Origin of the sequence: Halosimplex litoreum, assembly GCF_016065055.1 — an archaeon.
Taxonomy (GTDB): domain Archaea; phylum Halobacteriota; class Halobacteria; order Halobacteriales; family Haloarculaceae; genus Halosimplex; species Halosimplex litoreum.
On record NZ_CP065856.1, the window covers coordinates 1,952,658 to 2,062,103 of the forward strand.

Annotated in this window: 113 protein-coding genes, 2 tRNA genes and 1 pseudogene (2 of these 116 running past the window's edge); 63 read left to right on the forward strand and 53 right to left on the reverse strand. The window is 69.0% G+C overall.

Annotated elements, in window-relative coordinates:
- From I7X12_RS09735 to I7X12_RS09745, 3 genes are all read left to right on the forward strand, one after another.
- Nucleotides 1-229: the 3' portion of a DUF7522 family protein gene (locus I7X12_RS09735; protein WP_198063618.1), read on the forward strand. The gene continues 164 nt to the left of window position 1, outside the view; only the last 229 of its 393 coding nucleotides appear in the window; its start codon lies beyond the left edge, outside the window; the stop codon is at nt 227-229.
- Nucleotides 226-1,482: a DNA double-strand break repair nuclease NurA gene (locus tag I7X12_RS09740; protein ID WP_198063619.1), complete on the forward strand. Its 1,257-nt coding sequence runs from the start codon at nt 226-228 to the stop codon at nt 1,480-1,482. Before I7X12_RS09735 ends, I7X12_RS09740 begins: the two co-directional genes overlap by 4 nt.
- A gap of 203 nt (nt 1,483-1,685) precedes the next feature.
- Nucleotides 1,686-2,150 (forward strand): hypothetical protein, encoded by a 465-nt coding sequence (locus I7X12_RS09745; RefSeq protein ID WP_198063620.1) that lies wholly within the window; start codon nt 1,686-1,688, stop codon nt 2,148-2,150.
- A gap of 74 nt (nt 2,151-2,224) precedes the next feature.
- Here I7X12_RS09745 and serA read toward each other — a convergent pair whose 3' ends face one another.
- The 3 genes from serA to I7X12_RS09760 form a co-directional block, all read right to left on the reverse strand.
- Nucleotides 2,225-3,814 carry a phosphoglycerate dehydrogenase gene (serA, locus tag I7X12_RS09750; RefSeq protein ID WP_198063621.1) on the reverse strand — a complete coding sequence of 530 codons (1,590 nt, stop codon included), beginning with the start codon at nt 3,812-3,814 and terminating at the stop codon, nt 2,225-2,227.
- Nucleotides 3,815-4,032: 218 nt separating this feature from the next.
- Complete coding sequence (locus I7X12_RS09755) at nt 4,033-4,200, reverse strand: DUF7556 family protein (RefSeq protein WP_198063622.1); 168 nt, start codon at nt 4,198-4,200, stop codon at nt 4,033-4,035.
- A gap of 205 nt (nt 4,201-4,405) precedes the next feature.
- Nucleotides 4,406-5,083, reverse strand: coding sequence for an MBL fold metallo-hydrolase (locus I7X12_RS09760; RefSeq protein WP_198063623.1), 678 nt, complete (start codon nt 5,081-5,083; stop codon nt 4,406-4,408).
- 101 nt (nt 5,084-5,184) lie between these two features.
- Between I7X12_RS09760 and I7X12_RS09765 the strand changes: the two genes are divergently transcribed.
- Nucleotides 5,185-5,394, forward strand: coding sequence for a hypothetical protein (locus I7X12_RS09765; protein WP_198063624.1), 210 nt, complete (start codon nt 5,185-5,187; stop codon nt 5,392-5,394).
- A gap of 97 nt (nt 5,395-5,491) precedes the next feature.
- Nucleotides 5,492-6,151: a helix-turn-helix domain-containing protein gene (locus tag I7X12_RS09770; protein ID WP_198063625.1), complete on the forward strand. Its 660-nt coding sequence runs from the start codon at nt 5,492-5,494 to the stop codon at nt 6,149-6,151.
- Between the two features lie 104 nt (nt 6,152-6,255).
- Here the strand turns inward: I7X12_RS09770 and I7X12_RS09775 are convergent, their stop codons facing one another.
- Nucleotides 6,256-7,338, reverse strand: coding sequence for an aminopeptidase (locus I7X12_RS09775; RefSeq protein WP_198063626.1), 1,083 nt, complete (start codon nt 7,336-7,338; stop codon nt 6,256-6,258).
- 79 nt (nt 7,339-7,417) lie between these two features.
- Nucleotides 7,418-8,494, reverse strand: coding sequence for a nucleotidyl transferase family protein (locus tag I7X12_RS09780; RefSeq protein ID WP_198063627.1), 1,077 nt, complete (start codon nt 8,492-8,494; stop codon nt 7,418-7,420).
- 179 nt (nt 8,495-8,673) lie between these two features.
- Here I7X12_RS09780 and I7X12_RS09785 point away from each other — a divergent pair, with 179 nt between their 5' ends.
- On the forward strand, nt 8,674-9,921 hold the full coding sequence (locus I7X12_RS09785) for a hypothetical protein (protein WP_198063628.1): 1,248 nt from the start codon (nt 8,674-8,676) through the stop codon (nt 9,919-9,921).
- 106 nt (nt 9,922-10,027) lie between these two features.
- Nucleotides 10,028-11,038 carry a threonine aldolase family protein gene (locus I7X12_RS09790; protein ID WP_198063629.1) on the forward strand — a complete coding sequence of 337 codons (1,011 nt, stop codon included), beginning with the start codon at nt 10,028-10,030 and terminating at the stop codon, nt 11,036-11,038.
- A 31-nt stretch (nt 11,039-11,069) separates the two neighbouring features.
- Here I7X12_RS09790 and I7X12_RS09795 read toward each other — a convergent pair whose 3' ends face one another.
- Nucleotides 11,070-11,222: a DUF7859 family protein gene (locus I7X12_RS09795; RefSeq protein ID WP_198063630.1), complete on the reverse strand. Its 153-nt coding sequence runs from the start codon at nt 11,220-11,222 to the stop codon at nt 11,070-11,072.
- Nucleotides 11,223-11,411: 189 nt separating this feature from the next.
- Between I7X12_RS09795 and I7X12_RS09800 the strand changes: the two genes are divergently transcribed.
- Nucleotides 11,412-12,050 carry an ArsR/SmtB family transcription factor gene (locus I7X12_RS09800; protein WP_198063631.1) on the forward strand — a complete coding sequence of 213 codons (639 nt, stop codon included), beginning with the start codon at nt 11,412-11,414 and terminating at the stop codon, nt 12,048-12,050.
- 180 nt (nt 12,051-12,230) lie between these two features.
- Here I7X12_RS09800 and I7X12_RS09805 read toward each other — a convergent pair whose 3' ends face one another.
- Nucleotides 12,231-12,770 (reverse strand): metallophosphoesterase, encoded by a 540-nt coding sequence (locus tag I7X12_RS09805; RefSeq protein WP_198063632.1) that lies wholly within the window; start codon nt 12,768-12,770, stop codon nt 12,231-12,233.
- A gap of 119 nt (nt 12,771-12,889) precedes the next feature.
- Here I7X12_RS09805 and I7X12_RS09810 point away from each other — a divergent pair, with 119 nt between their 5' ends.
- The 3 genes from I7X12_RS09810 to serB all read left to right on the forward strand — a co-directional run bounded on the left by I7X12_RS09810 (nt 12,890) and on the right by serB (nt 17,078).
- On the forward strand, nt 12,890-13,852 hold the full coding sequence (locus I7X12_RS09810; protein WP_198063633.1) for a cation diffusion facilitator family transporter: 963 nt from the start codon (nt 12,890-12,892) through the stop codon (nt 13,850-13,852).
- A 141-nt stretch (nt 13,853-13,993) separates the two neighbouring features.
- Nucleotides 13,994-16,165, forward strand: coding sequence for an ATP-dependent DNA helicase (locus tag I7X12_RS09815; RefSeq protein ID WP_198063842.1), 2,172 nt, complete (start codon nt 13,994-13,996; stop codon nt 16,163-16,165).
- A gap of 274 nt (nt 16,166-16,439) precedes the next feature.
- The gene (gene serB / locus I7X12_RS09820; RefSeq protein WP_198063634.1) at nt 16,440-17,078 is read left to right on the forward strand and encodes a phosphoserine phosphatase SerB; all 639 of its coding nucleotides are present in this window, start codon (nt 16,440-16,442) and stop codon (nt 17,076-17,078) included.
- 45 nt (nt 17,079-17,123) lie between these two features.
- Here the strand turns inward: serB and I7X12_RS09825 are convergent, their stop codons facing one another.
- From I7X12_RS09825 to I7X12_RS09835, 3 genes are all read right to left on the reverse strand, one after another.
- Entirely contained in the window at nt 17,124-17,456 is a 333-nt protein-coding gene (locus I7X12_RS09825; RefSeq protein ID WP_198063635.1) for a hypothetical protein, read from the reverse strand.
- Nucleotides 17,457-17,522: 66 nt separating this feature from the next.
- Nucleotides 17,523-18,074 carry a DoxX family protein gene (locus I7X12_RS09830; RefSeq protein WP_198063636.1) on the reverse strand — a complete coding sequence of 184 codons (552 nt, stop codon included), beginning with the start codon at nt 18,072-18,074 and terminating at the stop codon, nt 17,523-17,525.
- Nucleotides 18,075-18,192: 118 nt separating this feature from the next.
- Nucleotides 18,193-19,485 (reverse strand): O-acetylhomoserine aminocarboxypropyltransferase/cysteine synthase family protein, encoded by a 1,293-nt coding sequence (locus tag I7X12_RS09835; protein ID WP_198063637.1) that lies wholly within the window; start codon nt 19,483-19,485, stop codon nt 18,193-18,195.
- A gap of 193 nt (nt 19,486-19,678) precedes the next feature.
- On the opposite strand from I7X12_RS09835, the gene I7X12_RS09840 reads away from it, so the two are divergent.
- Together I7X12_RS09840 and I7X12_RS09845 are read left to right on the forward strand one after the other, a co-directional pair.
- Nucleotides 19,679-19,975 carry a hypothetical protein gene (locus I7X12_RS09840; protein ID WP_198063638.1) on the forward strand — a complete coding sequence of 99 codons (297 nt, stop codon included), beginning with the start codon at nt 19,679-19,681 and terminating at the stop codon, nt 19,973-19,975.
- Between the two features lie 73 nt (nt 19,976-20,048).
- Complete coding sequence (locus I7X12_RS09845; protein ID WP_198063639.1) at nt 20,049-20,345, forward strand: hypothetical protein; 297 nt, start codon at nt 20,049-20,051, stop codon at nt 20,343-20,345.
- Nucleotides 20,346-20,414: 69 nt separating this feature from the next.
- Here the strand turns inward: I7X12_RS09845 and I7X12_RS09850 are convergent, their stop codons facing one another.
- Entirely contained in the window at nt 20,415-22,094 is a 1,680-nt protein-coding gene (locus tag I7X12_RS09850) for a DNA-directed DNA polymerase II small subunit (protein ID WP_198063640.1), read from the reverse strand.
- A gap of 136 nt (nt 22,095-22,230) precedes the next feature.
- On the opposite strand from I7X12_RS09850, the gene I7X12_RS09855 reads away from it, so the two are divergent.
- Complete coding sequence (locus tag I7X12_RS09855; RefSeq protein WP_198063641.1) at nt 22,231-23,214, forward strand: S24/S26 family peptidase; 984 nt, start codon at nt 22,231-22,233, stop codon at nt 23,212-23,214.
- A gap of 60 nt (nt 23,215-23,274) precedes the next feature.
- Here I7X12_RS09855 and I7X12_RS09860 read toward each other — a convergent pair whose 3' ends face one another.
- Entirely contained in the window at nt 23,275-25,053 is a 1,779-nt protein-coding gene (locus tag I7X12_RS09860; RefSeq protein ID WP_198063642.1) for a Cdc6/Cdc18 family protein, read from the reverse strand.
- A 1,037-nt stretch (nt 25,054-26,090) separates the two neighbouring features.
- Here I7X12_RS09860 and I7X12_RS09865 point away from each other — a divergent pair.
- The 3 genes from I7X12_RS09865 to I7X12_RS09875 are packed head-to-tail and all read left to right on the forward strand — an operon-like array spanning nt 26,091 to nt 28,046.
- Nucleotides 26,091-26,732 carry an Era-like GTP-binding protein gene (locus I7X12_RS09865; RefSeq protein WP_198063643.1) on the forward strand — a complete coding sequence of 214 codons (642 nt, stop codon included), beginning with the start codon at nt 26,091-26,093 and terminating at the stop codon, nt 26,730-26,732.
- 3 nt (nt 26,733-26,735) lie between these two features.
- Nucleotides 26,736-27,125, forward strand: a complete 390-nt coding sequence (locus I7X12_RS09870; RefSeq protein ID WP_123535269.1) for a DUF2073 domain-containing protein — start codon at nt 26,736-26,738, stop codon at nt 27,123-27,125.
- A 6-nt stretch (nt 27,126-27,131) separates the two neighbouring features.
- Nucleotides 27,132-28,046 (forward strand): OapC/ArvC family zinc-ribbon domain-containing protein, encoded by a 915-nt coding sequence (locus I7X12_RS09875; protein WP_198063644.1) that lies wholly within the window; start codon nt 27,132-27,134, stop codon nt 28,044-28,046.
- A 357-nt stretch (nt 28,047-28,403) separates the two neighbouring features.
- Here I7X12_RS09875 and mdh read toward each other — a convergent pair whose 3' ends face one another.
- Nucleotides 28,404-29,327 (reverse strand): malate dehydrogenase, encoded by a 924-nt coding sequence (mdh, locus tag I7X12_RS09880; RefSeq protein WP_198063645.1) that lies wholly within the window; start codon nt 29,325-29,327, stop codon nt 28,404-28,406.
- A 171-nt stretch (nt 29,328-29,498) separates the two neighbouring features.
- On the opposite strand from mdh, the gene I7X12_RS09885 reads away from it, so the two are divergent.
- Nucleotides 29,499-30,320, forward strand: a complete 822-nt coding sequence (locus I7X12_RS09885; RefSeq protein ID WP_198063646.1) for an Sjogren's syndrome/scleroderma autoantigen 1 family protein — start codon at nt 29,499-29,501, stop codon at nt 30,318-30,320.
- Between the two features lie 63 nt (nt 30,321-30,383).
- Here the strand turns inward: I7X12_RS09885 and I7X12_RS09890 are convergent, their stop codons facing one another.
- The 12 genes and pseudogenes from I7X12_RS09890 to I7X12_RS09945 form a co-directional block, all read right to left on the reverse strand.
- Nucleotides 30,384-30,911: a redoxin domain-containing protein gene (locus tag I7X12_RS09890; protein WP_198063647.1), complete on the reverse strand. Its 528-nt coding sequence runs from the start codon at nt 30,909-30,911 to the stop codon at nt 30,384-30,386.
- Nucleotides 30,912-31,042: 131 nt separating this feature from the next.
- Entirely contained in the window at nt 31,043-33,622 is a 2,580-nt protein-coding gene (locus tag I7X12_RS09895) for a DEAD/DEAH box helicase (RefSeq protein ID WP_198063648.1), read from the reverse strand.
- A 77-nt stretch (nt 33,623-33,699) separates the two neighbouring features.
- Nucleotides 33,700-34,029, reverse strand: a complete 330-nt coding sequence (locus tag I7X12_RS09900) for a hypothetical protein (protein ID WP_198063649.1) — start codon at nt 34,027-34,029, stop codon at nt 33,700-33,702.
- A gap of 90 nt (nt 34,030-34,119) precedes the next feature.
- A complete protein-coding gene (locus I7X12_RS09905; RefSeq protein WP_198063650.1) occupies nt 34,120-34,743 on the reverse strand; it encodes a diacylglycerol/polyprenol kinase family protein in 624 nt (207 codons plus the stop codon).
- Between the two features lie 32 nt (nt 34,744-34,775).
- Nucleotides 34,776-36,596 carry a glycine--tRNA ligase gene (gene glyS / locus I7X12_RS09910; RefSeq protein WP_198063651.1) on the reverse strand — a complete coding sequence of 607 codons (1,821 nt, stop codon included), beginning with the start codon at nt 36,594-36,596 and terminating at the stop codon, nt 34,776-34,778.
- Nucleotides 36,593-37,441, reverse strand: coding sequence for a CBS domain-containing protein (locus tag I7X12_RS09915; RefSeq protein WP_198063652.1), 849 nt, complete (start codon nt 37,439-37,441; stop codon nt 36,593-36,595). Before I7X12_RS09915 ends, glyS begins: the two co-directional genes overlap by 4 nt.
- Before the next feature lie 126 nt (nt 37,442-37,567).
- On the reverse strand, nt 37,568-38,026 hold the full coding sequence (locus I7X12_RS09920) for an Lrp/AsnC family transcriptional regulator (RefSeq protein ID WP_198063653.1): 459 nt from the start codon (nt 38,024-38,026) through the stop codon (nt 37,568-37,570).
- Between the two features lie 20 nt (nt 38,027-38,046).
- Nucleotides 38,047-38,478 (reverse strand): annotated as a pseudogene (locus tag I7X12_RS09925) (P-II family nitrogen regulator); the annotation flags it as partial.
- A 75-nt stretch (nt 38,479-38,553) separates the two neighbouring features.
- Nucleotides 38,554-39,963 (reverse strand): ammonium transporter, encoded by a 1,410-nt coding sequence (locus tag I7X12_RS09930; protein ID WP_198063654.1) that lies wholly within the window; start codon nt 39,961-39,963, stop codon nt 38,554-38,556.
- 396 nt (nt 39,964-40,359) lie between these two features.
- A complete protein-coding gene (locus tag I7X12_RS09935) occupies nt 40,360-40,824 on the reverse strand; it encodes an Lrp/AsnC family transcriptional regulator (protein ID WP_198063655.1) in 465 nt (154 codons plus the stop codon).
- A 6-nt stretch (nt 40,825-40,830) separates the two neighbouring features.
- Entirely contained in the window at nt 40,831-41,184 is a 354-nt protein-coding gene (locus tag I7X12_RS09940) for a P-II family nitrogen regulator (RefSeq protein WP_198063656.1), read from the reverse strand.
- A complete protein-coding gene (locus I7X12_RS09945; RefSeq protein WP_198063657.1) occupies nt 41,177-42,634 on the reverse strand; it encodes an ammonium transporter in 1,458 nt (485 codons plus the stop codon). The genes I7X12_RS09940 and I7X12_RS09945 overlap by 8 nt, the downstream gene beginning before the upstream one ends.
- Before the next feature lie 580 nt (nt 42,635-43,214).
- Here I7X12_RS09945 and I7X12_RS09950 point away from each other — a divergent pair.
- Both I7X12_RS09950 and I7X12_RS09955 read left to right on the forward strand, forming a co-directional pair.
- The gene (locus tag I7X12_RS09950; RefSeq protein ID WP_198063658.1) at nt 43,215-44,822 is read left to right on the forward strand and encodes a methyl-accepting chemotaxis protein; all 1,608 of its coding nucleotides are present in this window, start codon (nt 43,215-43,217) and stop codon (nt 44,820-44,822) included.
- Nucleotides 44,819-45,847, forward strand: coding sequence for an ATP-binding protein (locus tag I7X12_RS09955; RefSeq protein WP_198063659.1), 1,029 nt, complete (start codon nt 44,819-44,821; stop codon nt 45,845-45,847). The genes I7X12_RS09950 and I7X12_RS09955 overlap by 4 nt, the downstream gene beginning before the upstream one ends.
- Before the next feature lie 27 nt (nt 45,848-45,874).
- Here the strand turns inward: I7X12_RS09955 and hemB are convergent, their stop codons facing one another.
- The gene (gene hemB / locus I7X12_RS09960) at nt 45,875-46,855 is read right to left on the reverse strand and encodes a porphobilinogen synthase (RefSeq protein ID WP_198063660.1); all 981 of its coding nucleotides are present in this window, start codon (nt 46,853-46,855) and stop codon (nt 45,875-45,877) included.
- Between the two features lie 109 nt (nt 46,856-46,964).
- Here hemB and I7X12_RS09965 point away from each other — a divergent pair, with 109 nt between their 5' ends.
- The 3 genes from I7X12_RS09965 (at nt 46,965) to I7X12_RS09975 (ending at nt 48,822) form a co-directional block, all read left to right on the forward strand.
- Nucleotides 46,965-47,612, forward strand: a complete 648-nt coding sequence (locus I7X12_RS09965) for a DedA family protein (RefSeq protein ID WP_198063661.1) — start codon at nt 46,965-46,967, stop codon at nt 47,610-47,612.
- 68 nt (nt 47,613-47,680) lie between these two features.
- Nucleotides 47,681-48,283, forward strand: a complete 603-nt coding sequence (locus I7X12_RS09970; protein WP_198063662.1) for a GNAT family N-acetyltransferase — start codon at nt 47,681-47,683, stop codon at nt 48,281-48,283.
- Entirely contained in the window at nt 48,283-48,822 is a 540-nt protein-coding gene (locus tag I7X12_RS09975) for a GNAT family N-acetyltransferase (protein WP_198063663.1), read from the forward strand. The genes I7X12_RS09970 and I7X12_RS09975 overlap by 1 nt, the downstream gene beginning before the upstream one ends.
- Nucleotides 48,823-48,837: 15 nt before the next feature.
- Here the strand turns inward: I7X12_RS09975 and I7X12_RS09980 are convergent, their stop codons facing one another.
- Nucleotides 48,838-49,590 (reverse strand): competence/damage-inducible protein A, encoded by a 753-nt coding sequence (locus I7X12_RS09980; protein ID WP_198063664.1) that lies wholly within the window; start codon nt 49,588-49,590, stop codon nt 48,838-48,840.
- A 159-nt stretch (nt 49,591-49,749) separates the two neighbouring features.
- On the opposite strand from I7X12_RS09980, the gene I7X12_RS09985 reads away from it, so the two are divergent.
- On the forward strand, nt 49,750-51,027 hold the full coding sequence (locus I7X12_RS09985) for an adenosylhomocysteinase (RefSeq protein ID WP_198063665.1): 1,278 nt from the start codon (nt 49,750-49,752) through the stop codon (nt 51,025-51,027).
- A gap of 258 nt (nt 51,028-51,285) precedes the next feature.
- Here I7X12_RS09985 and I7X12_RS09990 read toward each other — a convergent pair whose 3' ends face one another.
- The 4 genes from I7X12_RS09990 to I7X12_RS10005 are packed head-to-tail and all read right to left on the reverse strand — an operon-like array spanning nt 51,286 to nt 52,646.
- Complete coding sequence (locus tag I7X12_RS09990) at nt 51,286-52,062, reverse strand: response regulator (RefSeq protein WP_198063666.1); 777 nt, start codon at nt 52,060-52,062, stop codon at nt 51,286-51,288.
- Nucleotides 52,059-52,253 (reverse strand): hypothetical protein, encoded by a 195-nt coding sequence (locus I7X12_RS09995; RefSeq protein WP_198063667.1) that lies wholly within the window; start codon nt 52,251-52,253, stop codon nt 52,059-52,061. The genes I7X12_RS09990 and I7X12_RS09995 overlap by 4 nt, the downstream gene beginning before the upstream one ends.
- Entirely contained in the window at nt 52,250-52,405 is a 156-nt protein-coding gene (locus I7X12_RS10000) for a hypothetical protein (RefSeq protein ID WP_198063668.1), read from the reverse strand. The genes I7X12_RS09995 and I7X12_RS10000 overlap by 4 nt, the downstream gene beginning before the upstream one ends.
- A gap of 1 nt (nt 52,406) precedes the next feature.
- The gene (locus I7X12_RS10005; protein ID WP_198063669.1) at nt 52,407-52,646 is read right to left on the reverse strand and encodes a HalOD1 output domain-containing protein; all 240 of its coding nucleotides are present in this window, start codon (nt 52,644-52,646) and stop codon (nt 52,407-52,409) included.
- Nucleotides 52,647-52,913: 267 nt separating this feature from the next.
- Between I7X12_RS10005 and I7X12_RS10010 the strand changes: the two genes are divergently transcribed.
- The 5 genes from I7X12_RS10010 (at nt 52,914) to I7X12_RS10030 (ending at nt 61,013) form a co-directional block, all read left to right on the forward strand.
- The gene (locus tag I7X12_RS10010; protein WP_198063670.1) at nt 52,914-57,332 is read left to right on the forward strand and encodes a PAS domain S-box protein; all 4,419 of its coding nucleotides are present in this window, start codon (nt 52,914-52,916) and stop codon (nt 57,330-57,332) included.
- A gap of 104 nt (nt 57,333-57,436) precedes the next feature.
- Nucleotides 57,437-58,246 (forward strand): class I SAM-dependent methyltransferase, encoded by an 810-nt coding sequence (locus I7X12_RS10015; RefSeq protein ID WP_198063671.1) that lies wholly within the window; start codon nt 57,437-57,439, stop codon nt 58,244-58,246.
- A gap of 187 nt (nt 58,247-58,433) precedes the next feature.
- Nucleotides 58,434-58,820, forward strand: a complete 387-nt coding sequence (locus I7X12_RS10020) for a VOC family protein (RefSeq protein WP_198063672.1) — start codon at nt 58,434-58,436, stop codon at nt 58,818-58,820.
- Nucleotides 58,821-58,880: 60 nt separating this feature from the next.
- Nucleotides 58,881-59,444, forward strand: coding sequence for a type IV pilin (locus I7X12_RS10025; RefSeq protein WP_198063673.1), 564 nt, complete (start codon nt 58,881-58,883; stop codon nt 59,442-59,444).
- Between the two features lie 153 nt (nt 59,445-59,597).
- Nucleotides 59,598-61,013 (forward strand): hemolysin family protein, encoded by a 1,416-nt coding sequence (locus tag I7X12_RS10030; RefSeq protein WP_198063674.1) that lies wholly within the window; start codon nt 59,598-59,600, stop codon nt 61,011-61,013.
- 151 nt (nt 61,014-61,164) lie between these two features.
- Here I7X12_RS10030 and I7X12_RS10035 read toward each other — a convergent pair whose 3' ends face one another.
- The 6 genes from I7X12_RS10035 to I7X12_RS10060 form a co-directional block, all read right to left on the reverse strand.
- Entirely contained in the window at nt 61,165-61,770 is a 606-nt protein-coding gene (locus I7X12_RS10035; RefSeq protein ID WP_198063675.1) for an IMPACT family protein, read from the reverse strand.
- Nucleotides 61,771-61,807: 37 nt separating this feature from the next.
- Nucleotides 61,808-62,185 (reverse strand): 2Fe-2S iron-sulfur cluster-binding protein, encoded by a 378-nt coding sequence (locus I7X12_RS10040; protein WP_198063676.1) that lies wholly within the window; start codon nt 62,183-62,185, stop codon nt 61,808-61,810.
- 38 nt (nt 62,186-62,223) lie between these two features.
- Nucleotides 62,224-63,861, reverse strand: a complete 1,638-nt coding sequence (locus I7X12_RS10045; RefSeq protein ID WP_198063677.1) for a methyl-accepting chemotaxis protein — start codon at nt 63,859-63,861, stop codon at nt 62,224-62,226.
- Between the two features lie 69 nt (nt 63,862-63,930).
- The gene (locus I7X12_RS10050; protein WP_198063844.1) at nt 63,931-64,419 is read right to left on the reverse strand and encodes an amino acid-binding protein; all 489 of its coding nucleotides are present in this window, start codon (nt 64,417-64,419) and stop codon (nt 63,931-63,933) included.
- A gap of 77 nt (nt 64,420-64,496) precedes the next feature.
- A complete protein-coding gene (gene hisB, locus I7X12_RS10055) occupies nt 64,497-65,084 on the reverse strand; it encodes an imidazoleglycerol-phosphate dehydratase HisB (protein WP_198063678.1) in 588 nt (195 codons plus the stop codon).
- An 83-nt stretch (nt 65,085-65,167) separates the two neighbouring features.
- Nucleotides 65,168-66,409: an MFS transporter gene (locus I7X12_RS10060; RefSeq protein WP_198063679.1), complete on the reverse strand. Its 1,242-nt coding sequence runs from the start codon at nt 66,407-66,409 to the stop codon at nt 65,168-65,170.
- 125 nt (nt 66,410-66,534) lie between these two features.
- On the opposite strand from I7X12_RS10060, the gene I7X12_RS10065 reads away from it, so the two are divergent.
- Complete coding sequence (locus tag I7X12_RS10065) at nt 66,535-67,608, forward strand: TrmB family transcriptional regulator (protein WP_198063680.1); 1,074 nt, start codon at nt 66,535-66,537, stop codon at nt 67,606-67,608.
- On the opposite strand, the gene I7X12_RS10070 is transcribed toward I7X12_RS10065, so the two are convergent.
- Entirely contained in the window at nt 67,589-67,912 is a 324-nt protein-coding gene (locus I7X12_RS10070) for a hypothetical protein (RefSeq protein WP_198063681.1), read from the reverse strand. The two genes, I7X12_RS10065 and I7X12_RS10070, sit on opposite strands and share 20 nt — an antisense overlap.
- Nucleotides 67,913-68,093: 181 nt before the next feature.
- On the reverse strand, nt 68,094-68,813 hold the full coding sequence (gene hisA, locus I7X12_RS10075; protein ID WP_198063682.1) for a 1-(5-phosphoribosyl)-5-[(5-phosphoribosylamino)methylideneamino]imidazole-4-carboxamide isomerase: 720 nt from the start codon (nt 68,811-68,813) through the stop codon (nt 68,094-68,096).
- A gap of 164 nt (nt 68,814-68,977) precedes the next feature.
- On the opposite strand from hisA, the gene I7X12_RS10080 reads away from it, so the two are divergent.
- The 5 genes from I7X12_RS10080 (at nt 68,978) to I7X12_RS10100 (ending at nt 74,882) form a co-directional block, all read left to right on the forward strand.
- On the forward strand, nt 68,978-70,624 hold the full coding sequence (locus I7X12_RS10080) for a globin-coupled sensor protein (RefSeq protein WP_198063683.1): 1,647 nt from the start codon (nt 68,978-68,980) through the stop codon (nt 70,622-70,624).
- A 104-nt stretch (nt 70,625-70,728) separates the two neighbouring features.
- Entirely contained in the window at nt 70,729-71,892 is a 1,164-nt protein-coding gene (locus I7X12_RS10085; protein ID WP_198063684.1) for an inorganic phosphate transporter, read from the forward strand.
- Nucleotides 71,893-71,971: 79 nt separating this feature from the next.
- On the forward strand, nt 71,972-73,171 hold the full coding sequence (locus I7X12_RS10090) for an inorganic phosphate transporter (protein WP_198063685.1): 1,200 nt from the start codon (nt 71,972-71,974) through the stop codon (nt 73,169-73,171).
- A gap of 148 nt (nt 73,172-73,319) precedes the next feature.
- Nucleotides 73,320-73,706 carry a ferredoxin Fer gene (fer, locus tag I7X12_RS10095; protein WP_006882516.1) on the forward strand — a complete coding sequence of 129 codons (387 nt, stop codon included), beginning with the start codon at nt 73,320-73,322 and terminating at the stop codon, nt 73,704-73,706.
- Between the two features lie 114 nt (nt 73,707-73,820).
- Nucleotides 73,821-74,882 (forward strand): A24 family peptidase, encoded by a 1,062-nt coding sequence (locus I7X12_RS10100; RefSeq protein ID WP_198063686.1) that lies wholly within the window; start codon nt 73,821-73,823, stop codon nt 74,880-74,882.
- A 51-nt stretch (nt 74,883-74,933) separates the two neighbouring features.
- Here the strand turns inward: I7X12_RS10100 and I7X12_RS10105 are convergent, their stop codons facing one another.
- Nucleotides 74,934-75,191 (reverse strand): hypothetical protein, encoded by a 258-nt coding sequence (locus I7X12_RS10105; RefSeq protein ID WP_198063687.1) that lies wholly within the window; start codon nt 75,189-75,191, stop codon nt 74,934-74,936.
- A 204-nt stretch (nt 75,192-75,395) separates the two neighbouring features.
- Between I7X12_RS10105 and hisI the strand changes: the two genes are divergently transcribed.
- Nucleotides 75,396-75,761 carry a phosphoribosyl-AMP cyclohydrolase gene (gene hisI / locus I7X12_RS10110; RefSeq protein ID WP_198063688.1) on the forward strand — a complete coding sequence of 122 codons (366 nt, stop codon included), beginning with the start codon at nt 75,396-75,398 and terminating at the stop codon, nt 75,759-75,761.
- A gap of 4 nt (nt 75,762-75,765) precedes the next feature.
- Nucleotides 75,766-76,941 (forward strand): DUF7118 family protein, encoded by a 1,176-nt coding sequence (locus I7X12_RS10115; protein ID WP_198063689.1) that lies wholly within the window; start codon nt 75,766-75,768, stop codon nt 76,939-76,941.
- A gap of 507 nt (nt 76,942-77,448) precedes the next feature.
- Here I7X12_RS10115 and I7X12_RS10120 read toward each other — a convergent pair.
- From I7X12_RS10120 to I7X12_RS10130, 3 genes are all read right to left on the reverse strand, one after another.
- Nucleotides 77,449-77,694: a BolA family protein gene (locus I7X12_RS10120; protein WP_198063690.1), complete on the reverse strand. Its 246-nt coding sequence runs from the start codon at nt 77,692-77,694 to the stop codon at nt 77,449-77,451.
- 194 nt (nt 77,695-77,888) lie between these two features.
- Nucleotides 77,889-79,100: a threonine ammonia-lyase gene (ilvA, locus tag I7X12_RS10125; RefSeq protein WP_198063691.1), complete on the reverse strand. Its 1,212-nt coding sequence runs from the start codon at nt 79,098-79,100 to the stop codon at nt 77,889-77,891.
- A 139-nt stretch (nt 79,101-79,239) separates the two neighbouring features.
- The gene (locus tag I7X12_RS10130; RefSeq protein ID WP_198063692.1) at nt 79,240-80,136 is read right to left on the reverse strand and encodes a hypothetical protein; all 897 of its coding nucleotides are present in this window, start codon (nt 80,134-80,136) and stop codon (nt 79,240-79,242) included.
- A 179-nt stretch (nt 80,137-80,315) separates the two neighbouring features.
- Here I7X12_RS10130 and I7X12_RS10135 point away from each other — a divergent pair, with 179 nt between their 5' ends.
- On the forward strand, nt 80,316-81,731 hold the full coding sequence (locus I7X12_RS10135) for an MATE family efflux transporter (protein ID WP_198063693.1): 1,416 nt from the start codon (nt 80,316-80,318) through the stop codon (nt 81,729-81,731).
- A 24-nt stretch (nt 81,732-81,755) separates the two neighbouring features.
- Nucleotides 81,756-82,244 (forward strand): dihydrofolate reductase, encoded by a 489-nt coding sequence (locus I7X12_RS10140; RefSeq protein ID WP_198063694.1) that lies wholly within the window; start codon nt 81,756-81,758, stop codon nt 82,242-82,244.
- 45 nt (nt 82,245-82,289) lie between these two features.
- Here the strand turns inward: I7X12_RS10140 and I7X12_RS10145 are convergent, their stop codons facing one another.
- Nucleotides 82,290-83,207, reverse strand: coding sequence for a M48 family metallopeptidase (locus tag I7X12_RS10145; RefSeq protein WP_198063695.1), 918 nt, complete (start codon nt 83,205-83,207; stop codon nt 82,290-82,292).
- Nucleotides 83,208-83,279: 72 nt separating this feature from the next.
- Complete coding sequence (locus tag I7X12_RS10150; protein WP_198063696.1) at nt 83,280-84,236, reverse strand: succinylglutamate desuccinylase/aspartoacylase family protein; 957 nt, start codon at nt 84,234-84,236, stop codon at nt 83,280-83,282.
- A gap of 135 nt (nt 84,237-84,371) precedes the next feature.
- Here I7X12_RS10150 and I7X12_RS10155 point away from each other — a divergent pair, with 135 nt between their 5' ends.
- The 6 genes from I7X12_RS10155 (at nt 84,372) to I7X12_RS10180 (ending at nt 88,952) form a co-directional block, all read left to right on the forward strand.
- Nucleotides 84,372-84,674: a DUF7536 family protein gene (locus I7X12_RS10155; protein WP_198063697.1), complete on the forward strand. Its 303-nt coding sequence runs from the start codon at nt 84,372-84,374 to the stop codon at nt 84,672-84,674.
- 364 nt (nt 84,675-85,038) lie between these two features.
- A complete protein-coding gene (citZ, locus tag I7X12_RS10160; protein WP_198063698.1) occupies nt 85,039-86,175 on the forward strand; it encodes a citrate synthase in 1,137 nt (378 codons plus the stop codon).
- Nucleotides 86,176-86,515: 340 nt separating this feature from the next.
- The gene (locus I7X12_RS10165; protein ID WP_198063699.1) at nt 86,516-87,613 is read left to right on the forward strand and encodes a pyridoxal-phosphate dependent enzyme; all 1,098 of its coding nucleotides are present in this window, start codon (nt 86,516-86,518) and stop codon (nt 87,611-87,613) included.
- A 42-nt stretch (nt 87,614-87,655) separates the two neighbouring features.
- Complete coding sequence (locus I7X12_RS10170) at nt 87,656-87,955, forward strand: antitoxin VapB family protein (RefSeq protein ID WP_198063700.1); 300 nt, start codon at nt 87,656-87,658, stop codon at nt 87,953-87,955.
- On the forward strand, nt 87,952-88,356 hold the full coding sequence (locus I7X12_RS10175; RefSeq protein ID WP_198063701.1) for a type II toxin-antitoxin system VapC family toxin: 405 nt from the start codon (nt 87,952-87,954) through the stop codon (nt 88,354-88,356). The genes I7X12_RS10170 and I7X12_RS10175 overlap by 4 nt, the downstream gene beginning before the upstream one ends.
- Entirely contained in the window at nt 88,356-88,952 is a 597-nt protein-coding gene (locus I7X12_RS10180; RefSeq protein ID WP_198063702.1) for an NUDIX domain-containing protein, read from the forward strand. The genes I7X12_RS10175 and I7X12_RS10180 overlap by 1 nt, the downstream gene beginning before the upstream one ends.
- A gap of 83 nt (nt 88,953-89,035) precedes the next feature.
- On the opposite strand, the gene I7X12_RS10185 is transcribed toward I7X12_RS10180, so the two are convergent.
- Nucleotides 89,036-89,260, reverse strand: coding sequence for a hypothetical protein (locus I7X12_RS10185; RefSeq protein WP_198063703.1), 225 nt, complete (start codon nt 89,258-89,260; stop codon nt 89,036-89,038).
- Nucleotides 89,261-89,440: 180 nt separating this feature from the next.
- Between I7X12_RS10185 and I7X12_RS10190 the strand changes: the two genes are divergently transcribed.
- The 5 genes from I7X12_RS10190 (at nt 89,441) to I7X12_RS10210 (ending at nt 91,194) form a co-directional block, all read left to right on the forward strand.
- Entirely contained in the window at nt 89,441-89,857 is a 417-nt protein-coding gene (locus I7X12_RS10190) for a VOC family protein (protein ID WP_198063704.1), read from the forward strand.
- A 101-nt stretch (nt 89,858-89,958) separates the two neighbouring features.
- Entirely contained in the window at nt 89,959-90,300 is a 342-nt protein-coding gene (locus I7X12_RS10195; protein WP_198063705.1) for a glutaredoxin family protein, read from the forward strand.
- 89 nt (nt 90,301-90,389) lie between these two features.
- Nucleotides 90,390-90,767, forward strand: coding sequence for a Rid family detoxifying hydrolase (locus I7X12_RS10200; protein WP_198063706.1), 378 nt, complete (start codon nt 90,390-90,392; stop codon nt 90,765-90,767).
- Nucleotides 90,767-91,048: a hypothetical protein gene (locus I7X12_RS10205; RefSeq protein ID WP_232343138.1), complete on the forward strand. Its 282-nt coding sequence runs from the start codon at nt 90,767-90,769 to the stop codon at nt 91,046-91,048. The genes I7X12_RS10200 and I7X12_RS10205 overlap by 1 nt, the downstream gene beginning before the upstream one ends.
- A 65-nt stretch (nt 91,049-91,113) precedes the next feature.
- Nucleotides 91,114-91,194: transfer RNA gene (locus I7X12_RS10210), tRNA-Ser, on the forward strand.
- A 362-nt stretch (nt 91,195-91,556) separates the two neighbouring features.
- Here I7X12_RS10210 and I7X12_RS10215 read toward each other — a convergent pair.
- From I7X12_RS10215 to I7X12_RS10230, 4 genes are all read right to left on the reverse strand, one after another.
- Nucleotides 91,557-92,747, reverse strand: coding sequence for an MFS transporter (locus tag I7X12_RS10215; protein ID WP_198063707.1), 1,191 nt, complete (start codon nt 92,745-92,747; stop codon nt 91,557-91,559).
- 89 nt (nt 92,748-92,836) lie between these two features.
- Nucleotides 92,837-93,484 carry a hypothetical protein gene (locus I7X12_RS10220; RefSeq protein WP_198063708.1) on the reverse strand — a complete coding sequence of 216 codons (648 nt, stop codon included), beginning with the start codon at nt 93,482-93,484 and terminating at the stop codon, nt 92,837-92,839.
- A gap of 51 nt (nt 93,485-93,535) precedes the next feature.
- Nucleotides 93,536-94,000, reverse strand: a complete 465-nt coding sequence (locus tag I7X12_RS10225) for a DUF5518 domain-containing protein (protein WP_198063709.1) — start codon at nt 93,998-94,000, stop codon at nt 93,536-93,538.
- 111 nt (nt 94,001-94,111) lie between these two features.
- On the reverse strand, nt 94,112-94,351 hold the full coding sequence (locus I7X12_RS10230; protein WP_198063710.1) for a DUF2249 domain-containing protein: 240 nt from the start codon (nt 94,349-94,351) through the stop codon (nt 94,112-94,114).
- Nucleotides 94,352-94,462: 111 nt separating this feature from the next.
- Here I7X12_RS10230 and I7X12_RS10235 point away from each other — a divergent pair, with 111 nt between their 5' ends.
- Complete coding sequence (locus tag I7X12_RS10235) at nt 94,463-94,876, forward strand: SRPBCC family protein (RefSeq protein WP_198063711.1); 414 nt, start codon at nt 94,463-94,465, stop codon at nt 94,874-94,876.
- 46 nt (nt 94,877-94,922) lie between these two features.
- Here the strand turns inward: I7X12_RS10235 and I7X12_RS10240 are convergent, their stop codons facing one another.
- A complete protein-coding gene (locus tag I7X12_RS10240) occupies nt 94,923-96,194 on the reverse strand; it encodes a tRNA(Ile)(2)-agmatinylcytidine synthase (protein ID WP_198063712.1) in 1,272 nt (423 codons plus the stop codon).
- Nucleotides 96,195-96,336: 142 nt separating this feature from the next.
- On the opposite strand from I7X12_RS10240, the gene I7X12_RS10245 reads away from it, so the two are divergent.
- From I7X12_RS10245 to I7X12_RS10260, 4 genes are all read left to right on the forward strand, one after another.
- Nucleotides 96,337-97,305 (forward strand): transcriptional regulator, encoded by a 969-nt coding sequence (locus tag I7X12_RS10245; RefSeq protein ID WP_198063713.1) that lies wholly within the window; start codon nt 96,337-96,339, stop codon nt 97,303-97,305.
- A 129-nt stretch (nt 97,306-97,434) separates the two neighbouring features.
- A complete protein-coding gene (locus I7X12_RS10250) occupies nt 97,435-98,259 on the forward strand; it encodes an MBL fold metallo-hydrolase (protein WP_198063714.1) in 825 nt (274 codons plus the stop codon).
- Nucleotides 98,260-98,337: 78 nt separating this feature from the next.
- The gene (locus I7X12_RS10255) at nt 98,338-98,688 is read left to right on the forward strand and encodes a hypothetical protein (RefSeq protein ID WP_198063715.1); all 351 of its coding nucleotides are present in this window, start codon (nt 98,338-98,340) and stop codon (nt 98,686-98,688) included.
- Between the two features lie 89 nt (nt 98,689-98,777).
- Nucleotides 98,778-100,829, forward strand: coding sequence for a DEAD/DEAH box helicase (locus tag I7X12_RS10260; protein WP_198063716.1), 2,052 nt, complete (start codon nt 98,778-98,780; stop codon nt 100,827-100,829).
- 10 nt (nt 100,830-100,839) lie between these two features.
- Here I7X12_RS10260 and hepT read toward each other — a convergent pair whose 3' ends face one another.
- Together hepT and I7X12_RS10270 are read right to left on the reverse strand one after the other, a co-directional pair.
- On the reverse strand, nt 100,840-101,289 hold the full coding sequence (hepT, locus tag I7X12_RS10265) for a type VII toxin-antitoxin system HepT family RNase toxin (RefSeq protein WP_198063717.1): 450 nt from the start codon (nt 101,287-101,289) through the stop codon (nt 100,840-100,842).
- Between the two features lie 3 nt (nt 101,290-101,292).
- Nucleotides 101,293-101,760, reverse strand: a complete 468-nt coding sequence (locus I7X12_RS10270; RefSeq protein ID WP_198063718.1) for a nucleotidyltransferase domain-containing protein — start codon at nt 101,758-101,760, stop codon at nt 101,293-101,295.
- A 35-nt stretch (nt 101,761-101,795) separates the two neighbouring features.
- Between I7X12_RS10270 and I7X12_RS20690 the strand changes: the two genes are divergently transcribed.
- From I7X12_RS20690 to I7X12_RS10305, 8 genes are all read left to right on the forward strand, one after another.
- Nucleotides 101,796-101,930, forward strand: a complete 135-nt coding sequence (locus I7X12_RS20690; RefSeq protein ID WP_269750358.1) for a hypothetical protein — start codon at nt 101,796-101,798, stop codon at nt 101,928-101,930.
- 58 nt (nt 101,931-101,988) lie between these two features.
- Nucleotides 101,989-102,195: a hypothetical protein gene (locus I7X12_RS10275; protein ID WP_198063719.1), complete on the forward strand. Its 207-nt coding sequence runs from the start codon at nt 101,989-101,991 to the stop codon at nt 102,193-102,195.
- Between the two features lie 199 nt (nt 102,196-102,394).
- Nucleotides 102,395-103,264, forward strand: a complete 870-nt coding sequence (locus tag I7X12_RS10280) for a CehA/McbA family metallohydrolase (RefSeq protein WP_198063720.1) — start codon at nt 102,395-102,397, stop codon at nt 103,262-103,264.
- Between the two features lie 76 nt (nt 103,265-103,340).
- Nucleotides 103,341-105,215: an SLC13 family permease gene (locus tag I7X12_RS10285; protein ID WP_198063721.1), complete on the forward strand. Its 1,875-nt coding sequence runs from the start codon at nt 103,341-103,343 to the stop codon at nt 105,213-105,215.
- Between the two features lie 76 nt (nt 105,216-105,291).
- Nucleotides 105,292-105,362, forward strand: a tRNA-Pro gene (locus I7X12_RS10290).
- A gap of 125 nt (nt 105,363-105,487) precedes the next feature.
- Nucleotides 105,488-106,768: an RNA-guided endonuclease InsQ/TnpB family protein gene (locus I7X12_RS10295; RefSeq protein WP_198063722.1), complete on the forward strand. Its 1,281-nt coding sequence runs from the start codon at nt 105,488-105,490 to the stop codon at nt 106,766-106,768.
- Nucleotides 106,769-107,105: 337 nt separating this feature from the next.
- The gene (locus I7X12_RS10300) at nt 107,106-107,651 is read left to right on the forward strand and encodes a hypothetical protein (RefSeq protein WP_198063723.1); all 546 of its coding nucleotides are present in this window, start codon (nt 107,106-107,108) and stop codon (nt 107,649-107,651) included.
- Between the two features lie 156 nt (nt 107,652-107,807).
- Nucleotides 107,808-109,446 carry the 5' portion of a minichromosome maintenance protein MCM gene (locus I7X12_RS10305; RefSeq protein WP_198063724.1) on the forward strand. It continues 458 nt past the right edge of the window, so only the first 1,639 of its 2,097 coding nucleotides appear in the window; the start codon lies at nt 107,808-107,810; the stop codon falls past the right edge of the window.

The window sequence follows — 109,446 nt, forward strand, 5'->3', positions numbered from 1 at the left end:
CGTCGGCCACGAGTGGCGCGGCTTCCGCGACACGCGCAACGCCTACCAGTCCTCGGAACTCGGCGAGTACCGCTACACCATCCGGGCCTTTACCAACGGGTTCCTCCTCCGGGTGACCCACGAGCGGGCCGGCGTCCTCATCACCACCGACGGCCTGTCGATGCAGTCCTACGACGAGATCGCCGAGGCCATCGAGAAGATGCTCGCCGAGGACCCGACCACCGAATGACGCTGGACCCCGTCCACGTCGACGGCATCGCCCGTCTGGCCGGCCGCGTCGGCGAGGGCGTCGACGAGGACGACCACGCCGAGGCCGCCGAGACGGTGTGGGCCGACTTTCTCGACCCGCTCTACCGCGACGGCGACCCCGTCCTCGAACCGCTGGGCGAACAGTGCCGCGAGAAGGTCCCGATCGACGCCGCCGCGCTGCGCGAGGCCCCGTTCCCCACCCAGCACGGGCTCGATTCGGGGACGATCAACCCCACGACCTTCAAGAACGGGCTCGTGCTCGACGTGTCCCAGGCCGCGATGGCCGCCGTCCCCTCCGATCTCGACCTCCACCGCGCGCGCACCATCGTGATGACCGCCCACTCCAACGACGACACCTACCGGATCGGCCAGGAGGACTGGACGATGCACGACGAGGGGTACGTCCGCGAGCGCGCCCTGCACGCCCCCAGCGTCGACCGATACGAACAGAACGTCGTCCACGCCCTGGCCCTCTACCTCGCCGAGAGCGAGCACGCCCGCGAGCAGGCCGAGATCGTCGACGATCTGTTGATCCTCGACGGGCCGCTCTACCCGACTGGCCTCCTCAAGTGGGGCGAGCGTGACACGGAGCTGGCCGACTTGCTCCTCGAAGACGAGCGACCGCGCGACGTGGTCGAGAACTACGTCCGACTCGTCGAGACCTTCGTCGACCGGGACGTACCGCTCGTCGGGTTCATCAAGAACAGCACCGCCAAGGCGATCACGCGGGTCGTCCGCGAGAAGGCCAACGCCCCGTGGGCCAACGACAACGCCTTCTTCCAGCGCGTGCTCGCCCGGCGCGACGGCAGCGGCGACCTGCGGACCGACGCGCTCACCGCGACTGGGTGGTTCCGCTCGCGGGTCGGCACCGACCGCGTGATGGCCGCCGACGGCGACGCGCTCGGCATCGACCGACGCCTCGACCCGTCGGCCTACGAGGTCAGCTTCTTCGTGCTGTACGACCCGCGTGACGACCTCTGTTACCGCGTCGAGGCGCCCTACGCGTTTACCGCCGACGAGGACACCCGCGAGGCGCTGCGCCTGCAGGTGCTCCACGACGTGGCCGGCGAGCAGGGACCGCCGCTCGCCGTCGCCAAGGCCGACGAACTCGCCCACATCGACCGCCAGGCCAACGAGCAACTGCGCCGGCGTATCGAGCGCGAACTCGGTAGCGACCGCCACCTCGAGTACGACGACAAGCGCTGGGGCGTCGACGTCGAAGAGCTGGTTTGAAGCCGCTACTCCGTGCTCCGGGCGTTCCTCGGTTCGGGAGTTTCGTGCAGGCGTGGAGGGGATACGTCGGTGGGCGGCCGGACCGATGCGGAGGTTCCGACGAGAAGTCGCAGGATAGCGGCCGGGTCGGGTGGAGCGTCAGACGTGCGTCGGGTGTCCGTCTGCCCTGTCTTTTTGCCCGAGCGACACCTCGGTTCGGAGGCATGGCCGCGAACGCCGACCCACCAGAACAGGGGGAACTCCACCCATGCATCGACCGCCAGTCGGCGGGCGAGTCGTGCGGCCACTCGACGACCGACGCCGTCGACCCGACCGACGCCGGAGCGACGGACCGGACCGATCTCACGGTAGACTACACGGCCGAGTCGCTCTACCTGACGAAGATCGCACTGCTGGAAGCCAGAGTCGCGACGCTCGAATCGCGGCTCGAATCCAGCGAGGCCGACCGCCAGCACGTCGTCGACCGCTACGAACGCGTCCTCCAGGGACGCGACGCCTGCCGCGACGAACCACTCGTCGCAGACGAGTTCGACAGCGAAGCCAGCCGTTCCGCGGGCACCGACCGCACCACCGGAGACGACCGGACGACCGGAGACGACCGCACCGCCGAGCGCGACGGCGACCGCTCGACCGGCCCGCTCGCCCGGCTCCGCGGACTGCTGAGCTAGTCGCGGCCGTCGCGTGGGGAGGGTTCGTTTTCGAACGCGTCGAGAACCGACGGAAAGCGCCGCGGTAGCCGCTGTTACTGCCCGTTCAGGGAGATCTGCGTGATGTCGATGACGCGCTGGTCGTCGAGCAGCTGCGCGACGGTGTCGTCGGGGACGGGGTCGTCGAGGTTGTACACCGTGAGGGCCTCGCCGCCGATGGTCTCGCGACCGTTGAACATGCCGGCGATGTTCACGTCGGACTCGCCCAGCACCGTGCCGATGAAGCCGATGACGCCGGGCACGTCCTCGTTGCGGGCGACGAGCATGTGGCCGTGCGGGACGGCGTCGACGCGGTAGCCGTCGATACGGACGATGCGGGCGTCGTCGCCGGCGAACTGCGTCCCGGAGACGCTGATGGACTCCTCGCCGTCGGAGACGGTGACGGTGATGAGGCTCTGGAAGTCCTCGGCGGAGCTGGTCTTCGACTCGGTCACGTCGATGCCCCGCTCCTCGGCGATGCGCTCGGCGTTGACGGCGTTGACCTGCGTCTCGACGACGTCCTCGAAGACGCCCTTGAGCGCCGTCGCCGTCACGATCTCGGTGTCCTGGTCGGCGATGTCGCCGGCGTAGGTGACCTCCACGTCGGAGACGCCGCCGTCGAACAGCTGGACGGCGATGGTCCCGGCGGTGTCGGCGAGTTCGAGGTACGGCTCGACGGCGGGGAACGCGCTCTCGTCCATCGACGGAGCGTTCAGCGCGTTGAGAACCGGCTCGCCGTTGAACGCGGCGACGATCTGGTCCGCGGTGGAGGTGGCGACGTGTTCCTGTGCGGCCTCGGTGGAGGCGCCCAGGTGGGGCGTGACGACGACGTCGTCGATCTCCAGCAGCGGGTTGTCCGGGTCGAGGGGCTCGTCGGCGAAGACGTCGATGGCGGCGCCCTTGAGGAGGCCGTCCTCGACGGCCTCGGCGAGGGCCGGCTCGTCGACGATGCCCCCGCGGGCGCAGTTGACGACGTAGCCGCCCTCGAGCTGGGCGAGCTGCTCCTCGCCGATCATGTTCTCGGTCTCGTCGGTCAGCGGCGTGTGGATGGTGATGAAGTCGGCACGGGAGAGACACTCGTCGAGGGAGTCGACGAGCTCGGCGCCGAAGCGCTCGGCGCGCTCCTGGCTGATGTAGGGGTCGTAGGTGACGAGATCCATGCCCAGCGCGTCGAGGCGGCGCGCGACCTCCTGACCCACGCGGCCGAAGCCGACGACGCCCAGCGTCTTCTCGTTGAGTTCGGTGCCGAGGAAGTCGCCCTTGGCCCACTCGCCGTCCCGGAGGCGGTTGTGAGCCTGCGGGATGGAACGGGCGGTCGCGAAGGCCATGGCGACGGAGTGTTCGGCGGCAGCGCGGACGTTGCCCTGCGGGGCGTTGGCGACGATGACGCCGTGGTCGGTGGCGGCCTCGATATCGATGTTGTCGACGCCGATGCCGGCGCGGCCGACGATCTGGAGGTCCGGTGCGGCGGCGAACACCTCGGCGGTGACCTCCGTCCCCGAGCGGACGACCATCCCGTCGGCCTCGGCGACGGCGTTCAGGAGCGCGTCGCCCTCTACGTCGTAGGCTGTCTCGACTTCGTGGCCCGCCTCGCGCAGCCGGTCCAGACCCGCGTCGGCGATCGGGTCCGTGACGAGTACCTTCATGCGGGTGGGATCCGCTCGCCAGGGTATAACCCTTGTTTTCTCCGGACGCGGTCGAGGACACTATCGACAGTGTCGACACAATCGCGAGCGGCCGGAACGACCCCTCGCGGTACGGGAACGGGGCGAGCGACGGCAGTCACGGACGATGAGAATCGGTCGAACGAGTAGTGGCGCGACGCGGCGTTCTGCGTCGGAAGCGGATCAGACGAGGACGGCCGTCACCGCCACTCCGGGAGGGTGGCGGCGTCGGCGAGCGGCGCTGTAAGATAGGCGTCGTCGCAGCTGATATCGGCGATTACGAGCGTCTCGGTGGATCCATCCTCGACGGAGGCCATGACTTCGGCGTTCGTTTCCACCTCGGCTTCAGCGACCATATCCGGCGCCATGCATGACAACATGTAGCAACCACCTATATACCTGTCGGAACCATTCTCATGCATTGAAAACCCGGTGTCAGACGCCCGTCAGACGTGCGAACGACGGCGAGTCGGGCGTCGGAAAGACTGCCGAGGGAGTTGGTGTGGGGAAGCGAGTAAGCGGTGCGGACCGGCGGGTTCGAGCGGACGGGGACGAGCGGGCGCGTGGCGCAGGTTAGCTCTCGATAGACTCACCGATCGTGGTGATGCGGTCGTCGTCGGCCGGGGCGAACCCGCCGTGATAGCAGAGGACGCCGTCGACGGCGAGGCTCGCGAGACGAGCGACCGACTGGCCGGCCTCGGCCACGTCCAGCGTGAAGTGTTCGCTTGGCCCCTGCAGTTCCCCGTCGGCGGCCGTCAAGGCGTCGGCGGCCAGCAGGAGTCGCTCCTCGGGCAGGTACAGCGAGACGTGTCCCGGCGCGTGGCCGGGCGTGTAGACCACTCGCATCGGTCCGGCGGCCGTTCGGAAGCACTCCTCGCCCACGAGTTCCACGTCCACCGGGACCGGCGGGTACCGGTCGCCGTCGCCCTTGATCGGCTCCTCGCGACCGTCGACGTACGGCGCGCAGGCCTCGTGGGCGAACACGACGGCGTCGGTCTCCTCTCGCACGGTCGCGAGCGCGCCCGCGTGGTCGGCGTCCTGATGCGTTATCAGCACCGCCCACACGTCCGCCCACTCGAAGCCGGCCGCCTCGATCTCCGCGCCCAGGGCCTCGGCCTGTCCCGGAAGGCCCACGTCCAGCAACAGCAGGCCGCGCTCGGTCTCGACGGCCGCCGGGTGGAACGCCCGCTCGCCCTCGTCGGTCTCGATCGTCTCCGTGAACGCGTAGACGCCCTCGGTGAGTTCCTCCATGGGCCGATCTCGGACGGGAGCGACAAAGTACGTCGGGCCGCGGCGACCCGCGCCGCGACGGCCGATGGAATTTTGATGGTTCGCTGTCGTATCGGTGCCGTATGGACGACGACGCCCTCCAGGCGCGGCTCCGCGGTATCGAGCGCCGACAGAACCTCGTCATCGCGCTATTCGCCCTGCCGTACCTGATTTTCGCCGCAGAGCTGTTCGGCTTCTGGGTCGCGACCGTAACTGCAACCTCACTGACGCTTCTCACGCTCGCGTTCGTCATCGTCAGCCGCAGACAGAGCCGCGACGGGGTCGGGATGTAACCGCCGTCCGCTCCCAGACAGCGCCCGTTCTCGAACTGTCTGCACCCCCGAATTCGGTAACCGACGACCCTTTGACGAGCCGGCCGTACGTCCGTCCATGCGGTACGTGACGCTGCTGGTGAGTCCGACCGAGGGGCAGGGCTTCCACCCCGTCGGCGAGCGCATCGCCCGCGACCCCGACGTGACCGGCGAGGCGATCCACCGGATGAACGACCTGGGTGACGGGACCGTGACGCTGCTGACGGAGCTGTCGGGCGACGTCGACCGCTATCGCGAGATCATGACCGACACGCCCGAGGTCCGCGAGTTCACCGTCGTCGTCGACGACGAGGGCCACGGGTGGGCTTACTCCCGCATCGAGACGAACGATCTCGTCGAGTACATGCTCGCGCGCGGTCGCGACCTCGAACTCGTCCGCGATATGCCCATCGAACTCACCGAGCGGGGCGGCCAGCGGGTGACGCTGATCGGTACCGAGGCCGCCTTCGCCAGCGCCGCCGAGTTCGACGAGCCGCCGGGCTACGACATCACCGTCGAGAAGACCGGCGAGTACCACCCCGAGGGCGGCCGCCTGCTCGACGCGCTGACGAGCCGCCAGCGCGAAGTCCTGGAGGCGGCGGTCGACGTGGGCTACTACGAGGCCCCGCGCGAGGCGACCCACGAGGACGTGGCCGCGGCCGCCGGCTGCTCGCCCGCCACCGCCGGTGAACACCTCCAGAAGGTCGAGCGAGCGGTGTTCGGCGCGCTGGTGGGATGAAAAATCCGGAATGCGAGACGCTCCGGGTCATTCCTCGAAGCCCTCCTCCGCGGCTCCCTGCGGTCGCCGCGTCGGTACGAGGCGCTCACTTCGCTCGCGCCTCGCTACTCCTCGAACACGAACGTCCCGTCCTCCTGCACGCGCTCGCCGTCGACTTCGATGAACGAATCCTCGCTCATGTCGACGATCATGTCGACGTGGACGGCAGAGTCGTTCTGCTCGTTGCCCTCGCCGACGGTGTCGTCGTAGGCCCGGCCGACCGCCATGTGGACCGTATCGCCCATCTTCTCGTCGAACAGCATGTTGTAGGTGAACTCGTCGATGGCACGGTTCATCCCGATACCCAGCTCCCCGAGGCGGTTCGAGCCCTCGTCGGTCTCCAGCACGTTCGTCAGCACGTCCTCGTTCTTCCCGGCGGCGTGCTCGACGACCTCGCCGCCCTCGAACTTGCAGTACACGTCCGTCACCTCTCGGCCCTGGTGGTAGAGCGGTTTGTCGAAGTAGACCTCGCCCTCGACGGAGTCGGGGACGGGTGCGGTGAACACTTCGCCGCCGGGAAGGTTGCGCTCGCCGTAGTCGTTGAGCGTAGGGTTGCCGGCGACGCTCATCGTCACGTCCGTCGAATCGCCGGAGACGATACGGACCGCCTCGGCGTCGTCCATGATCTCGACCATCTGGGCCTGGAACTCGCGCTGTTCGTCCCAGTCGCGGACGATGGCGTCCCAGACGAAGTTCTCGAAGCCCTCCGTGCTCTGCTGGGCGAGCTGGGCGTTGGCGGGCGCGGGGTACTGGGTGAGACACCAGCGCTTCGACAGGCGTTCGGCCAGCAGCGGCTGGACGGCGGCCTCGTAGGCGGTCGAGACCTCCGGATCGACGTCGCTGGTCTGGGTGACGTTGTCGCTGCCGCGGATCACGATGTACACGTCCATCTCCTCGTACAGCGCCATCTGGTGGTCCGGCAGCTCGAAGTCGCCGTCGTGGTTGCGCAGGAACGCCCGGCGGAAGCGCTTGCCCATGCGGTCCTGGATCACGAGGGGGTGAGCGCCCCGGTCGGCGATTATCTCGTGCAGCGCGGCCACCAGATCCTCGGCCTCCGGGTGGGCGTCGACGACGACCTGATCGCCCTCCCCCAGGTCGACGGAGTGGTCACAGATGATCTCGGCGTGTTCGCGAACGCGCGCGTCCATGGCCGAGTGGTCGGGCGGCGGCGTGAAACCGGTTTCGTCGTCGAGTCGGACGACGCCTCCGTCGGTCGACGACACCCGGTCACTCCTCGGTCGCCCGCCAGCGCTCCGCCAGACCGACGACGAACTCGGCGTACTCGCTCCGCGCTCGGTCCCACGTCTCGTCGCCCGCTTCGCACGCCCGCTCCAGTCGGCCCAGTCGCTCGGCGTCGTAGCGCGAGGCCAGACACATCGCCTGAAAGACCGGCGAGCGGGCGGGGTCGCCCCCCGGGTCGCCGGCGATCCGCTCGCGGATCTCGTCGGCGGACGTCGCGAGCGAGACCCCGGCACCGGGGATCGACTTGGCCATCTTCGGCGTCCCGTCGAACCCCGGGATCATCCGGGTGTACAGCCCCGCCACGCCCCCCTCGACGGCGGCGGCGTCGCGGAACCGCCGCGCCATCCCGACGAGGTGGTGCTCGTCGACTCCGAACTGGAGGACCAGCCGCTCGTAGTCGCCGGCGTACAGCGGGTGGAGGAAGTCGGCGCCGTGGAGGACGGCGCTGTGGATATCGGCAGCCTCGGAACTCGGCCCAGGGCGGGCGACCGCGGCGGTCCCCGATCGGCGGTCGTCCTCGCCGGCCTCGTACGCTTCGCGGACGGCGCGCTCCCACTCGGTCGGCGGCGGGTCCGTGTCTCCGGAGTCGTCGCCGGCGTCCTCCGTCCACCGGTCGGGGTCGTAGTACGGCGCCAGCAGCTGCGCGGTGTGCATCACCTCGCGGGCCCCCTCCTGCGTGCGGAGCCGGCCGCGGTCGGGGTCGAACCCCAGATCGAGCGCGAACGTGCGGTAGCGCTCGGCCAGCCGTCGAACCCGGTCCAGCGGCGCGCCGCCGTGGTACGGCTCCAGATCGGCGAGGACGAACTGCACGTCCAGCCCCGCCTCCTGCAGCGCGACGGCGGTCAGGAACTGGCCGACGGTCCCCAGATGGGGCGGACCGGTCATCCCGACGCCGGTCGCGACCAGCGTCCGGCGCCGGTCGGCCCGGTCGAACACGCCCTCGTCGTCGACGGCGACGAACCGCCGACGCTCGGCGGCCGGGACCGGGCCGACGGCGCCGTCGGCCGACCCGTAGCCGTTTCGTTCGCGAACGATCTCGTAGTGGTCGGGTAGTGTCGTCACACTCGACGATCGACTGGGTGTGTAAAGTGTTGTATTGTGACGAGGTACCGACTGACATACAGAGATCGCGGGTCGTGCGTCGGCGGCGATCACGGGAGGGCAGGGGGCGATAACCCGCGCTTACCGGGAGTTGAAGGAGTATAACGAAATACGGGGTTCCCCCTACCGGGGAGCGAGCTATGTCCGAGCGACCACTGCGGAACACGAGGCGAACCTTCCTCGCGTCGAGCGCACTGGGGGCGCTGTCGGCGGTTACAACTGGGCCGACGGCGGGCGCAACGGACGGAACGACCGAACCGACGGCGACGATCGAGTGTTCGACCGTCAGCGTCGACGACTGGGGGAGCGCCCGCAGCGCGCGGGCGGTGTTCGGAGACGGGAGTTTCGTCGACGTCGGGGACGGGGCGCCCGGAGCCTTCGGTGCGCCCGGGCGCGTGATCGAGTCGGTGACGTTCGCGGACTTCGACGGCAACGAGTGGACGCTGACGGACGACGGTACAGACTGTGACCCCGGCGAGAAGTCGGTCACGTTCACCGACTCGCGGGCGACCGTCCGGCCGGGGCAGTTCCTGGAGATGGACGGCTACCCCGGGACCCTGGTCTCGCAGGTCGACCTGCACTTCGTCGACGGAACGAGCCAGGAGAAAGTCCATCTCGAGGGCCCGCAGTCGCCCGACGGCATCACCGGCGTCTACCGCGGCACGGGCGAACACGCCGGCAAGGTCGTCGAAGCCGTCGAGATCTTCCACGATATAGACTACGTGACCCACTACGTCCGCAACCCCGCCGCCGAGAAGTACCTGCTCGGGAAGGACACCTGCGGGGAGCGACTCGTCGAGGTGATGGGCGCGACCGAGGGCGCCGTCGACTACGAGTTCACCGTCGACGGGCCGGTCCGCGCCGTGACGCTCTCGGACGGTCGCGGCGCCTCGCCCGGCGGCAACGACGCCGTCTCGACGAGCGGCGACACGACGACCGTCTCCGGTTCGACCGGAAACCCGGGGTACAGCGACGTCTACGCCGTCGGCGGGTCGATCACCGACTTCTCACAGACTGGCGGGAGCGGCGAGTACGTCCTCCGCGAGGCCGAGTGGCGGATCGTCGCCGACACCGCGCCCGCGACCGACCTGCTCGCGGTCGTCGCGACCGAACAGGGCGAGGTCGCTTACGAGTTCGTCGTCGACGGCACCGTCCGGAAGGTGACCAACGCCGGCCCGAAGCGCTCGGCCGGAGCCAACGACGAGGTCGTCGACGACGGCGACGGCACCGTCAGCGTCAGCGGCTTCACCGGCAACGCCGGCTACGGCGACACCTACGCGGTCACCGGCGACGTGACCGACTTCGCCCGGACCGACGGATCGGCGGCCGTCCACATCGACTACAACGGGCGCGAACGGACGCCCGAGGAACTGGTCGCCGAGCACTGAGGCCGGTCGTCCGCTGCGACACGGCGCGGTTCCGCGGCGTGTCGCTCGCTCGGCGTCGCGAGCCGACCGAGCCACATATTTCTACCGCGAGCGCCAACGGAGTGCCGTGATCGACCTGCGCAGCGACACCGTCACGAAGCCCGACCAGGCGATGCGCGAGGCCGCTCGCGACGCCGAGGTCGGCGACGACGTCTACGGGGAGGATCCGACCGTCAACGAGCTCGAATCGCGGGTCGCCGACGTGCTGGGCTTCGAGGACGCCCTGCTGGTCCCCTCGGGCACGATGGGCAACCAGGTCGCCGTCCGCACGCACACCGAGCGCGGCCAGGAGACGATCCTCGAACGCGAGAGCCACGTCTACAAGTGGGAACTCGGCGGCGTCGCCCAGCACTCGGGCGTCCAGGCCCGCCCCGTCGACGGCGACGACCGCGGCGTCGTTTCCCCGGAGCAAGTCCGCGGCGCCTACGTCGAAGCCGACGGCCACCGCGCCGGTACCGGGCTGCTCGCGCTGGAGAACACCCACAACAGCAAGGGCGGTACCGCGATCGCACCCGAGGCCATCGACGCCGCGGCCGAGGTGGCCCACGAGCGCGACGTACCGGTGCACCTCGACGGCGCGCGGCTGTTCAACGCCGCCGCCGCGCTGGACGTCCCGGCCGAGCGACTCGCCCGCGAGGTCGACTCGGCGACGGTCTGTCTCTCGAAGGGGCTGGGCGCGCCCGTCGGCTCCGTGCTGGCTGGGAGCGAGGCGTTCGTCGAACGCGCTCGCCGCCACCGCAAGCTCATGGGCGGCGGGATGCGCCAGGCCGGCATCCTCGCCGCACCGGGCCTCCGGGCGCTGGAGAACCGCGACCGCCTCGGCGCGGACCACGAGCGCGCCCGCCGGCTCGCGGCGGGTCTCGACGCCGTTTCCGGCCTCTCGGCGCCCGAGCCCGAGACGAACATCGTCGTCGCCGAGACCGACGACCCCGCCGAGGAGGTGGTCGCCGCCTGCGAGCACGAGGGGGTCGGCTGCGTCGCCTTCGGCGACTATCGCGTGCGCTTCTGTACGCACTGGGACGTCGACGACGACGATATCGACGCGGCGCTGTCGGGCGTCGAACGAGCGGTCGAGTGAATTCGGGGCCGACGGCCGGTGGTCGGCGCCGCTACTGGCGGCCCTGGTTCATGCCCTCTTTGAATCCCTTCGCGGTCCGGCGGAGGAACAGGTAGACGAAGAAGACGAACCCGAGGAGGATCGCGACGATGGCCACGAGGACGGGGTCCTCGAAGAACCCCGAGACCAGATCACCGATCTGCATACGCCGGCTTACCGCGCCACCGGTCAAAGAGGTTTCGGCACCGCGACAGCCCCACCGGGGACACCCACCTGACACACCGAAGCGAGCGAGCGACGGGCGCCAGCCGCGCCGCGAACTCCGGCGAGCGATGCCTAACGCGCCTGTCAGGTGACAAGACTGATACTGCCGGGGGCCAAAGCGCGACGTGAGATGTCGCTGCTGCCCTCCAAACCCGACACCACCGCGGCCGAGGACGCGGAGCCGCGGGTAGTCGGCGTCGAGAGCGACGACGCCGACGACCTCCTCTCTGCCCTCTCCTCGGAGACCGCCCGTCGCCTCCTCGGCGAACTCCACGAGTCCCCCGCACCGCCCGCGGAGCTCGCCGAACGCGTCGATACCTCGTTACAGAACGCACAGTACCACCTGGAGAACCTGCAGGACGCCGGCGCCGTCGAAGTCGTCGACACGGCCTACTCACAGAAGGGCCGCGAGATGGACGTCTACGCCCCAGCCGACCAGCCGCTGGTCATCTTCGCCGGCGACCAGCAGGAGTCGACCAGCATCAGGACGGCCCTGTCGCGGCTGCTCGGCGCCGTCGGCCTGCTCGCCGTCGTCAGCCTCGTCGTCTCGGCGCTCTCGGGTGGCGACGCCCTCCCCTCGCTGGGCGCCGGCTCCGACGCGACCGGGGAGGGTGCGGCGGCCGCCGCACACACGCCGACACCGGTCGCAGACGGTGGCGCGGTCGCTTCTACCGGTCTCGTCGACGGGCTGGGCCCGGGCGCCTTCTTCTTCCTCGGTGGCGCCGCCGTGCTCGTCGGCGCTTTCGCCGTCTGGTACGTCCGGGGCTGAGCGCCATCCGGAACCCCCGGTCGGAGCCGCTCTCGCGGCGGACTGTCGAGACGGCGGCCGCCGTCGGACGCTGAAACAACCGTTTGAGTTTCCGCCGGCTACTTTTCCGTCCCCGCCGAAGGGACGAATGCACGCCGCCCCGGCCTGCCCCGCTTCGACACGCTCCGCGTCGGCTCGCCGTCACTCCCGCCCCGTGGCGGCGAGGTCGAACTCGTCGAAGACCTCCCCGTCGGGTGCCACGAGCCGACCGGTCGGGCCCTCCCCGGTCGGTCGCACCTCCACGTGGCCCGGACGGTACCAGCGCGGGTCGGCGTGACTCCCGGGATTCAGGACCGTGACTGGCCCGATCCGTCGCCGCCCTGGTTCGTGGGAGTGCCCGACCACGACCGCGTCCGCCCGCTCCTGGCGCCCCAGTAGCGACAGCGACGTGTCGTCGTGTTCGTGGCCGTGCACGACGACGATCCGGAGCCCCTCGTACTCGACGGTTCGCTCCGCCGTCAGCCGCCCCCGGACGCCCGGGTCGTCGTTGTTTCCGTACACCGCGACGAACTCGCCGCCGCCGTGTTCGGCTCCGGCCTCCGCCTCGAAGGCGTCGAGCACTGCCTCGGTAGTGAAATCGCCGGCGTGAACCACCAGTTCGGCCTCGCGGACCGCCGCCAGCGTTCGGCCTTCGAGTCGATGTCCGTCGGTGCCGTGGGTGTCCGAGACGACCGTGATCACGGCGTCGGGTTCGGGGCCGCTCCCGAAGACTCCCTCGGCTTCGTCCCGCCGGCGACCCCGGCTCGGTGGTTACTGGCGGAAACCCAAGCATTTTGATGGGTCGGGGAGTGGCTCGGGCAATGGCAGAGAGCAAGTCGGTCGTGATGGCGGCGCTGATCGCGAACGGCGCCATCGCGATTCTGAAGTTCGTCGGGTTCCTGTTGACCGGGAGTGCCGCGATGCTCTCGGAGACCTATCACTCCATCTCCGACACGGGCAACCAGGTGTTTCTCCTCATCGGCCTCCGCTACGGCGGCCGCGAGGCCGACCGGCGCCACCCCTTCGGCTACGGCAAGGCGCAGTTCTTCTACGCCTTTCTCGTCTCCGTCTTCCTGTTCGGCATCGCCGGCTGGGAGTCCGCGAAACACGGCTTCAACGCGCTGATGGGCCACGGCGGCGGCCACGGTGGCGGCGAGGCCGTCGAATTCCTCTGGCTCTCCTTCCAGCCGCCGGGGTTCGACCCGATCCTCGTCAACTACACGGTGCTCCTGCTGGGCATCGCCTTCGAGAGCTGGGCGTTCAAGAAGGCCTACGCGGGCATGAAGACCCAGATCGAGGACAACGACTGGTCGGGCATGCGCGAGGCGTTCCGCAAGACCAGCGACGTGACCACCCTCACGGCGCTGACCGAGGACACCATCGCGCTCCTCGGCCTCGGCCTGGCGCTGGCCGGCGTCTTCCTCGAACAGCAGACCGGCGACCCGATCTACGACGCCATCGCCGCCTTGCTCATCGGGATCATGCTGATGGGCTTCGCCGTCGCGCTCGCCTGGGAGAACAAGCGGCTCATCCTCGGCGAGAGCCTCCCCGCCGACGAGGAGCGGAAACTGCGCGCGGTCGTCGAGGACCGCGCGGAGGTCGAGCGCATCGTCGACTTCCGCACCGTCTACTTCGGCCCCGAGCGCATCGTCGTCTCCACGGACGTGGAGTTCGCACCCGGCTTCCAGGGCGGCGATCTCGACGCGATCATCACCGAGATCGAAGACGAGATGAAAGCCACCAACAAGAGCGTCCGCACCGTCTACCTCGAACCGGAGATCTGAGCGACGGACCACTTCCGCCCCGGTTGGGCTAGGGCTTTTACGCGGGCGGGCGAACAGAGACACACAGTGGCGAGCGCGTCGGACCCGGACTACCTACGATTTTTCCCCTACGAGGAGCCCTACGACCACCAGACGGAGGCGATGGGGACCATCTACGACGCGCTCGACGAGAAGCGAAACGTCCTCTTCGAGGGGGCGACGGGGACGGGCAAGACCCTCTCCGCGCTCGCGCCCGCCCTGGAGTACGCTCGCGAGACGAACAAGACCGTGGTGATCACGACGAACGTCCACCAGCAGATGCGCCAGTTCGTCCGCGAGGCCGCGGCGATCACCGACCAGGAGCCCATCCGCGCCGTCGTCTTCCAGGGGAAGGCCTCGATGTGCCACATCGACGTGGGCTACGAGGAGTGCCAGGCGCTGCGCGATACGACGCGGGAACTCGTCGACGCCGAGGAGAACATGCAGGAACTGGAGGACCAGCAGCGCGCCCTCCTGGAGGAGAGCCGCGACGGGAGCGCCGAGGCCGCGGACGCCCGCGGCGCGGTGATGGACGAACTCGAATCCGTCGAGGCGGAGATCGAGCAACTGCGCGAGGAGCGCAACGTCTGCGACCACTACTACCGGAACCTGACCGCGGACACCGACGCCTTCTACGGCTGGCTCTACGACGACGTGCGGACGCCGGAAGACGTGTACGGCTACGCCGAACGGGAGGGCATGTGCGGCTACGAACTGCTCAAGGAGGGCATGGAGGGCGTCGATCTGGTGGTTTGCAACTACCACCACCTGCTCGACTCGATGATCCGCGAGCAGTTCTTCCGGTGGCTGGGGCGGGACCCCGAAGACGTGATCGCCGTCTTCGACGAGGCCCACAACGTCGAGGACGCCGCCCGCGACCACGCCCGCCGCACGCTCACCGAGACGACACTCGACCAGGCCGTCGAGGAGTTAGAGACCGCCGAGGACCCCCGCGCCGAGGGGGCGCTGAACGTCCTCGACACGTTCCGACGGGCGCTGGTCGAGGCTTACGACGAGGCCTTCGACTTCGGCGAACGCGAGGGGGTCGACGAGGACTGGTACGACCTGTCGATCGACAACGACGACGCCCGCGACGACCTGACGCTGGCCTTCCTGCAGAACTACTCGGGGCCAGGGTTCCGCGAGGAACTCGACCGGACCCTGGACCTGGCCCGCGAACTCGACCAGTCCTACGAGGAAGCCTACAAGAACGGGGAGACGACGACGCGCCAGGAGTGCCAGACGCTGCAGGCGGCCACGTTCGTCGAGGCGTGGCTCGACGAGTCCGCCGTCGAGGGACAGTACCCCGTCGTGAGCGTCAGGCGGGCCGAGGAGGGGGGCCCACGGGAGGCCGGCGAGATCTACGGCCGTGCGGAGCTGTACACCTGTATCCCGAGTTCGGTGACCGCCGACCTGTTCGGTGACCTGCACGCGGGCGTGCTGATGAGCGCGACGCTGCGCCCCTTCGACGTGACCGAGGACGTGCTCGGCCTGGCCGATCCCGAGACCCTGGCCTACGGGCCCCAGTTCCCCGAGGAGCGCCGGCGGACCTACGCCGTCGATGGGCCCGCGCTCTTCGCCAGCAAGCGAGACGACATGCAGGTCCAGTCGACGGTCGCCGGCGCGCTGGAGGACGCCGCGCGGTTCACGCCCGGGAATACGCTCGCCTTCTTCCCGAGTTACGCCGAGGCCGAACGCTACCACCAGCGGGTCGACACCGGCGGCGCGACGTACCTCGACCGCCCCGGAACCTCCGCGAAGGAGCTGCGCGAGCGGTTCACCGACGACGACGGCGCGATGCTCTTTACCTCGCTGTGGGGCACCCTCGCCGAGGGAGTGAGCTTCGACGGCGACGACGCCCGGACGGTGGCCGTGGTCGGCGTCCCGTACCCGCACCTCGACGACCGCATGGACGCCGTTCAAGAGGCCTACGACGCCGAATTCGGTGACGATGACGGGGCCGCGGGCCGCGGCGGCTCGGGGTCGAGCGGCGGACGGGACGACGACGAGGGCGCGGGCTGGCGCTACGCCGTCGAGATCCCGACCGTCAGGAAGACCCGACAGGCGCTCGGTCGCGTCGTCCGCTCGCCCGAGGACTTCGGCGCCCGGATCTTGCTCGACAGGCGCTACACCGAGCGCTCGGAGGTGGAGATGACCGATTACTCCGTCCGCGGCACCTTCCCGCCGGAGGAGCGTCGCGAGATGGTCGACATCGACCCCGGGAAGCTGAAGTTCGCACTGTTGAACTTCTACCAGGATGTCGAGGGGTACGACGGCGACCCGCCGCGGCCGTGAGCATCCGCGAGCGGAGCGAGCGGTTCACCGCGCCGAGGGACGAGGCGCGGCTTTTTCACCCACGTTTTTCGCCGAGCGGTACCCGCAGGGCCGAAGGCCCGAGGATACCCGAGGCCGAAAAAGGTGGTCTCACCAGGATGTCGAGGGGTACGACGGCGACCCGCCGCGGCCGTGACCGGGTGCTCGGGCCCGAGCAGACGTGCCATTGCCCGGACGGTCGCGGTTCCACCCGAAACCGGGGGCTTTGAGACCCCCGGTGGTCAAAGGGCGAGCAATGACCGTAGTCGCGTTCGACTTCGACGGCACGCTCTCGGACTCGGAGATGACCGTCCTGCTGGGCGACCGCAACGGGACGGCCGACGACATGGCTTCGATCACCGAGCGGGCGATGAACGACGAGATCGAGTACGCCGAGAGCCTCCGCCAGCGCTGCGCGCTGCTGGAGGACCTGCCCGACGAGGAGGCACGGGCAGCCTTCGACCAGGTGGAGCTCCGGCCGGGCGCCGCCGACGTGATCGCGGCGCTGCGGGAGGCCGGCGTCTACGTCGCCATCCTCACCGGCGGGTTCGAGCGCGGCGTCGCCGCTGCACTCGAAAAGGAGGGCGTCGAGGTCGACGCCATCGTCGCGAATCGGCTCCCGGTCGCGGACGGGAAACTGACGGGCACCGTCGAGGGGCCGCTCATCGAGGGGACGAAAGACGACGCGCTGGAGGTGCTGACCGCCGTGGTCGGCGCCGACCGCACCGACACCATCGCAGTCGGCGACGGCGCCAACGACCTCCCGATGCTGCAGGTCGCGGGGCTTGCCGTCGGCTTCGACCCGAAACCGGCCGTCGCACCGGCCTGCGACACCATCGTCGAGACGATGGCCGAGTTGCAGGAAGTCCTCGAGGGCGAAGACGTGCTGGACTGAGAGCGCGCTCTCACTTCTCCGGAGTCGTCGTCGGCCGACCGTTCCTCAGTGGAACAGCGGCCGCTTGGCGAACAGGTACAGCACGACGATCGCGGAGATCGCGAACCCGATCGGGCTGACCGTGACGATATCGAGCAGGCCACCGATCCCGTAGAACGCGACCGCGAGGTACCAGCCCCAGGTGTGGAGCCCCCAGAGGCCGACCATCGCGGCGAGCTGGCCCGCCGACAGCGCCATCACGACGACGCCCAGGAGCGGATTCGTCCCCAAAACGACGAGACTCCCGAGCAGACCGAACAGCGCACCGAACCCGCCGAGCACGCAGATGATCGTCACCCCGAGCGGCCGCGCCCTCGCCACCGAACGTCGCGTTGACATAGTTCGTATCAAAAACATGTAATTTAAATAACTTTCGACTGGTGACGGAGCGGAGCGGCCTGCCGGTCAGCCGAGGAAATACCGGACTCGGGGGTACGACCGGACGATACCCGTCTGCTCCAGGTAGGCGTCGACGCCGAGGATCCGGCCGGCGCCGATGGCGCCGAGGCCGAACAACAGCAGGGCGTAGACGACGTGGCTGGAGACGACCCAGCCGTGCTCGATGGGGAACCCGGCCATCACGCCGCCCGAGAGGTGGGACATCCAGAAGAGGATCATCTGGAGCGCCCCACAGAGGGCGGCGAACCGGACCGCGACGCCCGCCAGCAGGGCCAGACCGATGAGGATCTGCCCCCAGATCACCAGCGGGTCGACCAGCGGCGCGGCCGCCAGCGCGTCCCAGAAGCCGAAGGGGTTGCCCGCCGGGATGGCGTTCTCCAGATAGCCCGCGGCCGTCCAGTCGCCGGCCAGCAGCTTGTCCAGGCCCGCCTGCAGGAAGATCCAGGCGATGACCACCCGCAGCCCCAGCAGGGCGTAGCCGATCCAGTCCTCCGAGTACTCGAAGTTCGTCTCCCGCCCGAACAGCTCCGCGTCCAGCGTCCGCCGTTGCGTTGACATGTTCGCGACCTCCGGCCGTGATTTTGACGGACGATCATTTAATAATAGGTGACGGTTTGCCGCCTTGGGGACCAAACTCGTTTGGTTTCGGGCCGGAGGCGAGGTCGGAAGACGGCAGCTACTCCGTCGCGGTGTCGATAGCCTGGTCGAGGTCGGCGACGATGTCGTCGACGGATTCGAGGCCCACGGAGAGGCGAACCATGTCGTCGGTGACGCCGGCGGCCTGTTTCTCCTCGTCGGACAGCTGCTGGTGGGTGGTCGAGGCGGGGTGGATGAGCAGCGTCTTCGCGTCGCCGACGTTCGCGAGCAGGGAGGCGATCTCCGTCGACTCCACCGTGGTGCGTGCGGCGTCGTACCCCTCCGCGAGGCCGAAGGTGATCATGCCGCCGTAGCCGCCCTCTAGATACTCGCCCGCCTCGTCGTGGGTCTCGTGGTCGTCGAGGCCGGGGTAGGTGACCCAGGAGACCTCGGGGTGGTCGGCCAGATGTTCGGCGACGGCCATCGCGTTCTCGCAGTGGCGGTCCATCCGCATCGGGAGGGATTCGAGCCCCTGCATCGTCGTCCAGGAGTCGAACGGCGACTGCTGGCAGCCCAGGTCGCGCAGCCCGCGGGCGACCGACGCGTACGTGAAGGCGGCGTCGCCGAAGCGCTCGCGGAAGTTGACGCCGTGATACGCGGGGTTCGGCTCGGCGATCTCCGGGAACGAGTCGGCGTGCTCGTCCCAGGGGAAGGAGCCGCCGTCGACGAGGACGCCGCCGACGGTCGTGCCGTGGCCGTGGATCCACTTGGTGGTGGAGTTCCAGACGAGGTCGGCGCCGTGGTCGAGGGGCTGGCAGAGATGCGGCGTCGCGAACGTGTTGTCGACGAACAGCGGGACGCCGTGGTCGTGGGCGATGTCGGCGATGCGCTCGATGTCGGGCGTCACCAGCGCGGGGTTGCCGATCGTCTCGAAGTGGACGTAGGCGGTGTCGTCGTCGATGGCCTCCTCGTAAGCCTCGTAGTCGAGCGTGTCGACGAACCGCGCCTCGACGCCCATCCGCGGCGCGGTGTGGGTGTAGTAGGTGTAGGTCCCGCCGTACAGCGAGGAGGCGGTGACGACGTTGTCGCCCACGTCGGCGAGCATGAAGGTCGCGAGGTTCAGCGCGGCCATCCCGGAGGACGTGGCGATGGCGGCGGCGCCGTTCTCCAGGGCGGCGATGCGCTCTTCGAGCATCGCGTTCGTCGGGTTCATCAGCCGCGAGTAGATGTGGCCGGGTTTTTCCAGAGCGAACTGCTGGGCGGCGTCGTCGGCGTCCTCGAAGACGTAGCTCGTCGTCTGATAGATCGGCGGCGCGCGCGCGCCGGTGGCCGCGTCGGGTTCTTCCTGTCCTACGTGCAGTGCCTTCGTCGCCGGATCCCAGTCGTCGGACATACCACCAACCCACGACCGCCGACCACATAAGTCCCCCCAAGCCCGGCGAAACCCGCCCGCTGTCGGCGATCCCGGCAGGATTTCCGGTCGGCCGAACCGATTCGCGCCGGACGAGCGTGCTCGCCGACCCCCGAGGTGTCGACCGCTTCGTCTAACACGCAATTAAGTCACTGGAAGCCGTCGACATTCGGCAATGAGTTCCTCCGGAATCGGGGCGCGGCTGGTGACGGCGGTCAGCGCGCACGTGTTACGGGTCGTCGGTTCCCTCATGATCGTCCTGCCGATCGGCGTCGCCGCGGTGAGCGTCTCCACCGAGTACGGACTCGGTGGCGGCGACGCGACCGGCGTGACCGCGGCTTACGCGACCGACGTGGGCGCAGTCTCCGCCCTCGTCGAGTTCGCCAGCGTCCACCCGGCCTATCCCGCGGCGATACTGGTCGGTCTCGTCCTCGTCGCTGCCGGGGACGAGGCCCCACTGATCGGGAGCTGAACGACCGCCTGCCGACAGCACCGCTCGACAGTCTGACGCACTTTTATAGGGTGATACGTCCTCTACTCCGTCGATGACGCGACTCGGCGGCGAGCCAGGGACGGGCACGATCCTCGACGGCCAGACGCTGCGGATCGCCGGGCTCGTGACGCTGTGCTGCGTGGCGGCCGTCACCGCGGCGAGCCTCGGCACGGCCCACGGGCTCTCGATGCCCGGTCAGTCCGGAACGAACGCGGCCACTGCCGTCGCCGACGTCGGCGCCGTCGCGGCGCTGGTGGAGTTCGCCGTCGCCCACCCCGCGTATCCAGTGCTGGCGCTGGTCGCCCTCGTCCTCGTCGTCGCCGGCGACGAGACGCCGCTGCTGGGCTGATCGGCGGTCCGTTCGTGAGTTCGACCCGAAACCGAGGGGTTCGGGGGCCGGTTGCACTCGCCGCGCCACCTACTCGAAGTCGTGGATCCGCAGGTCGAGGGTGTCCAGCGAGACGATAGGCGCGAAGGCCACGTCGGGGTCGATGTTGACGCTCTTCTGGAAGTCCGTCTGTGCCTGCCAGCAGCCGGAGTTGATGGCGAGGACGTTGTGGTACTTGCCGTACCCGAGCTTGTGGACGTGGCCGGTGTGGAAGATGTCTGGGACCGACTCCATGACGAGGTAGTCCTCTTCCTCGGGCGCCAGGCGGGTCTGGCCGCCGAACTGCGGGGCGACGTGGCGCTTCTTCAGGAGCTGGTACATCGGCTTGTGGGGTTCGTCGTAGCTGGCCTTCTCGTCGGGCAGCTCGGCGATCACCTCGTCCAGCGACACGCCGTGGTACATCAACACGTCGACGCCCTCGACGGTGACGGTGGAGGGGTTGCCCGAGATGCGGGCGTCGTGGGCGGTCATGATGTCCCGTAGTTCCTCGTCGAAGGCCGGCTGGGGCTCCGCGAGGCGGACCGCGTCGTGGTTGCCCGGGATCATGATGATCTCCATGTCCCCCGGGACTTCCTTGAGGTACTCGCTGAACCGCTCGTACTGCTCGTAGATGTCGACGATGTCGAGTTCCTCGTCCTGGTTCGGGTAGACGCCGACGCCCTCGACCATGTCGCCGGCGACGAGCAGGTACTCCACGCGGTCGGCGTCGGCGGTGTGCAGCCAGTCGGTGAACCGATGCCAGGCGTCGGCCTCGAACTCCTGACTGCCGACGTGGACGTCGCTGATGAGCGCCGCTTCCACCTCGCGGTCGGCCGTCGATGGTTCGTAGGTGCGCGGAATTTCGGGGAAGTACAGCGAATCGACGAAGAGGATGCCGCCGTCGTCGGCCAGCGTGCCGTCGACGGCGATGACCTCGTCGAGCAGGAGTTCGTTCACCAGGTCGGCGATGTCGCGGTCTTTCATCACCAGACAGGGGAAGGTTCCGTTGGTGTCTTCGAGTTCGACCAGCCAGTGGCCGCTGGCGGTCGAGCGGATGTCCGAGACCATCCCGACCATCGCCGCCTCGCTGTTGCCCGGCATCGACTCGATAGCGTCGGTCGGCCGGTGGTTGACCCGCCCGCGCAACTGCTTCGAGAGCTTCTCGTAGCGGTCGCGGAAGACGGCGACGAAATCCGAGTACTCTCCCGTCCCGGTGCTCTGGATGTCGCCCTCGACGGCGACCGACTGCTGGGCGGGGTCGGCTGGCGTCCGTCCACCGCCGGCCGCCGAACCGTCTCCGGCCGCCGAACCGGTCGCCGAACCGTCTCCGGCCGCCGAACCGGTCGCCGAACCGTCTCCGGTACCCGACCGAGACCCCCCTGTTTCCACTGCAGCGGCCCCACCGCCGTCTGACGGTTCGGAGTCGCCCGTTCCAGTTGAAACAGAGGGGTCTCGGGAAGGGGGCCCATCGGGGGGATGGGCGGAGGTGTCCGGGGACGATTTCGGGTCGGTTCGGGTCGGCGAACCACCAGACCGCGACCGAGTGTCGACGACTTCTTTGACGTGGTCGGCGGTGAGCACGATGACGTCGTCGGGGACCGTTTCGAGTGTACGGTCGAGCGCGCCGGCGGGGTCGGGGGTCGAGGCGAGGAGGGTGACGGCCTCGGGTTCGGCGTTGTAGCCCCGGCTGGCGAGTTCGTTGGCGACGTGAACCGGCGTCTCGAGCGGCACAGTCGGATGTCGGTGTCGCTGCGCAAAAGCGTAGCGGACCCGCGAGACGGCGGTCGTCCGCTGGAGAGCGAGACGGTGGCCCTCCGTCAGGGACGGGTCAGAACATTCAAACGCCCACTGACCCAACGGGCTGGCAATGAGTCCGCCCGGCGACGACGAGCCGCCCTCCGGAGAGCCCGACGGATCCGGTGATAGCGGGACTGAGCCGGAAGGAGGCGACGCACGCCGCCCGGAGGCTGCCGAACCGCGCCACTCCGACGCGGTCGACAGCTCGTCCGAATCCGGGACCGACCGCGGGCGAGACGCGGAGACTGGAGTGGGCGTCGCCGTCAACGGAGGCGCTCGGGAGACGGACGCGCCGCCGGTTCGCCACGGCGACGACGAGGTGACCGAATCGAAAGCAGGGAGCGGAGCGCGGACGTTCCTGGTCGACGTACTGTCGAGCGCGCTGGCGGTCTTGCTGGTCGGCGCGTTGCTGTTCGCGGTCAGCGGTGTGTGGCCCCCGATGGTCGCCATCGAGAGTTCGAGTATGGCACCGCACATGAACACCGGCGACCTGGTGTTCGTCATGGACGAGCAGCGGTTCCCGGGCGACGGCGAGATAGCCGGAACAGGTGTCGTCACGCTCCGTTCGGGCCAACACACCGACTACCGGCAGTTCCAGCGCCCGGGCGACGTGATCGTCTACAAACCCGACGGTAACGACGGGGCCACGCCGATCATCCACCGGGCGATGTTCTACGTGCAGGAGGGCGAGAACTGGTACGAGGAGGCCGATCGCCAGTCGATCGGCCGCTACAGCGAGTGCGGGGAGTCGACAGAGGAGGCGCTCCCGTACTGCCCGGCCCCGCACGCCGGGTTCATCACGAAGGGCGACAACAACGGCGGCTACGACCAGGCCCAACCGGATCCGCTGAGCGCCCCGGTCAAGGCCGAGTGGGTCGTCGGCACTGCCGAGGTCCGTATCCCGAAACTCGGGTGCATCCGACTGCGGAACGAGCGGTGTCTGGGCAGCGCCCGCGCGTCGCCTACTGGCGTGGCGTTCGCGACCGACACGGCGCGTACGGCCGACGCGGCGCTCGCCGGCGAGACCCGGAACCGAAGCGCGGTCGCTCCGTAGGACGAGGCGAGAACGCCGGCGAAAAGTCGCGAGCGTGGCCGTCGGTTCGGACCGTGGCTGTCAGCTCGAGTCGTTGTCGAAACGTGTCTGGACGAACGGCTGGGTGTCCTCGATGTCCGACAGCCGCGAGTCCGACAGGAGGACGGCCTCGGTCTCGTCGATCGGGACCGACAGAGAGATCTCCTTCGTGCGGCCGTAACGGCCCTTGCTGACGACGACGGCGTTGACGATGCCGAGCATGTCCAGCTCGGAGATGAGGTCGGTGACGCGGCGCTGGGTGAGGGTGTCGACGTCGATCTCCTCGCACAGCCGTTGATAGACGTTGTACACCTCGCCGGTGTTGATGTTGTGGACCCCGTTTTTCTCCAGCATGATGATCGCGAACAGGACGAGCTTCGACTGGGTGGGGAGGGTCCGAACCACCTCGACGACGCGGTCGAGTTCGATCTTCTCCTGTGCCTTGCGGACGTGGTCCTCGTCGACGTCGTCGGTCTGGTCGCGCTCGGCGAGTTCGCCGGCCGTGCGGAGCAGGTCCAGGGCGCGGCGGGCGTCGCCGTGTTCCTGGGCGGCGAACGCCGCACAGAGCGGGATCACGTCGTCGGTCAGGGCGTCGCCCTCGAAGGCGACCTCGGCGCGGTGTTCGAGGATGTCCCGCAGCTGGTTGGCGTCGTAGGGCGGGAAGACGATCTCCTCCTCGCCGAGGCTGGACTTGACGCGGGGGTCGAGGAAGTCGGTGAACTTCAGGTCGTTGGAGATGCCCATGATCGACACCCGCGAGCGCTCCAGCTCGGAGTTCATCCGCGAGAGGTTGTACAGCGTGTCGTCGCCCGACTTCTCGACGAGCTTGTCGATCTCGTCGAGCATGATGACGACGACCCGCTCGTGGTAGTCGACGGCGTCGAAGAAGGTGCTGTACACCCGGTCAGTGGGCCACCCGGTCATCGGCACCTGTTCGAACGACTCGCGGTCCTCCTCCAGCTGTTCGATTCGGTCCTCGACGGCTGCGACCGAGTCGTACTCGGTCTCGGCCAGCGCCGTCGGGGTCTCGCGTGCGCGCTCGCGAAGCGATTCAAGGTCGTCGAGTTCCTCGTCGATGACCGCCTCGTTCTTCTCGACGAACTTGTTGGCCAGCTGGGCGAGCACGCGGTACTGCGTGTCGGTGACCTCGCAGTTGATGTACTCGACCTCGCAGGGAACCTCGTACTTCTGGGAGGTGGATTCCAGTTCCGTGCTGACGAACTTCGCGCTGGCGGTCTTGCCGGTCCCCGTCTTCCCGTAGATGAGGATGTTCGAGGGCGAGTCCCCGCGCAGCGCGGTCACGAGGATAGTCGCCATGTTGTTGATCTGTTCCTCGCGGTGCGGGAGTTTGCGCGGCGTGTAGGACGGACGGAGGACCTCCTTGTTCTCGAAGATCGGGTCGCCCGCCAACAGGTCGTCGAACAGTCCCTGGGAGGCCTCTTCGGGATCTTCGGAGCCGACGTCGTCGAGCATCACGTCGTCGAGTACCGACGAGTCGGCGTCGTCGCCCTCGGCGTCGAAGTCGACCCCAGCCGAGCCGACACCGCCTCGAACGGTCGACACCGAGTCGGTGTCGGCCGCGTTCGCCGTCTCGGGATCGGAGTGGTCGTCGTCCGTCGGATTCCGGTTCCCGGCGGTCGACTCGTCGCTCTCGCGAATCGCGCTCTCCTCCCGGTCGCCGGACTGTCCCTTGGCAGCACGGTCGGACTGTGTTCCCCCTTCATCCGTCGACGGGGGTAGCTGTTCGTCGTCTCCGTCCGAGCCATCCACGAACCGCTGTGAATCGAGCGTCGTGTCTTGGTCTGTGTCGTCCCCGTTCATCGTAATCGTTCGAGTACCGCGAAACCGAACCCCTCTGTTTCGTCTGGAAGTGCCGTCGCGCACCCTCGGAGCGCGACTCATACCGATGATATCACCGCGTTCCGTCGATTCCGACGAAGCCGGTGAGTCCAGTTGAACCACAAGAACCCGTGGTTGATACGATATTAAATATTTCGGTGACTATCGCGAGGGCCCCCACGACGACCGGATCCCAGCGGTGTACCGACCTATCCCAGAGTGTCGACGGAGTGTCCAGATCCCGAATACCCTCTCGACCGGCGACTCTTCCGAGGACACTAGGAGATACTGTCGAAATATAAATTATATGATTGCTTAGCGGTGCGCCCCCCACCCCTTCGTTTCGGGTGGAACGGACAGGAAGACGGGTGGGGGGGGTCAGCGACGAACGTTCGACCTAACTAGAGAGAAAGATTTAGTACTTAGACCGTCGAACCATAGCCGTACTAGAGAGAAAACAATATTTCGTCTAGCTTTATGTCTAGTTGTAGAACGTCTATGCACTCTAGTTATGGTTGAATCACCACTAGTAATTCTCTCTTGCAGTAAAATCACTGAGTCGCATCTGCCTTCGTTCCCGGTTCGGAAACAACCTCGGCCAGCGCTCGGACTGCCCCCACGGGCTTCGGCCGTTCCAGTTGAAACGAAGGGGTGGGGGTTGGGAGAACTCCGGTTCGTGACTCACGTTGACGAGGAACGCATCGTCGGGTCTCTAACGACTCGGGGGAGTCATCGGGTCGTCTCTCGGCGGGCGCGACCACTCCGACTCACCCCGTTCGATCCGGCGGCACGTCGACGACGTCCGATTCCTTCCGGAGTGCCGCCGATCCGCTCTCCGACGGACCATCTATCTGTCACCCGATGTTTTCTGTCGGTGTGCTCGTAACTCGTGGAGACGGAGGCTGAATCGACCGAATTCGTGCCAAGATGTCGAAATACTTATATATGTCTGACGTAGGCTTAAGTGAGTCGGAGCGGCTTATTCGCTCAGATGCGCCCTCGCGGCGCAGGAGGATAGGATGGGACTGTTCACAGAACTCAAAGACAGTATTTCGCGGGCAGCATCGACGCTGTTCTCCGAGGAGGATCCGAAACGTATCGGTATCTACGGCCCGCCGAACGCGGGGAAGACGACGCTCGCCAACCGCATCGCCCGGGACTGGACCGGCGACGCGGTGGGTCCGGAGAGCCACGTTCCCCACGAGACGCGTCGGGCTCGCAGGAAGGAAGACGTCGAGATCGAGCGCGACGGCAAGACCGTCAACATCGACATCGTCGACACGCCCGGCGTGACGACGAAGGTCGACTACACGGAGTTTCTCGAACACGACATGGAGAAAGACGACGCCGTCCGTCGCTCCAGGGAGGCGACGGAGGGCGTCGCCGAGGCGATGCACTGGCTCCGCGAGGACGTCGACGGGGTCATCTACGTGCTCGATTCGACGGAGGACCCGTTCACGCAGGTCAACACGATGCTCATCGGGATCATCGAGAGCCAGGACCTGCCCGTCCTGATCCTCGCGAACAAGATCGACCTGGACGAGTCGTCCGTCCAGCGGATCCGCAACGCCTACCCCCAGCACGAGACGACGGAGCTGTCGGCCCTCGAAGGTGACAACATGGACGAAGTGTACGACCAGATCGCGGAGTACTTCGGGTGAATCATGGCTGAAGCGAAACATCCCGAAGACGAAGACGGAGTGCAGATCGACCTGATCAGCGCCGAGCGGATGGACGGCAAGACGACGATGGAGAAGATCCGGATGATCTTGGACGGCGTCCGGGACAACAACATCGTCATCCTCGAAGCCGGACTCACGCCCGACGAGGAGTCGCGGCTCATCGAGGTCACGATGACCGAGATCAGCCCCGACGAGTTCAACGGTATCGAGATCGAGACCTACCCCAAGTCCCAGGCCGACGACTCGAGCCTGCTGGGTCGGCTGATGGGCAAAGAGGAGACCAAGAAGCTGACCGTCATCGGGCCGGCCAACCAGATCGAGACGCTCCACAAGGACGAAACCCTCATCAGCGCGCTCGTCTCACGGAAATAGTCAGGTATGCCCCACCAGTGTACGAGTTGCGACCGGACGTTCGCCGACGGCTCCAAGGAGATGCTGTCGGGTTGTCCGGAGTGTGGCGGCACGAAGTTCCAGTTCCGTCCCGACGGCTTCGACGGCGCGAGCGACGCGGCGAGTCCGGACGCGAGCGACAGTGGGCCTTCCGGGTCGACGCCGGAGTCGCCGCCGGAGCCGACGGACCGGCCGGGCGACTCGGTGAGCCGGACGGTCGGCAACGCCGCCGCGACGGTCCGGGACCTGGTCGGCGGGTCGGCGAGCAGTGACGCCACGCAGGCGCGCCCGCCGTCGGAGTCGGGCGGCGCGACCGCCCCGGCCGCCGGGTCGAGCGCATCGTCGACCGCGACGACCGAAGACTCGGACCCGACCGTCGATACCGACGACTCGTTCGACGACGACATCATCGTCGCCGAATCCGAGCCCGGGACCGAGGACACCGCCCAGGCCGACGCGCGCAGTCAGCTCGTCGACCCCGACGAGATGCCCGATTCCGAGAGGTTCGAGCCGGGCCGGGCGGATAGCGCGGACAGAGTCGCTGGCGACGCTGGTCGGGAGACCGACCCGTCACCGGGCGACGTGGCGACCGGGTCCCCAGACGAGGGTGTGACCGAACCTGCCGGAGCCGACGCGGCGAACGGTGGGGCATCCGCCGGTGACGCGGCGGACGGCCGCACCGTCACCGAGGAGCCCGACGCCGAGCGAGCGGACCGACCGGATCTGGCCGAGTTGCGCGAGGAACTCAACGACCAGTTCGAGAGCATCCGCGTCCTCGAACCCGGCCAGTACGAACTCAACCTGATGGAACTGTACGACCGTGAGGAGTACATCATCGCCCTCCAGGAAGACGGTCGCTACAGCATCCAGGTGCCCGAGACCTGGCGCCAGGCCGACGCCTGAACACATCCTCCTGGGCCGCTTTTACCCCCAGTTTCGAGTCGACGGCTCCGCAGCGTCGCGATCACGCGACGGACGGAACCGACCGAGCCCGCGCTCGCGGGACCGCCGGTGCAGGCACAATCGTTATACTCTCGGCCGTCGATACTCGCGTCAACGGAGGGGTACCCGTGACTCACCAGCGTTCACACCTCGAGGAGTGGGCGTCACTGCTCGACGAACGAGTGTGCGAAGAAGCCCTCGACGAGGGTCACCGACCGGGCGGTCGCGTCGACCGGTCGGAGCCGCGTCGGAGGGGATGAGTCGTCGGCGGTCCGTCGACGCCGTCGGGTCGACGGTGTCACGCGCCGCCGGTCGCCGTCACTCCTCGCTGGTCATCTGGTCGTACTGGTCGGAGAGCTTCTCGGCGGCGTCGTCCATCAGTTCCCGCTCGTACTCGGAGAGCTCCCACTCGACGACTTCCTCGACGCCGTCGGAGCCGAGCTTGACCGGGACGCCGAAGGCGGTGTCCTCGTAGCCGAACTCGCCGTCGAGGACGAGCGAGCCAGGCAGCACCTCGCCGGTGTCGTGCAGGATAGCCTCGACCATGTGGGCGACGCCCGTCGCGGGGCCCCACTCGGTGGCGCCCTTGCGTTCGATGACGTTCATCGCCGACTCCTGCAGGTCTTCGAGGATGGCCTCGCGCTCGTCGGCGTCGAACTCGGGGTCGCGGCCGTCGACGCGGACCTTCGAGAACATCGGCACCTGCGCGTCGCCGTGCTCGCCGAGGATGGTCGCCTCGACGTTGCCGACCTGCGTGTCGAAGCGCTCGGAGAGGACGTAGCGGAATCGAGCGGAGTCCAGCCGGCCGCCGAAACCGACTACCTTCTCGCGTGCGCGCGAGCCCGTCTCGTAGAGGTGGCGGTTGAGCAGGTCCACCGGGTTCGAGGTCGTGACGGTGACGAAGTCGTCGTTGTGCTCGGCGATCGAGGAGCCGATGTCGTCCATGATCGGCGCGTTGTCGCCGGCCAGATCGATGCGGGTCTGGCCGGGCTGGCGCGGGATGCCGGCCGTGATGACGACCACGTCCGAGCCGGCGGTGTCTTCGTAGGTGCCCTGTCGGACGGTCGTGTTCGAGTCGTAGGCGACGCCGTGGTTGGCGTCCGCAGCCTGCCCGATCGTCACGTCTTCCTGGTCCGGGATGTCCACGAAGACGAGGTCGTCGACGATGTCACGAAGCGCAAGGTTGTACCCCGCTGCCGCCCCGACGGTGCCCGCCGCACCGACGATGCTAACTTTCGTCATATCACGTCAAACTGTGCCACGTTCAGTGGGTAAATCTATCGAAACCCGCCCGCTGGACCCGTCGTTCGTCCATTAGGGGTTCGACGATCGTCGATTCACTCGGGCCACCGAGGGCGCTCGCGGGGCGGTCGTGGCGACGGTCTTTTTGACCGTCGCTGGTATCCTACGGGTATGAGCGACTTCGACAAGGAAGCCGAGCGCGAGCGGCTCCGCGAGAAGTACGAACAGGACAAGCAGAAACGGGAGGCCAGCGAGCGGATGAGCGACCTCCTGTTGAAGGGCGCGACGATGACCAACGCCCACTGCAACGACTGCGGCGACCCGATCTTCCGCTACGACGGCGACGAGTTCTGCCCCACCTGCCAGCGCGTGGTCACGAACGAGGAGTCCGTCGAGGAAGCCGTCGAAAGCGAGGGACGGGTCGACGAACCCGTCGAGACACCCGACGAGGGCGGGGACGTGGGTTCCGCAGCGGCGGACGGGACGACCGACCAGTCCCCGGCGGCCGAGAACGGCGACACGCCCGATCACATCGAGGTGAAACAGCCCGACGGTCCCGCCGTCCGGACCGGCGCCGACGAGTCCGGCGTCGAGGAGTCGACGCCGGAGGACGCGAACGCGGACGCCGATTCCGAGGCAGGTCAGTCCGAGCCGTCCCAGCGACAGCCCGCCCAGCAGTCGCCGACCCGATCACCGGACCAGCCGTCTCGCACACGGGGCCGGTCGGGCCAGTCGCCCGATCAGTCCCGCGAGCAATCCGGACAGCCGCGCGAACAGCCTTCCCGGACGCCGTCGACGCCCGAGCCGGCGGCGTCCGCGGTCGCTGCCGAGTCCGGGGACGACTTCGGCGCTGCCCGCGCGTCGCTGGTCCGAACGCTCCGGACACACGCCGAGCGTGCCGAAAACGCCGACGACCCACGTCGCGCTCGCGACCACCTCGCGGCGGCACGCGAGGCCGCCGAAGCGCTGGGTGCGCTGTCCGGGTCGTACTGAAAGAAGCTGCCGCACCGCTTTTGCCCCACTGCGGCCGACTTCCCCCGTCGGCAGCCGTCCGCCCTACGTTTCCAGTGCGTCCCGCGCCGCGTCGAGCGCGTCGATCGGGCTCGGACACTCCTGGAGGGTCTCGCCACCTTCGGTGTGAACGAGCCGCGGGAACTTCGAGCGCGTGTCGAGGATCCCGATCCCCGGCAGCGTGTCGACGCCGACTTCGACGTCGGAGAAGGCGTCGAATCGCGGCGTCCCGTCGGTCATCGCCGTCGCCCCCTCGGTCTCGACGGCCGCCGACCCCTCCGCGGAGTCGGCGAGGACGGGATAGGTCAACTCGTACCGGCGCCGCCAGTAGCCGGCCCGTTCGGCGGTGTCCGGGAGCGCCCCGACGACGGCCACGTCCTCGGCAGCGAACTCGTCGAAGGCGTCGCTGTAGGCCGTGGCTCGCTCGCGTGACACCTGGCAGTAGTGGTCTCGCAACAGGAGTACGACCACGGCGTCGAACTCGCCCGCGAGATCGTCGCTCGCGACCGTGTCCGGCCCTGGCCCCCCGTTCGGCAACTCGAACCTGACGATCCATTGCATACCGTCGCTCATCTGTGGCCCCCTGTTGGTCTCGGCTTCGAACGCAGGGGTAATCGTTGTTGGGATCGTTCGGAATCTCGACTCGAAACGAAGGGGTGTTGGGCCGCCGAGACGGAGCGCAGTCGAGCGGTCGCCCCACCGGATCAGCCGTCGTAATCGCTTCCGACCACTTCTCGGACACGTTCGGCGGTCACCTCGCCGACGCCCTCGGCGGCCATGAGGTCGTCGGCGTCGGCCGTCATCACGGCCTCGACGCTGCCGAACTCGGCGAGCAGGGATTCGGCGGTCACGGGGCCGACCTCGGCGACGCTGGCGACGACGTACTCCTGTTGCTCGGCGAGCGTCTTCGAACTCTTCTCGCCGTGGACGCTGACCGTGCGGTCCTCGTCCTCCTGTTCGCGGGCCGCGATGGTCGCCAGGAGGTCTCGGGTCTCGTCGGCGTCGGCGGTGCGGAGGACGCTCGCGCCGAAATCGACGGCGATAGAGGCCAGCGCGCCGTTGATGGCGTTGGGGTGGACGTTGCGCTCGCCGTACAGGTCCTCGCCCTCGACGACGACGACGGGCCGGGCGTAGTAGCGCGCGGCGTCGGTGAGCTGCTCGAACAGCGACCGCTCGTCGTCGCCGGTCAGCGTGTCCAAAAAGTCCGAGACGGTCTTGCGCTCGACGACCACCCGGTCCGAGAGCACGTAGTCGCCGACCGCCAGCGTCTCCAGGCGCGTTACGATCCCCCCCTGGCGCGAGAGGTCCTTGGCGATCGCCGCGTCGAGTTCGCGCTGGTCGACGACGATCTCCACGCTCTCGTCGTCGTCCGCGCTCGCCGTCGCGACTGCCCCGTCGGGCTCGTCGCGGTCCGCGCTCTCGTCGCTCCCGGAGCCACTACTGGCTTCGCCGCCCCCGGACTCGCGGTCGGCGAACGCGTCCAGCCCCGCCTGGCCGTCGCCGTCACCGCTGTCGGCCTCACCGTCGTCGCTCGATGGTCGCGAGTCGGTTGCGGACTCCTCCGTTTCGGGTGCGGCGTCCTCACCTTCGGACGTAATTTCCGACGTGTCGGCTGCGGGTTCGCCCTCCGTTTCGTGTGGAGCCAAACTCTCGTCCCCGTTCGCGTCGGCCGGGGCCTCGCCATTACTGCCGACGTCGGCGAACTCGTCCATCCCGGTCTGGGTGAGTTCGCTCTCGATCTCGCCGGCCATCGACTTCAGCGAGCGCAGCTCTTTCTCCATGCGCTTCTGGTCGTTGCGGGCCTTCCAGAAGTACGCCTCGTCGCGGGTGTCCTCGGCCAGCAGCACCGACACCGCGCCCTCGGTCTGTCGACCCGTTCGACCCTTCCGCTGGATGGCCCGGATCGCGGTCGGCACCGGTTCGTAGAACAGCACCAGATCGACCTCGGGCACGTCCAGCCCCTCCTCGGCCACGGAGGTCGAGACCAGCACCTCGAACTCGCCCGCGCGGAACTCGTCTAAGGTCTCCTGTTGTTCGGTCTGGGTCATCCCGTCGCTGCCCTCGGTGTCGGACTGGCCGACGAACTTCCGAGCGGTGAAGTGGTCGCCGAGGAAGTCCGTCAGCGTCTCCGCCGTGTCGCGCGATTCGGTGAAGACGATGACTCGCTCGCCGTTCTCGATGCCGAGCGTCTGGGCGATGAGCATCCGCGTCCGCCGGAACTTCGGGTGCAGGTCGTCGTAATCCTCCGCGCGACGGATCGCCTCCCGAACCCTGGGCTCGGAGATCATCCGCTGGTCGGCCTTCGAGGCGCCCGAGGAACGAGCGGCCTGTTTCTGCCGTTCGAAGTAGCGCCGCAGACTCTCGACGCTCTGGGTCTCGGCGTAGGTGACGGCGGTCCGCAGCTTGCGCACTTCCGCGAGGAAGCTCATCCCCTCGTAGCCCTCCGACTGGTCGTTGTTCATCAGCTCCCGGAGCTTGCCCTGTATCTTCTGTATCTCGCGTTCGGACACGTCCGGCTTGCTGGTGTTCGTGACGCCCAGGTCCCGAAGTTTCGACAACCTGTCGGCGATCACGTCGTTGACGGCGTCGCGGATCTCGACGACGGTCTCGGGCAACTCCACGCGCTCCCAGTCGACGGTGGTCTCGTGGGTGTAGGTCGCCACGTCGGCGTCGTCCTCGGTCATCACCTCCACCTGCGCGAGCCCGAGGTTCCCGCAGACTTCGAGGATGGCCTCCTCGTCGTCGCCGGGCGAGGCGCTCATGCCGGTCGCCAGCGGGTCGCGAGCCTGTTCGTGGTAGCGCTCGGCGATGTAGTTGTAGGCGTAATCGCCGGTCGCGCGGTGGCACTCGTCGAAGGTGCAGTGGACCACGTCGGTCAGGTTGATACGGTTCCCGACGAGGTCGTTCTCGACGACCTCGGGGGTCGCGACGACGATGCGGGCGCCCGACCACAGCTCCGCGCGGTCGTCCGGGCGGGTGTCGCCGGTGTAGACGACGATCTCGTCGTCGGGGACTTCCAGCGCCTCCCGGTAGAACTCGGCGTGCTGGGTGACCAGCGGCTTCGTCGGCGCGAGCAGCAGCGACTTGTTCACCACGTCGCCGGCCAGCCGGTCGGCGGTCACCAGCAGGCTCACGGTCGTCTTGCCCAGCCCGGTCGGGAGACAGACCAGGGTGTGAGTCTCCAGCGCCGCGTCGGCCAGCTTGCGCTGGTAGGTCCGGTCCTCGAGAAAGCCGTCCGCGAGGAGCGGCCCGGAGACCCCCTCGCCCTCGTCGGTCGTCGCCATTTCGTTTGGGTAGTTCCCGCCGCCCGATAAGGGTTCAGGTAGCGCGGCGAAAGTGAAACGGGGTGCCGGGCGGCGCGTCACGTCGCGCTGACGAGTCGCAGTTCATCGCCGTCCTCGCTCTCCTCGAGCCGGGCGTTCGGCAACGTGCAGGGCCACTCGTCGTAGTCGACGGGCAGATCGCTTGCCCCGTCACGCCAGCGGTCGTAGTCGACGTCTTCCCAGTTCACGTCGTAGTCGGCACTGTCGCCCCAGCCCAGCCCGTCCCAGGTGTTCTCGTCGATCTCCGGGGACGGTTCGAGGTAGAACGCCGCGCGGTCGGCGTCGAAGTCGACGACCGTCCCGATCGGCTTCCCGCGGTCGCGGACCTGGACGCCGAGGTACGTCTGCCAGTCCGGGTTGTCGAGCATACCTGCGTTTGCCGCGAGACGTGGATGAGCGCCGGGCCTGCCGTGGCAAGCCCCGAGTGGGGCTGTCGGGTCACGAGCGCCCGGTAGTCGTCAGAGCGGACTCGCGGGGAGAAACTGCACCGCGAGGAACATCACGGCCGCGCTCGCCAGGGGGATCGAGAGGTTGTCGTCGATCACGTAACCGCTGATCACGGGCTTGATGCCGTCGGCGACGGTCGCGGCGACGCCGCCGAGGACGGCCGCCAGGGGCGTGACGAACGGGACCGCAAGCAGCGTTGCGACGGCGAAGGTCACCAGCAGGACGGTCACCTCCTTGGCGGTCCGCAACTCGCCCGATCCCAGGAGGCCGGAGACGGGGTCGGCGATCGTGAGCATGAGGATCGCCGGGACGGCGACCCGCGACGGTTCGAGCCCCCGAACGAGCGTCTCGGCGGCGCTCGGCGGCGGGAAGACCAGCGCGACGACGGCCATCGAGAACACGGCGAGGAAATAGCCAGCGAGGTTGTCCTGTTCGTACTCACGGGTGAGCTTCTCGTAGATCCACCAGTCCAGCCCGACGACCAGTCGGACGACTTCGAGCACGAGCGCGACGCCGAGACCGGCGACCAGCAGCGCCTGGACGTGGATCCACTCGACGCCCGGGACGAACAGATAGGCGAGTGGCACCGCTGTCCCGCTGGCGTGGACCATCCGTCGGACGATCTCGTCGCGCATTGAACTCCTCTATCGCGTCGTCTGAATCGCTTCTACAGGTCGGCGAACTCGACGTCGCCCTCGCGCAGCGCGTCCAGCGTCTCGGCCAGGTCCTCGACGGCGATCCGCTTCTGGGCGGTCGTGTCCCGCTCGCGGACCGTCACGGTGCCGGGCTCGCCCTCGTCGTCGTCGCGGGCCTCGCCGACCGTCGCGTAGTCGACGGTGACGCAGAAGGGAGTCCCGACTTCGTCCTGGCGGCGGTAGCGCCGGCCGATGGCGCCCGAGTCGTCGTACGCCACGGAGAGACCCCGCTCCCGGAGGTCGGCGGCGACCTCGCGGGCCTCCTCGCCGAGGCCGTCGCGGTCCATCAGCGGGAAGACGCCGACCGTGGTCGGTGCCACGCTCGCGGGGAGCTCGAGGAAGGTTCGCTCCTCGCCGTCGACCTCGTCCTCGCGGTAGCAGTGGTCGAGGACGGTGTACAGCGCGCGGTCGATACCGAGCGACGGCTCGACGACGTGCGGGAGGAAGTGTTCGCCGGACTCGGTGACCTCCTCGACGGAAAAGCCCGTCTGACCGACGGGCACGTCGTACGCGTCGCCGTCGACCTCGACGGTGACTGTCCCCTCGCCGTCCGTATCGCTTTCGGCGTCACGGAACGCGTCGGGCGCCTCCTCGGCCAGATCCGCGAGCGCGTCGGCGATATCGCCGGCGGCGCCGCCGAACGCCGGCCCGAGGGAGCTCATATCGGGGTCGACGGTCGGCCGCTCGGTCGTGATCGGCTCGTCGTACTGCCGGAAGACGGTGAAGTCCTCGTCGGAGTACTCGTCGTGTTTCGAGAGGTCGTAATCGGAGCGGTAGGCGAAGCCGGCGAGTTCGATCCAGTCGCCGTCGACCTCGGCCTCGGCGTCCCAGCAGTCGGCGGCGTAGTGGGCGCGCTCGCCGCTCTGGTGTTGGCGAAACCGGAACCGGTCCATGTCGACACCGATGGAGTCGTACCACTCGGCGGCGACGCCCAGGTAGTAGGCGATCCACGGGTCGGCGACGAGGCCGCGCTCGTGGGCCTCGCCGACGGTGATATCGAGGGGGTCACCGTCGTCGGCCGCCTGCTGGTCGACGCCGTAGAACGGCGCGACTACGTCGACCACGGAGTCGAGGTCCGGCCCCTCGCCGTCCTCGGGGTCGACGAACAGTTCGAGCTCGGCCTGCGTGAACTCCCGCACGCGCAGCAGCGACTTGCGCGGGCTGATCTCGTTGCGGTAGGCGCGGCCGATCTGTGTGACGCCGAAGGGGAGCTGATTCCGCGCGTACTCTTTGAGTTGGGGGAACTCGACGAAGATGCCCTGGGCGGTCTCCGGGCGGAGATACCCCGGCGACGAACTGCCTGGACCGATGTTCGTCTCGAACATGAGGTTGAAGTCCTCGATGGCCTGGCCGGCCAGGCCCGTGCCGCAGGTGGGGCAGACGAGTTCGTACTCCTCGATGATCTCGCCGACGCGGTCGGGACCGAGGCCCTCCGCTTCCTCGTAGTCGGTGTTGTCCTCGACGACGTGGTCGGCGCGGTGTGACTCGCCACACGACGGGCACTCGACGAGCATGTCGTCGAAGCCGTCGAGGTGGCCCGACGCCTCGAAGACGGGCTCGGGCATGATCGTGGGGGCGTCGATCTCGACGTTCCCCTCTCGCACCGTGAAGCGGTCGCGCCAGGAGTCCTCGATGTTGTCCTTGAGGCCGGCGCCGTTGGGACCGAAGGTGTAGAAGCCGGAGACGCCGCCGTAGGCGCCGGCGGACTGCAGGAAGAAACCGCGGCGCTTGGCGAGTTCGGTGAGGTCGGCGCTGCGGTCGTCGGTCGCGCCGTCGGCCTCGCCCTCGCTCATCGAAGCGCCTCCAGCAGGTCCATATCGCGGACGACGCCGGTCAGGTCGTCGCCGGAGACGAGCGGGATCTGCTCGATGTCGTGTTCGATCATCAGCTGGGCGGCCTCGGTGGCGGTGCGGCGGCCGCTGATGGTGACGAGATCGCTCGTCATGAACTCCGAGACGGGGCCGGCGGGGATCTCGACGTTGCGGGTGGGCATGTACCGCGAGCCGACGGCCTTGACGCTCTCCCACTTCCAGTCGTCGTCGTCGGCGGCGAGGCTGTCGCCAGTCTCCTCTTCGCCCTCGACGACGCGGGCCACGTCGATGATGTCGACCTCGGTGATCATCCCGCTGGTCTCGCCGTCGTCGTCCAGGGCGACGCCGTAGGGGGCGTCGGCGTGAGAGAGCTCCCGTTCGGCGACCGGCAGCGGCGCGCCCTCGTAGACGCAGTTGATCGCCGACTGTGCGAGGCCGTCGACGGTCACGTCGCCGTCGACGTCGCCGGTAGCGATGGCTCGGATCACGTCGGTGATGGTGACGATCCCTTCGAGTTGGCCGTCGACCACGGGGACGCGGCGGGCGCCCTCCTCGAGCATGAGCTCGGCCAGCTCGGTGAGGGTGGCGCCGCCAGTGGTGGTGGGAACCTCCTCGACGAGCAGGGCGAGCTGGTCCTCGTCGGGCTGGTCGATCAGTACGTCACGGGAGACGAGACCGCGGAACTGTTCCCCGTCGTCGCCCTCCTTGACGACCGGGACCGACGAGAACGCCCGTTCCTGGAGGTACTCGAGGACGTCGTCGCGGGTACCGGGCAACTCGACCGTGACGAGGTCCTCGCGGGGCGTCATTACGTCTGCGACGTTCATAGTACAGCGTACTCCCAGCCCCAAATACTAAGACCTTACACTTCACCGTTCGCGCGAACGCCGTCCGGCGGCGCGGCCGTGCGGACGGTCACGTCCCGGAACGACCCCGGTCGTTCATACTCCGTATCACTCACCGGCCAGCGGGAGCGGCTCGTTCTCGGCGACGACCTCCAGCGCGATGTTCGTCGCGATCGACTCGATGTCGTCGTCGACGAGCAGTTCCTTGATCCGAGCGTTCAGCGACGCGGTGTCGGTGAACTTGCCGATCGCGACCACGTCCTGGCTCCCGGTGACCTCGTAGACGCCGACCATGTCGCCGGCGTCGGCCAGGTCGGCGACGACGGCCTCGATCCCGTCGCCGGCCACGTCGAGGTTGAACACCGCCGTCACCGCGAAGCCGAACGCGGCGTAGTCGATCCTGGGCCGATAGCCGTCGATGATCCCGGCGTTCTCCAGCGTCTGCACGCGCTTGGTCGCCGTCGCGGTCGCGATCCCGACCTCGGCGGCGAGCTCGTTCGCGCTGGCACGGCCGTCGGCCAGCAGCGCGTCGACCAGTCGCCTGTCCGTCTCGTCGATATCGACCATCTGTCCCCCTCCTCGGATCCTTAGACCGCGTCCTGGCCGGTCTTGCCCGTCCGGATCTGCGTCGCGCTCTCGACGGGCAGGACGAACACCTTGCCGTCGCCCTTCTCGCCGGTATTGGCGCCCTCGGCGATGGCGTCGACCACGTCCTGAGCGGGGATGTCCGCCACGACGCACTCGATTTTGACCTTCTGGTGGAGGTCGACGACGTACTCCTCGCCGCGCCACTGGCCCTTCTTCGCCGGCTGGGAGCCCCGCCCCGAGACGTTCGTCACCGTCAGCGAGGGGGCGCCGATCTCCGCCAGCGCCTGTTTCACGTCGCCGAGCTTGTCGGGACGGACGACCGCGACCACCATCTTGATCTCGCCGTCGTTCGGTGCCTCGCCGCCGTCGGTGCGGAGTTCGCGGTCGGTTTCGTCCGTGTCGATGCCGCCGTCCGTTCGGATGTCGTGTTCGGTCATAGTCGTTGACTCCGCGTTCGCGTGGTCGTCCGCGTCGATGCTGTCAGTTGGGGTGTCGTCGGTCATCGGTCAGTCACTCCGTTCGTCCGTGGTGCGCTCGGCGGGGACGGGGGTCTCTTCGCTCACGAACCCGCCGTCGGAGCGGAGCTCCGACGAGGCGTCGTTCGATTCACTCACGAACCCGCCGTCGGCCACCGCCGCGCCCTCGTCGCCGAACTCGGGGTAGGTCTCGACGCCGTGTTCGCTCACGTCGAGGCCCTCCTGCTCGTGTTCGCGGCTGACGCGGGCCTGGCCGACGGCCTTGAACGCGTACCAGATGACGCCGGTCGCGAGGACCGTCCAGCCGGCGATGAGGACGACCCCGACCGCCTGCGCGAACAGCCCTTCGATCATGAAGCCGATGTCCGGCGTGAGGCCGTTCCAGCCGGCGACGGCGACGAACGGGTACAGCAGCGTGCCGAGGACGCCCGCGCTCCCGTGGACCGGGAAGACGGCGCAGACGTCGTCGATCTTCAGGCGCTTCTCGACGAACTCGAAGACGATCGGGAGCTGCGCGCCGGCGAGCACGCCGACGAGGGCCGCGCCCCACACGGTCGTCGTGTGGGGGATCGCCGTGATGCCGACGAGACCGGCCAGCAGCCCGTTGGCGACGTAGAGGGTGTCGACCTTCCCCGTCTTCGCCCAGGCGATGCCCGCGGCGCCCATCGCGCCGGCGGCCATCGAGAGCGTGGTGGTCATGGCGACACGACCGAGCTGGTCGCCCAGGAAGGCGCCGTCGGAGAAGATCGCCGAGGTACCCACGTTGAAGCCGTACCAGCCGAACGCGAGCATCAGCGTGCCCAGCACGGCGAAGGTCATCGAGTGGCCCGGGATGACGTTCGACGAGCCGTCGTCGTTGTAGCGGCCGATCCGGGGACCGAGGACGGCCGCGGCGGTGAGACCCGCGATGCCGCCCATGCCGTGGACGATCATCCCGCCGGCGAAGTCGGTGAACGCGACGCCGGTGATCATCTCGACGGGGCCGGTCACGCCCTCGGCGACCGACCACGTCATCCCGATGACGACCGGGTAGATGACCGCGGCCAGTAGGAACGTGTAGGTCACGTACGCCCGCAGTTTGGCCCGGCCGGCCACGGCACCCGAGACGATGGTCGCCGCGGTCATCGCGAACACGGCGCCGTAGAGCCAGTCGATCCAGCCGGTACCGCTGGAGAGGTAGGCCGCGCCCCACCCGCCGCCGCCGACCAGCGAGGAGACTCCCGACCCGATGGCGAAGAAGACCGTCACCCCGACCGACCAAGTGAGCAGGTTCTTCGTCAACTGGTTCGAGACGTTCTTCGAGCGCACCTGGCCCGCCTCCAGCATGGCGAAGCCGGCGTGCATGAAGAAGATCATGAACGAGACGACCAGTATCCAGGTGTAGTTGATCGCGTCTATCAGCGTCCCCGTCTCCGTCTGCAGTGCGGTGAGTTCGAGCATGATGTGGTGTGTGATTGTGGCCCCGACTGGTTTCGGATCGTTCAGTCGAGCGCTGTTTTGCCCTCCGAACGTTTCGGAGAGTACGGGAGAACTGTGCGGAATCACCCCGTATAAGGATTTGCTTTACAATGCTGCAAATTTCATGGGTTGCGTAGACGCTCGTCAAAATTACGGTAGAGTATTATCGATTTAAGGTTGTATTCCGTCCAGAAAGTCTGGGTTGACACGCGTCTAATTTGGACGCACGTCAACCGAGGATCCCGGCAAAATCGGCCGGTCAGGGGGGTAGACGCTCTCGCGCGCTCGGCGTGGTGATCGAACGCAGATGGGGGTAGAAAGTGATCGGGTGTGTTCCGACCGAAGTGGTCGGAGGTTGTCCGACCGCGGGGACGACCGTTACTCCTCGGTGTCGACGGGGAGGCGGTCGTACTCGCAGACGGTGTCGAGGACGATGCTCGTCCGGGCCGAGCGCACCTCGGGGTGGGTGAGCACCGACTTGATCTGGGCGTTCAGGGCTTCGGTGTTCTCGAACTTCCCGACGGCGACCACGTCGTCGCTCCCGGTGACCTCGTAGACGCCGACCATGTTGCCGGCGTCGCGCAGGTCGGAGACGACGGTCTCCAGCCCGGCGCCGTCCACGTCCAGTCGGAAGACGGCGGTGACCTCGTAGCCGAAGGCGCCGTAGTCGATCTCGGGCTGGTAGCCGTCGATGACGCCCTCGGCTTCGAGGCGCTGGAGTCGCTTGGTGGCGGTCGCGGTCGCGACCTCGGCCTGCTCGGCGAGTTCGCTGGCGCTGGCGCGCCCGTTGTCGAGCAGGGCGTCGATGATCCGCCGGTCGGTATCGTCCAGTTCTGCCGACATCGAATCTCAGACGGCCTCTGGCCCCGAGTCGCCGGTCCGGACCTGGGTGGCGTCCTCGACGGGGAGGACGAAGATCTTGCCGTCGCCGGGCTCGCCCGTCTGGGCGGCGTCGGCGATGGCGTCGACCACGTCTTCGGCGGGGATCTCCGAGACGACACACTCGATTTTGACCTTCTGGTGGAGGTCGACGACGTACTCCTCGCCGCGCCACTGGCCGGTCTTGGCGGGCTGGGAGCCCCGTCCCGAGACGTTCGTGACGGTGAGCGAGGGGGCGCCGGCTTCGGCCAGCGCCTGTTTCACGTCGCCCAGCTTGTCGGGACGGACGACCGCGACGACCATCTTGATCTCGTCGTCACTCATCGGTCTCACCCCCGTCGTCCGCGGCGGACGCGTCGACTGCCGGGTCGGTCGCGGCACCACCGTCGGTGCGGAGGTCGCGGCCACCGTCCGCGCTCACGGCCGGGCTGTCGCGGCTGCCGCCGGCGGTGAACTCGGGGTAGACCGAGACGCCGTGTTCGCTCTCGTCGAGGCCGGCTTCCTCCTCGGCCTCCGAGACGCGCAGGCCGAAGAGCACGTCGGCGATCTTGAACGCGACGATGCTGGCGAGCACGGTCCACGTGCCGACCACGAGGACGCCGGCGACCTGCATGATCAGTTGGTTGACCCCGAGGAACGTGTAGCCGCCCGAGGCGGTGACGCCGAAGACGGGGATCAGGATGGTGCCGACCGCGCCGGCCATGCCGTGGACGGCGAAGACGCCGCAGACGTCGTCGATCTTCAGCGAGTCGACGACCCAGCGGAAGGTCGGCAGGACGAGCGCACCGGCGAGACCGCCGAGGATGACGCCGCCCCACCAGGTGACGTGGGGGACCGCGCCGGTGACGGCGACCAGACCGGCGAGCAGGCCGTTGGCGGCCCACAGCGGGTCGGGCTTGCCCTGCCACGCCGAGGAGACGAGCATGGCGGCGACGCCGCCCGCGCCCATGCCCAGCGTCGTGTTCATGACGACCTGACCCAGCGCGCCGCCCTGGAAGGCGACGCCGCTGTCGGTGACCGAGAGGACCGTCGCCTGCGTGCCGACGTTGAAGCCGTACCAGCCGAACGCGAGGAACAGCGTGCCCAGCACGGCCAGGAGCATCGAGTGACCGGGGATGGGCTGGCTGTTGCCGCTGGAGTCGTAGCGCCCCGAGCGGGGGCCGACCATCTTCGCGCCCACGAGCCCGGCCACGCCGCCGCACATGTGGACGATGGTCGCACCGGCGAAGTCGAGGTAGCCGGCGCCGATCGCCTGGCCGAGGTAGCCGTCACCCGAGAGCAGGCCCGTGCCGCCCCAGGCGATGCCCGGCATCGCGGGGTAGATGATCGCCACCATCGCCGCGGCGACGAAGACGTACGCGCGGAAGTTCATCCGCTCGGCGACCGCGCCGGAGACGATGGTCGCCGCGGTCATCGCGAACACCGCGCCGAAGAACCAGCCGATGTACGCGCTGGGGTCGTTGACGTAGCCCCACGCGCCGGCGATGTCCAGCGCCACGCCGGGCGTCGTCAGCTGCCCGACGAGCGCGCTGAACGCCGACCCGATGGCGAAAAAGACCAGCACGCCGAGCACCCAGTCGGTCATGTTCTTCATCAGGACGTTCCCGACGTTTTTCGCCCGTACCTGGCCGCTCTCCAGCAGCGCGAAGCCGGGCTGCATGAAGAAGATCAGGAAACAGACCACGAGGATCCAGACGTTGTTCACGCCGTTGGCGACCTGCGTCGGGTCCAGCTGCAGGAGCGCGTCGGCCGTCGGCGCCAGCAGCGCCGTCATGCGGCCGTCACCTCCGCTTCGGCTGGACTCCCTCTGCTATCTTGATAATCGCCTACCGTTCCACCTATTCCCGCTACGTTCGTAGTGTACATCTCGGTTGAGGGTCATGGAATCCTACCACATAAGGGTATGCTTGAAAAAATCGAAATTATACTCGCATAACGAGACGGCTGTGGAAACTATCGCATAGTATTATGGATATAAGGTCTCCGTTCGTCCAGATATCCCGACGTTCGTCCGATCGAATCGAACGTTCGTCGACCGATAAGCGGTCGACGGGCGGTCGATCGGCGGTGCTGGGCTCGCGCGCGGCGACCGTCCCGGGAGTCCGGTGGCGGCGGTACTCGACCCGTATCGGAACGGACCCAGACGCCACAGTGGCACGAGCGGGGTAGCCGGCCCACCGACGGTGGCGCCCGTCCTCGACGGGCCGCGCGAATTGTGGCAAACACTGGTATTATGCGTGATTAGCAGAGTCCTAAAATCGACTACGAATGTTCGCACATATGCCGAAAAACGTGTTGATAACTGGTTGTTGTGGCGACATCACTATTGGATCTGGAACTTCTGAATCGGTGCGATGACCGTGGGCGAGCAACGGGTCCGAGCGGGGGCCGACGACGACCACGACGAGCAGATGATCGCGAACGCGGCCGGCGCACTGGACGTGGTCAGGACGGCGTCGGCGACCGTCGACGCGGAACTCGACGCGATCGCCGACGAAGCGAGCCGTCAGGTCGACGACGCGAACGCGGCGGTCGACGACGTGTCGTCGCTGTCGGCGACGATCGAGGAGGTCGCCGCGACGGCCACCGCGGTCAGCGAGCAGTCCGAGCGGGCCGCGTCGGAGGCGGCCGAGGGCCGGGAAGCGGCCGCGGGTGCCACCGAGGCGCTGCGGGAAGCCCGCGAGGCCGGAGCGGCGGCGCTCGAACGGATCGACGCGCTCACGACGCAGATCGACCGGATCGCCGAAGCGCTGGCGGGGATCGACGACATCGCCGACCAGACGAACATGCTCGCGCTGAACGCGAGCATCGAGGCCGCCCGCGCCGGCGACGGCAGCGACGGGTTCGCGGTCGTCGCAGAGGAGATCAAGTCACTCGCGGGCGAGTCCCAGTCACAGGCCGACGACATCGACGCGCTGTTGACGGACGTGCGGGCCGCGACCGACGAGACCGTCGCCCAGCTCGAACGGGCGGTCGAGCGGATAGACCGCGGGACCGGCCACGCCGAGGAGACTAAAGCCGCGTTCGACGACGTGACCGAGGCGGTCGAGGAGACCGCCGCCGATATCGGGTCGGTGTCGGCGGCGGCCGACGAACAGGCCGCTACGAGCGAGCGCGTCGCCGCGACCGTCGAGGCCGTCGCGTCGAGCGCCGAGAGCGTCGAGCGCGACATCGAGACGATCCGCGACGCTCGCGGCGAACAGACCGAGATGCTCTCGGAGGTCGAGGACGCACTCGACAGCGTCGCCGGGTCGCGCGAGCGCGAACTCGCCGAGGCGGAGCGGATACCCACCGGCATCGACGGCGTCGACGGGCTCTGTGAAGGCGGGATCGCGCAGGGCAGCCGGGCGGTCGTCCGCCACGACGGGTCCGCGCCGGTCGGGCGGTTCGTCGCCCAGCTCTGTGCAGCCGCGATCGCCGACGGGCGGGCGGTGTCGCTGTCGCCCCCACCCGGGTTCGACCGGGCGACGCTCGACGCCGCGCTGGACGCCGTCGGAACCGGCGTCGAGGAGGCGCTCGCTGCCGACCGACTGTTCGTGCTGGACATGTTCGACGACTGGGCCGGCGACTCCAACGTGTTCGACCTCGACCGCCGGTCGCTGGGCGATGTCAACGAGCGCAGCGCCGAGCGGCGCGACCGGCCGCTCCTCGTGGTCGGGAACGTCGCCGGCGAGATCGAGGTCCTGGGCGAGCGGGCCGCTAGAGCCGCTCGGTACGACAACGACGACGGCGTCCTCGAGCCGACGGACACGGTCGTCAACGTGGTCGACGACGACGCGGTCAGCGACTCCTTCGCCGCCTTCTACGCCGGCGCGGCCGACCAGGTCCTGTCGCTGACCGCCGGCGACGGACGACCGACCGTCGAACTCGCGACCGCCGTCGACGGGACCGGTGGTGCGACCCGTCCGTTGACCGCGTCGCGAGCGCCCCCGTTCCTCACCGTCGCCGACGAGGAACCGTGACGAGCGACGACCGGGCCGTCGACCGGTTCGAAGCGCTGTTCGACCTCATCGGCGACGCCGTCGTCGAGGTGGAAGTCGTGGACATGCGACCGGTCGTCCGCGCGGTCAACCCCGGGTTCGAGTCGGTGTTCGGCTGGTCGGCCGAGACCGTCGTCGGCGAGTCGCTCAACGACTTCGTCGTCCCGGAGGGCCGTGCCGAACAGGCGGTCGACTTCGACCAGCGGACCGCCGACGGGAAGGTCAACAGCGACACGGTGACCCGCCGAACGGCCGACGGACTCCGCCAGTTCATCTACCGCGGGATCCCCTACGAGCGCGACGACGGCGGCCGGGGCGGGCTGGCCATCTACACCGACATCACAGAGCAGAACCGCCGCAAGCGCCACCACGCGGTCGTCCATCGCGTGCTCCGCCACAACCTCCGCAACGCGCTGACGGTCATCCTCGGGAGCGTGACCGAGATCGAACGCATGACCGACGGGCCGGTCGCCGAGCAGGCCCGCCTCGCCCGTTCGGCGGCGCGGGATCTGGAGACGCTCAGCGACCGCGCGCGACTCGTCGAGCGCGCGTTCGACGACGATATCGACCGCCAGGTGGTCGATATCGCCGACCTGTCGCGCTCGGTGGCGACCGCGGCGCGTTCGGTGAGCGAGTCGGCGACGATCGCGACGGAGTTCCCCGACCGGCTCCCGGTCCTCGCCGGCGGACCGCTCGAAGCCGCGCTGGAGAACCTCGTCTCCAACGCCGTGACCCACGGCGGCGACGCGCCCGCCGTTCGACTCGTCGGCCGGCGGACGGGCGACGCGGTCGAGATCGACGTCGTCGACGACGGCCCGGGGATCCCGGAGGAGGTCCGGACGGTGGTCTTCGCGGACCGACCGCTCACCCAGCTCTCTCACAGCACGGGACTCGGCCTCTGGCTGGCCAAGTGGGCCGTCGAGTCCTGCCACGGCCGTCTCGACTACCGACGGGTCGACGGCGAGACCGTCGTCCGCGTGACGCTCCCCGCCGTCGACGCGTCGTGACCAGTCGTCACCGCCGATGGTCGCCCGCTACAGCCGCCTGGCCACGTCCTCGGCGAAGTACGTGAGGATCAGGTCCGCGCCCGCCCGTTTGATCGACAGCAGCGACTCGTGGGCGACCGCGTCGAGGTCCAGCCACCCCTTCTCGGCGGCGGCGTGCAGCATCGCGTACTCCCCGGAGACGTTGTAGGCGGCGACCGGGTGGTCGAAGGTCTCGCGCACGTCCGCGACCACGTCCAGGTAGGCAAGCGCCGGCTTGATCAGCAACACGTCGGCCCCCTCTTCGACGTCGAGGGCGACCTCGCGCGTCGCCTCGCGGCCGTTGGCGGGGTCCATCTGGTAGTGGCGACGGTCGCCGAAGGCGGGCGCGCCGTCGGCGGCGTCGCGGAACGGGCCGTAGAAGGCGGACTCGTACTTGGCGGCGTAGCTCATGATCGGGAGCGACTCGAACCCGTGGTCGTCCAGCGCGGTGCGGATGGCCCCGACCATCCCGTCGGTCATGCTGGAGGGCGCGACCATGTCCGCACCGGCCTCGGCGTGGGAGACGGCGGTCTTCGCCAGCAGCTCCAGGGTGCGGTCGTTGTCGACGGTCATGTGCGGGTCCGCGCGGGCTCCCGATTCTATCGCCCCGCAGTGGCCGTGGTCGGTGTACTCGCAGAGGCACACGTCGGTGATCACGTAGGCGTCGGTCTCCTCGACGATCCGGCGGACGGCGCGCTGGACGACGCCGTCGTCGGCCCACGCCCGCGATCCCTCGGCGTCCTTCGACTCGGGGACCCCGAAGACGATGACGGCCTCGACGCCCGTCTCGCGGACTTCTCGGACGCGCTCGGCGGCCTGGTCGACCGGCACGCGCGTGTGGCCGGGCATCGACCCGATCGGTACCCGCTCGTCGGTCGTCGCGTCGACGAACACGGGGGCGACGAGGTCCGACGCCGAGAGTTCGGTCTCTCGCACGAGCGAGCGGACACCGTCGCTACGGAGGCGACGGGGTCGGTGTGACATGTCCATACCCCCGTTCGGCGTCTCGGGCTAATCAGGGTAGCGACTGGCCGACTTCCGGCTCCGACGACGGGCGAGCGGAAGACATTTGACCGATACGCTCGGACCGTTCGGGTGAATGGCATCACTGGACTCGACCCGTCGGTCCCGGCTGCGCGGGTTCGCCGAGGACTACGGGTTGATCGTCGTCGCCGGCTTCTTCTTCCTGCTGGCGGTCGCCGGCGCCGTCCTGTTCGTCTTCGGCGACGAGCAGTTCGCCCAGCGGATCATCGACACCTACGGCCTGCCCGCCTTGCTCCCCATCTTCGTCCTCGAAGGCGCGATGCTGCTGTACTTCGCGCCCAGCGAGGCGCTCGTGCCCGGCGCCATCGAGTTCCTCGCCACCGAGCCCTCGGGGTACCAGTGGCCGACGATCGCGGCCATCTTCGTCGTCGCCACCGTCGGCGCGACGCTGGGCCAGGTCGCCCTGTTCCAGCTCGCCAAACGGGGCGGCCGCGAGTGGCTGCTGCAGAAACCGTGGTTCCGTATCGACGAGTCGAAACTCGACCGCTTCGACCGCTGGTTCGACCGCTGGGGCAAGTGGGCCGTGCCCGTCAGCAACGCCTTGCTGTTCACCCGCGGCATGCTCACGGTCCCCGCCGGCGTCGCCGAGATCGACACCCGCGAGTTCGCGGTCCTCTCGGCGGCCGGCACCGTCGTCTTCGAGGCCTGGCTCGCGCTGGCCTACCACTACGCCGTCTCGCTCGGGCTGCTCGACTTCTTCTGAGCGGCGACGACGAGACGGAGCCACACACCACCCCAACGCTTTCGCCGCGACCGTGCGAGTCGCCGGGTATGTCCGCTTCTGTCTTCCTCCAGGGCGGCGGCGTCTCGCTGCGCCCCGTCGAGGAGGCCGACTACGACTTCTTCCAGCGCAACGCCAACCATCCCGACGTACGCCCCGGTTTCGGCGGCGGTCGACCCGCGTCTGCCGACGACGTCGCCGGCCGCGTCGAGGAGATGCAGGACGACGACGAGGCAGAGACGTTCCTCGTCTGTGCCGAGGGCCCCAGAGCCGACGATTCGGCAGACGAGGCGGACGGCTCGCCGACCCGCGTCGGCGAGGTGTTCCTCTTCGACCTGTACGACGGTCGCGGGAGCGTCGAACTGGGGTACTGGATCGCGCCGGCTCACCAGGGCAACGGCTACGCCACCGCCGCAGCGGAGTTGGCCGTCGACTACTGTCTCATCGAGCGCCGGCTCCACAAGGTGAACGCGCGCGTCCTCGCGTTCAACGACGGGTCGCGTGCGGTGCTGGAGAAACTCGGCTTCGAGCGCGAGGGGTGCCGTCGCGACGACTTCTACGTCGCGGGCGAGTACGTCGACGCCGACCTGTACGGACTCCTCGCCGACGAGTGGGACGGTCTGGGCGCCGCAGACTCGGGGAGGAGTGCCTGATGCCCGGGCCGGTCTTCCTCCGTGGCGACCGCGTCACGCTCAGACCGCCCGAAGACGAGGACCTCGACTTCCTCCAGCGGAACCACAACGACCCCGCCGTCAGGCGGTCGATGCCGCGGGTCCACCCCCAGAACCGTGAGGCGACCCGCGAAGAGTACGTCGAGGGCGGCGACGGGACGGTCGGACTACTGGTCTGCGACGGCGACGGGGCAAACCCCGACCGTCTGGGGTTCTGCGCGCTGTTCGATATCGAGCGGACCTCAGGCCGTGGGGAGGTCGGCGCGTGGCTCGCCCCCGAGGCCCGGGGTGAGGGGCACGCGACCGAGGCCCTCTCGCTACTGGTCGACTACGCCTTCGCCGAGCGGCGGCTCGAACGCCTGAACGCCGGTCGGCTGGCGACCAACGGCCGGTCGGCGGCGCTGTTAGATCGGCTCGGCTTCGTCGCGGAGGGTCGCCGCCGCGGGTACTACTTCGTCGGCGGCGAGCGCGTCGACCGCGTCGAGTACGGCCTGCTCGGCGACGAGTGGGACGGCGCGTAGCGCCCGCCGCGTCGGTCACTCACCGGAGTCGGGGTCGGATTCGACGTCGGCGACCCGCTCGTCGACCCACTCGACGGCGCGCTCGACCGTCGCGGGGTCGGTCCCGGTCACCTTCACCCGACCGGGCTTGCCGCGACGGGCGGGGTAGCTCCCGACCGCCACGTCGAACCGCTCGCGCGCGCCGGCGAGCACGTCCTTCAGCGCGCCCTCGGGCGTCGCGGTCTCGACCGACGCGGAGACGGCGTCGCCCCCGAACTCCGCTGCTACCGAGTCGAACATCACCCGTAGCTCCTCGGGGAACCCCGGGAAGACGTAGACGTTCTCGACGACGCAGCCGGGGTTGAAGCTCTCGGCCGTCTGGAGCGGCCGGGCGCCCTCGGGTAGCGCCGCCGTCTCGTCGAGGTCCAGGTCGAAGTCGTGGGTCTCGTAGTACTCGGGGTCTTCCTCGCGGAACTGTCTCGCCTTCTCGGCGATCCGGTCGCGCACTTCGGGCTGGACCGTCAGGTCTCGATCGAACGCGTCGGCGACGGCCTCGACCGTCACGTCGTCGGGCGTGTCGCCCAGCCCGCCGGTGACGATCACGGCGTCGAACGAGTCGGCGAAGTCGCCGACCCACCGGGCGATCAGTGTGCGGTCGTCCGGGACGGTGAGCATCCGTGTGACCGTGGCACCGCGCTCGGTGAGCTGGCGAGCCAGCCACGTCGCGTTCGTGTTCTCCGTGTCCCCCGCGAGCAGTTCGTCGCCGACAGTGACGAGCGCGACTTCCATGGGAGCGTCCAAGGAGTAGAACGGGTAAACGCTACCGGGTCCGCGACGACGCTTCGCTCGTGTCGCGAGCGTCCCGGTCGGTTCTCGCCCGGCCGGGCGCCCGGAACTGTCGCCGGCCGATCCGGTGGGGTTTTCCCGGGGCTACACCTTCGTTCGGCTATGACCGAGCCGATCACCGAGCGCGTCGACGACCCCGAGACGGCACGGGAGTCCGGCCGCCGGAAGATGGAGTGGGCGCGCCAGCACATGCCGATCTGCGAGTCGCTGCGTGCCGACTTCGAGGAGAGCCAGCCGTTCGCCGACGAGGTCGTCGGCATGGCGATGCACGTCGAGGCCAAGACCGCGATCCTCGCGGAACTGCTCGCCGTCGGCGGTGCCGAGGTCGCCATCACCGGCTGTAACCCGCTGTCGACCCACGACGACGTGAGCGTCGCCCTCGACGCCGTCGAAGGCGTCACCTCCTACGCCGAGCGTGGCGTCGGCGACGAGGCGTACTACGCCGCCATCGAGGCGGTCATCGAGCACGAGCCGACGATCACCGTCGACGACGGGATGGACCTGGTCGCGGCGATCCACGAGGACTACCCGGAACTCATCGACTCCATCGTCGGCGGGTGCGAGGAGACGACGACCGGCGTCCACCGCCTGCGTGCGATGGACGACGACGGCGAGCTCGCCTACCCGATGTTCGCCGTCAACGACACGCCGATGAAGCGGCTGTTCGACAACGTCCACGGCACCGGCGAGTCCTCGCTGGCGTCGATCGCGATGACGACCAACCTCTCGTGGGCCGGCAAGACCGTCGTCGTCGCCGGCTACGGCCACTGCGGCAAAGGCGTCGCGAAGAAAGCCAGCGGCCAGAACGCCGACGTGGTCGTCACGGAGGTCGAGCCCCGCCGCGCGCTGGAGGCGCACATGGAGGGCTACGACGTACTCCCGATGGCCGAGGCCGCCGCCGAGGGCGACGTGTTTATCACGACCACCGGCAATCGCGACGTGATCGTCGACGAGCACTTCGAGGACATGCAGGACGGGGTCCTGCTGGCCAACGCCGGCCACTTCGACGTCGAGATCGATCTCGACGCGCTCTCCGAGATGGCGGTCGACAGCTACGAGGCCCGCGACGGCGTGCAGGCCTACGAGCTGGCCGACGGCCGTCGGCTGAACGTCCTCGCCGAAGGGCGGCTGGTCAACCTCGCGACGCCGATCGCGCTGGGCCACCCCGTCGAGGTGATGGACCAGAGCTTCGGCGTCCAGGCCGTCTGCGTCCGCGAACTGGTCGAGTCCGGTGAGGAGTACGAGCCGGGCGTCCACGACGTGCCCGACCGGCTGGACAAGGAGGTCGCGGAGATCAAGCTGGCGGCGGAGGGCGTGGAGTTCGACGCGCTGACGGAGACCCAGGCGGAGTACATGGGCTCCTGGCAGCACGGGACGTAGGGAGGTCGCGACCGCAGGGAGCGACCTCCGACGCGAGCGGGGAACGAAGTGACCCGCGAGCAGTAGCGAGGCGCGAACGAAGTGAGCGCCTCGAACCGGAGCGGCGTCCTGTCGAGCGCGAGCGAGACAGGGCTCGGAAGACGAACGCAGTGAATCTTCCGGCGAACGTCGGTGAGCCGCGGAGCGTAGGGAGGTCTTCGCGTCGCTCGGGTCGACAACGCGCGAGAAGCTCCGAAAGGTGTGCCGTAAGTGGGGCGACTACTCCCCCGAGCCGGTGAGACAGAACACGAGCGAGCCGTCGTCGAGGCCGGCGAGGCGGGTCTGTGCGGTGAAGGTGTCGCCGCCGTCGGTCTCACAGACGGTGCCGCCGGTCCACTGCCAGTCGTCGCGGACGGTCTCCAGCGCGGTGGATTCGAGGCGCTCGACCTCGTCGTCGGGGAAACACTCGCGCCACGGGTGGCCGAGCAGGTCGTCGGGAGCGGTACCGAAGCGGCTGGCGAACACCCGGTTGACGAACGCGAACGCGCCGTCGGGGCCGACGACGGCGACGGCGTCGCCGGTGGCCTCGATGGCGGTCAGGCTGCGCTCGGCGGTCCGCATCGTGCGGTGGTGGTGAACGAGCCGTCGGATCCGCCCGGCGAGGATCGACATGGTCACCGCGGGGTTGTCCTTCCGGAGGAACTCGGTCCACGTCGACTCGGGGAACCCCTCGGCGATGTCGGCCCGTTCGGACCCGGCGAAGAGGACGAACGGCAGCGTCGGTGCCCGTTCGCGCACCTCCGAGAGGAACTCGAGGCCGTTCGTCCCGGGCATGTCGTAGTCGCTGACGACGCAGTCGACGGCGTCGAGATAGTCGAGCGCGTCGGCCGGCGCCGTCTCGGTCCGGACCGTCAGGTCGTCGTGTTCGGAGAGGTGGGCCGCTGTCAGGTCCAGGTAGTCGCGGTCGTCGTCGACGCAGACCACGTCGATCGACTCGTCGCTGCTCGCCGGTGCGTTCTCCGTCGCCGCAGCGATGTCTTCTATCACGGCTGTCATTCCCGTTCGTGTCGGTGCGCCGCCGCCCCCGGCGGCGCGTCGGTCGTCCGCCCGACCCGTTCGGTCCGTTCGGTCCGTTCGGTCCGTTCGGTCCGCCCGACCCGTTCGGTCCGTTCGGTCCGCCCGACCCGTTCGGTCCGTTCGGTCCGTTCGGTCGCCGCCCCGCTCCCCACGGCCCCCGGACGCCTCATTGCTCGATCTGTTCGGTCACGTCCGACTGGATCCAGGCGTGTTCGTTCTCGGGGTCGGCGATCATCGCCAGGCGGGTGTCGCCCACGTCGTACTCCTCGTAGGTCTCGCGGATCGCGCCCGCCGCGTCCTCGGTCGAGCCCGTCGACGACATCTCAGGCCCCTCCCGCGCCGTCCACGGTGACGGTTCCGTCGCCGTCGACGACGACGCTGTGGCCGTCGTACTCGAACTCCACGGTCGCGCTCGCACCGCTCTCGTAGAGCGCGTCCAGCGCGTCCGTGTCCACGACCTCGTACAGCGGCGGCTCCATCGTCAGCGGGTCGGTCCCGGTCACGTCGGCTATCGTCTCGATCACGTCGATGCTTATCTGCTCGCCGGGCTCTTGCACTGCCATACCGTCCATTCTATCTTTCGGTAGGGCGACAACTGGTATCCGACTGTCCGCTACGTGCATACCGCGAGCCCCGAACTGGGGGCAATATGTATAGTGTCTCCCTCTGCACGACGAACCGGCGACGTGGCTCACCCTCCTCGGGGCGATCCGGTGGGGCAGATCCGGGGTGGAACCCCGGGCCGATCGGACTGGCCCGCGGCGGGGCGGGCGATACGTATCAGCTGACGGGGACCAACCGTTAATTGCGCGCCGTTTCAATACCCGCCAATGGACGCAGGTTCGCTCCGCGACGCCGTCACAGGCTGGGGCGTCGCGGACAGGGGGAGTACCATCGCCAGAGGGGGGGCCGGACGCGTTCCGGGTCGGCCGTCGGGCGTCGGTGCCGTGTTCGTCGCGGTCGCAGTCGCCACGCTCGCGGCGGTCACGGGACTCGTCACCGTCGACGTGGCCCCGTCGCTCCGGTCGGCCGGTCCACTCGCCGGCCTTCTGGGGACGGGGCTGCTCGGGCTCGCGGTGTCGGGCGACCGCGACGACGGGGTCGCCGAACTGGTCGCGGACGTCGAACGGGTCCGCGACGGCGAGGACGTGACCTTCGAGACCGACCGGGCGGACGGCCTGGGCGATCTCGCCGAGGCCGTCGAGGGCCTGGCCGAGGACCTCCGCGAGTGCGAGCGCGAGCGATCGCTGCAGGAACGAGTCATCGAGTCGGCGCCGGTCGGGATCACGGTCGCCGACGTGACCGAACCGGACGAGCCGCTGGTCGCCGTCAACGACCGGTTCGAGGCGTTGACCGGCTACGACGAGTCGGAGTGTCTGGGTCGCAACTGTCGGTTCCTCCAGGGCGAGGACACCGACGAGGAGGCGGTCGCGCGGTTGCGGCGGGCGGTCGACGACGAGGCGACGGCGACGGTCGAACTGCGCAACTATCGGGCCGACGGCACCGAGTTCTGGAACCGGGTCCGGCTGGCGCCCGTGGCGGACGACGACGGCGAGGTGACCCACTACGTCGGCTTTCAGGAGGACGTGACAGATCGGGTCGAGCGGCAGGCGGAACTCGACCGCGAGCGGTCGCTGCTCGATTCGATCTTCGATCAGGTGCCGATCCACCTCTACGTCAAGGATCGGGACGGTCGCTACGAACGGGTCAGCAGCGCCTACCTCGAGGCGGCCTACGACTGGGACCCCGAGCGGGTCGTCGGCCAGACAGACCCCGAACTGTTCGACGACGAGCTGGCCGCGGAGAGCCACGCCGACGACCTCCGGGTCGTCGAGACGGGCGACCCGATCGTCGGCAAGGAGGAGTACGTGCCGGACGTCGAGGAGTGGAACCTCACGACGAAGGTGCCCTGGCGCGGCCCCGACGGGGCGGTCCGGGGGCTGTTCGGCGTCTCTCAGAAGATCACCGAACGCAAGCAGCGCGAGCGCGACCTCGCGCGGTACCGAGAGTACACCGACGAGATCCTCGACGCGATCGACGACGTGTTCTACGTGCTCGACGCCGACGGCGACGTCGTCCGGTGGAACGAGACGCTCACCGAGGTGACCGGCTACGACGACGCCGAGATCGACGACATGCAAGCGACGGACTTCGTCGTCGAGGCCGACCGCGAGGCGGTCGAACGCGGGATCGCGAACATCGACGATCTGGCGGGCGTCCCGCTGGAGGCTCGCTTCGAGACGAAAGGGGGTGAGGTGATCCCCTTCGAGATCGTCGCTTCGCCGATGGAGAATCCGGACGGCGAACGGGTCGTCTCCGGTATCGCTCGCGACATCACCGAACGCAAAGCCGCCGAGGAGCGACTGCGCGACCGCGAGCGCCGGCTGCAGGAGTACCGCGAGTACACCGAGGACGTCCTCGACGCGATCGACGACGTGTTCTACGTGTTCGACGACACCGGAGCGATCCAGCGCTGGAACGACACCGTCGCGGAGGTGACCGGCTACGACGACGAGACGATCGCCGAGATGCACGGGACCGACTTCTTCCCCGAGCACGCCCGCGAGGACGTGGTCGAGGCGATCGGGTCGGTCTTCGAGGACGGCGAAGAGCGCGTCGACGCGCCCGTGCTGACCAGCGACGGCGAGGAGATCCCCTACGAGTTCGTCGCCTCCATGCTGGAGACCCCCGACGGCGACGCCGTCCTCGTCGGTATCGGTCGGGACGTCTCCGAGCGGAAGGCCCGCGAGCGGGAACTGCGCGCGACCAAAGAGCGCATGCAGAAGTTCGTCGAGACGTCGCCGGTCGGGGTGGTCGCGACCGATCCGGAGGGGACGATCACCCTGTGGAACGACGCGATGGCCGATATATTCGGCTGGTCGGCCCCGGAGACGCTGGGCGAACCGTACCCCGCGGTGCCCGCCGACCGCGACGACGAGATCCGCCAGCGCGTCCTCGCCGGCGAGTCGTTCAGACAGGTCGAACGCGAGCGCATCCGCAAGGACGGCGAGCGTATCGACATCTCGCTGTCGACCGCGCCCATCCGAGACGACCAGGGGGAGGTCACCGAACTCGTCGGGTACGTCGAGGACATCACCGACCGGAAAGAGCGCGAACGCGAGCTCGAGCGGACGAAAGACTTGCTCCAGCAGGCCGGCCGTATCGCCGCTATCGGCGGCTGGGAGCTCGATCTCACCGGATCCGAGCGGGAGATGACCTGGACGGACGAGCTCTACCGGCTCCACGGGATCGCACCGGACACGGACATCGACCTGGAGACCGCCGTCGGGTTCTACCACCCCGACGACCGCGAGCGCATCCGCGGGTACTTCCGGCGCGCCGTCGAGGTCGGCGAGAGCTACGACATGGAGGTGCGCCTGGAGACCGACGAGTCGCTCCGCTGGGTGCGCGCCATCGGCGAGCCCGTCCGCGACGACGACGGCGAGGTCGTCCGTGTTCGCGGTTCCATCCAGGACATCACCGCGCAGAAGGAGCGCGAACTCGCCCTGCAGTCGCTCCACGAGGCCACGCGGGACCTGCTGGGCGTCGAGACCGACGCCGAGACGGCCGAACTCGTCGTCGACACCGCCCAGTCCGTGCTCGACGTAGCGGGGGTCGCCGTCTACCTGCTCGACGACACGGCCAACCACCTCGACGCCGTCGCCTGCTCGGAGGGATTCGAGCGGCTCTGCGACGCGGCGCCGGTCGGCGCCGGCGCGGCGGACTCGTTGCTGTGGAACACGTACGTCACCGGGACGCCGACGGTGTTCGACGACACCGGGACCGTCGCCGAGTCGCAGGTGTTCGGCTCGGCGGTCAGCGGGGGGTTGCTCGTCCCGGTCGGCGACCACGGCGTGTTCGTCGTCGCCACCGAGGACCGGGCGGTCGGCGGGTCGACCCGCCAGCTCGCGGAGACGCTCGTCGCGACGACCGAGGCGGCCTTCGACCGCCTGGCCAGCGAGCGGACGCTCCGTGAGCGCGACGCCGAACTCGCCGAGCAGAACGCCCGGCTGCGCCGCCAGATCGGGATCACCGACCTCATCCGGCGGATCGACCAGTCGCTCATCCAGGCCGAGTCCCGCGAGGCCATCGAGGCGGCGGTCTGCGACCGCCTCGTCGAGAGCGACGACGTGGCCTTCGCGTGGATCGGCGGCCTCGACGCGGCGGGCGAGCGCGTCGAACCGTCGGCCTGGGCCGGCGAGGGTGCCGAGTACCTCGACGCGGTCGATCTCGCGCTCGGCGGCGACGAGCCCGCCGCCAGGACGGCCGCCGCCGAGGCGCCGACGGTCGTCGGCAACGTCGTCGACGACCTCCAGCGAGAGGACTGGCGCAAGGCCGCGCTCGCGCGGGAGTTCCACTCCGTCGTGAGCGTGCCGCTGGCCTTCGAGGAGTACTTCTACGGCGTGCTCACGGTGTACGCGTCGGAACCGGACGACTTCGGCGATCTCGAACGCGAGGTGTTCGCCGAGCTCGGCGAGAACATCGCCCACTCGATCAGCGCCGTCGAGACCCAGCGGGCGCTGCACACCGACCAGCGGGTCGAACTCTCCCTGTCGTTCGACGCGGGCGACGACGTGCTCGGTCGACTGGCTCGCACGGCCGACTGCAGCGTCGCCTTCGAGGGGCTGGCCACCGACTCCGAGTCGGAGACCGGCCTGTTCCTCACCACCGCGGGCGCGTCCGTCGAGTCGGTGACCGACGCGCTGGACGCGCTCGTCTCCGTCGGTGACTACCGGCTGGTCGGCGAGCCCGCGGTCGACGGCGACGGGGCGGACGGAGGGGCCGACGCCGAGACGAGCGCGCTGTTCGAGGTGACCGTCGACGGCGACTCCCTCCCCGCGGCGCTCGTTCGCCACGGGGCCGACCCGCGGTCGCTCCGGGCCGATCCCGACGGGATCGAGGCGGTCGTCGACGTGTCGGCGGCGACGGAGGTACGGGCGTTCGTCGAGATGCTCGGCGAGACCCATCCCGGCGTCGAACTGACGAGCCGGCGGACCGTCGACCGCTCCGACGACCGCGAGCGCCGGGCCGGCTCGGCGTTCGAGGCGCTGACCGACCGCCAGCTGGAGGTGCTGCGGACGGCCTACTACGCCGGCTTCTTCGAGTGGCCCCGCACCTCTACCGGCGAGGACGTGGCCGAGATGCTCGACGTGAGCCAGCCCACCGTCAACCGCCACCTCCGCGTCGGCCAGCAGCGCCTGCTCGACCGGCTGTTCGACGAGCACACCGTCGCCGCCGACGCCGACTGACGGCGACGGCCGTCGACCTCTCCCCGTCGCCCCACGCCGCGACGCGGTGTCGACCCCTCCCACGCCGCCGGAACCTTCAGGCGACCTCGCTCCCCACTCGGAGTATGTCCGACGACTCGCTCGGGAGTCCGGCCGAGGACGCCAGCAACGAGTGGGACCCCGAGGCCTACGACGACGACACCGGCTTCGTCCACGAGTACGGCGGCTCCGTCGTCGAGTTGCTCGACCCGCGACCCGGTGAGACCGTCCTCGACCTGGGTTGCGGGACCGGCCACCTCACCGCCGACATCGCCGAGCGCGTCGGCGGGTCGGGCGTCGCGGTCGGCGTCGACGCCTCGGCCGAGATGGTCGAACGGGCCCGGGAGACCTACCCCGAGCGCCGGTTCGTCGTCGCCGACGCCCGCGAGTACGCGCCCGACCGGCCGTTCGACGCCGTCTTCTCCAACGCCGCGCTGCACTGGATCCCCCGCGAGGACCAGCCCGCCGTCGCCGAGCGCGTCGCGGCTCTGCTGGAGCCGGGCGGCCGGTTCGTCGCCGAGCTGGGCGGGACGGGGAACGTGAGCACAGTCGTCGACGCGACGCTCGCGGAAGTTCGCGAGCGCGGCCACGAGGCCGACCACCCGTGGTACTTCCCAACCGTGGGCGAGCACGCAGCCGTGCTGGAGTCGGCCGGCTTCGAGGTGCGGCTCGCGCGGCTGTTCGACCGCCCGACCGAACTTGCGGGGGGCCGCGAGGGGCTTGCGAACTGGCTCGACGTGTTCGGCGACTCGCTCTTTGCGGATCTGGACGACGCGGAGACGGACGCGGTCGTCTCGGCCGTCGAGGACCGCCTGCGCGACGACCTGTTCGACGCCGACACCGGAACGTGGACCGCCGACTACCGCCGGCTGCGGTTCGTCGCCGTCCGCGAGTAGCTCACGGTTCGGACGGCACGCGGGTCGGGCGGCGAGTACGAGCACGAAGGGTACCGTTTCGGGTGGAACGAGCCCGGAACCGACGCCGAGACGACGCGACGAGCCCCGACTGCGCCGCGGTCCCGAACCGGCCACCACTTCCGCGCCGTGGCGGGCCGTTATGTGCGGGGCGGGTCCATCGCCGGTGATGTCGACCGAAGACCAGGACCGTGGACCGCGGATGGAGCTGACGACCGTCTACGTCGGTGTCGAGGACATGGGCCGGGCACTCGACTTTTACGAGTCGCTGTTCGGGACGGCGCCCGCGCAGGTCGACGAGCGGTTCTCGACGTTCGCGTTCGACGGCGTCGACTTCGGGCTCTACGACGCGAGCGCCGACGGCGGGTCCGTCGAGTTCGGCGACAACTGCGTCCCGAACTTCGAGGTCGAAGACGTGGACGCGGCGTTCGAGCGGGTCTCCGAGCTGGCGCCCGAGGTCGTCCACGGGATCGTCGATACCGACGGCTACCGCTGTTTCCACGTCCGCGACACGGAGGGAAACGTCGTCGAGATCTTCGGCGTCGACTCGAAGTGACGGCCTCCGGGGGTCCCCGGGCCCGTGGATTTAAATCCGAACGGGCGACCAGCCCGGCGCGTGACCGACGGCGCTCCCGCACCGGCTCGACCACCTCTCGCCAGCGACCGCGCCGCGACGCCGGTCGTCGGGGTCGTCCTGCTGGTCGGGCTGACGGTCCTGCTCGCGTCGGTCGTGGCGGCGACGGTCGGGTTCGAGAGCGCTCGCTCGGAGCCGGCGCCGCAGGTCCGCCTGGACGCCGAGCTGTCGGCGACCGACGGCTGGCCCGAGGGCCAGCGACTCCGATTCGTCCACGAGGGCGGGGACACGCTGGCGGTCGCGGAGCTGGCCGTCGTCGTGGAATTCGAGCGCACGGGCGCTCGAGCGCGGCTCTCGGGGTTTCCGACGCGGCGACTCACCGACGACCACCGCCGGGGCGCGGATCTGTTCGACCGGACGTACGCGGGCATCGACGGGGAATTAGACGCCGCTCACACCGACGAGCGGTGGACTGCGGGCGAGACGGCCTCGGTCCGGATCGCCCAGGGCGAACTGGACGTGCGACCGGGCGACCACGCGGCGGTCCGAGTGATCCACCGCCCGTCCGGCGCGCAACTCGTCGACGTCGAGGTGCGGGCGTCGTGAGGCGTCGAGTCGGCAGTCTCCGGCGTTGGCTGGACGATCACGGGACCGGAGGTGCGTTCTCGCTCGAAACAGACAGGAAGCGCGTGTTTCTCGATCATGTGAAGGTCCGGTATGACAAGTCTTAATTTCGCGCCCCGTCAACTCATGGCGTCGATGGGTATACCCGCAGTGGCGTGGTCACAAGCGATCCCCGCCGCACAGCAGACGATCGACGTGTTCGGGCTTCAGCTGCAGGAGAGCGCCATCATCATCACCGGCTCGCTCACGATCGTCGTCCTGATCGGGCTGTCGGCGTTTTTCTCCTCGTCGGAGATCGCGATGTTCTCGCTGCCGGCCCACCGGATCGAAGCGCTCGTCGAAGACGGGCGCCGCGGTGCGAGAACGCTCAAGGGGCTCAAGGACGACCCTCACCGCCTGCTGATCACTATCCTCGTCGGTAACAACCTGGTCAACATCGCGATGTCGTCGATCGCCACGGGGATTCTCGCGCTGGCGACCGGGAGCCAGGGCCAGGCGGTCCTGCTGTCGACGTTCGGGATCACGGCCATCGTCCTGTTGTTCGGCGAGAGCGCACCCAAGTCCTACGCCGTCGAGAACAGCGAGTCGTGGTCGCTGCGGATCGCCCGCCCGCTGAAGATGGCCGAGTACGTGCTGTTGCCGCTGATCGTCCTGTTCGACTACCTCACCCGGATCGTCAACAAGGTGACCGGCGGCCGCTCGGCCATCGAGGAGTCATACGTCACCCGCGAGGAGATCCGCGAGATGATCGAGACCGGCGAGCGCGAGGGCGTCCTCGACGAGGAGGAGCGGGAGATGCTCCAGCGCACGCTCCGGTTCAACAACACGATCGCCAAGGAGGTCATGACGCCGCGCCTGGACATGGACGCCATCTCGACCGACGCCTCCGTCGACGAGGCTATCGAGCAGTGCATCCACAGCGGCCACGCTCGCATCCCCGTCTACGAGGGGAGTCTGGACAACGTCATCGGTGTCGTCAACATCCGCGACCTCGTCCGCGACCGCAACTACGGCGAGGCCGGGGGCGACGGACTGGAACTCGAAGACCTCATCCAGCCGACCCTGCACGTCCCCGAGTCGAAGAACGTCGACGATCTGTTGACCGAGATGCGCAAGGAGCGGTTGCACATGGTCATCGTCATCGACGAGTTCGGGACCACCGAGGGGCTCGTGACGATGGAAGACCTGACCGAGGAGATCGTCGGCGAGATCCTCGAGGGCGGCGAGGAGGAGCCGATCGAGTACGAGGGCGACGACACGGTCGTCGTCAAGGGCGAGGTCAACATCGAGGAGGTCAACGAGGCGCTCGACATCGACATCCCCGAGGGCGAGGAGTTCGAGACCATCGCCGGGTTCATCTTCAACCTCGCCGGTCGCCTCGTCGAGGAGGGCGAGGTGATCGACTACGACGGCGTCGAGATCGCCGTCGAGGCCGTCGAGAACACCCGTATCATGAAGGCCCGGGTCACCCGAACCGACGCCTACGACCCCGACGACACGCCCGACGAGGAGGACGTCGAAGCCGACGCGGACGAGGCCCAGCCCGAGTGAGCGCGACTCCGACTCTCCGGCGCCCGTGTGATCCGTCCCCGAACGCCTTCGTTTCCGCTGGAGATCCGCTCTATAGCGACCACGTCGGCCCGTTCGATAGACTCCGAGTTCCACGTCGGCGAAGGTGTGGCCGCGGTGGCTTCGCGTCCGGCTATCGGTCGATCTCGGCTCGACCGCTGGTGGCGCTGCGGATCCGGTCGCGCAGTGCGCTCCCCTCCTCGACGGGGACGCGCACGTCGAAGACGACCCGCTCGGCGTAGTCGGCGTCGAACTCGGCGGACTCGCTCTCGAAGATGCCCCTGACGGTGCCCGAATCGTCGTAGTCGACGACGACCGAGAACGTCTCGTGGGGGCGCTCGGTCGTCGTGCCGGCGGCGTCGAGGCCGTCCTTGACGGCGCGCGAATAGGAGCGGGCCAGGCCGCCGACGCCGAGGTTCGTCCCGCCGTAGTAGCGGGTGACGACGGCGACGACGTTCTCGATCTCCTCCTGCTGGAGGACGTTCAGCGCGGGGTCGCCGGCCGACCCGGAGGGCTCGCCGTCGTCGCTGGCCCACTCGCGGAACGGGTCGGCCCGCACGCGGTAGGCCGGCACGTTGTGGGTCGCGTCGGGGTACGCCTCGCGGACCTCGTCGACGAAGTGCTCGGCGGCGTCGACGGTCCGGGCGGGCGCGACGTGGCCGACGAACTCGGATCCACGCACCTCGAAGCGGGCCTCGCCGCGGCCGGCGACGGTCCGGTATGGCTCGCGCTGGCTCACGGTCACGAGTTTCCGCGGGAGTCGAAAAGCGTTTGCGTTACTCGGGGTCGTCGCCGTCGGCGGATGGCGGCGCTGGCGCCGGATCGTCACCGCCCGCGCGGCCGCCCCACACACGCTTGTCGAGCAGCCTCACCGCCATCCCGTCGCGGACGCGGAGCTGACAGGAGAGTCTGGGATAGCCGAAGCGGTCGGCCATGTCGTCGTGCCAGTGGTCGGGTTCGGCGGGGTCGGCCGGGCGGACGCCGCAGGTCGCACAGAGCCCGCGCCCGCCGCAGTTGACCCGGCGGGCGTAGCGGCCGTGGGGTGAGAGTCCGGCCGCTAGCAGCACGTCCCGGAGGACCGCCCCTTCGTCCGCGGTCAGTTCGCGGCGCTCGCCGTCGGGCGTCTCGACCGTGAGTCGCGCGTCGCCGCTCATGTTCGTCCTCGGGGACGCCAGCGACAGGAGCGTGTCGGTCAGTCGTCGGCGACGGCGGGTGTCGCCGTCCCCTCGGCACCGGTCTCGAAGTACGCCAGCGACGCCTCCAGCGTAGTGGCGCCGTCGGCCAGGTCGTCGGCGCGCTCGCGAGCGTCGGCCAGCGCGTCCAGTTGCGCCCGCACCGCCTCGCCGACCGCGGTGGCTCGCTCGGCGGTGGCGTCGCCGTCAGCGGCCACGTCCTCGACCAGCTCGACCGCCGCGGCCGTCGAGGCGGCCTGGTCGTCGGTGGCGGCGCGGATCTCTCGGACGCGGCCGTCGGTCCGCTCGACGCGTTCGCCGACGGTCTCGAACGCCGAGGCGACGGTGTCGACGCCGCCGGCGGCGTCGTCGACCCGATCGCGCGTCTCGTCCATCCGGTCGACGACCGCCCGCGAGCGCCGCTGGACGCTGTCGACCAGCGCCGCGATCTCCTGAACCTGTTCCCGGGTCTCGTCGGCCAGCTCCTTGACGTTGTCCGCGACGACCTCGAAGCCGGCGCCGTCGGCGCCGGCCCGCGAGGCCTCGACGTTGGCGTTCAGCGCGAGCATGTTCGTCTGCTCGGCGATGTCGTCGATGACGGTGACGACCGACTCGATGGCCTCGATCTCGTCGGCGAGCGCGTCGAGTTCCGCGGCAGTCTCGACGGTCGCCTCGCGGGTCGCCGCCACGTCGTCGGCCAGCTCGTCGGCGACCGCCCGCCCCTCTTCGCAGGCGTCGGCGGCGGCCGCCGACTCCTCCGCGACGGCCGCGACCCCGTCGACGACCTCGTCGACCGACGCCGACAGCGCCCCGAGTTCCTCGACGACCGACCCGAGCCGGTCGGCCTGGCGCTCGGTCGCGGCCTCGATCTCGCCGGCGGCGTCGGCGGCCCGCTCGCCGGCGCCGTGGGCCTCGCCGACCGCGGCGCTCACGGCGTCGGTCCCCTCGCCCACGTCGGCCGCGAACCGTTTCGTCGTCGTCAGGGTCTCCTCCCACTCGACGACGAGCTCGTTGAACGCCGTCTCGATGTCGGCCATCGCCTCCGTGTCGTCGCCCAGGTCGATCCGCTCGCGGAGGTCGCCCGCGGCGACCGCACGCATCGTCTCCTCGCAGGTCGCCGCCGCGGCCTCCAGCGCCTCGGCCAGCGTCTCGGCCTGCTCGCGCTGGGTCGCGACGCGTTCGGCCTGCTCCTGGGCGCGCTCTTCCTGGCGCTCGGCGCGCTCGCGGGCCGCCCGCGCCTCGGTCAGCGTCTCGTCCAGTTCGGCCGCGGTGTCCTCGACCGCGGCGTACAGTTCGCCGACCTCGTCGACCCGCTCGGACTCGAAGTCCACGTCGAACTCCTCGGCGCGCATCCGCGACACCGCCTCGTGCAACCGGTCCAGCGCCCGGTACATCTCGCAGTAGCCCAGAAAGCCCAGCAGGATCGTCCAGAAGCTGACGAAGGCGATCCCGTACAGCGCCCGCTGGAAGTACCACATCGCGAACGCCGGCGAGACGACGAGCACGAACGTCGCGATCGCCAACAGCCGCAGCCCGAAGTCGCGCCGCAGGAACGCAGGGAGGTACCGCTCGGCGGCCGCCGGGACGGCCCCGATCGCGACCAGCACGCGACCGGCCGCCCGCGTGTCGCCACCCGTGGCAGGCGTGGTGTCTGACATGGGCGGACCCCAGGGCGACGCCGACCTAAATCCTGCCCGCCGGTTCTCGCGATTGATTCCGACTCGCGCTCACCGCAGCTCGATGCTGTGGACGAACGGCATGTCGCGGATCTCCGTCAGCAGATCACCCGGAATCGACCCGTCGGTGATGACGTAGAGTCTGGGCTGGTCGGTGAACTCGGGGTCCTCGCTGATTGTCTGGCGGATGGAGATCCCGCGGTCGGCGATGGCGCCCGTGACGGTGGCGACGATGCCGGACTCCTCGGCGTCACGGACCGTGATCGCCAGCGCCGACAGGTCGAGGACGGGCGCGAGGTCCATCAGGCTCGGGATGGCCGAGATGTTCTGGAAGATCCGTCGCAGCTGGTCGTCGTCGAGGATCGCGTCGGTGGTGGCGTCGACGACGCGGCGGTCGACGTCGACCTCGCGGGCGATGCCGGTGTTGGGGATCTCGATACCGCCCGAGACCACCCGCCCCTCGTCGTTGACGGAGAAGCCGCGTTCGAGCAGCAGGCGGATGACCGCCTGCTGGCTGGGCGAGTCGGCGAACTTCTCCATGATCGCGTCGAAGGTGGCCTCCTGGTCGGTCCCGCCGTCGGCCCGGACGACGGGCGGGACGCGCTCGTCGTCCCCGCTCATAGCTCGCCTTTCGTGCTGGCCACGTCGGTCCGGCGCTCGTCGATGCGGGTGGCGTCGTCGAGCGCGCGGGCCAGTCCCTTGAACAGCGCCTCGATCTCGTGGTGGGCGTTCTCGCCGTCGACCTCGACGTGCAGCGTCAGCCCGGCGTTCGTGGCCAGCGAGCGACAGAAGTGCTGGGCCATGTGACTGGTCAGCTCGCCGACCTCGCCCTGGGAGAACTCGCCGTCGAAGTCGAAGTACGGGCGGCCGCTCACGTCGACGACGACGCCGGCGACGGCCTCGTCGAGGGGGACCTTCCGGTCGGCGAAGCGGACGATCCCGCGCTTGTCGCCCAGCGCCTCCGTGAAGGCCTCCCCGAGGGTGATGGCCACGTCCTCGACGGTGTGGTGGTCGTCGATCTCCAGGTCGCCGTCGCAGTCGACGGTCAGGTCGAACAGCCCGTGGGTGGCGAACGATTCGAGCATGTGGTCGAAAAAGCCGATCCCCGTGTCGACGGTGGCGTCGCCGTCGCCGTCGAGGTCGAGCGTTACCTCTATCGCCGTCTCGGCGGTCTCCCGGGTCACCGCCGCCGTCCGCTCGGTCATGTCCCGACCAAGCACAGCCGTCTATTTGGCCGTTGTGTTCCCCCTGGCGACTCGGCTCCACTCTCGCCGACGTAGCGCCCCGCTCAGTCGTCGAAGGCCGCCGAGCCGCTCGCGGCCCGCGCGTCGCGGCGGCTCTGGGCGACCCTCGCGAGCGCGATCACGCCCAGCGCGGCGACCAGCGGCGCGACGAGCAGTCGCATCGCCGTCGCGGCGTCGGCCCCGCCGACGACGACGCCCATGACCGCGGGTACGCCGCCGACCGAGACCGACGACACCGCCGACGCCAGTGCGTTGACCGGGCCGCTGTGCTCGGGGACGGCGTCGGTCGCGTAGGCCATCATCGTCGGGAACACGCCCGAGATCAGCAGCCCGATCGCGACGACGCCGCCCAGCACGGCGAGGCCGTCGGCGAGGAAGAAGGTGAACGCGAAGGCGGGCACGAGCAGCCCGAGCACGCCGAGCAAGAGCGTCAGCGGTCCCAGGCGGTCGGTCAGCGCGCCGCAGACGAACCGCCCGGGAACGTAGGCGGCGAGCATGACCGTCAGCGTCAGCTCGGCCCACCCGGCCGGCAGTTCGGCCTGCGCGTAGTAGGGCAGCCAGGTGAACAGCCCGCCCTCGACGCCGGTCACGAAAAAGAGGGCGGCCAGCAGGGCGAGCACCTCGGGTCGGCGGACCAGTTCGGCCAGATCCGAACGGGTGAGCGGCTCCTCGTTCGACTCGACCGCCGGCGACCGGAGCGACCGGAAGGCGACCGCGAGCGCGAGGACGGCGACGCCGACCGCGCCGTAGACGAGTCGCCACGAGCCCGCCCGCAGCGCGAGGACGACCGCCAGCGGGCCGAGCGCGGCGCCGATCGCCCAGGTCGCGTCGTAGCGATTGTACACGCGCCCGCGCTGGCTCGGGTAGAAGTGACTGAGCAGCGGCCGATCGAGGGCGCGGAACACACCGACGGCCGCCCCCTGGACGACGAGCGCGGCGAGGAAGACGGGGAACGAGGGCGAGAGACCCATCGCGAGCAGCGCGCCCGCCGTCAGGAAGGCGCCGCCGGCGATGAACCGCCGCGCGTCGACTCGACCCGCGCTCGACCCGACGGCGAGGATGACCAGCAGATAGCCGACGGTCCCCGCCGGCGCCACGAGCCCGAGCTGCCACTCCGGGACGGTGAAATAGCCCTCCAGCGTCGGCAACACCGCGCCGCGGACCTGCATCACCGCGCCCGTACACGCCATCGTCAGGAAGATCACGACCGTCCACAGCCGCCGGTTGCGGGCGTCCGCTGCGGTCCCGCCGTCGCTCCCCGAACCGCCCGTCGACGGCCCGCTCACCGGGCGTCCTCCTGCGGTCGCCGACCGTGTCGACGCGCCGCGTGCTGCTCGCTCGTCGGGTGCATACCACTCCCTCTCGGTTCGATCCGGAAAACGTTTTTGTAGATAGTCAAAGAACTATCTCAATGAGCGAGTCGCGGATCAGAGAGCACCTGGGGGCGTTCGGGTTGTCGACGACGGAGGTGGCGACGTATCTGGCTGTCCTCCGGCGGGGGGAGGCGACGACGGGGGACGTCGCGGCCGCGGCGGACGTGTCACAGGGGTACGTCTACGAGGTGGCCGAGACGCTGGTCGACCGCGGGCTGGTCACCGTCGACGAGAGCGCGAACCCGACCGTGCTGCGGGCGCGGCCGGCCGCCGAGGCGATCGCCGAACTGTCGACGCGTGTCTCGGACCTGCAGTCGGCGATCGGGGACGTCTACAGCGAGCCGACGACGGCGGACGTGGGCTTCGAAATGGTCCGCTCGCGCCGGACCGTCGAGCGGCGCGCCCGCCGGTTCCTCGACGACGCGACCCACGAGGCGTTCGTGGTCATCCCCGCGACCGCTTTCGCGAGCGTGAAGGGAGCGATGGCCGACGCGGTCGATCGCGGCGTGTTCGTCTACTGCATGCTGTTGGCACCGGACACCGAGGTCGTCGCCGACGCGGTCGCCGACTTCGGTCGGTACGCCCACGTCGTCCGGGCGTGGGAGGCCCGGCCGCAGGTGTTCGTCCTCCGGGACGCCCGCGCCGGACTCGTCGGTTCCCACGGCGTCCTCACGGGGCGCCACGGCGACGAGTACGCCGTCGCCTTCGGCCAGCCGGAGGTGGCGAACGGTTTCTACGGCAACATGGTCTCCAACGTCTGGCCGATGGGCGAGGCCCGCCACGTCGCCGACCCGCCCGAACTGCCGACGACCTTCGAGTACTTCCGCAACGGCGTCACGGCCGCCGCCCAGCACCTCGACGCGGGCCGCGATATCGTCGCGGACGTGACCGTCGCCGACACGGGCACCGACCACGAGATCGACTTCGAGGGCGTCCCGATCCGCGAGACGAACCAGACGCTCGTCCCGCCGGCCACGAGTTCGTTCCCCGTCGAGAGCGCCCTGGTCGTCGAGACCGACGGCGGCCCCGTCAGCGTCGGCGGCGACTCCCCCGGCTTCGACCCCTACTTCGAGGAGTTCGCCGCCAGGGACGTCACCCTTCGCAGGGCGTGACCGCGGCGTCGACCGCCGGGTCGCCCCGGCCATCGATGTCGTCAGCCGCGTCGCTCTCCCCCTCCCCGTCCCGTTCCCTCGCGCCGTTGGCGACCCGGTCGAGGCCCACCGTCGCCAGGAAACACACCGCCCCTACGTACAGCAGCGAACTCGGCTCGGTCACCAGTCGGCTCACGACGCTGTTGCCGTAGCCCAACACCGTCCCGAGAAAGCCCAGCGTCGAGGTGGTCCACCCCAGCCCGGCGAGGCCCGCGAGCTGTTCGGCGAGGTCGGTGTCGAGCGAGACGGTCGGCTTCCGGATCATTGCCGGGTCACTCCCTCGCCCGAACAAAACGATTCACCTTTCCTGACCAATTCGCGGGTAAGAATCCCCGAACGGCCCAGATCCGATCAGTATCCGACGCGAAACGCGCAGCGAACCGGCGACCGTCGCGGACGGGAACCGACCGGGATCGGTACGGAACCGGCCGGTGTCCGTTCGCCCGCTACACCGCGTCGAGCGCCGCCTCGAGCGTGAACGACCCCTCGTAGAGGGCACTGCCGACGACGACCGCCGCGGCGCCCGCGCCTTCCAGCGCGCGCACGTCGTCCAGGGTCGCGACGCCCCCGCTGGCGACGACGGGGACGTCGACCGCATCGACGACCCGTTCGACCGGGTCGGTTCGGACCCCTTCGAGCTGGCCCTCCACGTCCACGTCGGTGAAGAGGATCCCGCCGGCACCCAGCTCCTCGTACCGGGCGGCGGCCTCGGCCGGGTCCAGGCCCGTCCCCTCGGTCCAGCCGGAGACGACGACCTCCCCGTCCTTCGCGTCGAGGCTCACGAGGACGCTCTCGGGGTGTTCCTCGCCGATCTCGGCGACGATATCGGGATTCTCGACGGCCGCGGTGCCGAGGATCACCCGGTCGATCCCGGCGTCCAGCAGGGAGACGGCGTCGTCGACGGTGCGGATGCCGCCGCCGAGTTGCGTCTCGACGTCGACGGCGTCGACGACCGCCTCGATGGCCTCGGCGTTCGCGCGCTCGCCCTCGAAGGCGCCGTCCAGGTCGACGAGATGCAGGGTGCGCGCGCCCTGCTCGACCCACCCCTCGGCGGCCTCGACGGGGTCGCCGTACTCCTTGCCCGTGCCGCGCTCGCCGCCGACCAGCTGGACGACCTGCCCGTCCTGTACGTCGACCGCCGGCACGACCTCGAACTCCGGAAACATGCTCCCCAGTGGGCGAGCCCGGGGCGAAAGGGTATCGATCGCCGGCTTCGAGGCCCGGCTGTCCTCCACGAATCGCCCGACAGCAGTATCACGCGCGAAAACTCGGCGGGTAGTGTTAAGAGCACCAGCGGGGAACGGTCGCGTACATATTCGGGTACCTATCGATGAACGACTACGCTGACGAATTCGGCCGTGGCGGACTGAACTCGGAAGTCGACCTCGACTCGCTGCTGACCGATATCGGACTCGACGGCGAGGAGATCGACTGGCGCAAGGAGTTCGTCGGCTTCGACGACGCCGACGCCGAGCGACTCGCGGACCTGGAGCCGCTGTTCGCCGACCACGCCGACGAGATCGCCGACGACTTCTACGACAACCTCACCGGCCACGAGGAGACGACCGCGGTCATCGGTCGCTCTCCGAAGACCGTCGAGCAGCTCAAGCGTACCCAGTCGGCGTACTTCGCGACGCTGGCCGCTGGGGAGTACGGCGAGGAGTACTTCGCCAACCGCGCGCGCATCGGGAAGATCCACGACGTGCTGGAGATGCCGATGAAACACTACATCGGCCAGTACGGCGTCTACTACGACCTGATCCTCGACCTGCTCCGCGAGCGACTGCAGGAGAATCTCGTCGACGCGCTCCGCGCGGAACTGACCGGCGCCGCGACCGATGGAGGCGTCGCGGCCGGCCGCGACGGCGGCGACGAGCCCCGGCCCGACGACGGCCCGGGAACCGGTGAGGGGGCGGTCGACGTGGACGCGATCGAGCGGGTCGTCGAGTCGGAGGTCGCCGCCGGCATGGACGAGGTGCTGTCGGTGCTGCGGGTGATCAATCTGGACATGCAGGTCGTCGCCGACACCTACATCCACTCGTACAACGAGCGCCTGCAGGACGAGATCGACCGGCGCGAGCGGGCGGCGGGCGAGCGCGATCGCCTCCAGAAACAGGTCCGGGCGGACATCGAGCGGCCGGTCGACCGGCTGCTCGACGCCTCGGAGGACATCGCCGACAGCGCTCGCGAGATGTCCGAGCTGACCGACGAGCAGGCCGGCCGCGTCGACGAGATCGCGGGCGAGGTCTCGCGGATGAGCGCGACGGTCGAGGAAGTGGCGGCGACCGCCGACGAGGTCGAGACCACGAGCGAGCGCGCCCGCGCGCTGGCCGCGGAGGGTCGTGACGAGGCCGACGGGGCGGTCGGCGTAATGGACACCGTCGGGACGGCCGTCGACGACGTGGCCGAGGACGTCGATTCGCTACAGGCCCGCATCGGCGAGATCGACGAGGTCGTCGAGGTGATCAACGAGATCGCCGACCAGACGAACATCCTCGCGCTGAACGCCTCGATCGAGGCCGCCCGCGCCGGCGAGGCGGGGTCGGGTTTCGCCGTCGTCGCCGACGAGGTGAAGTCGCTGGCGACGGAGTCCCAGGAGCGCGCCGGCGAGATCGAGCGGATGGTCACCGAGATCCAGACCGACGCAGACGAGACGGTCGACAACCTCGCGACGACGACCGAGCGGGTCGAGGAGGGGATCGACCGGGTCGAGACGGCGATGCGGAACCTCGACGATATCGTCGAAGCCGTCACCGAGGCCGCCCGAGGGATCGCCGAAGTCGCCGACGCGACCGACGACCAGGCCGCCAGCGCCGAGGAGGTCGCGAGCATGCTCGACGACCTGGTCGAGCGAACCGAGGCGGTCTCGACCGAGATCGCCGACGTGGCGGCCGCCAGCGAGCAACAGGCCGAGATGGTCCGCGAGATCGACCGGACGGTCGACCGCCTCGACACCGCCGGGACCGACGCCGCGTAGGCGGACCGCTCGGGGCCCGTCGAGCGAGCGACGGTCGCCCCGGCGGACCGCCGGCGGTCGGCGACTCCGCCAGCCTTTATGTACCGTCGTCCGACCGTCCGGACATGGTATCGCTGTTGCTCGTCGCCGGGGTCGCCGTCGCGGCGTTCGTCGGGTTCAACATCGGCGGGTCCTCGACGGGGGTCGCCTTCGGCCCAGCCGTCGGGAGCGGCTCAGTGTCGAAGACCGGTGCCGCGGCGCTGATGACCGGCTTCGCCGTCCTCGGCGGCGCCAACTCCGGGACGAACGTCATCGAGACGATGGGCGGCCGGATCGTCCCGAGCGACCAGTTCACCCTGGCCGCCAGCGTCGCCGTCCTCTTTTTCGTCGGGCTCGCGCTGCTGGTCTCCAATCTGTTCGGCGTCCCCGCCTCGACGTCGATGACCGCCGTCGGCGCCATCGCCGGCCTCGGCGTCGCGACCGGGAGCATCGACTGGGAGGTCATGGGCCGGATCGTCACCTGGTGGCTGGTCGCGCCGATCACCGCCTTCTGGCTCTGCGCGGTCATCGGCCGGTATCTCTTCCCGCACCTCGAAGCGCGGTTCACCCTCGAATCGCCCGGCGAGGAGACGACGCTTCGCGAACGGTTCGGCGCCGTGCTGGTCGTCGTGATCGGCTGTTACATGGCCTACGCGGCGGGCGCAAGTAACGTCGCCAACGCCGTCGGCCCGCTGTACGGCGGCCGCGTGCTCGGCGACGCGTTCCTGCCGTACGTCGGGCTGGCCGGCGTGGCTATCGGGGTCGGCGCCTTCACGATCGCCCGGCGGACGCTCGACACCGTCGGCAACGACCTGACGGACCTGCCGATCCTCGCCGCGCTCATCGTCGAGGTGGTGAGCGCGAGCATCATCACCGGCCTCTCGGAGATCGGCATCCCCGCCAGCCTCGCGGTCTCGGCGACGATGTGCATCGTCGGCCTGGGTTGGGGGCGGGCGACCCGGACGACGAAACTCGCCGACGCCGCCGCCGAGGCCGTCGCCGGCCCGCCCGAAGCGAGCGAGGGCGAGGCGGGCGGCGTCACGGTCGACGCTATCGCCGACGGGGACGAACCGGAGACCCCGGAACCGGACGAGGTCGCGAAGATCGGCGAGGAGGACCCCGACGAGGTCACCGCCGCGGATCTGTTCGACCCCGCGGCCACCGGGCGGGTCGTCATGCTCTGGATCCTCACGCCGTCGATCTCGGCGCTCGCCTCGTATCTCGTCTTCCGGTATCTCCCGGTCGTCTGACGCCGGTGGCCCGACCGCGTCGAGGCCCGTCGACGACCGCTGTCGGTAGGCTTTACCCCTCACTGTCCGAGGTATCGGTATGGTCGAGGTCCTCCTGCTCGTCGGGCTGTTCGTCGCCGTCTTCGTCGGGTTCAATATCGGCGGGTCCTCGACGGGCGTGGCGTTCGGTCCGGCGGTCGGCAGCAACACGATCTCGAAAGTGACGGCCGCGGCGCTGATGACCGTCTTCGCGCTGCTGGGCGGTTGGACCGTCGGTCGCGAGGTGATCGACACGCTCGGCAGCGACATCGTCACGACGACGTTCACGCTGGAGATCAGCATCGGCGTCCTCTTTTTCATCGGACTGGCCCTCTTTCTCTCGAACGTCGCGGGCGTCCCCGCCTCGACGTCGATGACGGCCGTCGGCGCGATGGCGGGGCTAGGGCTGGCCCGCGGGACGCTCAACTGGGCGGAGATGGGACAGATCGTCACCTGGTGGCTCGTCTCGCCGGTGCTGGCCTTCTGGGTCAGCGCCGTCATCGGCCGCTACTACTACCCGCGGCTGGTCGAGTGGTTCGCGGTCACCCAGACCGAGGGGTCGCTGCTCGTCCTCGACCGCTCGGGCGCGCTCCCACGACCGGTCCTCGGCCCGAACACCACCCAGCGCGAACTCGTCGGGACGCTCTCGGTCGTCGGTATCGGCTGTTACATGGCTTTCTCGGCGGGTGCGAGCAACGTCGCAAACGCCGTCGCGCCGCTGGTCGGCAGCGAGTCAATCGGGATGAACCCCGCCATCCTGCTCGGCGGGGGCGCCATCGGCCTCGGCGCGTTCACCATCGCCCGCCGGACCATGGACACGGTCGGCAACGACCTGACGGACCTGCCGCTGCTGGCGGCGCTGGTCGTCGCGACGGTCAGCTCGACCATCGTCACCGGGCTCTCGGCGCTGGGCGTGCCCGCGAGCTTCGTCATCATCGCGACGATGAGTATCGTCGGCCTGGGCTGGGGGCGAGCGACGCGGACGGTCACCATCGCCGACGCCAGGGAGGGCGACTCGCCGGCGGTGTCGGTCGGCGCGCTGGCCGCCGAGGCCGACGAGGCGCCGACCGTCGGCGGCGACGGCGGGACGCCGGACGCGGCCGACGCCCCGCCGATCGGCAGCGAGGACCGCGAGTCGATCCCCGACGCCGAGGACCTGTTCGAGCCGGCGACGACCGCCCGGGTCATCTTCCTCCAGAACGTCGTGCCCGGGATCGCGACGGTCGCCTCGTTCCTCCTCTTTCGGTTCGTCCCGTTGTGAGTCGCCGCGCGTCGGACCCACCGAACGACCGCGCCGGACACACGTCTGCTCGACGCTCGCCGAGAGCGGCAGATATTGCGCTCGCGAGCCGCGAAACGGTGCGACGAACAGCAAGGTCTAACAGTCAGGGGGCCGAATCCTGCAAGTGATGCCCACCGTAGAGTACCTGAATTACGAAGTGCTGGACGACCAGGGTTGGGACATGGACGCATCGGCTTTCGACGAGGCCGCCGACGCCGGCCTCGACGACGAGGACCACGGCACGCTGGAGGTCAACGAGGGCGAGTACATCCTCGAGGCCGCCGAAGCCCAGGGCTTCGACTGGCCGTTCTCGTGCCGCGCCGGCGCGTGTGCGAACTGCGCCGCCATCGCGGTCGAGGGCGACATCGACATGGACATGCAGCAGATCCTCTCCGACGAAGAGGTCGAGGAGAAGAACGTCCGCCTGACCTGCATCGGTAGCGCGGCCACCGACGAGGTCAAGATCGTCTACAACGCCAAGCACCTCGACTACCTGCAGAACCGCGTCATATAATCGGACCGTCCCGGTTCGGCGTTTCTGGGCGAGCCGACTCGCCCACTTTCGCCCCGCTCCAGCGGCCGCGCCGTCGTCGAAACCACTAATGCACGCCAGCGCGCTGGTTCGGTCGTGATCGACTGGCTGGGAACCGTCCTGACCGAGAGCCCGCCGCCGGACCTGCTGCGGCTGGTGGCCGTCCCCGTCTTCGCCTGGGCCGCCTATCGGGATATCCGTACCCGGCGGGTGCCCAACGCCACGTGGCTCCCGCTCGCGCTGCTCGGGGTCGCCCTGCTGGCCTGGGACATCTCGCGAGTGTCGGCCGGCGACCTCCCTGGCGGGCTGGTCGCTCGCGAGCGATTCTATCTCCGTGTCGCGCTCTCGCTGGGGATGGTCGGCTCGATCGGCTACCTGTTCTACTGGTTCGGTGGCTTCGGCGGCGCCGACGCGAAGGCGCTGATCGTCCTCGCCGTCCTCTTCCCGACCTTCCCGACCTACATCTTCCCGGCGGAGGCGCTGCCGCTGACCCGGACGACCGTCGGCGTCTTCTCGCTGACCGTCCTCTCGAACACCGTCCTCGTCGGCGCGGCCTACCCCGTCGCCGTCACGCTGCGCAACGCCCTCACCGGCCACCTCGCGCCGATCATGTTCATCGGCAAGCCGATCCGCACCGCGGACGCGACCACCGAGTACGGCTCGCTGCTCCAGACGCCGGAGGGGTTCACCCGCCGCGGCCTCGACCTGGACGCCCTGCGGATGTACCTGTGCTGGCGCGGCACGACGCTGGCGGCGGTCCGCGACGACCCCGCCCGCCACCGCGACCCCGCGAGCCTCCCCGACGACCCCAACGCTCCCGGCGACGGCTCGATCCCCGAGAGCGGCGCGGTCGCGACCGAAACCGACGGCGAGGCGGTCACCGACGGCGGTCGCGAGGATGCGGACGGTCCCGCTGCTGCTCGAGCCCGAACCGACTACGACGACCCCTGGGGTGCGCGAGCGTTCCTCGACGACATCGAAGGGTCGGCCTACGGGACGACTCCCGAGGGGCTGGCCGACGGACTCGACGTGCTCGCCGAGGAGGACGTGGTCTGGATCTCCCCGGGGATGCCGTTCATCGTCCCGATGTTCCTCGCGCTGCTCGTCAGCCTCGTCTACGGCGACCTGTTTTTCACACTCGTCTCCGTGCTGGTGTGAGGTCACCGCTCGCGTCGGTGTGTTCGAGGGGGCCGCCGTGTCTCGCGAGCGCTACGTTTCGGGGACGACCCGGTCGTACAGCGGTCCGATGGTGAAGATGGAGACGAGCCACAGGACGGCGAGGGTGATGTAGGCCAGCAGGACGTCGCGCTGGAACCCGGGCGCGTTGGTCACGACCAGCAGGGCGAACGCGCCGACGAGCAGGCCGACGGCGCCGACGGTGTTGCCCGCGTTCCAGAGCAGAAACACCCGGGTCCGCGCGTCCTCCTCGGCCATCGTCGCCAGGAATCGCCGGACGGATCCGATCATCGCCAGTGGGTTGTCGTCGGTCCGGCATAAGTGTGGTCGACGGGGCTTTCGGCGCGGTTCGTCCCCCACGGACGATGCCGCGCTCCGCCGAGTCGTTTCGCTGCGGCTCACTCCGTTCCCCGCTCGTCTCGGGGGCTCCCTCCGCTCGGCCCCGCGGTCGCCGGCGACAAAAGACCTATTCGGCGGTCGGACCCAGTTGCGGGTATGAGCGACATCGACCTGGCGTTCGACGACAACGAGCGCCTCCCCGCGGTCGCCCAGGACGCCGACTCGGGTGAGGTGCTCATGCTCGCGTACGTCACTCCCGAAGCCGTCGAGCGCACCCGCGAGACCGGCTTCGCCCACTACTACTCGCGCAGCCGCGAAGAGCTCTGGAAGAAGGGCGGCTCCAGCGGCCACGTCCAGGCGATCGAGGAGGTCCGCGTCGACTGCGACGGCGACGCCCTGCTGTACCTCGTCGACCAGGCGGGCGGCGCTTGCCACACCGGCTACGAGTCGTGTTTCTACCGCACGCTCGACGGCGAGACCGTCGGTGAACGGGTGTTCGACCCCGACGAGGTCTACGAGTAGCCGAATGAGCGACGCCGCCTTCGACCCCGCGACCGACGACCCCCGCGCCGTCGCCGCCGACCTCGTCGCCGACCTGCGCGAGGCTCGCCAGGCCCTCCAGCGCGCTCGCGACCGCGTCGACGAGGTCGGCGAGTCCGAGTTGCAGGCGGTGGCCGACGCCGACGACGACCTCACGACGCTGTTCGACCGCTACGAGGAGGAAGTCACCGGCGACGGCGACTTCAAGACGTTCATCGAGTTCCAGAGCCAGATCGCCGCGATCACCGAGGAACTGCCCGAGGACGTGCGCCACCGCGAGGTCTTCGAGGAGGTCGACGACCTGCTCCAGCAGCGCCGGCTCACCGAGTCCGACTGGCGCAAGGTCCGCTCGGCGCTCGAACCCGTCCGCGCGGACGTGGCCCGTCTCGACGACCGCGAGGAGGCCCGCGAACGCTACGCGGACGTCCGCTTTTCCGCCGAGCGCCGTATCGACGACCTCGCCGACCGCATCGACGACCTGTCGGACCTGCAGCGGCTGGGCGACGCCGACCTCGACGCCCCGACCGAGCGCCTGCGCGACCCCATCGAGGCCTACAACGACCGCGTCGCCGACGCCTTCGCCGACTTCCGCTCGTCGGCGAGCGCTCGGGATCTGCTGGCGTTCGTCGCGAAGGCCGACGCCTACCCGCTCGTCCCCTTCGAGTCGCCCCCCGCCGACCTCCGGGAGTACGTCGAGACCCACGCGGCCGGCGAGCAATCCGTCGGGCAACTGCTGGAGTACGCCGAGTACTCGAAGTCGAAGCTGGACCACTACGTCGACGACTCCGACGCGCTCAAACGGAACGTCTCGACCCAGCGGACGTACCTGCGGCGGCTGGACGCCGAGCCTCTGACCGTCGACTGGCCGCCCGTCGGGGCCGAGACGCTCCGCTATCGGGCGCGGGAGCTGACCAGCGTCGTCGCCCGCTTCGCCGACCACGTCGACGAGGGTGAGGCGACACTCGTGGCGCTTCGCGAGGTGCGCGAGCTACCTCGCGAGACCGACTACGACCGACTTCGCGACAGTGCGCAGGCCCGCGCCCAGCTGGGTACCGAGGAGCGCGAGCGACTGTCGAGCGGCGCGGTCGACGACGAACTGGCCGCGTGTCGTGCTGCGAAAGAGCAGCTGGAAGCGGCGCTGGAGGAGTATCCTGCGCTTTGAGCTGGTGTCTTCGACACGTTCGGAACTCTCGGTGAATCGACTGCCGTCAGCATCGCGACCGACTCGACCGAGAACGCCGCGGCAAACAGCGTGAAAGCCCCTCGAACAGCGACCGCTACCGCACCCGCCCTCGCGACCGGAACCGCAGACGGCGTGAAAGCCCCAGCCGGTTCGACTTGAGGGGCTCGCTGCGCGCCTCGCTCGCTGCGTTCGCTTCGGTGCTTGCATCGCCCGTCTACGTCGAACCGGCTGCCCCTTTCATTCCCACCCGCACAGACTGGTCGGTCAGTAGAAACGGGCGGGAACGAAAGGGGCGACCGTCTCGGCGACAGCCGGGGAGGCAAGCACCGCAGCCGAGTGAAACGAGGCGAGGCGCGCAGCGAGCCGCCCGAGCCGAGACGGTCGGGGCTTTCACGCTGTTTTGCACTGCGATACCCACGGCGCTCGCGGTCGCGGTTCGGTCGGTATTTGTTGGGGCGGTCGCGGTTCGGTCGGGGACTGTGGCGACTACTCCTCCCGTTCCTCGGGGGTGTAGGTCTCCACTTCCAGCGCGTGGATGTCTGTGGTCATGCGGTCGCCCAGGGCGTCGTAGACCATCTGGTGGCGGTCGACGAGCGACTCGTCGGCGAAGGCGGGCGAGACGACGGTGGCGGCGAGGTGGTCGTCGTCGTCGGCACCGCGGGCGCGAGTGACGGTCGCCGCCGCGTCGGGGATCGACTCCTCGATGAGGGACTCGATGTCGCCGAGTTGCATGCCCGGACGGAGGCGACCGAGCCGAAAAACGCTTGTCACTGTCCCTTCGGGAGACGGGAGTTTGATACGGCCCCACCGCCTCCCCTCGCGTGGCGGCGATGACGAATGGTTACCCCTCCGAGCCCCTTGTGACGACACGGGACTCCGAGCCGCCACGACCGACCCGTGAGCGACGGCGCCGCGCTCCCGGCTCCTCACACCAGTACGTCGACCTCGTACCCCTCCTCGCGCAGCGCTTCCAGCAGCGCATCGGCGTGGTCCGGTCCCTTGGTCTCTAGATCTAGCTCCACCTCGGCGGCGTTCATGGCCACGTCCTTGCCGGTGCGGTCGTGCTCGATGGCGTGGATGTTCGCGCGGGCGTCGCTGATGATCTCGACGAGCCGTTCGAGCTCGCCGGGCCGGTCCTTGAGGATCGTGCGGACCCGCAGGTAGCGACCGGTCTCGACGAGCCCGCGCATGATCACGGTGGTGAGGACGTTCAGGTCGATGTTGCCGCCGCAGAGACACGGGACGATCACCTCGTCGTCCTCGTAGTCGAACTTGCCTTCGAGCAGCGCCGCCAGCGGCACCGCGCCGGCGCCCTCGACGAGGGTCTTGCCGCGTTCGAGCAGCGTCGTCAGCGCGACCGCGGTCTCGGCGTCGGAGACGGTGACGACCTCGTCGACGCGCTCGCGGATGACCTCGAAGGTCCCCTCGCCCACTTTCCGGGTGGCGATGCCGTCGGCGATGGTGTCGACGTGCTCCCGTTCGACGATCTCGCCCTTCCGCAGGGAGTCGGCGACGCTGGAGGCGCCTTCGGCCTGGACGCCGACGATGCGGGTGTCCGGATTCTTGGCCTTGACGGCCGTGGCGATGCCGGAGATGAGGCCGCCGCCGCCGATCGGGACGAGGAGGGTCTCGACCTCGGGCAGTTCTTCGAGGACTTCGAGGCCGATGGTGCCCTGGCCGGCCATCACCATCGGGTCGTCGAAGGCGTGGACGTAGACCCGGTCCTCCGCGCGTTCGATCTCGTGGGCTCGCTCGGCGGCCTCGTCGTAGTCGGCGCCGTCGAGGACGACCTCGGCGCCGTAGTTGCGGGTGGCCTTGACCTTCGAGACGGGGGCGTGCTCGGGCATGACGATCTTCGAGTCGACGCCGATGCGGGTGGCGGCGAGCGCGACGCCCTGGGCGTGGTTGCCCGCGGAGGCGGTGACGACGCCGGCGGCCTGCTGTTCGTCCGAGAGGGTGGCGATCTTGTTGGTGGCGCCGCGGATCTTGAACGACCCCGTCCGCTGGAACGTCTCCAGTTTCAGGTGGACGTCGGCGCCGGTCATCGACGAGAAGGTGTGGGAGTAATCCAGCGGTGTGTGCCGGGCGGTCGCCGCGACCCGCTCGCGCGCGTCCAGCACGTCCGCGAGTTCGATCATACCACCGTTACCGCTCGACGGGAGTTAGATGTACGGGAACGAGCGTGTGACGCCGGCGACTACCGGGCGGCGACATTCGACGGCGAGCCACGCGCAGTGAACGAGGGTTTTCGGGGGTCGACGGCGACGACGCCCGGCGTCACCGAGAGAGGAACCGTTCGATGCGGACGCCCGTTTCGGGGAGCGTGATCGCGTAGGACACGCGGTCGGACCGATAAGTCCCGAACGGCTGATATTTCGCCTTCGCGTGGGCCGTCCCTTCGAGGACGGACCGGTCGGCGGGCATCGAGATCGTCATCACGGCCCACCGGGAGCCGTATTCGACTCCTCGCGGGCGGTGGTACACCCAGTACGGGTCGTTGCGGTAGTGGTTCATCGCTCTGACCGACGTGACGGTCCTCGTGAAGCTGACCGCCTTCTCGACGCCGCCGCCGACCGAGACCTTGCCGGGCACGAGTTCGAGCCCGGCGTTCAGCCAGTACTTCTCGTCGACGGTCCACTGTTCGATCCGGTCGGCCGCCCAGCCGTGGTCGGGGGCCAACCCGAGCGCGATGGCGTCCGGCGTCTCCAGATCGAAGTGCACCGCGACGGACTCGTACCCCGCGTACCACGGCGGCTGACCGATCGTGAACGGGATCGCCAGCAGGTAGTAGTCGTACCGGGGGTCGGAGTCGAACGGGAAGGTCTCGGGGTCTAACGCCTCCACGCGGGAGTGGCCGAAGTTGATCCGTCGCGCTCGCGTCGACGGAGCGGCCTGCTGGGTCGGCCGCTCGACGGCCGAGACCGGCTGGGACTGCTGGGCTATCGTCGCGGGCGCTTCGGCGGCCGTCGCGGACGCCGCTCGGCCGAACTGCTGACCCAGCGGCGGCGTCGGGACCACGAGCCGTCCGACAGCCGCGTCGTCGACGATCGGTACACCGCCGAGTTCGACCTCGTCGTACCCCGGTTCGCCCGTCGCTCGGACGCCGTACCCGTCCACCTCCGCTTTCGCCTCCGCCGTCGCCGCTGTCGTCTCCTCGAATTGCTGTGCGCACATATCCATCGTACTGTTCGAACAGCTGTCACATTCGGTTCGTGCTTGCCAACGCAGGGGTATCGATGGGGAGACCGACCGGGATAGAGCTACGTCGCGTTGGCGGGCTGGTCGTCGGAACGGTCGTCTGTGCCAGTCCTCTCATCGACAGCTTCAACGGGGGCGAGTCCTCAGAGCGGTCAATGTCGGCCGCGAGCGCGCGCGAGCGCGGACTCGACGTCTGGCGGCGAGTGCTCTCGCTGTCGTGGCCGATGATGATCCAGCACGTCTTCCGCACGCTCATGCGGACGACGGACGTGATCGTCACCGGGCTGTTCTCGCCGGCGGCGGTCGCCGCGGTCGGGCTGGCGGATCTGTACGCCCGCTTTCCGCTGCGGATCGGCCTCGGCCTCGGCAGCGGCGCCATCGCGCTGTCCAGCCAGGACACCGGCAGCGCGGCCGTCGAGAACCGCGACCAGGCGGTCACCCAGGCCGTCCTGCTGGGGCTGCTGTCGGGGATCCCCTTCGTCGCGTTCGGCGTCCTGTTCGGCGAGGCCGCGATCTCCCTGCTCGGCGCGCCCGCGGACGTGGCCGAGATGGGTGGTACCTACCTCGCGATCGTCTTCGCGAGCGCGCCGGCGCGACACGTCGCCCTCGTGGCGGCCCGCGCACTGCAGGGCACCGGCGACACGCGGACACCGATGTACGTCGACGTGACCTCCTCGCTGCTCAACATCGTCGGCTCGCTCGTCCTCGGCCTCGGCCTGTTCGGTGCGCCCAGACTCGCCATCGTCGGCGTCGGGATCGCGACGGCGGTCGGCAACACCGTCACCGCCGGTGCGCTCTCGGTCGCCATCTGGAGTTCGCGGACGGAGGCGTCGTTCGCCCGCCCGCGGGATCCGGTCATCGCCAAGCAACTGCTGGCGGTGAGCGCCCCCCGGATCGGCGAGGGGCTGGCGACGACGCTGGCGGAGTTCCCCTTCAACGCCCTGCTACTCACCTTCGGGACCGACGTCAACGCCGCCTACCAGATCGGCCGGCGGATGTACCAGCAGGTTACCTCCCCGCTCGGGCGGGCCTACCACACCGCCGCCAGCGTCGTCGTCGGGCAGTCGCTGGGCGACGGCGACGTGGCCGCCGCCCGCTTCCAGGGGTGGGCGACGACCGTTCTCGCCGTCCTCACGATGGGCGCTATCGCCGTCGCACTCTTTTTCGGCGCCGACTGGTTCGTCTCGCTGTTCACGGGCGACCCCTCGACCGCCGAGTACGCCGTCGGCTTCTGTCGCGCCTACGCCGTCGCCGCCCCCGCGATCGGCGCCTACCTCGCCATCTCGGGCTCGCTCCAGGGCGGTAGCGACACCCGGACACCCTTCCTCGCGCGGACGACGGGGATGTTCGGGTTCCTGCTCGGCTTCGGTTACCTGACGAGCGTGCTCCTCGGCTGGGGCGTGATCGGCATCTACGCGGCTATCGCCCTCCAGCAGTTCTGGGCGCTGGCCGTCGTCGCCTGGGGGTTCGCCCGCGGTGACTGGGCCGAGAAAGCCGCGGCGATGATGGACGAGCGCGGGAGCGCGAGCGGCGACGCCCCCGCCGAAGCCGACGCGGAGGCGGGCGATTAAGCCGCTCCCGTCCGAAGCGGGGCTATGAAACTGATCTCCGTCGCCGCGGTCGCCGAGAACGGCGTCATCGGCGACGACGACGAGGTGCCCTGGCACCTCCCCGAGGACAAGAAGCAGTACCGCGAGCGGGTCGCCGGCTCCCCAACTATCTTCGGCCGGCGCACCTACGAGATGTTCGACGACCCGCCGGGGTCGGCGTACGTCGTCCTCAGTCGGAGCGAACGAGAGTACGACGACGAAAACGCCTATCACGCCTCGTCGGTCGACGAGGCTGGCGCGGTCGCCGAGTCGCTGGGCGCCGACCGTGCCTACGTCCTCGGCGGCGCCGGCATCTACGCGCTCTTCCAGCCCCACCTCGACGGGATGGTCCTGACGCGAGTCCCCGGCGAGTACGACGGCGACACCTCCTATCCGGAGTGGGACGAGGACGACTGGGACCTGGTCGAGACGGAGGACTACGAGCACTTCACCGTCGAGACCTGGGAGCGCCGCGAGGGCGACGGGACCGCCTGAGCGCTCTCGCCTCGGCTCGGTGTTCGGGGCGTTCACGAGCCGATCTCAGGCGGTCTCGGCCCGCTCGACGAGCCGTTCGAGGCGCTCGATCCGCGCAGCGGTGTCGGGGTGGGTCGCCGTCGGTCCGCGGCGCGACCGGTCGAGCGGGGGGATCGACAGCGCGTCGGTCGCGACGGCGCGCTCGCGGCGGTCGCGGTCGGGCGGGTCGGCCAGTTCGTCGTCGAGCGTCCGTAACGCCGCCGCGAGCGCCGCCGGGTCGCCGGTGAGCCGCGCCGCGGCCGCGTCGGCGGCGAACTCCCGGCCCCGGGAGAAGACGCCGACGCCGACGGCCCCCCACAGCAGCAAGGAGTCGCCCGCCCGGTCGACGGCCCGCGCGACCGGGTCGTGCGACGCGGGTTCGCCCTCGGACACCTGTGCCGCGGCGACGACCGGCGTCAGCACCCACCGCATCACCCGATGGTCGCGGTTCGCGAGGTGGGCGACCTCGTGGGCCACCACCGCGCGGCGCTCGCGCTCGTCGAGCGCGTCGAGGAGCCCGGCCGAAACCACGATCACCGGCGTCTCGTCGCTTTCGACGGTGTAACAGCGCGGGTCGATCCGGTCGGCGGTGCGAACGGCTGGCGGCGCCACCCCGGCCTGGTGTGCCAGCCGGGAGACCTGCTCGGCGAGCGCCCCGGCCGTGTCGTCGTCCGGCGCCGGCTCCGGCAGGAGCGCCTCGCGCCGTCGGTCGAACCGTCTCTCGACTTCCGTCGCCAGCCCGGCGAGGACCATGACGCCCGCGACCGCTATCAGCCACGGCGCGTCGGCCCGGAACCCCATCCCCGGCACCACCAGCGACGCGACCGCGACCCCGACGGCCAGCCAGCAGACCACGACCGCGCCGACGGCGACGGCCAGCGTCGACTGGATACACAGCGCGGCCACGGCGCGCGCGGCGAGTCCGAGAGCGGTCCGTCTACGCACGGCAGAACTGTCGGAACTGAAACTGTTAATCGCTACGATCGCGACCACCGACGGGTGGCCGACCGGCGTCGATCAGTAACTGTCCACGTCGGTCCCGACCGAACAGACGTACTCGCCGGTGGCGACCTGCGGGAGTCGGCGAGTGCGCCAGAACACGCCCGAGGAGTCGGCGGTGACGGTCTCCTTGACGCCGCCGAAGGGGTCGGTGACCTCGAAGAGGGTCTCGCCGCGGCCGACGCGCTGACCCAGATCGGGTTTCAGCGAGACGAGGCCGCCGGCGGGGGCGCCGTACTGCTCGAAGCCGCTGGCGCGGGTCTGCGGGGAGGTGTCGACGGTTCCGTCGGCGAACCCGTAGTAGGAGAGGACGTTGAAGACGCCCTCGACGCCCTTCCGGATCGAGGTCTCGTCCCAGCCCACGCATCCCCCCAGCTCGGGGTCGATGGTGGGGATGCCCTCGTCGGGGGCGGCGCGGGCGAGCTGGCCGTCGGGGCCCTTCTGGTCGAGGACGTAGCCGCAGTCGAACACCTTCGCGAGTTCCAGGCAGGCGTCGTGGAGGCGGTGGCGTTTGCCACAGCGGACGCGACACTCGTCGATCATCCGGGAGGTCGACCCCTGGTGCAGATCGAGGATGAGGTCGGCGCGGCGAGCGGCGCCGAACGTCGCGGCAGCGATGCGTTCGGTGGAGGTGCCGTGTTCGTCGCCGGGGTAGGCGCGGTTGGTCTTGGTGTCGTCGATGGGGTTGCGGTGCTCGGCCACCTGGAAGGCGTGGTAGTTCACGATGCCGACGACCAGGATCGTCCCCGACAGCTCGGCGGGGTCGAGCTGCGGGACGACCCGCTGGAGGACGCCGACGCCGTTGAGTTCGTCGCCGTCGCTGGCCGCCTGCATGTAGAGCGTGTCGCCGTCGTCGGCACCGTCGATGACCGCGACCGGGAGCCCCACTTCGGTCCCGTCGCGCGTCTCGCCGACCGACAGCCGCCCCGTGTCCATCTCACCTGGGGCCGCCTGGGCCGTCCCGAGCGTCGTCATTATCACCACTGCGGGACCGCCCGTTCTTTAGCGGTTCGGTGTCTCCCGGCCGTCGAGACCGGTGACCCCCGGTCTCGCGGCACGGCTTCGGTCACCGATCGACGCGACTTTGCCGGTCGTGGCCCTATCGCTGGTATGGCCAGTGAGCGACCGGACCGCGGCGAGTCGGCCGGACCAGTCGACGGCGTCGACGACGCCGACAGCGGCAGAGCGGCCTTCGTCGCCGCGCTCCGCGTCCGTCGCAACGCCACGTGGGGACTCGCCGCCGGGCTCGTCCTCGCGCTCGCGGCGTTCGTCCTCTTCGTCCTCGTCCCCGGGTCGCGGCGTTCGCCCGCGCTGTATGTCGGCCTCGCGTTCGTCCTCGCGATGTCGACCGCCGGCCTCGTCGCCTTCCTCCTGACCCTTGGCCGGGCCGTTCGTCTCTCCCGCCGGCTGTGAACGCGCCGTCCATCGACTCCCAGCGGACCCATCCGCTCACCTCCGACCCCCTCGAACAGTAGCCCGCGACCACACCGTCGACCCGCCCTCGCTACCCACCCGGACGCCCCGTCAGAGCTGCCACGCCGTCGTTCGCGAGAATCGAACACCTCCGCGATCCGGCGACGTGAATTCGACGATTAACGAAATACGTATCGACGACTGGATCGTCCGTTCGTCGGGGTCTGTGGTGTGGTGCTCGTCGATCTCGGGGGTCGTCGCGGTCGGGTGGGTGGACGTTCGTCCAGAACGGTGTTCGGTGATTCCGTACGCGTCCGCCGATGAACGGTAACCCTTTTGGCCGGTCCAGGCGAACGACTGGGGTATGACCGACGAGCTACGGAAGGGCCTCGAGGGCGTGCTCGTCGCCGAGTCCGATCTCAGCCAGATCGACGGCGACGAGGGGCGACTCATCTACCGCGGCTACGCCATCGAGGACCTGGCCAGACACGCGAGCTACGAGGAAGTCATCCACCTGCTCTGGCACGGCGAGTTGCCCGACGCCGACCGCCTCGACGCCTTCACCGACTCGATGGTCGCCGAACGCTCGGTCGACGAGGACGTACTCGAAACCGTCGGCCAGCTGGCCGCCGCCGACGAGAACCCCATGGCCGCGCTGCGCACGGCGGTCTCGATGTGTTCGGCCTACGACCCCGACGCCGACGAGCCCGCTACCGACCGCGAGGCCACCCTCCGCAAGGGGCGGCGCATCACCGCCAAGATCCCCACTATCCTCGCGGCGTTCACGCGGATGCGCGACGGCGACGACCCCGTCGAGCCCCGTGAGGACCTCTCGCATGCGGCGAACTTCCTCTACATGCTCAACGACGAGGAGCCCGACGAGGTCCTCGCCGAGACCTTCGACATGGCGCTGGTGCTGCACGCCGACCACGGGTTCAACGCCTCGACGTTCTCCGCGATCACCACCGCCTCCACGCTCTCGGACATCCACAGCTCCGTCACCTCCGCCATCGGCACGCTGAAGGGACCGCTGCACGGCGGCGCCAACCAGGACGTCATGGAGATGCTCAAGGAGGTCGACGAGAGCGACCGCGACCCTCTCGGCTGGGTCGAGACGGCACTCGAGGACGGCCGTCGCATCTCCGGGTTCGGCCACCGCGTCTACAACGTCAAAGACCCCCGCGCGAAGATCCTCGGCGAGCGCTCCCAGGAGCTCGGTGAGGCCGCCGGTACCCCCAAGTGGTACGAGTACTCCACGAAGATCGAGCAGTTCATGGCCGACGAGAAGGGCCTGGCCCCGAACGTCGACTTCTATTCCGCCTCGACCTACTACCAGATGGGCATCCCCGTCGACATCTACACACCCATCTTCGCGATGAGCCGCGCCGCCGGCTGGATCGCCCACGCCATCGAGTACGTCGAGGACAACCGCCTCATCCGTCCCCGCGCCCGGTACACCGGGCCCGAGGATCTCGACTACCCAGACCTCGACGAGCGGTAACCGAACCGACGCCACGGGACAACCGACCGCCTTTCTCCGGTCTTCTGCTGCCGACAGTCGTCCATGGCGCGCGCCGTCGAGCGTGCCCGAGCGGTGCGAGGTCGAGCGCAGCGAGACCTCGATTCGAAGGCGACCGAAGGGAGCCGTGAGCGACAGCGAGGGCCGCGAGACGAAGCCGTGCGAGCGGGTCGAGAGCTCTCGTCGCTCCGTATCGAAGTCAGCCGAAACGGCCGCGAACGATCGGGTCGGGGGCGTTCGAGAGTCACTATCTCGTTCGCCCGTACTCACACCCAGTCGATCGACCAACACCTACACCAACGACCGCCACTACACCACACACATGCTCACTTGCGGTGACTGCGGCCGCACCTACGCCGACGACGCCGACGCCCCGTGGCGCTGCGACTGTGGCCACCCGCTCGACTACGACACCCGACCACTCCCCGAAGCCGACCACCCACCAGCCCACCTCGACCGCGACCGCGGGCTGTGGGCGTTCGAACCGTTTCTCGATACCGAACGCGCGGTCACGCTGGGCGAAGGGTGGACGCCGCTGGTCGACGCGCCGGAGTGGGACACCCGGTTCAAACTCGAATCGATCTTCCCGACGGGGAGTTTCAAGGACCGTGGCGCCGCCCTCACTGTCTCGCGGGCGGCCGAACTCGGCGTCGACCGCGTCCTCGAAGACTCCTCGGGCAACGCCGGCCTGGCGATCGCCACCTACGCCGCCCGCGCGGGCATCGACGCCGAGATCTACGTCCCGGCGGACGCCAAACCCGGGAAACTCCGTGCCATCGAGCGGACCGGTGCCGACGTGGTCCGCGTCGAGGGCTCGCGGGGCGACGTGACCGACGCCTGCGTCGAGGCGGTCGAGGGCGGCGCGGGCGGCGCGGGCGGCTGGTACGCGAGCCACGCCTGGAATCCCGCTTTCTTCCGCGGCACCGCGACGTTCGCGTTCGAACTCGCCGCCCAGCGCGACTGGACGGTCCCCGACGCGGTCGTCACACCGCTGGGACACGGCACCCTCTTTCTCGGCGCGTATCGCGGCTTCCGGGCGCTTCGCGACGCCGGCTGGACAGACTCGATACCGCGACTGCTCGGGGCGCAAGCGACCGGCGCGGCGCCGGTCGCCGACGCGCTCGGCGACGACTCGACCGCCGACCGGCCCGCCAACGACGGCGCCGACGGGATCCAGATCCGCGAGCCCGCCCGGTTCGGACAGATCCTCGACGCTATCGAAGCCACCGACGGCGACGCCCTCGCGGTCGGTCCCGACGCGACCGAGCGCGAGCACGACCGCCTCGCCCGGGCAGGGTTTCACGTCGAACCGACCTGCGCGACCGCGACCGCGGCGCTCGCCGAGTATCGCGACCAGGGGGTCGTCGCGCCCGAGGACGACGTGGCCGTCGCGCTCACCGGGACGGGGCTGAAGGGGTGATCCGACGGCACGGTTTTGTGTCTGTGTACACAAACACAACCTATGGGGACGAAGACGATCGGACTCGACGACGAAGCCTACGAGCGACTCAGCGCGGAGAAACGTGAGGGAGAGAGTTTCAGCGACGTGGTCAAGCGAATGACCGAGGCGGCCCGGACGGACTGGCGGCGGGGGTTCGGAAAGTACGACGGCACGGACGGCGAGCGGCTGGAGCGGGCGGCTCGGGCGAGCAGGAAGCGACGCCGAGCGGGTCTCGCGGCCAGGCAGTCCGAGGTACTCGACGCGCTGGCCGGTGACGGGGACGACGGCCCGCGACGGAGCGACGACGAGGGCGACGCGTGAAGCTGCTCGACACGACGTTTCTGGCCCACTACTATCGCGGCGACGACCGCGTCGAGTCGTTCCTCGAAGCCCACGACGACGAGGAGGACCTGGTCACCTCGGCGATCAACGTCGAGGAGATCGCGGTCGGCGTCCACACCGTCGAGGATGACCCGTCGCTGGAGTCGGTTCTCGCCGATCTGGGCTGGCTCACGATCTTGCCGTTCAAACCCGAGGACGCGTTCGCGGCCGCCAGGATCGAGGCGGCCCTCCACGCGGACGAGACCGTCGCGCAGGACCGGATCAACGCGCTGGCGGGTGACGTGTTGATCGCGGGCGTCGCCGAGAACCGCGATGCGACGATCGTCACCGAGAACGTCGATGATTTCGAGGCGCTCGGGGTCTCGGTGGAGGCGTACTGATGACCAAACGCGAGGCCGACTACTGTCCGTACTGCGGGGTCGCGCTGGAGACGACGACCTTCGAGGACCGGGACCGGCGGTACTGTCCCGACTGCGAGGAGATCGTCTTCCAGAACCCGGTGCCCGGGGGGAGCGTCGTCGTCCTCGACAGCGGGGGACCGACTCGGCCGGGCAGTGCGGCGACGCCGCACGACGGCGACGCGGCGCTCCTGATCGAGCGCGCCAACGAACCGCACCGCGGCGCCTGGGCGGTCCCGGGTGGCATCCTCGAAGTCGACGAGTCCGCGCGGGTCGGCGCCGCCCGCGAACTCGAAGAGGAGGCCGGGCTGGCGGTCGACCCCGACGCGCTCGAACTCGTCCGCACCGGCTTCGATATCGAGGACCCGGCGGACGGCTCCTACCTCTCCGTCTGCTTCGCGGTCGAGCGGGCCGAGACGACGGGATCGCTCGACCCCGGCTCGGAGTGTAGCGACGCCCGCTGGTGGCCCGTCGCGGAGCTGTCGGCGACCGACGCCTGGATCCGCCCGATCGACCGCCGGCGGGTCGCGGCCGCCGTCGAGCGGTTGCGCGGCAATTCCCCTGGATCCGACGACTGATACGGAGTCTTGCGAGCGTTCACCGGGTCGACCGCACGACTGCGTGTGGTCGTTCCCGGACTGTCTTGAATAATCCGCGTGGGCTACCGCCACAGCTCCCGCTCGACGACGGCGTCGACGTCGACCGACAGCCGCGTCTCGGCGACGCCGTCGTACTCCGAGGCGGCGGAGTAGCAGATGTACCGCTCGCTGTCGTCGCTGCGCGTCCGGACGACCGCCGGGAGCACGTCCTCCGGCGCAGCCGTCGGCGGCGGCGGCGGCCCGACGACGACGCGCCCCTCGGGCGGGTCCGAGTGATCCTCTCGCATGGCCGAGCTTACGCCCTCGCCGATCATTGTTACCGGTCAGTTACCGGCTATCAACACCGTATACTCACAGATTCGGACCTCCTTACCGACCACGCCCCACATCCGGTGCGGCGGGGACGACCGCCCGTTCGACCGCTCCGGACCGACACCGTTTCGACGCTGGCCCGCGCGGACTCGTCCATGTCCGGAAGCGTCCACCACACCGGGACGACCGTCGCCGACTTGGATCGGGCCGTCGACTTCTACACCGAGACCTTCGACCTGGAAGTCCTCGCCGAGTTCGAGTCCGCGGGCGAGAACTTCTCCCGGGGCGTCGGCGTCGCGAACGCCACCGGCCGCTTCGCCCATCTCGACGGCGACGGTACCCGCGTCGAACTCGTCGAGTACGAGCCCGAAGGCGACGAGGCCGTCGCCGAGAGCGTCAACGACCGCGGCGCCAAGCACCTCGGCTTCGGCGTCGAGGACGTGGAAGCGTTCTACGAGGCCCTCCCCGACGACGTGGAGACGGTCAGCGAACCCCAGACCTCGAGCACCGGCACGACCATCCTCTTCCTCCGTGACCCCGAGGGCAACCTGATCGAAGTCCTCGACGCGTAACCGTCGGCCCCGGGACCGTCCTGCCCACGCTCAAGATCCGGACGGCGACGACGACTCCCGCCGTCGCAAGAGGTATCCACGAGGGGACCCAGACCACGGGTATGACGTTCGAACCCAACGAGAGCCTTCCGCAGGAGGAGGTCGACGAACGCGTCGACGAGGCCATCGAGGCCAACGACGTGGTGCTGTTCATGAAGGGCACGGAGATCATGCCTCAGTGTGGCTACTCCGACCGCGCGCTGACGCTGCTCAAACAGTACCGCGAGGACGTCGAGGTCGTCGACACCCTCGAATCGCTCGACGAGTTCCGCACCGCGCTCGATCGCCACAGCGGCCGCGAGACCATCCCCCAGACGTTCGTCGACGGCGAGTTCGTCGGCGGCAGCGACATCCTCAAACAGCTCGACGAACGGGGCGACCTCGAACCGAAGCTGACCGCCTGAACGGGTCAGAACGCCCCGACGGCGCGACCGCCGCCGTCCGCTCGTCCCGTCGTCACGGAGTTTAAGCCCGTCGCGGCCGCCCGTCCGGTATGAAGCGCATCGTCAGCACCAACGCGGCACCCGAGGCGGTCGGCGCGTACAGCCAGGCGACCGAGACCGACGATCTGGTCTTTACGGCGGGCCAGATCCCCCTGACACCCGACGGCGAACTGCTCGACGACGCCGCGATCGACGTCCAGACCCAGCAGGCCCTGGAGAACCTCGTCGCCGTCCTCGCCGAGGCCGACGCCCAACCCGAGGACGTGCTGAAAGTCACCGTCTACCTCGACGACATCGACGACTTCGACGAGATGAACGACACCTACGAGACCTTCTTCGACGACGAGCCGCCCGCCCGCAGCGCCGTCGGCGTCGAGGCCCTCCCGAAAGGCGTCGGCGTCGAAGTCGAGGCCATCGCGACGAAGTGATGGCCGACTCTACCGGTTCCCACGGCGATAGCGCGTCCGCCGACGACCCCGATCCGGACGCCACCCCGCGGGAGTCGCTGCTCGCTCCCGCGACGAAATCCAGCCTGCTGTGGGGCCTGGTCGGCGGCCTCGCCTTCCTCGTGCTCGCCCAGGGCTACGAACTGCTCGGCGATCTGGGCGTCGGGTTCGGCCCGAAAGTTGCCGTGGCGCTGGTCGTCGGCGTCGCTGCCGCCGGGACGACCCATCTGACCCGGGATCGACTGCCGACCGGCGGCCGCTGACCGGCGGTCGACCGCCGACCGAGAACGAAAGCCATTAACCACCCGACCGCGGTAATTCCAGACGAGCCAGGATGGCCGAACGGTAAGGCGCACGCCTGGAAAGCGTGTTCCCTTTGGGATTCTGGGTTCAAATCCCAGTCCTGGCGCTTCTGACGCGAACGATCCGGCGAGCACCTCGTGTGCTCGCCATCGCAAGCGTTCGAACCGATTTCGAGTGGGATTTGAACCCCTGGAAGTCGCAGCCCCGGAACGGTCGAACGGAGTGAGACCGCACGCCCGGAACGTCTTCCTCCGGTTCAAATCCCAGTCCTGGCGTACCACCTTTTTCATCGTCGCCCTTCGTCGCGCAGCCTGACGGCTGCGCTGCGGGAGGGCTCCTCGAAAAAGATGGGGCAAAAAGGCCGAGCGCGCGGAGCGCGCTCGGTACGTTCTCCCACCGCCCAGCCGCCGCACTGCACCGCCCAGCCGCCGCACTGCACCACCCAGCCGCCGCGACCGCACTGCCCCCTTACTCCGCGAACGTCGCGGTCCGCCCGATGTCAAGCCGCAGGAACACGGGCAGCGTCGCGGCGGCGACGAGGATCTCCAGGCCGCCGGCGACGAGGAACGCCTCGGGGTAGCCGTAGGCGCTCGCGACGCCGCCACCGACGACGACGCCGGCCAGGAAGCCCAGGCTGCCGAAGACGTTGAACCCGGCCATCGCGACGCCGCGCTCGCGCTCGTCGGCCAGATCGCTCACGAGCGCCATCGTCGCGGGTGACATCAGCGCGCCGAGGACTCCGACCGCGAGCATGCCGACGCCGGCGAGCGTGACCGTCGGCGCGCGGCCGACGCCGATCACGACCAGGCCGTAACACGCCGACCCGGCGACGATGGGGGCGGTGCGGCCCACCCTGTCCGAGAGGATGCCCATCGGGTACTGCAGCAGCGCGAACGGTGCGAAAAAGAGGGCGAGCATCAGCCCCGTCGCGCCGGGACCGAGTTCGAACGCCGACCGGAAATAGAGCGTGCCGACGAGCGCGAAGAAGCCGGCGGTGAGCCGGTCGAGGAAGCCGAAGGCGTAGGGGACGGCGAGCGTGGGCGTCCCGCGGAGGTTCGCGACGGCGCGGGCGAGCGAGTCGCGGTCGCCGGCGGACGCGCGGTCGTCGACCGCCAGCGCGAGGACGGCGACGAGCGCCAGCAGCGCGCTCGCGAGGTATAGGGGCACGAACGGTCCCACTTCGTAGAGCTGACCGCCCAGGGGGGCGCCCAGCGCCGTCCCGCCGCCGATAGCTGCACCGGCGGCGGCCATGTTCCGGCCGTGGCCCCCCTCCAGATCCATCAGCATCGTCATCGCGAGCGAGAAGGCGCCGATGGTGGCAGCGCCCTGTGCCGCGCGGACGACGAGCACGCCCTCGAAGGAGAGCGCGGTGAATCCGGGGACGAGCGCCAGGGCGAGATATCCGACGCTGCCGCCCAGCGCGCCGGCGGCGATGAACGGCGTCCGGCGACCGGCGCGGTCGCTGGCGGCGCCCCAGAGGCCGGCGAAGGCGACGAACGCCGCGAACTCCGCCGCGAGGAACCACATGCTCGCGTCCAGATCCGTCGTCGCGCCCAGGGCGCCGACCAGCCGGTCGACGCCCGGATACAGCAGCACCTGCGCGAGCAGGACGGCGAACACCATCGCCGCGAGCCACGCGCGGTCCCGCGAGTCCGTCATCTACCGTCTCCAAGGGTCCAGTGGAATATCCGACTGTCGGAAGTGACACTGCGACGCCACCGCGTCGACATCGCCGACCTCGCGCACGCTCAGAACGGTGACCGCGACCCGTCGCGACCGGGCGCCCCCGCGACGTCGTCGTCGAACCCGTTCCCGGGCGTCCCCGCGTCCCCGTTCTCCGGTTCGGGCAACGAACCGGTCTCGACGAGCGCAGCCTCCGCCTCGCGGAGCGCGGCGTTGATCTGACCCGCGCGCTGGTGTGTGGGCGCCACGCGGACGCGGACGAGATCGAACTCGTGGCACCCGGCGAGGCCGTTCCACGCGCGCAGTGACCCTCTGCTGAGCGTGTCGCTCTGCGGGCAGAAGGCGGTCGTCGGCGTGAACTCCGCGCGCAGGACGCGCGCCGGCTCGTGGCCCGCCGACTCGCCGTCCCCGTCGGGGATCGACAGGTCGTCGGCGACCGCCGCGGACCGCTCGACTGCGTAGCGATACCCCGCGTCGGTGTGGCGGCGGTCGTTGTTGAGCCGCGCGAGGTTGTAGCCGAACGTCACGTCGTACACCCCCCGCTCCTCGAACAGTTCCCGGGCCAGCCGGTGGACCGCGAGGTGTTCGCGGCCGTCGAGCACGTCGTGACCCTCGAGAAAGTCGCCGGGCGCCGGCGCGTGTTCCGGAACGAACTCGTCGTAGGCGTCGAAGGTGTCGTCGCTCCCGCCGAACGGCGACGGAACGTTGACCATGTTCCGGCTTGGGTCGCCGCTCCGCTATGCGTCGTCCCGAACCGGTTCGGCTCACCCGGTGGGGTCGGCCCGTCGCCCGCGCCCGGTCCGCCTCCCCAGCCAGTCGCCGGCCGCCGCACCGAGGACGGCGACTAGCACCGAGAGCGCCGCGCCGAGCGCGACGACGACCGGCGCCGCGAGGACGGCGACGACGGCGGCGAAACTCGCGGGACTGGTCGCGACGGTGACCGCCGCATTCGCGAGATACACGACGACGACGCCGATCGACCCGGCCAGGCCGACCCGCGTACCGACCGCTCGCGGCCCCGCTCGGCGGTCACCGTAGTAGTACCCGGCTGCGACGGCAGCTACCACCAGCGCCAGCCCCGAAACGGTGCCGCCGGCGACGACCGTCGGGTCCCCGACGCCGTCCCAGGAGGCGGCGACCGTGAACGGCACGGACGCGAGGCCCGCCAGCGTCGCCGGTCGCCACCGCTCGTCGAACGCCGTCAAGAGTATCCCTCGAATCGCCGTCATCGAGCGACTGTACGCGGCCGCTGCGGAAAAGTATACTGTGCTGTCAAGTAGTCCGCTCCACCGACGGCGACGCCGCGCGGGCGGCTCCTGTCTCTCGATCGGGGGTCACCGTCATTCCGCGCGGCTGATATACACGTGGACCTCGTTTTCGCTCGCGCGTTCGGTCTCGTGGTCGAACCCGCGGTCGTCGAGCACGCCGTACAGCGGTTCCGGCTCGAAGCTGTTGACGAGTTCGAGCGTGCCCTCCGCCGAGAGGTCCTCCAGCGCGGCCACGATCTCGCCGAACGGTTCGCCGTCGATCTCCCGGGCGTCGAGCGTCCGCGTCGGCTCTCTCGATACGTCGCTGACCATATCCGTCCTTGGGGCTCTGCGGGCGAGCGCGTTGTGCCGAAGACGTTCGGGAATCGGCGCCCGAACCGGTGCGGCGTGACACTGACGGGGCTGGGGCGTCTCGCTCCCCGTATGCAGACGGTGACGGTTTCGCGACGGCTCGACGCCTCGCCGGAGCGGGTGCGCGCCGCGATGGACGACCTGGAGGCGTTCATGCTCGCCGCAGGGTTCACCGAGGTGGCCCTCGACGGCGAGACGATGCATCTGGAGAACCAGGTGGGGCTCGCGACGGTGACCCTCGACCTGCGACTGGTCGACGACGAGTCGGACCTCGCCTACGAGCAGGCCGACGGCTTCTTCGAGACCATGGACACCGTCTACCACGTCGAACCCGTCGACGGCGCCACCGAGGTCACAGCGACGACCGACTTCGAACTCGACGTTGCCCTCGTCGGACAGATCCTCGACGCCACGGTGATCAAACGCCAGCGACGGCACGAACTCGAATCGCAGTTCGACTGGCTGGAAGCCGAGGTCGCGGGGTAGGCCACCCGGTCGCCAGCGAGCGGTGTCGCGGCGTCGCGAACCGGAGCTACCGCTCGGGATGGACGGGTGCGTCGAATCCGCCGCGGACCAGCGGCTTCGCGACGTGTCTGCGGGCGCAGGGCGGCACCTCGTACCAGCCCAGTTCCAGTTCCCGTTCGACGGGCACCTCGACCTTCCCGTCGGCGCTCGTCTCGCAGTCCCGACAGCGGTAGCCCTGGTCGGCGCCCGCCGACCCCATCGAGCGACCGCACTCGGGACACTCCGGATTGGTCGGTTCGGTCCGCACGAGCTCCCTGACGGCGAACTTCTCCAGTTTCAGCGTCCCGTCGGACACCTCGCCGCAGACGGTCACCCGGTCGCCGGGCCGCAGCGCCCGCACGCGGTCGCGGAATCGCTTGGTCGGCTCGAAGGCGGCGATCTCGGCGTCCTCGCCGTCGGCGCTCCGGAGGGTAGCGAACACGTGGCCGCCCTCCCGGGTCTCGGGCTCGGTGACGACCTCGCCGTCGACGCGGTAGGCCCGGCCCTCGTCGGCGTCGGCGAATCCGTCGGCGTCCCGGAGGTGGGCGTCGGTCCCCTGGTTGGTGACGAACAGCGCGCGGCTCGCGACCGCTTCGCCGTCGATCGCGTCGGCGACCCGGCGGACGGTCTCGGAGTCGTCGCCGCGGATCCCGTAGAGGATGGGGCAGGGGGTGCGTGGGACACAGACGGGGTAGCCCTCCCCCCGGTCCACGGTGTCCCAGGCGTCGGGGGAGGCCGCGTCGGCAGCGGCGAAGACGGACTCGCGGTCGACCTCCCGGTCGGTCCCCCAGCGGTCGCGCTCGCGGTAGGAGATACACTCGTAGCTCCAGTCGTCGAACGCCCGCCACGCGCCGACGGCGGCCAGCGCGCCGATGCGGCCGCGGCCGTTGCCGGCGTAGGCGGTCTGGTAGCCACACTCGGCGGCGAGGTCGACCGCGTCGTCGACGTCGTGGTAGTCCCGAACGGCCGCCCGCGCGAACGCCGCCACTTCCTCGGGAACCCGTTCGGGATCGCCCGGTGCGACGACGACGCCCGGGTTCGTCCGCGGATCCGCCGTCTCGGCCAAATCGAGGTGCTCGCGTGCGAGCGCGAGCGCGCGATCGGCGCCGAGGCCGGTGTGGACGGCGAGCGCGGCGTTGCCGCGGGTCTTGTGCTCGACACCCGGATTCAGCCGCACGAGCACCCGTCGGTCGACGCTCGCCCCCGCCGCCTCGATGCGCTCTGCGAGGCTGGCGGCGACGTAGGTGGTACACATCCCGCGTTCGCGGGAATCCGTGTCGTCGAGCCCGATGACGGTCACAGCGGTCGTTACGCGACCGTGGGCAAACGGGTTTCGGCCGCGAAATTATATATCAATCTATCGGTCGGCATGAAAAAACGGGGCGCACGCGGATTCTACCGGGGCACAACGCATATATGGGAAGACCTACTTACCTCTCGGTATGTCACGGTCGGCACTGGTGGGCAACGTCACCGCGATGTTGGAGGACGCGGGCTTCGTGGTGAGCGAGCGCTGTGCCATCCGGCCGAAGAGCTTCGACGTCGCGGCCCGCCGCGGGGAGGAGGTCCTCCTCGTGAAGATCCTCGGCAACATCGACGCCTTCGACGGCCACACCGGCGCCGAGATGCGCCGGCTCGGCACGTATCTGGGCGCCACACCGATGGTCATCGGACTCAGAACGCGGGACGAGGAACTCAAACCGGGCGTCACCTACTTCCGCCACGGCGTCCCGGTGCTCTCGCCCGACACCGCCATGGATCTGTTCGTCGAGGGGGTCCCGCCGCTCATCTACGCGGCGCCGGGCGGCCTCTACGTCAACATCGACAGCGAAGTCCTCGCGGACGCCCGCGAGGACCGCGACTGGTCGCTCGGGCGGCTGGCCAACGAGCTCGGCGTCTCCAGACGGACGGTCTCGAAGTACGAGGACGGCATGGACGCCTCCGTCGAGGTCGCCAGCCAGCTCCAGGAACTGTTCGACGAACCGCTCACCTCGCCCGTCGAGGTGCTGGAGGGCGCCGACGAAGTACGGGAGGACGAGGAGACGCCCGACGACCCCGAGGTCGACCCCGAGGACGAGCCCATCGTCGCCGTCCTCACCCGCGTCGGCTTCGACGTCCACCCCACGGACCGAGCGCCGTTCAAGACCGTCAGCGAGAACGAACGCCGCGAGGAAGAGATGCTGACCGGTCACTCCGAGCTCACGAAGACCGCGGAGAAGCGCGCCCGCATCATGTCCTCGGTGGGCAGGGTCACCCGGACCCGGTCGGTGTACGTCGTCGAGCGCGCGACCAGAAAGTCCGTCGAGGGAACCGCTATCGTCGAGGAATCCGAGATGGAGAACATCCAGGAGGCCGACGAACTCCGGGACATCATCCGCGAGCGGGCCGACATCGAAGGCAGCTCCGCGTAGGACGGCCGAGCGTCCCTGCGGCGCTCGGTCGCTGGCGCGGGTGTCGCGTTCGACGCCGGTCGCCCCCGCGGCTGCCGCGGTCGTCGCCGACCGCGTCTTTTAGACGGCGGCGGCCCTTCTCGTCGACCGATGGACGTCACCCTCCTCGGGACGGGCGACACGACGGGGACGCCGACGCCCGGCTGTGACTGTGAGACCTGCGAGCGCGCCCGCGAGCGAGGCGTCGAGCGCTCGCGGTTCTCGGTTCACGTCCGCAACGAGCGCACCGGCGAGTCGCTGCTCGTCGACACCAGCCCCGACTTCCGCCACCAGTTCCTCACGTCCGACGCAGCGCTACCCGACGCCGCGGTGATCACGCACGTTCACTTCGACCACCTCGACGGTCTGGGCCACGCCTACCGACTCCTCGACCACCTGCCGGTCCACGCCGCCGACGAGCGCGACCCCGAGACCGGCGAGAGCGTCGCCGGGACGGTCCGCCGACGCTACGACTACCTCGATCAGGTCGAGGTGGTCGCCGAGACTCCCTTCCAGTCGTTCGAGACCTGTGGGTTCGAGGTGACGCTGGTCCCCGTCGACCACCCGCCGCTCGTCTGCTACGGCCTCGCGATCGAGGACCCCGAGACCGGCGCGAAACTCTCTCTCTCCGGTGATTCGACCTACGGCATCGGCGAGGAGTCACGCGCGACCCTCGCCGACCCGGACCTGTTGCTGGCCGACGGCATCGTCACCGCGGATCTGTGTGAACACCACCCCGCGGGCGGGAACCACTTCGACGCCGACGGCGTCGCCCGCACGTTCGGCACGAAGCACATGACCGTCGAGGGCGCGGTGGCACTGGGCGAGGACCTCGACGCCGAGGAGACCCGAGTGGTCCACGTCTCTCACTTCCTCCACGCCGACCGAGCGTTCGAGGCGCCGCTGGCCGTCGACGGCGAGCGCTACGAACTCTGAACGGCTCCCAGAGGGACCTGAGCGACCGCGACGGACGGCCCCGGAAACTCCATACCGTTCGCGCTCGAACCACGGCCCATGAGCAGTCAGGAGGGGACGGACGAGACGGCCGAACCGCTGGCCACGCGGGTCGTGCTCTCCTTCCCGGCGGACGTCGGGAAGCACGGGCGGGGCCGGATCCGATCGGACTACTACCGGAAGTATCTCACCAAGGTCCGCGACAGCGCCGCCGAGGGCGACGAGTGGGACGAGTTCACCGACGTGGGCTGCTGTGGCAGCCAGATGGACGTTCCCCTCGTCGTCGAGCGCGTCGAAGGCGGGTCGCGGGTCGATCTCGACACGGAGATCGAATACACCGAACGGGAGGCCTGCGGGATCAACCAGGGCTGGTCGGTCCAGCACGACGAACCCGAGGCGCTGGAGGACTGATCGCCGTCGGTGAGCGACCGGTTGTGTCGCGGTATCACGGCCCACGAGAGTCCGAATCGCTGATATAGCTCGATAGCGGAGTGGGTGGTGTGTCACAGCAGGTCGGCGAGGTCGGGACGCTGTTCCTCCACGAGTACGGCGACGACGTGCGGGTCGCCGTCGTCAAGGACGGAGAGCGGCGTCTCCACGCGATACTGGAACTCAAGGAGACCGACGCCGGGCCGCGACCGGCGCGACTCCGCCTGAAGCAGGGCGCCAGCGAGGAGCCCCGCCCGCCCGACCTGTTCGTCGAACTCGCCCGCTCGGCCTCGCGCATCCGCATCTCCGAGCAGACCTCGAAGGCGACTCGCCGGCGCCTACAGGAACTGCTCGACGCCTACCAGCTCGAAGCCAAAGCCGTCCGCACCTGCCGCTACTGCGCCAGCGAGGGGCAGTACTCGCCGGTCACCTCCGAGACGGCCATCGAGGCCGACGGCGAGTACATCTGCCCCGACTGCGCGAAGGCCGAACTCGACCGCGAACTCGCCTACAAAGGCGAGATCACCGCCGGCGCCCGCGACCGGCTCTACGACCTGCTCACCGAGGTTCAGGACCTCGAACGCGTCTCGAACCTCCTGAAAGGCGATCTGGACCCCGATCTGACGAAGTTCGACGAGATCTCGGCGACCGTCGACGAGGTCGACCCCGTCCCGGTCGACTCGCTGGATCTCCACCCCGGTATTCAGGACCACCTCGAAGGGCGCTTCGACACGCTCCTGCCGGTCCAGAGTCTCGCCGTCGAGAACGGCGCGACCGAGGGCCAGGACCAACTGGTCGTGTCCGCGACGGCGACGGGGAAGACGCTCATCGGCGAGATGGCCGGCCTCGACCGCGTCCTGAACGGCAAGGGCAAGATGCTCTTTCTCGTGCCGCTGGTCGCGCTCGCCAACCAGAAACACGAGTCCTTCGAGGAGCGCTACGGCGACATGGTCGACGTCTCTCTCAGAGTCGGCGCCAGCCGCATCAACGACGGCGGCGGCCGCTTCGACCCCGGCGCCGACGTGATCGTCGGGACCTACGAGGGCATCGACCACGCGCTGCGGACCGGCAAGGACCTGGGCAACATCGGGACGGTCGTCATCGACGAGGTCCACACCCTCGGCGAGGACGAGCGCGGCCACCGCCTCGACGGCCTGATCTCGCGGCTGAAGTACTACTGCGGCGAGCGCTCGGACAACCGGAGCACGGACGGCACGCAGTGGATCTACCTCTCGGCGACCGTCGGCAACCCCGGCGACCTGGCCGAGCAGCTGCGCGCCCAGCTCATCGAGTTCGAGGAGCGCCCGGTCCCGATCGAACGCCACGTTACCTTCGCGGACGGCCGCGAGAAGATGCAGATAGAGAACAAGCTCGTCCGCAGGGCCTTCGACACGAAATCGTCGAAGGGGTATCGCGGCCAGACCATCATCTTCACTAACTCCCGGCGGCGCTGTCACGAGATCTCCCGCAAGCTGGAGTACGACTCGGCGCCCTACCACGCCGGGCTGGACCACCGCCGCCGGAAGAAGGTCGAGCGGATGTTCGCCGACCAGGATCTGGCCGCGGTCGTGACGACCGCCGCACTCGCCGCGGGGGTCGACTTCCCCGCCTCGCAGGTCGTCTTCGACTCGCTGGCGATGGGCATCGAGTGGCTCACCGTCCAGGAGTTCCACCAGATGCTCGGCCGCGCGGGGCGGCCGGACTACCACGACAAGGGCACCGTCTACGTCCTCGTCGAGCCCGACGGCAATTACCACAGCAGCCAGGAGATGAGCGAGGACGAGGTGGCGTTCAAGCTGCTGAAAGGCGAGATGGACCCTGTCATCACCCGCTACGACGAGGGCGCGGCCGTCGAGGAGACGCTCGCCAACGTCACCGTCGGGGGCAAGGCGGCCAAGCGGCTCAACGACCGGATGATCGGCGAGGTGCCGACAACACACGCCGTCGGCAAGCTGCTGGAGTACGAGTTCATCGACGGCCTCTCGCCGACGCCGATGGGCCGGGCGGTCACCTCCCACTTCCTCTCGCCCGACGACGCGTTCCTGCTGCTCGACGGTATCCGCAAGGGGTCGGATCCCTACGACATCGTCGGGACGATGGAGCTGCGCGACGACGAGCGGTAGGCGATCGGGATCAGATCGCGTCCACATCGTCGAGGTAGTCGCGGAGCTCGTGGAGAAACGCCCTGTAGCGACCGAGATCCTGAAGCGCCTCGTACACGATGTCTTGATCGAGCACGTCGCCGTATTCGTGGGCGAGCACGTTTCGAAACATCGCCGCCTGACCCATCTTCGAAGCGGTTTCCGCGGAGAGTACGTCGACGGTCGCGAGTCGCTCCATCACGGCGGCGTTCGAATCCGGAGCCCGACCGTCGATGTCGCGGAGGAGCATCCGCCCGATGTCGACACACGCCTGGCTCGCCTTCTCGAAACGGCGTTCGACCACGTCTCTGGTCACGGTATCCGACCGATAGGCATCACGGGTGATGGACTGGCGGGCTGCGAGAATTTCGAGACACTCTTCGACGAACTCTGCCTTCTCGACCATCGTCTCGACGCGGTCAGGACCGTGCGGGTCCGACATCGGTCACCCCGCGCGCTCGACGTGTCGGTCCACCCGTTCGAGCGTCTCGTCGAGCCGGTCGCGGAGCGACTGGTTCGGTTCGCGCCGTTCCGCGGCGGCTTCGAACTCGTCTCGGAGTGCGTCCGCGCGCTCTGGCGACCCGGACAGGAGAACGCCGTGCGAGAACGCCGCACGACCGACCCGCGGATCGAGGTCGTCGACGAGCGAGAGGTCGATATCGTTGCGGTCGAGTGCCACGGAGAGGTCGGCGAGCAGCGACAGGAGCGGTTCGCCGGGGTCATCGACGGCTCCCTCGAAATCGACGGCGATATCGACATCGCTGCTAGCGTCCGCGACGCCGGTGACCTGTGAGCCGAACAGAACCGCCAGACGGATCGGATACTGGTCGAGCACCGTCCGGATCCGATCGGTGTCGATAGAAACCGCGGTCTCCCGCTCCGATAGATCGGTGGGCGCCTCCCGCTCGCTCATCGTGCGTCCGAGTTGGCGGACGAGCGACAAACCTGTTGCGGTGGCCGCGACCGATCCCGGCGTCTCACGAGCTACCGCCCGACCACGCCTTCCTGCTGCTCGACGGCATCCGAAAGGGCGACGACTCCTACGACATCGTCGGGACGATGGAACTGCGCGACGACGAGTGAGTCCACTTCGTTCTCTTGAAGCTACAAGAAATACGTAGACTGACCGGCGACCCCAGATATGTCGATAGAAGTCGAGGGGTACGAGTTACTTTTCCTTTATTATCTATTGATGAGTGCACTCGTTGCTTGGTACACGAGAGACTACCACTCCAATGGGACGTTAATCTACGTTCTATTAACCATCGGGGCGCTTTCGCTCATCTATCTCAGACAGAAGGGCCCGGAGTCGGTCCAACGGTTGATCCGCCTCTCGGACGACGAGTGAGTCTTCGCTCGCCGTTCTCGTCCGATGGCGTTCTCCGTGGATTCGAGACGTTCGTCGACGAATGTGGTCTTCTCGACCACTGTCTCGACGCGTTCGCGACAGCGAGTAGTGCCGATCGCGGTAGGGCGACCGTACCTCGTGGTAGCTCGCCGCACGCGAGCGCCCAAGACTTATATCGGTCGATAGCCTGGAACAGGCAATGACTGCCGGAACCGGGCCCGATCCGGCCCGAACTATCACCCTCGACGCACACGTCCACACGGACGCGTCCTACGACTGTGCGACCCCGCCCGAACGCGTCGTCGAGGCGGCGCTCTCGGCCGGCCTCGACGCGGTCGCGGTCACCGACCACGACGCCGTCGTCGGCGCGCCACGGGCGGTCGCCGCCGCCGAGGGAACGGACCTGCTCGTCGTGCCGGGCGTGGAGGTCTCGACGGCCGACGGCCACCTGCTCGCGCTGGGGGTCGAGTGGGCGCCCGAACCGGGGCGCCCGTTCGCCGAGACGGTGACCGCGGTCCGCGAGGCCGGCGGCGTGTCCGTCGTCCCGCATCCCTTCCAGATCAGCCGCCACGGCGTCCGCCGGGCGGTCCTGGCCGGCTGCGAGGTCGACGGTATCGAGACGCGAAACGCCGTCGCGGTGACGGGGTACCAGAACCGACGGGCCAGACAGTTCGCGACCGCCGAGGGACACCCGGCGATCGGCGGCAGCGACGCACACCGGCCGGACCTGATCGGACGGGCGTTCACGAGCGTCACGCTCCCCGCCGGGGTCGACTGGACGACGATGACGGTCGCGGACGTGCTGGCGGGGATCCGTGCGGGCCGGGCGACCGCGCAGGGGACCGTCACGACGCCGGTCGAGTTCGGGAAGACCTACGCCTGGCACGCTCGCGAGACGGCGGCGACGGCGCTCGACTCGGCGGGGACCGCCGCGTCGAACGGCCGGACGGCGGCGGGCGCCCACCCCGCGCTCGGCGCCGGTGCGGTGCTCGGCTCCGCGCTGTTGCTCGGCTCGCGAGGCGGCCGCGTCGGCCGCGTTCCCCGCCGTATCGCCGGCCGGATCCGCTAGCACACCGAGTATCCGGTCGCTCGCGCCCCAGAGGCGATGAGTGGCCTTTTTCCCGTATCACCGCAACACTGCGGACGTGCCATTCGGGATCACCGCCGGCGCCGCCTTCGTCTTCCTCGTCATCCTCGCCGCGCTGATCCTCTTCGCCACCGAACCGGTCCCCGTCGACATCACCGCCATCGGCGTCCTCGTCGCCCTGCTGCTGGTCGAACCGCTGTCGGCGACCGCCGCCGACCTGGGCCTGCTTGCCGACCCGCTGGTCGTGTTGAGCGACCCCGCCGAGGGGCTCTCGGCCACCGAGAACGGCCTCTCCGGGTTCGCGAGTTCGGCGACGCTGACGGTCCTCGCCATGTTCGTCCTCTCGGAGGGCGTCCAGCGCACCGGGGTCGTCCAGATCCTCGGGTCGAAGATCGCCGCCGTCACCCGCGATAGCGAATCGCGCCAGCTGAGCGCCATCATCGGCGTCGTCAGCCCCATCTCCGGGTTCATCAACAACACCGCCGCCGTCGCCATCCTCCTGCCGATGGTCACCGACCTGGCTCACGAGGGCAAGACTTCCCCGTCGAAGCTACTCATTCCCCTCTCCTACGCCTCGATGTTCGGCGGCATGTTGACGCTGATCGGCACCTCGACGAACATCCTCGCCTCGGAGCTGTCGGGGCGGCTGATCGGCCGCACGTTCACGATGTTCGAGTTCACGCAGCTGGGCGTAATCGTCTCGATCGTCGGCGCGGCGTATCTACTGACGGTCGGTCGCTGGCTGACGCCCGCGCGCATCCCCGTCGCCGAGGACCTGACCGAGGAGTTCGAGATGGGCGAGTACCTCACCGAAGTGGTCGTCCGCGAGGACTCGCCGATGGTCGGCGAGACCGTCCGCGACGCGCTCGCCGACACCGACTTCGACGTGGATCTCGTCCAGTTGATCCGGGGCGAACGGGCGTTCACCGAACCGCTGGACCCGAAGGTGATCCAGGCAGGCGACGTGTTCGCGGTGCGGACCGACCGCGACACGCTCGTCGACCTCTCGGACGCCGAAGGACTGGATCTCCTCCCCGAGGTCGAGGTGGACGAGACCGAACTCGAACAGCCCAGCGAGCGCGAGAACCTCGTCGAAGTGGTGATCGCACCCGGGTCGAACCTCGTCGGCGAGTCGCTCGCCTCGGCGAACTTCCGCCAGCGCTACGACGCCACCGTCCTCGCGCTGCGGCGCGGTCAGGAGCTGTTCCGCCAGCGCATGGACGACGTGCGCCTGCGCGTCGGCGACACCCTCCTGATCCAGGGACCGCCCGATAGCATCGAGCGACTCAACGCCAACCGCGACTTCATCGTCGCCCAGGAGATCGACCGCCCCGACTACCGCCGCTCGAAGATCCCCGTCGCCGTCGGCGTCGTCGGCGCCGTCGTCGGCGTCGCCGCCCTCGGCGTCCTTCCCATCGTCGTCGCCGCGCTGACCGGTGCCCTGCTGATGGTTCTCAGCGGCTGTCTCAAGCCGACCGAGGTCTACGACGCCGTCCAGTGGGACGTGATATTCCTGCTCGCCGGCGTCATCCCGCTGGGCATCGCTCTGGAGAACACCGGCGGCGCCGACCTGATCGCCGACCTGGTCGTCCAGTCGTCGACCCTGCTCCCGCCGCTGGGCGTGCTCGCGTTGATGTACCTCGTTACCGCCCTGCTCACCAACATCATCAGCAACAACGCTAGCGTCGTCCTCATGATCCCCGTCGCCGTCGAGGCCGCCCGCCAGCTCGGCGTGAACACCTTCTCTTTTATCCTCGCCGTCACCTTCGCCGCCTCGACCGCGTTCATGACCCCCGTCGGCTACCAGACCAACCTCTTCGTCTACGGCCCCGGCGGCTACCGCTTCTCCGATTACCTCAAAGTCGGGACGCCCCTCCAGTTGATCTTCGCCGCCGTCACGACGCTCGGTATCTACGCGTTCTGGGGGCTGTGAGGTGAATCTGAGAACGACTACCGCGGCAGGTACGCAACGAAACGCTTTCGTCGGCTGCTCCGTAAGTGAGAGTCACGGGACCGTGGGGTAGCGGTATCCTTCCAGCCTTGGGTGCTGGTAACCCCGGTTCGAATCCGGGCGGTCCCACTCCTCTCGCGTTCGATCTCACGGATATAGGATGGCGCGTATCGACCCAAGCAAGAGAGGTCACAGAGCGTAGATCTACTGATAACACACCAACCATTAACTCGCTATCCCCTCTATTTGACACCGTGGCGAGCGACGACTACGTGCGGCGCACCGCAATCACACGTCTGTCAGTGTCGTCTGAGCAAGCCGAACGGCTTGAAGACACGATTGACGAGTATCGAACGGGCGCGAACATCGCCACGAAAATCGGCTGGAATTGCCGAGAAACTGAAAGCCGAAAACTCCAGTCGCTCGCATACGACGATATCCGCGATCAAACTGATCTCGGGAGTCAGCACGCCATACTTGCCTGCTTCCAGGCCGCAGAGGCCCTCAGAGGTGTTGCCGAACGAAAGCGACAAGACCGCCCTTACTCGAGACCCGATTTCACTGCACCGACAGTGAAGTACGATGCCAAGACGATGACTCTGTTCGAGAATGACACAGTCTCACTCGCCACTACGGGCAGCCGTGTTAGGTGTGAGCTGGTACTGCCCGATGAGGAGGACGGATATCAGCACCAGTATCTCGACAGCGATGAATGGGAAGTGACTGAGTCTACACTTACTGCGCGTGACGACGCCTATTTTCTACATCTCGGGTTCCGAAAGCCGAAACCAGATACCGAGGGGTCTCCCGCTGAGGACAGGACAGTCCTCGGGGTTGATCTCGGTATCGAAAACCTCGCCGTCACCAGCACCGCCCACTTCGAGTCGGGTCAAGAGTTGTTACACGATCATCGTGAGTTCGAGCGCATACGCGGCAATCTTCAGCAAACAGGCACCGAATCTGCACATCGGACGCTTCTCCAGCGAGGAGATCGCGAGGAAGGTTACAACCGAGATTACATTCACGGCGTATCTAACCAATTGCTCGCGGAAGCCGTTGGTCACGGTTGTACCCATATCGTCTTCGAGAATTTGACGCACATTGGAGACTCGATGCCGAGCAGGCGAAAGTTCCACCAGTGGGCGCATGCGAAACTCGTACAGTACGTTGAGTACAAAGCCGATGAACTCGATATCGAAGTCGGCTACGTGGATCCGAGGAACACTTCGAAGCGGTGCTGTGAATGCGGACACATCAGCGATGAGAACCGCACGGATCGCGACAGTTTCGAGTGCGAGAAATGTGGAGCAACGGCAAACGCGGATTACAATGCGGCGAAAAACGTCGGTTGGCGGTTTGTCCGTCGGGGGCTACAGAACTCACGGCGGACGGGCGACAGTCAACTCGCCCTCAAGTCGGGGACAGTGAAACCGAATCGAGGATTCGTCTCGTACTCTGAACAAGAGGCCGAGGTAACGTCCACCGACAAGTTCCACCCACCGAGAAGCAAGCGGGCGTCAGCCCCGAGCGAGTAGGGTGGGGCTGTTGATATCTGGGCGATCTCCATTCATTAACGAGGTATGGAAGACCGCCGAAAGAACTGAAATTTTACACCCTGTCGTTACGCGAGTAGCCGCAGTCGATGCGGTCGGACGGAGTACGGGACCGGAAAGTGTCACTCCCCCCGATGTTGAGGGACACGATTGACGGGAAAACACACGCTATCTACGAGTGGCCGAGTGGCGCTCGGCCGTGGGGCGACAGCGAGGGCGACCGTACCCCTGGTCTCTCTCTCTTCGGGATCGGCAGGCGGTCCGCGCTCCTAACTGGTTTGGCCGTGTGCATTTTACGTGCGAGAGCGTCCAGATATGTATGAGCTCCGCACGCGGCGACCGGCCCGACGCTGGGATGGAGGTGACCGGGGAGTGGGTCCGGGCGGTCGCCGCCGGCGTGGAGAAGTTCTCGGCCGACTCGCGGGAGTCGGCGCTGATCGTGCTCGAAGAGGCCGACCTCGCCGGGGCCGAACCCGGCGAGTGGTACTCGCTCGCGGGCTACGTCGACGCCGTGGCGGCGATCCACGACCTCGTCGGCGACCAGGCCGTCCACGCGCTCGGCCAGCGGATCGCGCGGGCGGTGCCGTTCCCGGACGGCATCGAGAGCGTCCCCGACGGCCTGGCAGCGCTCGATGGCGTGTGTCGCGCGGGCCACCGCGGGGGCGACCCGGGCGGCTACGCGTTCCGGCAGATCGGTGACGACGACGGGCGCGTCGAGTGCCGGACGCCCTACCCCTGCGCGTTCGACCGCGGTATCGTCGAGGGCGCGGCCGTCGCCCACGCCGACGGCTTCGTCTGTGTCTCCGAGGTCGGCGCCTGCCGGACCGACGGCGCCGACCGGTGCACCTACGAGGTCAGCTGGTAAGCGACGGGAGTTCCCGACCGCCCGGGCTCGCTACCCCCACCCTCTCGTTTCCCGGTCGAACCGCGGGACTGCGACGGCGCCGCCGACCGCGCCGTTCACTTTCGCCGTGGTTTGCGAACCTTCTTACCCGAGGGCGGGCTAAGCTGGTCTCACCCAATGGCGCGCGCCGAGAACACCGAACTGATAGACTCCTTCGAGGAACTCTATCGGGACTACTACCGCAACGAGATCGGCGAGCTCGCCCAGAAGTACCCGACCGAGCAGAAGTCGCTGTATCTCGACTGGGGGGACATCTATCGGTTCGACCCCGATCTGGCCGACGACGTGCGCTCGCATCCGGAGGAGCTGCGCGACTACGCCGAGGAAGCGCTCCGCCTCTACGACCTGCCCGTCGACGTGAAGCTCGGACAGGCCCACGTCCGGATCCGGAACCTCCCCGACGCCACCGACATCCGCGAGATTCGCGCCGACCACCGTGGGCAGCTCATCGCCGTCCAGGGCGTCGTCCGCAAGGCTACCGACGTCAAACCCAAGATCACCCAGGCCGCCTTCGAGTGCCAGCGCTGTGGCACCCTCACCCGCATCCCCCAGGAGTCTGGCGACTTCCAGGAGCCCCACGAGTGCCAGGGCTGCGAGCGACAGGGGCCGTTCCGCGTCAACTTCGACCAGTCGGAGTTCGTCGACGCCCAGAAGATCCGTGTTCAGGAGTCACCCGAGGGGCTGCGCGGCGGCGAGACGCCCCAGAGTATCGACGTAAACATCGAGGACGACATCACCGGCGAGGTGACTGCCGGCGACCACGTCCGCGTCAGCGGCGTCCTCAAGCTCGACCAGCAGGGCAACGACCAGGACCAGTCGCCCATGTTCGACACGTACATGGAGGGGTTCTCCGTCGAGATCGAGGACGAGCAGTTCGAGGAGATGGACATCACCGAGGAGGACAAACAAGAGATCGTCGAGCTGTCCGGCCGCGAGAACATCTACGACGAGATGGTCGGCGCCATCGCCCCCTCGATCTACGGCTACGAACGCGAGAAGCTCTCGATGATCCTCCAGCTGTTCTCGGGCGTGACGAAACACCTCCCCGACGAATCCCGGATCCGGGGCGACCTGCATATGCTCCTGATCGGGGATCCCGGAACTGGCAAATCCCAGATGTTATCATATATCAAAAATATTGCCCCAAGATCAGTCTATACATCAGGAAAAGGAAGTTCCAGTGCGGGGCTCACGGCGGCGGCTGTCAGAGACGACTTCGGCGACGGACAGCAGTGGACTTTAGAGGCTGGTGCGCTTGTTTTGGCCGATCAAGGAATCGCTGCGGTCGACGAACTAGATAAGATGGCAGCCGACGATAGGTCGGCAATGCATCAAGCACTTGAACAACAGGAGATTAGTGTAAGTAAAGCAGGTATTAATGCGACACTTAAATCTCGTTGCTCGTTGCTCGGCGCGGCCAACCCGAAGTACGGCCGCTTCGACCAGTACGAGCCCATCAGCGAGCAGATCGACCTAGAGCCGGCGCTCATCTCGCGGTTCGACCTGATCTTCACGGTCACCGACCAGCCCGACGAGGAGAAAGACCGGAACCTCGCGGACCACATCCTGCGGACCAACTACGCGGGGGAGCTACACACCCACCGCGTCGAGTCGAACAAGTCGAACTTCAGCGACGACGAGGTCGAGAACGTCACCGACGAGGTGGCGCCGACGATCGAGCCCGAGCTGTTGCGCAAGTACATCGCCTACGCCAAGCGCACCTGCTTCCCGACGATGACCGAGGAGGCCCGCGCGG

What these genes read in the sequence shown, in the direction of transcription:
- I7X12_RS09740 (WP_198063619.1), top strand. Translation starts at nt 226, where the DNA reads ATGACGCTGGACCCCGTCCACGTCGACGGCATCGCCCGTCTGGCCGGC.
- I7X12_RS09745 (WP_198063620.1), top strand. Translation starts at nt 1,686, where the DNA reads ATGGCCGCGAACGCCGACCCACCAGAACAGGGGGAACTCCACCCATGC.
- serA (WP_198063621.1), bottom strand. Translation starts at nt 3,814, where the DNA reads ATGAAGGTACTCGTCACGGACCCGATCGCCGACGCGGGTCTGGACCGG.
- I7X12_RS09755 (WP_198063622.1), bottom strand. Translation starts at nt 4,200, where the DNA reads ATGGCGCCGGATATGGTCGCTGAAGCCGAGGTGGAAACGAACGCCGAA.
- I7X12_RS09760 (WP_198063623.1), bottom strand. Translation starts at nt 5,083, where the DNA reads ATGGAGGAACTCACCGAGGGCGTCTACGCGTTCACGGAGACGATCGAG.
- I7X12_RS09765 (WP_198063624.1), top strand. Translation starts at nt 5,185, where the DNA reads ATGGACGACGACGCCCTCCAGGCGCGGCTCCGCGGTATCGAGCGCCGA.
- I7X12_RS09770 (WP_198063625.1), top strand. Translation starts at nt 5,492, where the DNA reads ATGCGGTACGTGACGCTGCTGGTGAGTCCGACCGAGGGGCAGGGCTTC.
- I7X12_RS09775 (WP_198063626.1), bottom strand. Translation starts at nt 7,338, where the DNA reads ATGGACGCGCGCGTTCGCGAACACGCCGAGATCATCTGTGACCACTCC.
- I7X12_RS09785 (WP_198063628.1), top strand. Translation starts at nt 8,674, where the DNA reads ATGTCCGAGCGACCACTGCGGAACACGAGGCGAACCTTCCTCGCGTCG.
- I7X12_RS09795 (WP_198063630.1), bottom strand. Translation starts at nt 11,222, where the DNA reads ATGCAGATCGGTGATCTGGTCTCGGGGTTCTTCGAGGACCCCGTCCTC.
- I7X12_RS09800 (WP_198063631.1), top strand. Translation starts at nt 11,412, where the DNA reads ATGTCGCTGCTGCCCTCCAAACCCGACACCACCGCGGCCGAGGACGCG.
- I7X12_RS09810 (WP_198063633.1), top strand. Translation starts at nt 12,890, where the DNA reads ATGGCAGAGAGCAAGTCGGTCGTGATGGCGGCGCTGATCGCGAACGGC.
- I7X12_RS09815 (WP_198063842.1), top strand. Translation starts at nt 13,994, where the DNA reads ATGGGGACCATCTACGACGCGCTCGACGAGAAGCGAAACGTCCTCTTC.
- serB (WP_198063634.1), top strand. Translation starts at nt 16,440, where the DNA reads ATGACCGTAGTCGCGTTCGACTTCGACGGCACGCTCTCGGACTCGGAG.
- I7X12_RS09825 (WP_198063635.1), bottom strand. Translation starts at nt 17,456, where the DNA reads ATGTCAACGCGACGTTCGGTGGCGAGGGCGCGGCCGCTCGGGGTGACG.
- I7X12_RS09830 (WP_198063636.1), bottom strand. Translation starts at nt 18,074, where the DNA reads ATGTCAACGCAACGGCGGACGCTGGACGCGGAGCTGTTCGGGCGGGAG.
- I7X12_RS09835 (WP_198063637.1), bottom strand. Translation starts at nt 19,485, where the DNA reads ATGTCCGACGACTGGGATCCGGCGACGAAGGCACTGCACGTAGGACAG.
- I7X12_RS09840 (WP_198063638.1), top strand. Translation starts at nt 19,679, where the DNA reads ATGAGTTCCTCCGGAATCGGGGCGCGGCTGGTGACGGCGGTCAGCGCG.
- I7X12_RS09845 (WP_198063639.1), top strand. Translation starts at nt 20,049, where the DNA reads ATGACGCGACTCGGCGGCGAGCCAGGGACGGGCACGATCCTCGACGGC.
- I7X12_RS09855 (WP_198063641.1), top strand. Translation starts at nt 22,231, where the DNA reads ATGAGTCCGCCCGGCGACGACGAGCCGCCCTCCGGAGAGCCCGACGGA.
- I7X12_RS09860 (WP_198063642.1), bottom strand. Translation starts at nt 25,053, where the DNA reads ATGAACGGGGACGACACAGACCAAGACACGACGCTCGATTCACAGCGG.
- I7X12_RS09865 (WP_198063643.1), top strand. Translation starts at nt 26,091, where the DNA reads ATGGGACTGTTCACAGAACTCAAAGACAGTATTTCGCGGGCAGCATCG.
- I7X12_RS09870 (WP_123535269.1), top strand. Translation starts at nt 26,736, where the DNA reads ATGGCTGAAGCGAAACATCCCGAAGACGAAGACGGAGTGCAGATCGAC.
- I7X12_RS09875 (WP_198063644.1), top strand. Translation starts at nt 27,132, where the DNA reads ATGCCCCACCAGTGTACGAGTTGCGACCGGACGTTCGCCGACGGCTCC.
- mdh (WP_198063645.1), bottom strand. Translation starts at nt 29,327, where the DNA reads ATGACGAAAGTTAGCATCGTCGGTGCGGCGGGCACCGTCGGGGCGGCA.
- I7X12_RS09885 (WP_198063646.1), top strand. Translation starts at nt 29,499, where the DNA reads ATGAGCGACTTCGACAAGGAAGCCGAGCGCGAGCGGCTCCGCGAGAAG.
- I7X12_RS09890 (WP_198063647.1), bottom strand. Translation starts at nt 30,911, where the DNA reads ATGAGCGACGGTATGCAATGGATCGTCAGGTTCGAGTTGCCGAACGGG.
- I7X12_RS09895 (WP_198063648.1), bottom strand. Translation starts at nt 33,622, where the DNA reads ATGGCGACGACCGACGAGGGCGAGGGGGTCTCCGGGCCGCTCCTCGCG.
- I7X12_RS09900 (WP_198063649.1), bottom strand. Translation starts at nt 34,029, where the DNA reads ATGCTCGACAACCCGGACTGGCAGACGTACCTCGGCGTCCAGGTCCGC.
- I7X12_RS09905 (WP_198063650.1), bottom strand. Translation starts at nt 34,743, where the DNA reads ATGCGCGACGAGATCGTCCGACGGATGGTCCACGCCAGCGGGACAGCG.
- glyS (WP_198063651.1), bottom strand. Translation starts at nt 36,596, where the DNA reads ATGAGCGAGGGCGAGGCCGACGGCGCGACCGACGACCGCAGCGCCGAC.
- I7X12_RS09915 (WP_198063652.1), bottom strand. Translation starts at nt 37,441, where the DNA reads ATGAACGTCGCAGACGTAATGACGCCCCGCGAGGACCTCGTCACGGTC.
- I7X12_RS09920 (WP_198063653.1), bottom strand. Translation starts at nt 38,026, where the DNA reads ATGGTCGATATCGACGAGACGGACAGGCGACTGGTCGACGCGCTGCTG.
- I7X12_RS09930 (WP_198063654.1), bottom strand. Translation starts at nt 39,963, where the DNA reads ATGCTCGAACTCACCGCACTGCAGACGGAGACGGGGACGCTGATAGAC.
- I7X12_RS09935 (WP_198063655.1), bottom strand. Translation starts at nt 40,824, where the DNA reads ATGTCGGCAGAACTGGACGATACCGACCGGCGGATCATCGACGCCCTG.
- I7X12_RS09940 (WP_198063656.1), bottom strand. Translation starts at nt 41,184, where the DNA reads ATGAGTGACGACGAGATCAAGATGGTCGTCGCGGTCGTCCGTCCCGAC.
- I7X12_RS09945 (WP_198063657.1), bottom strand. Translation starts at nt 42,634, where the DNA reads ATGACGGCGCTGCTGGCGCCGACGGCCGACGCGCTCCTGCAGCTGGAC.
- I7X12_RS09950 (WP_198063658.1), top strand. Translation starts at nt 43,215, where the DNA reads ATGACCGTGGGCGAGCAACGGGTCCGAGCGGGGGCCGACGACGACCAC.
- hemB (WP_198063660.1), bottom strand. Translation starts at nt 46,855, where the DNA reads ATGGACATGTCACACCGACCCCGTCGCCTCCGTAGCGACGGTGTCCGC.
- I7X12_RS09965 (WP_198063661.1), top strand. Translation starts at nt 46,965, where the DNA reads ATGGCATCACTGGACTCGACCCGTCGGTCCCGGCTGCGCGGGTTCGCC.
- I7X12_RS09970 (WP_198063662.1), top strand. Translation starts at nt 47,681, where the DNA reads ATGTCCGCTTCTGTCTTCCTCCAGGGCGGCGGCGTCTCGCTGCGCCCC.
- I7X12_RS09975 (WP_198063663.1), top strand. Translation starts at nt 48,283, where the DNA reads ATGCCCGGGCCGGTCTTCCTCCGTGGCGACCGCGTCACGCTCAGACCG.
- I7X12_RS09980 (WP_198063664.1), bottom strand. Translation starts at nt 49,590, where the DNA reads ATGGAAGTCGCGCTCGTCACTGTCGGCGACGAACTGCTCGCGGGGGAC.
- I7X12_RS09985 (WP_198063665.1), top strand. Translation starts at nt 49,750, where the DNA reads ATGACCGAGCCGATCACCGAGCGCGTCGACGACCCCGAGACGGCACGG.
- I7X12_RS09990 (WP_198063666.1), bottom strand. Translation starts at nt 52,062, where the DNA reads ATGACAGCCGTGATAGAAGACATCGCTGCGGCGACGGAGAACGCACCG.
- I7X12_RS09995 (WP_198063667.1), bottom strand. Translation starts at nt 52,253, where the DNA reads ATGAGGCGTCCGGGGGCCGTGGGGAGCGGGGCGGCGACCGAACGGACC.
- I7X12_RS10000 (WP_198063668.1), bottom strand. Translation starts at nt 52,405, where the DNA reads ATGTCGTCGACGGGCTCGACCGAGGACGCGGCGGGCGCGATCCGCGAG.
- I7X12_RS10005 (WP_198063669.1), bottom strand. Translation starts at nt 52,646, where the DNA reads ATGGCAGTGCAAGAGCCCGGCGAGCAGATAAGCATCGACGTGATCGAG.
- I7X12_RS10010 (WP_198063670.1), top strand. Translation starts at nt 52,914, where the DNA reads ATGGACGCAGGTTCGCTCCGCGACGCCGTCACAGGCTGGGGCGTCGCG.
- I7X12_RS10015 (WP_198063671.1), top strand. Translation starts at nt 57,437, where the DNA reads ATGTCCGACGACTCGCTCGGGAGTCCGGCCGAGGACGCCAGCAACGAG.
- I7X12_RS10020 (WP_198063672.1), top strand. Translation starts at nt 58,434, where the DNA reads ATGTCGACCGAAGACCAGGACCGTGGACCGCGGATGGAGCTGACGACC.
- I7X12_RS10030 (WP_198063674.1), top strand. Translation starts at nt 59,598, where the DNA reads ATGGGTATACCCGCAGTGGCGTGGTCACAAGCGATCCCCGCCGCACAG.
- I7X12_RS10040 (WP_198063676.1), bottom strand. Translation starts at nt 62,185, where the DNA reads ATGAGCGGCGACGCGCGACTCACGGTCGAGACGCCCGACGGCGAGCGC.
- I7X12_RS10045 (WP_198063677.1), bottom strand. Translation starts at nt 63,861, where the DNA reads ATGTCAGACACCACGCCTGCCACGGGTGGCGACACGCGGGCGGCCGGT.
- I7X12_RS10050 (WP_198063844.1), bottom strand. Translation starts at nt 64,419, where the DNA reads ATGGAGAAGTTCGCCGACTCGCCCAGCCAGCAGGCGGTCATCCGCCTG.
- hisB (WP_198063678.1), bottom strand. Translation starts at nt 65,084, where the DNA reads ATGACCGAGCGGACGGCGGCGGTGACCCGGGAGACCGCCGAGACGGCG.
- I7X12_RS10065 (WP_198063680.1), top strand. Translation starts at nt 66,535, where the DNA reads ATGAGCGAGTCGCGGATCAGAGAGCACCTGGGGGCGTTCGGGTTGTCG.
- I7X12_RS10070 (WP_198063681.1), bottom strand. Translation starts at nt 67,912, where the DNA reads ATGATCCGGAAGCCGACCGTCTCGCTCGACACCGACCTCGCCGAACAG.
- hisA (WP_198063682.1), bottom strand. Translation starts at nt 68,813, where the DNA reads ATGTTTCCGGAGTTCGAGGTCGTGCCGGCGGTCGACGTACAGGACGGG.
- I7X12_RS10080 (WP_198063683.1), top strand. Translation starts at nt 68,978, where the DNA reads ATGAACGACTACGCTGACGAATTCGGCCGTGGCGGACTGAACTCGGAA.
- I7X12_RS10085 (WP_198063684.1), top strand. Translation starts at nt 70,729, where the DNA reads ATGGTATCGCTGTTGCTCGTCGCCGGGGTCGCCGTCGCGGCGTTCGTC.
- I7X12_RS10090 (WP_198063685.1), top strand. Translation starts at nt 71,972, where the DNA reads ATGGTCGAGGTCCTCCTGCTCGTCGGGCTGTTCGTCGCCGTCTTCGTC.
- fer (WP_006882516.1), top strand. Translation starts at nt 73,320, where the DNA reads ATGCCCACCGTAGAGTACCTGAATTACGAAGTGCTGGACGACCAGGGT.
- I7X12_RS10105 (WP_198063687.1), bottom strand. Translation starts at nt 75,191, where the DNA reads ATGATCGGATCCGTCCGGCGATTCCTGGCGACGATGGCCGAGGAGGAC.
- hisI (WP_198063688.1), top strand. Translation starts at nt 75,396, where the DNA reads ATGAGCGACATCGACCTGGCGTTCGACGACAACGAGCGCCTCCCCGCG.
- I7X12_RS10115 (WP_198063689.1), top strand. Translation starts at nt 75,766, where the DNA reads ATGAGCGACGCCGCCTTCGACCCCGCGACCGACGACCCCCGCGCCGTC.
- I7X12_RS10120 (WP_198063690.1), bottom strand. Translation starts at nt 77,694, where the DNA reads ATGCAACTCGGCGACATCGAGTCCCTCATCGAGGAGTCGATCCCCGAC.
- ilvA (WP_198063691.1), bottom strand. Translation starts at nt 79,100, where the DNA reads ATGATCGAACTCGCGGACGTGCTGGACGCGCGCGAGCGGGTCGCGGCG.
- I7X12_RS10130 (WP_198063692.1), bottom strand. Translation starts at nt 80,136, where the DNA reads ATGTGCGCACAGCAATTCGAGGAGACGACAGCGGCGACGGCGGAGGCG.
- I7X12_RS10135 (WP_198063693.1), top strand. Translation starts at nt 80,316, where the DNA reads ATGTCGGCCGCGAGCGCGCGCGAGCGCGGACTCGACGTCTGGCGGCGA.
- I7X12_RS10140 (WP_198063694.1), top strand. Translation starts at nt 81,756, where the DNA reads ATGAAACTGATCTCCGTCGCCGCGGTCGCCGAGAACGGCGTCATCGGC.
- I7X12_RS10150 (WP_198063696.1), bottom strand. Translation starts at nt 84,236, where the DNA reads ATGACGACGCTCGGGACGGCCCAGGCGGCCCCAGGTGAGATGGACACG.
- I7X12_RS10155 (WP_198063697.1), top strand. Translation starts at nt 84,372, where the DNA reads ATGGCCAGTGAGCGACCGGACCGCGGCGAGTCGGCCGGACCAGTCGAC.
- citZ (WP_198063698.1), top strand. Translation starts at nt 85,039, where the DNA reads ATGACCGACGAGCTACGGAAGGGCCTCGAGGGCGTGCTCGTCGCCGAG.
- I7X12_RS10165 (WP_198063699.1), top strand. Translation starts at nt 86,516, where the DNA reads ATGCTCACTTGCGGTGACTGCGGCCGCACCTACGCCGACGACGCCGAC.
- I7X12_RS10170 (WP_198063700.1), top strand. Translation starts at nt 87,656, where the DNA reads ATGGGGACGAAGACGATCGGACTCGACGACGAAGCCTACGAGCGACTC.
- I7X12_RS10180 (WP_198063702.1), top strand. Translation starts at nt 88,356, where the DNA reads ATGACCAAACGCGAGGCCGACTACTGTCCGTACTGCGGGGTCGCGCTG.
- I7X12_RS10185 (WP_198063703.1), bottom strand. Translation starts at nt 89,260, where the DNA reads ATGCGAGAGGATCACTCGGACCCGCCCGAGGGGCGCGTCGTCGTCGGG.
- I7X12_RS10190 (WP_198063704.1), top strand. Translation starts at nt 89,441, where the DNA reads ATGTCCGGAAGCGTCCACCACACCGGGACGACCGTCGCCGACTTGGAT.
- I7X12_RS10195 (WP_198063705.1), top strand. Translation starts at nt 89,959, where the DNA reads ATGACGTTCGAACCCAACGAGAGCCTTCCGCAGGAGGAGGTCGACGAA.
- I7X12_RS10200 (WP_198063706.1), top strand. Translation starts at nt 90,390, where the DNA reads ATGAAGCGCATCGTCAGCACCAACGCGGCACCCGAGGCGGTCGGCGCG.
- I7X12_RS10205 (WP_232343138.1), top strand. Translation starts at nt 90,767, where the DNA reads ATGGCCGACTCTACCGGTTCCCACGGCGATAGCGCGTCCGCCGACGAC.
- I7X12_RS10215 (WP_198063707.1), bottom strand. Translation starts at nt 92,747, where the DNA reads ATGACGGACTCGCGGGACCGCGCGTGGCTCGCGGCGATGGTGTTCGCC.
- I7X12_RS10220 (WP_198063708.1), bottom strand. Translation starts at nt 93,484, where the DNA reads ATGGTCAACGTTCCGTCGCCGTTCGGCGGGAGCGACGACACCTTCGAC.
- I7X12_RS10225 (WP_198063709.1), bottom strand. Translation starts at nt 94,000, where the DNA reads ATGACGGCGATTCGAGGGATACTCTTGACGGCGTTCGACGAGCGGTGG.
- I7X12_RS10230 (WP_198063710.1), bottom strand. Translation starts at nt 94,351, where the DNA reads ATGGTCAGCGACGTATCGAGAGAGCCGACGCGGACGCTCGACGCCCGG.
- I7X12_RS10235 (WP_198063711.1), top strand. Translation starts at nt 94,463, where the DNA reads ATGCAGACGGTGACGGTTTCGCGACGGCTCGACGCCTCGCCGGAGCGG.
- I7X12_RS10245 (WP_198063713.1), top strand. Translation starts at nt 96,337, where the DNA reads ATGTCACGGTCGGCACTGGTGGGCAACGTCACCGCGATGTTGGAGGAC.
- I7X12_RS10250 (WP_198063714.1), top strand. Translation starts at nt 97,435, where the DNA reads ATGGACGTCACCCTCCTCGGGACGGGCGACACGACGGGGACGCCGACG.
- I7X12_RS10255 (WP_198063715.1), top strand. Translation starts at nt 98,338, where the DNA reads ATGAGCAGTCAGGAGGGGACGGACGAGACGGCCGAACCGCTGGCCACG.
- hepT (WP_198063717.1), bottom strand. Translation starts at nt 101,289, where the DNA reads ATGTCGGACCCGCACGGTCCTGACCGCGTCGAGACGATGGTCGAGAAG.
- I7X12_RS10270 (WP_198063718.1), bottom strand. Translation starts at nt 101,760, where the DNA reads ATGAGCGAGCGGGAGGCGCCCACCGATCTATCGGAGCGGGAGACCGCG.
- I7X12_RS10275 (WP_198063719.1), top strand. Translation starts at nt 101,989, where the DNA reads ATGTCGATAGAAGTCGAGGGGTACGAGTTACTTTTCCTTTATTATCTA.
- I7X12_RS10280 (WP_198063720.1), top strand. Translation starts at nt 102,395, where the DNA reads ATGACTGCCGGAACCGGGCCCGATCCGGCCCGAACTATCACCCTCGAC.
- I7X12_RS10300 (WP_198063723.1), top strand. Translation starts at nt 107,106, where the DNA reads ATGAGCTCCGCACGCGGCGACCGGCCCGACGCTGGGATGGAGGTGACC.